The organism is Pseudomonas sp. OIL-1 (assembly GCF_010669185.1).
Lineage (GTDB): Bacteria > Pseudomonadota > Gammaproteobacteria > Pseudomonadales > Pseudomonadaceae > Halopseudomonas > Halopseudomonas profundi.
This window is the reverse complement of the sequence record NZ_CP048629.1, coordinates 3,963,184-4,076,577: the sequence shown is the minus strand read 5'-3', so window position 1 is coordinate 4,076,577 and position 113,394 is coordinate 3,963,184. Positions and strand designations below refer to the sequence as shown.

110 protein-coding genes, 1 pseudogene and 1 riboswitch (1 of these 112 only partly in view) are annotated in these 113,394 nt (G+C 59.7%); of the genes and pseudogenes, 55 read left to right on the top strand and 56 right to left on the bottom strand.

The genetic code is table 11. The features are described 5' to 3' along the window. Positions 1–50: the 3' end of a flavin prenyltransferase UbiX gene (locus G3M63_RS18780; protein ID WP_150299657.1), read on the top strand. The gene continues 556 nt to the left of window position 1, outside the view; only the last 50 of its 606 coding nucleotides appear in the window; its start codon lies beyond the left edge, outside the window; it ends in the stop codon at positions 48–50. A gap of 48 nt (positions 51–98) precedes the next feature. On the opposite strand, the gene G3M63_RS18775 is transcribed toward G3M63_RS18780, so the two are convergent. Then, positions 99–554, bottom strand: coding sequence for a MaoC family dehydratase (locus G3M63_RS18775; RefSeq protein WP_150299658.1), 456 nt, complete (start codon positions 552–554; stop codon positions 99–101). A gap of 176 nt (positions 555–730) precedes the next feature. Here G3M63_RS18775 and G3M63_RS18770 point away from each other — a divergent pair, with 176 nt between their 5' ends. Together G3M63_RS18770 and G3M63_RS18765 are read left to right on the top strand one after the other, a co-directional pair. Continuing rightward, positions 731–1,315 (top strand): LON peptidase substrate-binding domain-containing protein, encoded by a 585-nt coding sequence (locus G3M63_RS18770; RefSeq protein ID WP_150299659.1) that lies wholly within the window; start codon positions 731–733, stop codon positions 1,313–1,315. A gap of 89 nt (positions 1,316–1,404) precedes the next feature. Beyond that, positions 1,405–2,400: an alpha/beta fold hydrolase gene (locus G3M63_RS18765; RefSeq protein WP_150299660.1), complete on the top strand. Its 996-nt coding sequence runs from the start codon at positions 1,405–1,407 to the stop codon at positions 2,398–2,400. 10 nt (positions 2,401–2,410) lie between these two features. Here the strand turns inward: G3M63_RS18765 and G3M63_RS18760 are convergent, their stop codons facing one another. Together G3M63_RS18760 and G3M63_RS18755 are read right to left on the bottom strand one after the other, a co-directional pair. Continuing rightward, positions 2,411–3,622 carry a DedA family protein gene (locus G3M63_RS18760; protein WP_150299661.1) on the bottom strand — a complete coding sequence of 404 codons (1,212 nt, stop codon included), beginning with the start codon at positions 3,620–3,622 and terminating at the stop codon, positions 2,411–2,413. A gap of 7 nt (positions 3,623–3,629) precedes the next feature. Further along, positions 3,630–4,352 (bottom strand): DNA-3-methyladenine glycosylase, encoded by a 723-nt coding sequence (locus G3M63_RS18755; protein WP_371923596.1) that lies wholly within the window; start codon positions 4,350–4,352, stop codon positions 3,630–3,632. Between the two features lie 80 nt (positions 4,353–4,432). Between G3M63_RS18755 and G3M63_RS18750 the strand changes: the two genes are divergently transcribed. From G3M63_RS18750 to lipB, 11 genes and pseudogenes are all read left to right on the top strand, one after another. Further along, on the top strand, positions 4,433–5,698 hold the full coding sequence (locus G3M63_RS18750) for a glutamate-5-semialdehyde dehydrogenase (protein WP_223824963.1): 1,266 nt from the start codon (positions 4,433–4,435) through the stop codon (positions 5,696–5,698). A 49-nt stretch (positions 5,699–5,747) separates the two neighbouring features. Next, complete coding sequence (nadD, locus tag G3M63_RS18745; protein ID WP_150299663.1) at positions 5,748–6,389, top strand: nicotinate-nucleotide adenylyltransferase; 642 nt, start codon at positions 5,748–5,750, stop codon at positions 6,387–6,389. Between the two features lie 17 nt (positions 6,390–6,406). After that, a complete protein-coding gene (gene rsfS, locus G3M63_RS18740; RefSeq protein WP_150299664.1) occupies positions 6,407–6,772 on the top strand; it encodes a ribosome silencing factor in 366 nt (121 codons plus the stop codon). 6 nt (positions 6,773–6,778) lie between these two features. Further along, the gene (gene rlmH / locus G3M63_RS18735) at positions 6,779–7,246 is read left to right on the top strand and encodes a 23S rRNA (pseudouridine(1915)-N(3))-methyltransferase RlmH (protein WP_150299665.1); all 468 of its coding nucleotides are present in this window, start codon (positions 6,779–6,781) and stop codon (positions 7,244–7,246) included. Between the two features lie 3 nt (positions 7,247–7,249). After that, positions 7,250–9,136 carry a penicillin-binding protein 2 gene (mrdA, locus tag G3M63_RS18730; protein WP_150299666.1) on the top strand — a complete coding sequence of 629 codons (1,887 nt, stop codon included), beginning with the start codon at positions 7,250–7,252 and terminating at the stop codon, positions 9,134–9,136. Further along, positions 9,133–10,287, top strand: a complete 1,155-nt coding sequence (rodA, locus tag G3M63_RS18725; RefSeq protein ID WP_150299667.1) for a rod shape-determining protein RodA — start codon at positions 9,133–9,135, stop codon at positions 10,285–10,287. The genes mrdA and rodA overlap by 4 nt, the downstream gene beginning before the upstream one ends. Before the next feature lie 29 nt (positions 10,288–10,316). Next, entirely contained in the window at positions 10,317–11,327 is a 1,011-nt protein-coding gene (mltB, locus tag G3M63_RS18720) for a lytic murein transglycosylase B (RefSeq protein WP_150299668.1), read from the top strand. Then, positions 11,324–12,205: a septal ring lytic transglycosylase RlpA family protein gene (locus tag G3M63_RS18715; protein ID WP_150299669.1), complete on the top strand. Its 882-nt coding sequence runs from the start codon at positions 11,324–11,326 to the stop codon at positions 12,203–12,205. The genes mltB and G3M63_RS18715 overlap by 4 nt, the downstream gene beginning before the upstream one ends. Before the next feature lie 167 nt (positions 12,206–12,372). Next, positions 12,373–13,440 (top strand): annotated as a pseudogene (locus tag G3M63_RS18710) (D-alanyl-D-alanine carboxypeptidase family protein); the annotation flags it as partial. 14 nt (positions 13,441–13,454) lie between these two features. Beyond that, entirely contained in the window at positions 13,455–13,730 is a 276-nt protein-coding gene (locus tag G3M63_RS18705) for a YbeD family protein (RefSeq protein WP_150299670.1), read from the top strand. Continuing rightward, positions 13,730–14,347, top strand: coding sequence for a lipoyl(octanoyl) transferase LipB (gene lipB / locus G3M63_RS18700; protein ID WP_150299671.1), 618 nt, complete (start codon positions 13,730–13,732; stop codon positions 14,345–14,347). Before G3M63_RS18705 ends, lipB begins: the two co-directional genes overlap by 1 nt. A gap of 70 nt (positions 14,348–14,417) precedes the next feature. Here lipB and lipA read toward each other — a convergent pair whose 3' ends face one another. Next, positions 14,418–15,470: a lipoyl synthase gene (gene lipA / locus G3M63_RS18695; protein ID WP_150299672.1), complete on the bottom strand. Its 1,053-nt coding sequence runs from the start codon at positions 15,468–15,470 to the stop codon at positions 14,418–14,420. Between the two features lie 152 nt (positions 15,471–15,622). Next, positions 15,623–16,909 (bottom strand): lytic murein transglycosylase, encoded by a 1,287-nt coding sequence (locus G3M63_RS18690; RefSeq protein WP_150299673.1) that lies wholly within the window; start codon positions 16,907–16,909, stop codon positions 15,623–15,625. Between the two features lie 252 nt (positions 16,910–17,161). Here G3M63_RS18690 and G3M63_RS18685 point away from each other — a divergent pair, with 252 nt between their 5' ends. The 5 genes from G3M63_RS18685 (at position 17,162) to G3M63_RS18665 (ending at position 23,364) form a co-directional block, all read left to right on the top strand. Continuing rightward, entirely contained in the window at positions 17,162–18,463 is a 1,302-nt protein-coding gene (locus G3M63_RS18685) for an exo-alpha-sialidase (protein WP_150299674.1), read from the top strand. Next, positions 18,460–19,119, top strand: a complete 660-nt coding sequence (locus G3M63_RS18680; protein WP_150299675.1) for a hypothetical protein — start codon at positions 18,460–18,462, stop codon at positions 19,117–19,119. Before G3M63_RS18685 ends, G3M63_RS18680 begins: the two co-directional genes overlap by 4 nt. A 329-nt stretch (positions 19,120–19,448) precedes the next feature. Next, positions 19,449–20,957, top strand: coding sequence for a sodium/proton antiporter NhaB (nhaB, locus tag G3M63_RS18675; protein ID WP_150299676.1), 1,509 nt, complete (start codon positions 19,449–19,451; stop codon positions 20,955–20,957). Positions 20,958–21,000: 43 nt separating this feature from the next. Then, entirely contained in the window at positions 21,001–22,488 is a 1,488-nt protein-coding gene (locus G3M63_RS18670) for a SulP family inorganic anion transporter (protein WP_150299761.1), read from the top strand. 18 nt (positions 22,489–22,506) lie between these two features. Continuing rightward, the gene (locus G3M63_RS18665) at positions 22,507–23,364 is read left to right on the top strand and encodes a universal stress protein (RefSeq protein ID WP_150299677.1); all 858 of its coding nucleotides are present in this window, start codon (positions 22,507–22,509) and stop codon (positions 23,362–23,364) included. 26 nt (positions 23,365–23,390) lie between these two features. Here the strand turns inward: G3M63_RS18665 and holA are convergent, their stop codons facing one another. Genes holA through leuS form a run of 3 tightly spaced genes read right to left on the bottom strand, consistent with a single transcriptional unit; the run spans position 23,391 to position 27,598 of the window. Next, complete coding sequence (holA, locus tag G3M63_RS18660; protein WP_150299678.1) at positions 23,391–24,419, bottom strand: DNA polymerase III subunit delta; 1,029 nt, start codon at positions 24,417–24,419, stop codon at positions 23,391–23,393. Between the two features lie 7 nt (positions 24,420–24,426). Further along, on the bottom strand, positions 24,427–24,972 hold the full coding sequence (gene lptE / locus G3M63_RS18655) for an LPS assembly lipoprotein LptE (protein WP_163984073.1): 546 nt from the start codon (positions 24,970–24,972) through the stop codon (positions 24,427–24,429). A gap of 19 nt (positions 24,973–24,991) precedes the next feature. Next, positions 24,992–27,598 (bottom strand): leucine--tRNA ligase, encoded by a 2,607-nt coding sequence (leuS, locus tag G3M63_RS18650; RefSeq protein WP_150299680.1) that lies wholly within the window; start codon positions 27,596–27,598, stop codon positions 24,992–24,994. Between the two features lie 188 nt (positions 27,599–27,786). Between leuS and G3M63_RS18645 the strand changes: the two genes are divergently transcribed. After that, on the top strand, positions 27,787–28,077 hold the full coding sequence (locus G3M63_RS18645; protein ID WP_150299681.1) for a hypothetical protein: 291 nt from the start codon (positions 27,787–27,789) through the stop codon (positions 28,075–28,077). On the opposite strand, the gene lnt is transcribed toward G3M63_RS18645, so the two are convergent. The 5 genes from lnt to miaB form a co-directional block, all read right to left on the bottom strand. Beyond that, entirely contained in the window at positions 28,027–29,532 is a 1,506-nt protein-coding gene (gene lnt, locus G3M63_RS18640; protein ID WP_163984336.1) for an apolipoprotein N-acyltransferase, read from the bottom strand. The two genes, G3M63_RS18645 and lnt, sit on opposite strands and share 51 nt — an antisense overlap. 28 nt (positions 29,533–29,560) lie before the next feature. After that, complete coding sequence (locus G3M63_RS18635) at positions 29,561–30,400, bottom strand: HlyC/CorC family transporter (protein ID WP_150299682.1); 840 nt, start codon at positions 30,398–30,400, stop codon at positions 29,561–29,563. A 6-nt stretch (positions 30,401–30,406) separates the two neighbouring features. After that, positions 30,407–30,874, bottom strand: coding sequence for an rRNA maturation RNase YbeY (gene ybeY / locus G3M63_RS18630; protein WP_163984072.1), 468 nt, complete (start codon positions 30,872–30,874; stop codon positions 30,407–30,409). Continuing rightward, positions 30,864–31,892 carry a PhoH family protein gene (locus G3M63_RS18625; protein ID WP_163984071.1) on the bottom strand — a complete coding sequence of 343 codons (1,029 nt, stop codon included), beginning with the start codon at positions 31,890–31,892 and terminating at the stop codon, positions 30,864–30,866. The genes ybeY and G3M63_RS18625 overlap by 11 nt, the downstream gene beginning before the upstream one ends. Before the next feature lie 97 nt (positions 31,893–31,989). Continuing rightward, positions 31,990–33,333, bottom strand: a complete 1,344-nt coding sequence (gene miaB / locus G3M63_RS18620; protein WP_163984070.1) for a tRNA (N6-isopentenyl adenosine(37)-C2)-methylthiotransferase MiaB — start codon at positions 33,331–33,333, stop codon at positions 31,990–31,992. 196 nt (positions 33,334–33,529) lie between these two features. On the opposite strand from miaB, the gene G3M63_RS18615 reads away from it, so the two are divergent. Then, entirely contained in the window at positions 33,530–33,862 is a 333-nt protein-coding gene (locus tag G3M63_RS18615; protein WP_150299686.1) for a DUF1820 family protein, read from the top strand. Between the two features lie 43 nt (positions 33,863–33,905). Here the strand turns inward: G3M63_RS18615 and G3M63_RS18610 are convergent, their stop codons facing one another. Genes G3M63_RS18610 through G3M63_RS18590 form a run of 5 tightly spaced genes read right to left on the bottom strand, consistent with a single transcriptional unit; the run spans position 33,906 to position 37,867 of the window. Next, complete coding sequence (locus G3M63_RS18610) at positions 33,906–34,502, bottom strand: tetratricopeptide repeat protein (RefSeq protein WP_223824964.1); 597 nt, start codon at positions 34,500–34,502, stop codon at positions 33,906–33,908. Then, positions 34,502–35,146 carry a hypothetical protein gene (locus tag G3M63_RS18605; protein WP_163984069.1) on the bottom strand — a complete coding sequence of 215 codons (645 nt, stop codon included), beginning with the start codon at positions 35,144–35,146 and terminating at the stop codon, positions 34,502–34,504. Before G3M63_RS18605 ends, G3M63_RS18610 begins: the two co-directional genes overlap by 1 nt. Continuing rightward, entirely contained in the window at positions 35,143–36,423 is a 1,281-nt protein-coding gene (gene hemL, locus G3M63_RS18600; RefSeq protein ID WP_163984068.1) for a glutamate-1-semialdehyde 2,1-aminomutase, read from the bottom strand. The genes G3M63_RS18605 and hemL overlap by 4 nt, the downstream gene beginning before the upstream one ends. Positions 36,424–36,434: 11 nt before the next feature. Beyond that, positions 36,435–37,070, bottom strand: coding sequence for a thiamine phosphate synthase (gene thiE / locus G3M63_RS18595; protein ID WP_163984067.1), 636 nt, complete (start codon positions 37,068–37,070; stop codon positions 36,435–36,437). Beyond that, positions 37,067–37,867, bottom strand: coding sequence for a hydroxymethylpyrimidine/phosphomethylpyrimidine kinase (locus G3M63_RS18590; protein WP_163984066.1), 801 nt, complete (start codon positions 37,865–37,867; stop codon positions 37,067–37,069). Before G3M63_RS18590 ends, thiE begins: the two co-directional genes overlap by 4 nt. A gap of 153 nt (positions 37,868–38,020) precedes the next feature. Between G3M63_RS18590 and G3M63_RS18585 the strand changes: the two genes are divergently transcribed. Further along, on the top strand, positions 38,021–38,443 hold the full coding sequence (locus tag G3M63_RS18585) for a DUF962 domain-containing protein (protein ID WP_150299691.1): 423 nt from the start codon (positions 38,021–38,023) through the stop codon (positions 38,441–38,443). Positions 38,444–38,508: 65 nt separating this feature from the next. On the opposite strand, the gene G3M63_RS18580 is transcribed toward G3M63_RS18585, so the two are convergent. Next, entirely contained in the window at positions 38,509–39,411 is a 903-nt protein-coding gene (locus tag G3M63_RS18580; protein ID WP_163984065.1) for a polyprenyl synthetase family protein, read from the bottom strand. A gap of 189 nt (positions 39,412–39,600) precedes the next feature. Between G3M63_RS18580 and fni the strand changes: the two genes are divergently transcribed. The 5 genes from fni to G3M63_RS18555 are packed head-to-tail and all read left to right on the top strand — an operon-like array spanning position 39,601 to position 45,506. Continuing rightward, positions 39,601–40,656 carry a type 2 isopentenyl-diphosphate Delta-isomerase gene (fni, locus tag G3M63_RS18575; RefSeq protein ID WP_163984064.1) on the top strand — a complete coding sequence of 352 codons (1,056 nt, stop codon included), beginning with the start codon at positions 39,601–39,603 and terminating at the stop codon, positions 40,654–40,656. Then, complete coding sequence (locus G3M63_RS18570) at positions 40,653–41,939, top strand: glycosyltransferase (protein WP_163984063.1); 1,287 nt, start codon at positions 40,653–40,655, stop codon at positions 41,937–41,939. The genes fni and G3M63_RS18570 overlap by 4 nt, the downstream gene beginning before the upstream one ends. Continuing rightward, entirely contained in the window at positions 41,936–43,108 is a 1,173-nt protein-coding gene (gene crtY, locus G3M63_RS18565) for a lycopene beta-cyclase CrtY (RefSeq protein WP_163984062.1), read from the top strand. The genes G3M63_RS18570 and crtY overlap by 4 nt, the downstream gene beginning before the upstream one ends. Beyond that, entirely contained in the window at positions 43,105–44,589 is a 1,485-nt protein-coding gene (locus tag G3M63_RS18560) for a phytoene desaturase (RefSeq protein ID WP_163984061.1), read from the top strand. Before crtY ends, G3M63_RS18560 begins: the two co-directional genes overlap by 4 nt. Continuing rightward, positions 44,586–45,506, top strand: a complete 921-nt coding sequence (locus G3M63_RS18555; protein ID WP_218573706.1) for a phytoene/squalene synthase family protein — start codon at positions 44,586–44,588, stop codon at positions 45,504–45,506. The genes G3M63_RS18560 and G3M63_RS18555 overlap by 4 nt, the downstream gene beginning before the upstream one ends. Here the strand turns inward: G3M63_RS18555 and G3M63_RS18550 are convergent. From G3M63_RS18550 to G3M63_RS18515, 8 genes are all read right to left on the bottom strand, one after another. After that, positions 45,469–45,996 carry a sterol desaturase family protein gene (locus G3M63_RS18550; protein ID WP_150299698.1) on the bottom strand — a complete coding sequence of 176 codons (528 nt, stop codon included), beginning with the start codon at positions 45,994–45,996 and terminating at the stop codon, positions 45,469–45,471. The genes G3M63_RS18555 and G3M63_RS18550 overlap by 38 nt on opposite strands. A 62-nt stretch (positions 45,997–46,058) precedes the next feature. Further along, the gene (locus G3M63_RS18545; protein WP_163984059.1) at positions 46,059–46,583 is read right to left on the bottom strand and encodes an FAD/FMN-containing dehydrogenase; all 525 of its coding nucleotides are present in this window, start codon (positions 46,581–46,583) and stop codon (positions 46,059–46,061) included. Positions 46,584–46,682: 99 nt separating this feature from the next. Then, on the bottom strand, positions 46,683–47,312 hold the full coding sequence (locus tag G3M63_RS18540; RefSeq protein ID WP_150299700.1) for a pseudouridine synthase: 630 nt from the start codon (positions 47,310–47,312) through the stop codon (positions 46,683–46,685). A gap of 696 nt (positions 47,313–48,008) precedes the next feature. Further along, complete coding sequence (locus G3M63_RS18535) at positions 48,009–49,658, bottom strand: acyl-CoA dehydrogenase family protein (protein ID WP_163984058.1); 1,650 nt, start codon at positions 49,656–49,658, stop codon at positions 48,009–48,011. 105 nt (positions 49,659–49,763) lie between these two features. Further along, positions 49,764–49,964, bottom strand: coding sequence for a DUF2788 domain-containing protein (locus G3M63_RS18530; protein ID WP_371923486.1), 201 nt, complete (start codon positions 49,962–49,964; stop codon positions 49,764–49,766). Between the two features lie 79 nt (positions 49,965–50,043). Continuing rightward, complete coding sequence (locus G3M63_RS18525) at positions 50,044–50,532, bottom strand: Lrp/AsnC family transcriptional regulator (RefSeq protein WP_150299702.1); 489 nt, start codon at positions 50,530–50,532, stop codon at positions 50,044–50,046. 308 nt (positions 50,533–50,840) lie between these two features. Beyond that, complete coding sequence (locus G3M63_RS18520; protein ID WP_371923595.1) at positions 50,841–51,710, bottom strand: cation diffusion facilitator family transporter; 870 nt, start codon at positions 51,708–51,710, stop codon at positions 50,841–50,843. A gap of 14 nt (positions 51,711–51,724) precedes the next feature. Further along, positions 51,725–52,138, bottom strand: a complete 414-nt coding sequence (locus G3M63_RS18515; RefSeq protein ID WP_163984057.1) for a polyribonucleotide nucleotidyltransferase — start codon at positions 52,136–52,138, stop codon at positions 51,725–51,727. 98 nt (positions 52,139–52,236) lie between these two features. Here G3M63_RS18515 and hrpB point away from each other — a divergent pair, with 98 nt between their 5' ends. The 3 genes from hrpB (at position 52,237) to G3M63_RS18500 (ending at position 57,554) form a co-directional block, all read left to right on the top strand. Further along, on the top strand, positions 52,237–54,786 hold the full coding sequence (hrpB, locus tag G3M63_RS18510; protein ID WP_256669877.1) for an ATP-dependent helicase HrpB: 2,550 nt from the start codon (positions 52,237–52,239) through the stop codon (positions 54,784–54,786). A gap of 932 nt (positions 54,787–55,718) precedes the next feature. Next, the gene (locus G3M63_RS18505) at positions 55,719–56,738 is read left to right on the top strand and encodes a methyltransferase (protein ID WP_163984055.1); all 1,020 of its coding nucleotides are present in this window, start codon (positions 55,719–55,721) and stop codon (positions 56,736–56,738) included. Positions 56,739–56,764: 26 nt separating this feature from the next. Continuing rightward, positions 56,765–56,872: riboswitch (yybP-ykoY riboswitch) on the top strand. A gap of 88 nt (positions 56,873–56,960) precedes the next feature. Continuing rightward, on the top strand, positions 56,961–57,554 hold the full coding sequence (locus tag G3M63_RS18500) for a TMEM165/GDT1 family protein (RefSeq protein ID WP_150299707.1): 594 nt from the start codon (positions 56,961–56,963) through the stop codon (positions 57,552–57,554). 33 nt (positions 57,555–57,587) lie between these two features. Here G3M63_RS18500 and G3M63_RS18495 read toward each other — a convergent pair whose 3' ends face one another. After that, positions 57,588–57,902: a BON domain-containing protein gene (locus tag G3M63_RS18495; protein ID WP_163984054.1), complete on the bottom strand. Its 315-nt coding sequence runs from the start codon at positions 57,900–57,902 to the stop codon at positions 57,588–57,590. A gap of 205 nt (positions 57,903–58,107) precedes the next feature. Between G3M63_RS18495 and G3M63_RS18490 the strand changes: the two genes are divergently transcribed. Next, positions 58,108–58,887 carry a class II glutamine amidotransferase gene (locus tag G3M63_RS18490; protein WP_163984053.1) on the top strand — a complete coding sequence of 260 codons (780 nt, stop codon included), beginning with the start codon at positions 58,108–58,110 and terminating at the stop codon, positions 58,885–58,887. Between the two features lie 312 nt (positions 58,888–59,199). After that, positions 59,200–60,021: a cyclopropane-fatty-acyl-phospholipid synthase family protein gene (locus G3M63_RS18485; RefSeq protein WP_163984052.1), complete on the top strand. Its 822-nt coding sequence runs from the start codon at positions 59,200–59,202 to the stop codon at positions 60,019–60,021. 80 nt (positions 60,022–60,101) lie between these two features. On the opposite strand, the gene G3M63_RS18480 is transcribed toward G3M63_RS18485, so the two are convergent. The 9 genes from G3M63_RS18480 to G3M63_RS18440 form a co-directional block, all read right to left on the bottom strand. Beyond that, positions 60,102–61,364 (bottom strand): hypothetical protein, encoded by a 1,263-nt coding sequence (locus tag G3M63_RS18480; protein ID WP_163984051.1) that lies wholly within the window; start codon positions 61,362–61,364, stop codon positions 60,102–60,104. After that, positions 61,364–62,005, bottom strand: a complete 642-nt coding sequence (locus G3M63_RS18475; RefSeq protein ID WP_163984050.1) for a hypothetical protein — start codon at positions 62,003–62,005, stop codon at positions 61,364–61,366. The genes G3M63_RS18480 and G3M63_RS18475 overlap by 1 nt, the downstream gene beginning before the upstream one ends. Continuing rightward, positions 62,002–65,775: an ATP-binding protein gene (locus G3M63_RS18470; RefSeq protein ID WP_163984049.1), complete on the bottom strand. Its 3,774-nt coding sequence runs from the start codon at positions 65,773–65,775 to the stop codon at positions 62,002–62,004. The genes G3M63_RS18475 and G3M63_RS18470 overlap by 4 nt, the downstream gene beginning before the upstream one ends. A 523-nt stretch (positions 65,776–66,298) precedes the next feature. After that, complete coding sequence (locus G3M63_RS18465) at positions 66,299–67,327, bottom strand: IS110 family transposase (protein WP_150302441.1); 1,029 nt, start codon at positions 67,325–67,327, stop codon at positions 66,299–66,301. Positions 67,328–67,505: 178 nt separating this feature from the next. Further along, positions 67,506–68,822 carry an OprD family porin gene (locus tag G3M63_RS18460; RefSeq protein WP_163984048.1) on the bottom strand — a complete coding sequence of 439 codons (1,317 nt, stop codon included), beginning with the start codon at positions 68,820–68,822 and terminating at the stop codon, positions 67,506–67,508. A gap of 263 nt (positions 68,823–69,085) precedes the next feature. Beyond that, positions 69,086–69,892: a M48 family metallopeptidase gene (locus G3M63_RS18455; RefSeq protein WP_150299715.1), complete on the bottom strand. Its 807-nt coding sequence runs from the start codon at positions 69,890–69,892 to the stop codon at positions 69,086–69,088. Between the two features lie 153 nt (positions 69,893–70,045). Beyond that, complete coding sequence (locus tag G3M63_RS18450) at positions 70,046–70,705, bottom strand: SOS response-associated peptidase (RefSeq protein ID WP_163984047.1); 660 nt, start codon at positions 70,703–70,705, stop codon at positions 70,046–70,048. Continuing rightward, entirely contained in the window at positions 70,705–70,974 is a 270-nt protein-coding gene (locus G3M63_RS18445; protein ID WP_163984046.1) for a DUF2007 domain-containing protein, read from the bottom strand. The genes G3M63_RS18450 and G3M63_RS18445 overlap by 1 nt, the downstream gene beginning before the upstream one ends. Before the next feature lie 2 nt (positions 70,975–70,976). Next, entirely contained in the window at positions 70,977–71,171 is a 195-nt protein-coding gene (locus G3M63_RS18440) for a CPXCG motif-containing cysteine-rich protein (RefSeq protein ID WP_150299718.1), read from the bottom strand. 141 nt (positions 71,172–71,312) lie between these two features. On the opposite strand from G3M63_RS18440, the gene G3M63_RS18435 reads away from it, so the two are divergent. Next, positions 71,313–72,473, top strand: coding sequence for a 1-acyl-sn-glycerol-3-phosphate acyltransferase (locus G3M63_RS18435; RefSeq protein ID WP_150299719.1), 1,161 nt, complete (start codon positions 71,313–71,315; stop codon positions 72,471–72,473). Positions 72,474–72,511: 38 nt separating this feature from the next. Here G3M63_RS18435 and G3M63_RS18430 read toward each other — a convergent pair whose 3' ends face one another. Then, positions 72,512–72,793 carry a hypothetical protein gene (locus G3M63_RS18430; RefSeq protein WP_163984045.1) on the bottom strand — a complete coding sequence of 94 codons (282 nt, stop codon included), beginning with the start codon at positions 72,791–72,793 and terminating at the stop codon, positions 72,512–72,514. Between the two features lie 271 nt (positions 72,794–73,064). Between G3M63_RS18430 and G3M63_RS18425 the strand changes: the two genes are divergently transcribed. The 17 genes from G3M63_RS18425 to G3M63_RS18345 all read left to right on the top strand — a co-directional run bounded on the left by G3M63_RS18425 (position 73,065) and on the right by G3M63_RS18345 (position 93,320). Beyond that, the gene (locus tag G3M63_RS18425; RefSeq protein ID WP_163984044.1) at positions 73,065–73,526 is read left to right on the top strand and encodes a hypothetical protein; all 462 of its coding nucleotides are present in this window, start codon (positions 73,065–73,067) and stop codon (positions 73,524–73,526) included. Positions 73,527–74,416: 890 nt separating this feature from the next. Next, positions 74,417–77,140, top strand: coding sequence for a hydrogen gas-evolving membrane-bound hydrogenase subunit E (gene mbhE, locus G3M63_RS18420; RefSeq protein ID WP_163984043.1), 2,724 nt, complete (start codon positions 74,417–74,419; stop codon positions 77,138–77,140). Continuing rightward, a complete protein-coding gene (locus G3M63_RS18415; RefSeq protein ID WP_163984042.1) occupies positions 77,140–77,568 on the top strand; it encodes a sodium:proton antiporter in 429 nt (142 codons plus the stop codon). Before mbhE ends, G3M63_RS18415 begins: the two co-directional genes overlap by 1 nt. After that, on the top strand, positions 77,565–79,058 hold the full coding sequence (locus tag G3M63_RS18410; RefSeq protein ID WP_163984041.1) for a proton-conducting transporter membrane subunit: 1,494 nt from the start codon (positions 77,565–77,567) through the stop codon (positions 79,056–79,058). Before G3M63_RS18415 ends, G3M63_RS18410 begins: the two co-directional genes overlap by 4 nt. After that, a complete protein-coding gene (locus tag G3M63_RS18405) occupies positions 79,058–79,537 on the top strand; it encodes a Na+/H+ antiporter subunit E (RefSeq protein WP_163984040.1) in 480 nt (159 codons plus the stop codon). Before G3M63_RS18410 ends, G3M63_RS18405 begins: the two co-directional genes overlap by 1 nt. After that, positions 79,534–79,857, top strand: a complete 324-nt coding sequence (locus G3M63_RS18400) for a monovalent cation/H+ antiporter complex subunit F (protein WP_163984039.1) — start codon at positions 79,534–79,536, stop codon at positions 79,855–79,857. Before G3M63_RS18405 ends, G3M63_RS18400 begins: the two co-directional genes overlap by 4 nt. Next, positions 79,854–80,207, top strand: a complete 354-nt coding sequence (gene mnhG, locus G3M63_RS18395; protein ID WP_163984038.1) for a monovalent cation/H(+) antiporter subunit G — start codon at positions 79,854–79,856, stop codon at positions 80,205–80,207. The genes G3M63_RS18400 and mnhG overlap by 4 nt, the downstream gene beginning before the upstream one ends. Before the next feature lie 190 nt (positions 80,208–80,397). Next, positions 80,398–83,190: a monovalent cation/H+ antiporter subunit A gene (locus tag G3M63_RS18390; protein ID WP_163984037.1), complete on the top strand. Its 2,793-nt coding sequence runs from the start codon at positions 80,398–80,400 to the stop codon at positions 83,188–83,190. Further along, positions 83,190–83,516, top strand: coding sequence for a Na+/H+ antiporter subunit C (locus G3M63_RS18385; RefSeq protein ID WP_150299729.1), 327 nt, complete (start codon positions 83,190–83,192; stop codon positions 83,514–83,516). Before G3M63_RS18390 ends, G3M63_RS18385 begins: the two co-directional genes overlap by 1 nt. Further along, on the top strand, positions 83,516–85,039 hold the full coding sequence (locus tag G3M63_RS18380) for a monovalent cation/H+ antiporter subunit D (protein ID WP_163984036.1): 1,524 nt from the start codon (positions 83,516–83,518) through the stop codon (positions 85,037–85,039). Before G3M63_RS18385 ends, G3M63_RS18380 begins: the two co-directional genes overlap by 1 nt. Further along, on the top strand, positions 85,039–85,542 hold the full coding sequence (locus G3M63_RS18375; protein ID WP_150299765.1) for a Na+/H+ antiporter subunit E: 504 nt from the start codon (positions 85,039–85,041) through the stop codon (positions 85,540–85,542). The genes G3M63_RS18380 and G3M63_RS18375 overlap by 1 nt, the downstream gene beginning before the upstream one ends. Next, complete coding sequence (locus tag G3M63_RS18370; RefSeq protein WP_150299731.1) at positions 85,527–85,796, top strand: K+/H+ antiporter subunit F; 270 nt, start codon at positions 85,527–85,529, stop codon at positions 85,794–85,796. The genes G3M63_RS18375 and G3M63_RS18370 overlap by 16 nt, the downstream gene beginning before the upstream one ends. Positions 85,797–85,805: 9 nt before the next feature. After that, complete coding sequence (locus tag G3M63_RS18365; protein WP_150299732.1) at positions 85,806–86,144, top strand: Na+/H+ antiporter subunit G; 339 nt, start codon at positions 85,806–85,808, stop codon at positions 86,142–86,144. A gap of 283 nt (positions 86,145–86,427) precedes the next feature. Then, entirely contained in the window at positions 86,428–86,946 is a 519-nt protein-coding gene (locus tag G3M63_RS18360; protein ID WP_150299733.1) for an Hcp family type VI secretion system effector, read from the top strand. 104 nt (positions 86,947–87,050) lie between these two features. Continuing rightward, positions 87,051–89,138, top strand: coding sequence for a type VI secretion system tip protein TssI/VgrG (gene tssI, locus G3M63_RS18355; RefSeq protein WP_163984035.1), 2,088 nt, complete (start codon positions 87,051–87,053; stop codon positions 89,136–89,138). After that, positions 89,135–91,699, top strand: coding sequence for a hypothetical protein (locus G3M63_RS18350; RefSeq protein ID WP_163984034.1), 2,565 nt, complete (start codon positions 89,135–89,137; stop codon positions 91,697–91,699). Before tssI ends, G3M63_RS18350 begins: the two co-directional genes overlap by 4 nt. Before the next feature lie 56 nt (positions 91,700–91,755). Then, a protein-coding gene (locus G3M63_RS18345; protein ID WP_163984141.1) for an IS3 family transposase occupies positions 91,756–93,320 on the top strand; the annotation gives its coding sequence in 2 pieces (ribosomal slippage) (positions 91,756–92,218 and positions 92,218–93,320; 1,566 coding nt in all). A 9-nt stretch (positions 93,321–93,329) separates the two neighbouring features. Here the strand turns inward: G3M63_RS18345 and G3M63_RS18340 are convergent. Next, entirely contained in the window at positions 93,330–93,686 is a 357-nt protein-coding gene (locus G3M63_RS18340; RefSeq protein WP_163984033.1) for a hypothetical protein, read from the bottom strand. A gap of 42 nt (positions 93,687–93,728) precedes the next feature. On the opposite strand from G3M63_RS18340, the gene G3M63_RS18335 reads away from it, so the two are divergent. Both G3M63_RS18335 and G3M63_RS18330 read left to right on the top strand, forming a co-directional pair. Beyond that, positions 93,729–94,115 carry a hypothetical protein gene (locus G3M63_RS18335; protein WP_163984032.1) on the top strand — a complete coding sequence of 129 codons (387 nt, stop codon included), beginning with the start codon at positions 93,729–93,731 and terminating at the stop codon, positions 94,113–94,115. A gap of 554 nt (positions 94,116–94,669) precedes the next feature. Next, entirely contained in the window at positions 94,670–95,299 is a 630-nt protein-coding gene (locus G3M63_RS18330; RefSeq protein WP_163984333.1) for a hypothetical protein, read from the top strand. A gap of 51 nt (positions 95,300–95,350) precedes the next feature. On the opposite strand, the gene G3M63_RS18325 is transcribed toward G3M63_RS18330, so the two are convergent. Further along, on the bottom strand, positions 95,351–96,697 hold the full coding sequence (locus G3M63_RS18325; protein WP_163984031.1) for a Na+/H+ antiporter NhaC family protein: 1,347 nt from the start codon (positions 96,695–96,697) through the stop codon (positions 95,351–95,353). A 378-nt stretch (positions 96,698–97,075) separates the two neighbouring features. Further along, positions 97,076–97,618 (bottom strand): OmpA family protein, encoded by a 543-nt coding sequence (locus G3M63_RS18320; RefSeq protein ID WP_163984030.1) that lies wholly within the window; start codon positions 97,616–97,618, stop codon positions 97,076–97,078. 149 nt (positions 97,619–97,767) lie between these two features. On the opposite strand from G3M63_RS18320, the gene G3M63_RS18315 reads away from it, so the two are divergent. After that, the gene (locus tag G3M63_RS18315) at positions 97,768–98,409 is read left to right on the top strand and encodes a hypothetical protein (protein WP_163984029.1); all 642 of its coding nucleotides are present in this window, start codon (positions 97,768–97,770) and stop codon (positions 98,407–98,409) included. 31 nt (positions 98,410–98,440) lie between these two features. Here G3M63_RS18315 and G3M63_RS18310 read toward each other — a convergent pair whose 3' ends face one another. The 5 genes from G3M63_RS18310 to G3M63_RS18290 form a co-directional block, all read right to left on the bottom strand. Continuing rightward, positions 98,441–99,142 carry an ABC transporter ATP-binding protein gene (locus G3M63_RS18310; RefSeq protein ID WP_163984028.1) on the bottom strand — a complete coding sequence of 234 codons (702 nt, stop codon included), beginning with the start codon at positions 99,140–99,142 and terminating at the stop codon, positions 98,441–98,443. 9 nt (positions 99,143–99,151) lie between these two features. Then, positions 99,152–99,916: a high-affinity branched-chain amino acid ABC transporter ATP-binding protein LivG gene (gene livG, locus G3M63_RS18305; protein ID WP_335721611.1), complete on the bottom strand. Its 765-nt coding sequence runs from the start codon at positions 99,914–99,916 to the stop codon at positions 99,152–99,154. A gap of 5 nt (positions 99,917–99,921) precedes the next feature. Then, on the bottom strand, positions 99,922–101,181 hold the full coding sequence (locus tag G3M63_RS18300) for a high-affinity branched-chain amino acid ABC transporter permease LivM (protein WP_163984027.1): 1,260 nt from the start codon (positions 101,179–101,181) through the stop codon (positions 99,922–99,924). Next, positions 101,178–102,104: a high-affinity branched-chain amino acid ABC transporter permease LivH gene (livH, locus tag G3M63_RS18295; protein ID WP_163984026.1), complete on the bottom strand. Its 927-nt coding sequence runs from the start codon at positions 102,102–102,104 to the stop codon at positions 101,178–101,180. The genes G3M63_RS18300 and livH overlap by 4 nt, the downstream gene beginning before the upstream one ends. A gap of 100 nt (positions 102,105–102,204) precedes the next feature. After that, the gene (locus G3M63_RS18290) at positions 102,205–103,332 is read right to left on the bottom strand and encodes a branched-chain amino acid ABC transporter substrate-binding protein (RefSeq protein WP_150302376.1); all 1,128 of its coding nucleotides are present in this window, start codon (positions 103,330–103,332) and stop codon (positions 102,205–102,207) included. Positions 103,333–103,623: 291 nt separating this feature from the next. On the opposite strand from G3M63_RS18290, the gene G3M63_RS18285 reads away from it, so the two are divergent. After that, positions 103,624–103,923, top strand: coding sequence for a DUF2288 domain-containing protein (locus G3M63_RS18285; RefSeq protein WP_150302377.1), 300 nt, complete (start codon positions 103,624–103,626; stop codon positions 103,921–103,923). A gap of 22 nt (positions 103,924–103,945) precedes the next feature. On the opposite strand, the gene phnE is transcribed toward G3M63_RS18285, so the two are convergent. From phnE to G3M63_RS18260, 5 genes are all read right to left on the bottom strand, one after another. After that, the gene (gene phnE / locus G3M63_RS18280; protein WP_163984025.1) at positions 103,946–104,710 is read right to left on the bottom strand and encodes a phosphonate ABC transporter, permease protein PhnE; all 765 of its coding nucleotides are present in this window, start codon (positions 104,708–104,710) and stop codon (positions 103,946–103,948) included. After that, entirely contained in the window at positions 104,707–105,543 is an 837-nt protein-coding gene (locus G3M63_RS18275) for an ABC transporter permease (protein WP_163984024.1), read from the bottom strand. The genes phnE and G3M63_RS18275 overlap by 4 nt, the downstream gene beginning before the upstream one ends. Then, the gene (locus G3M63_RS18270; protein WP_163984023.1) at positions 105,534–106,358 is read right to left on the bottom strand and encodes a phosphonate ABC transporter ATP-binding protein; all 825 of its coding nucleotides are present in this window, start codon (positions 106,356–106,358) and stop codon (positions 105,534–105,536) included. The genes G3M63_RS18275 and G3M63_RS18270 overlap by 10 nt, the downstream gene beginning before the upstream one ends. Continuing rightward, positions 106,355–107,218: a putative selenate ABC transporter substrate-binding protein gene (locus tag G3M63_RS18265; protein WP_163984331.1), complete on the bottom strand. Its 864-nt coding sequence runs from the start codon at positions 107,216–107,218 to the stop codon at positions 106,355–106,357. The genes G3M63_RS18270 and G3M63_RS18265 overlap by 4 nt, the downstream gene beginning before the upstream one ends. Positions 107,219–107,642: 424 nt before the next feature. Further along, positions 107,643–108,068 (bottom strand): hypothetical protein, encoded by a 426-nt coding sequence (locus G3M63_RS18260; RefSeq protein WP_163984022.1) that lies wholly within the window; start codon positions 108,066–108,068, stop codon positions 107,643–107,645. Positions 108,069–108,299: 231 nt separating this feature from the next. Here G3M63_RS18260 and G3M63_RS18255 point away from each other — a divergent pair, with 231 nt between their 5' ends. Further along, the gene (locus G3M63_RS18255; protein WP_163984021.1) at positions 108,300–109,151 is read left to right on the top strand and encodes an SDR family NAD(P)-dependent oxidoreductase; all 852 of its coding nucleotides are present in this window, start codon (positions 108,300–108,302) and stop codon (positions 109,149–109,151) included. 50 nt (positions 109,152–109,201) lie between these two features. On the opposite strand, the gene G3M63_RS18250 is transcribed toward G3M63_RS18255, so the two are convergent. The 5 genes from G3M63_RS18250 to G3M63_RS18230 form a co-directional block, all read right to left on the bottom strand. Next, positions 109,202–110,113 (bottom strand): alpha/beta fold hydrolase, encoded by a 912-nt coding sequence (locus G3M63_RS18250; protein ID WP_163984020.1) that lies wholly within the window; start codon positions 110,111–110,113, stop codon positions 109,202–109,204. 129 nt (positions 110,114–110,242) lie between these two features. Then, entirely contained in the window at positions 110,243–110,665 is a 423-nt protein-coding gene (locus G3M63_RS18245) for an Sbal_3080 family lipoprotein (protein WP_163984019.1), read from the bottom strand. A 357-nt stretch (positions 110,666–111,022) separates the two neighbouring features. Then, positions 111,023–111,346: a nucleotidyltransferase domain-containing protein gene (locus G3M63_RS18240; protein ID WP_163984018.1), complete on the bottom strand. Its 324-nt coding sequence runs from the start codon at positions 111,344–111,346 to the stop codon at positions 111,023–111,025. Further along, entirely contained in the window at positions 111,343–111,762 is a 420-nt protein-coding gene (locus tag G3M63_RS18235) for a nucleotidyltransferase substrate binding protein (RefSeq protein WP_163984017.1), read from the bottom strand. Before G3M63_RS18235 ends, G3M63_RS18240 begins: the two co-directional genes overlap by 4 nt. 350 nt (positions 111,763–112,112) lie before the next feature. Beyond that, positions 112,113–113,195, bottom strand: coding sequence for a catalase family protein (locus G3M63_RS18230; RefSeq protein WP_163984016.1), 1,083 nt, complete (start codon positions 113,193–113,195; stop codon positions 112,113–112,115). Positions 113,196–113,394: the final 199 nt, after the last annotated feature.

Genomic DNA, 113,394 nt, shown 5'->3' with positions numbered 1-113,394 from the left:
TCAACCAGTTGGGTATTGATCAAAATTTGCTGCCCGCCTGGGGCGAATGAGGTGGGCATCGAAAGGGTCGCCGGGCCTGAGGCGACCCGGCGCGCTACTTAGACGAAATACAGGCTCAGGCCCTCGGCAATGAAAGCTGGCTTGTCGACGCCTTCGATTTCCAGTGTCGAGCGGGCTTTTACCAGCCACTGACCGGGCTTCTTCTCGGTTACGTCCAGTACTTCGCTGTGCAGCCGTACCCGCGAGCCGACACGGACTGGCTGAATGAATCGCAGGCTGTCGAGTCCATAGTTGACCGCCATCTTCAACCCTTCAGGCCGCAGAGCGATCTCGGCTGAGAGAACGGGCAGCAATGAAAGCGACAGGAAACCGTGCGCAATGGTCCCGCCGAAGGGGGTCTGTTTGGCTTTTTCCTCGTCGATGTGGATGAACTGATGATCGCCGGTACACTCGGCAAACTGGTTCACGCGGTCCTGATCGATCTGCAACCACTCTGAGTGGCCCAGATCTTTACCAATGTAGGATGTCAACTCGGATACGGGTACGGCGGTCATAGCGTTCTCCATGGCGGCGATTGTTGTGGTCTCCCTGCGGAGTCGTTCTGCATGGTTGCAACAGTCTGTTGCCCGGTCAATCGAGCTATCCGGTATATAGGTTTGCTGAATGACCTGACCGCCGTGCTTCGCTATTCTGACCATCAGTAATGCTCACGCTCAACCGAGAGGCTGGAATGTCAGATCAATTCGCCCTGTTTCCCTTGAAGACGGTGTTGTTGCCATCCTGTGTGATGGATCTGCAAATTTTCGAAGCACGCTATCTGGACATGGTCAGCCGCTGCTTCAAGCAGGATCAGGGCTTCGTCGTGGTCGGCCTGGAGTCTGGACCGGAGACCGGGTCGGGCAATCTCAAATTCAATTCACTGGGCTGCGAGGCGCGCATAATCGACTGGCAACAACAGGATAACGGCCTGTTGGGGATCAGAGTGCAAGGGCATCGACGCGCGCGGATTCTGGACGTTGAGGTCGCCAGCGACGGTCTGGTTGTGGGCGGTGTCGATTGGCTGGAGGAGTCACTGGACATGCCGCCGACGAACGAGCATGCCGACATGCTTGCCCTGCGCGACAGCCTTCTGCAGCACCCGATGGCTGCGGGCCTGGGGCTTTCTCCGGTGGCGCACAGCCAGCAGGCCCTGGCCTATCAGCTGGCCTATCTCTTACCGTTCAGTATTGACCAGAAGGCAGCGCTGTTGGCGATCGACTCGCCTGCTGCGCGCCTGGAGCAGATAATCGATTGGCTGCAGGCTTTGCAATCCTGATCAGTGGCCAGCTGTCGATATCCGCTACCCGTCACGAACCGCCAGCGCAGAGGCTGTCTAAAGCACTTTGTCCCTGAGCGAGGCCTGATATGAAAACCCCAAAGCCTGTTACCGATCGCGCCCCCGAACACGAAGGCAAGTCGGGTGCGTCGTCCGTTGCGCTGATTGCTGCTGCGCTGGGTGCATCGGCCGCGGCTGCGCGGTATCGCACATCACGCGCTGAGAAGGAAAATCCGCCAGCCGGGCAGTTTGTCGAAGTCGATGGCGTGCGGTTGCATTATGTCGAACGCGGCTCGGGTGAGCCCTTGGTATTGCTGCATGGCGCCGCCAGCATGACGGCCGATTTTCTGCTCAGTCCGTTGGTGAAGATGGCCGCCGAGCGGTACCGCGTGATCGTTTTTGATCGCCCCGGTTACGGATACAGCGAGCGGCCACGCTCCACTGTATGGGGTCCCGTCACTCAGGCTGCCCTGTTTGAAGAGGCGTTCCGGAAACTGGATATCGACCAGCCGATCGTACTGGGGCATTCCTGGGGTGCGATGGTTGCGCTTGCCCTGGGCCTGGACTTCCCCCGGTCACTCAAGGGGCTGGTGTTGATGAGCGGCTATTTTTATCCGACACCCAGGCCGGAAGTCGCCCTGACCAAAATCACCGGCGTGCCGCTGCTGGGCGATCTGCTCCGCTATACGCTGTCGCCGTGGCTGGTACGCTCGGTCTGGGGGCTGGGCCTGAAGAACATCTTTGCGCCGGGGGCTGTGCCTGAACACTTCAAACGGTTCCCGGTATGGTTGAGTCTGCGGCCGCTGCCGTTGCGTACCGCGGCGGAGGAGTTTGCGCTGCTCAATCCGGCCAGCGACAGTCTGCATGGTCGCTATTCCGGGCTCGAGCCGCCCTGCGTGATCATCTCAGGCGATGGCGATCGCGTGCTGAGTCCGCAGGACCATTCTGCACGGCTGCATGCCCAGATACGGGGCTCGGACTACTGGGTATTTCCGGGGGTAGGGCATATGCCGCATCACGTTGAGCCGCAGCAGGTGTTGGCTGCGATCAACCTGGCGGCCGAGAAGGCCGCCGACCGTCAGTGAGGCCGGGACGCTAGAGCGGGGTCGCCGTCATCAGCACGACAGCGGCCAGGGGAACGAGGGGTAGCAGGTATTTCAGCGGCAGCCGCGGAGCGCCCATCGTCGCGCCCCGGTCGACCAGCCACAGACTGAAAAGCGTTGCGGCGACCGCCAGTAGCAGTGCACTCAGCGCCACCAGCGGCGGGGTTGCCAGACTGATCAAGGCAGACCCGATCAGCAGCAGGCAGAGTGGTATCAGATATATCATCCAGGCGGTCCGATGCCAGAAACTCTGCTCGCGGTTGCAGATCACGGTTATTACCATGCTCAACGCCAGCGCATTCGACAGGATCATCCCCTCATACGTCAGCCCGGGCAGCCACGCGAAAGTGATGCAGATGACAATACTTAACGAAGAGTAAGCGAGTTGCCGCCACTGGCGTAACAGGAGCATTGATAACACTATCAGGACGGCCAGCAGGGCCGCATACACCGGTGAGATCAGTGTCCCGATAAAGAATGCCAGCGGTTCGGCACTGGCAGCGTAGCCCTCAAGCCAGGTGCTGGCCGTGACTTCGGCGATGCCAAACCAGGGGCGTGTGAAGTACAGCAGCGGTACGCTGAAGAGCGTTAGCGCGCCGGCAGCGAAGGGCGACCAGCGCTCCTGTATGCGCAATAGGGTGAGCAGCACAAGACCCAGTGCCGCAAGGGCGGCGAGCAAGCCCAGTGCCTGGGCCCAGAAATATTCAGGGACCGGCCAACGCAGCGCACGTCCGGCGTAGAAGCCAGGCAATACGTAGGCTGGCGCCCAGGCCAGGGCGGAGACGATGTTGACCAGCACGAACCGCCAGACTGGCATATCGAACATGCCAGCCACCATCGGAATCACCGGACGTATCGGCCCGACAAAACGACCGATCAGAATGCTGAGGACACCGTAGTGGCGAAAAAAACGCTCGCCGCGGTCAATCCACTGTGGATGGCGGCGAAACAGCGACAGTCGACGAATGTCCTGATGAAAGACCCGGCCGAGGGCAAAGCTCAGAAGATCGCCAACCACTGCGCCACTGAATGCCCAGGCAAGGGTGGCCCAGACCCGCAGGTCGCCACCTCCAGCCATTGCAGTCGCGGCAAACATCAACACCACGCCGGGTACCAGCAGGCCCGCGATTGCGAGTGATTCAACCAGCGCAATCAGGAAGATGGCGAAACCCAGCCATTGCGAATGCGTGCTGAGCCAGGCCATCAACGCCTCAATCAAGTTTGCAGGCTCCGGCGCTTCCGATGTAGTGGTAGTGTTCGCCCTCCCGGCGGGTGCGGCCCAGCGGATTACGGGTGCACACGCGGGCGTAGTCGGCGTCGACAAAACGGTACAGCAGGTGCTCGTCACGCCCGGCGGGAATGCCCAGGCGCGTGGTCTGAATTATTTCGCCGGGACGATAGCCGTCATCGTCAAAGAAGAACCGTGACGTGTCGAACTGCTGTGCGGTCCACTCCGGCACCTTCAGCCCCAGCGCCTTGCATAGCAACGTCTGGCCGGCGCAGAGCTTTTCCAGCGGGCGTTGGTCGCCGTTTTGTGCAGGGTTGAGTTGGTGCATCAATGCCAGGCTATCCGGGCCGCTGACATCATCGGTAACCGGGTAGGCGGATTTGATCAGGACGGCATTGCCGGGCCCGGCGGCGCTGATGTTCAGCGAGTCGCCACCCCGTGCGTAGTACATGTAAATGGTGCCGCCATCCATGAACAATGCGCGACGGGTGTGGGTGTAGCCGAGTGAAGCATGGCTGCCCTTGTCTTCGAGTTTGTAGGCTTCGGTCTCGATGATGCGCGCCGAAAGCCACAGCCCGTCGACCTGGTGGCGGATGACTTTGCCCAATAGCTCGACAGCGACCTGTCGCGATTCGCGATGGAAAAAACTGTTCGCGAGAGGGCGCGCAGAGGGCCAGGGAAGATGAGTAACTGACATATCCGAGATCATAGCAGGTTCGCCCTGTCCAGCACCCTGGCGGACCGCTATAATGCGGCTTTTGTTCCGGCAGGCATTTCAGGATGGGCATGAATACAGAGCAGGTAACCGAATACATGGCAGGGCTGGGTCGTCAGGCCCGCCAGGCTTCGCGTGTTATCGCCCGCGCCAGCACGGCTGTCAAGAACCAGGCGTTGCTGGCAACGGCCGATGCGCTCATCGAGGCCAGCGCCGAGCTGATCGAGGCCAACGCGCTCGATCTGCAGGCCGGGCGTGAGAACGGCCTGGACGAGGCGATGCTTGACCGACTGGCGTTGACGCCGGAGCGGCTTGAATCGATGGTCGAAGGCCTGCGCCAGGTGGCCGGATTGCCCGATCTGATTGGTTCAATTCGTGACATGAAGTTTCTGCCCTCGGGCATTCAGGTCGGGCGTATGCGTGTGCCGCTGGGTGTGGTTGGCATCATCTATGAGTCGCGTCCCAATGTGACGGTCGAAGCGGCCAGCCTGTGTCTGAAATCCGGCAACGCGTGCATTCTGCGTGGTGGCTCCGAGTCGATCCACTCCAACCAGGCCATCGCGCGCTGCCTGCGTCGAGGCCTGGACAATGCCGGCCTGCCGCAGGAAGTCGTTCAGGTAGTGGAAACCACTGACCGCGCCGCCGTGGGCGCGTTGATCACCATGCCGGAATTCGTGGACGTTATTGTTCCCCGTGGCGGTAAAGGTCTCATCGAGCGGATCAGCCGCGATGCGCGCGTACCGGTGATCAAGCATCTCGACGGCATCTGCCACGTGTATGTGGATGACAGGGCGGATCTGGACAAGGCAGAGGCGATCGCCCTGAATGCCAAGACTCACCGTTATGGTGTGTGCAATGCGATGGAAACCTTGCTGGTGCACAAGGCTGTTGCTGAGGCATTTCTGCCCCGAATCGCCCAGCGCTATGCCGAGAAGAATGTCGAGCTGCGTGGATGTCCCGCCACCTGTGGGATTGTTGCCGGCGCAGCGCCTGCCAGCGAAGAGGACTGGCACACCGAATATCTTGCGCCCATCCTGTCGATCCGGGTGGTCGAGGATATGGACGCGGCCATCGAGCACATCAATACCTACAGCTCTCAGCACACCGACGCGATGGTCTCGGAGGATTACACCCGGGCTCGGCGCTTCCTGGCTGAAGTGGATTCCAGTTCGGTGATGATCAACGCCTCGACGCGTTTCGCCGACGGATTCGAGTACGGTCTCGGTGCCGAGATCGGCATCTCCACCGACAAGATTCACGCCCGCGGACCGGTGGGCCTGGAAGGGCTGACCAGCGAGAAGTACGTGGTATTCGGCGACGGGCACGTGCGCCAATGATCAGAAAAGATCTCCGTCGCTGTCGCGATGGAACGGCACCAGACCCTATATGACCCGCCGCATTGGCCTGTTCGGAGGTACCTTCGATCCGGTTCATAATGGGCATCTGCGCAGCGCGCTTGAGGTGCACGAGTGGTTGGGGCTGGATGAGCTGAGACTTATCCCCAGCGCCCGCCCGCCGCATCGTGACGTGCCCGGTGCCACCGCTGAACAGCGGCTGGATATGGTGAAGCTGGCGGTCCAGCATGCTGACGGGCTGGTAGTCGATGACCGGGAGCTGCGCCGCGAACGTCCCTCCTATACAGTGGAGACCCTTGAATCGCTTCGGGTTGAACTGGGCAATGACGTAGCCTTGTTCATGGTGGTGGGCTGGGATGCGTTCTGTGGCTTGCCGGGCTGGTATCGCTGGACTGAGCTGCTCGATCTGGCGAGTCTGGTGGTTTTGCAGCGACCCGACTATGATCTCGACGCGCCAGAGGTGCTCAAGGACCTGATGGCCGGACGTAGTGTTAACGATCCCTCCGAGGCTACCGCCTGCCATGGACAGATTGTCGGCCTGACCCAGACCCCCCTGGCGATCTCCGCTTCCCATATTCGCGGCTTGATTGCTGCAAACCGCTCTCCACGCTTCCTGTTACCGGGCTCCGTGCTTGGCTATATTGAAACCAATGGGCTATATCGGCCCACTTAATGAGGATTTACCCCCGCATGCAGATTGATGACCTGGTCCAAGTAGTAGAAAGTGCATTGGATGAGCTCAAGGCCAAGGATGTGGTACGCATCGACGTGCGTGAGCTGACCAGTGTGACAGATTTCATGATCATCGCCAGCGGCACCTCCAACCGGCATGTCAGCTCGCTGAGTGACACTGTCGTTGAGAAGGCGAAGGAAGCCGGCTGTCGTCCGCTGGGCGTCGAAGGCAAGGATTCCGGTGAATGGGTGCTGGTCGACCTCGGTGACGTCGTTGTTCACGTCATGCAGCCGGCGACACGCCAGTTTTATGACCTGGAGCGCCTGTGGCAGAGCGCCGAATCCCGCCGCGAACAGCAACAGTCCGCCTCCGATTCAGAGTAAACCGGGTTGCGTATACGCTTGATCAGCGTGGCGTCACGTATGCCGCGCTGGGTGGTCGAGGGATATCAGGAATACGCCAAGCGCATGCCTGCTGATCTGCCGCTGGATCTGATCGAAATTCCCCTGTCTACCAGGGGAAAGAACGCCGATGTCGCCAGGTTGATGCGCCGTGAGGGCGAGCAGATGCTGGCCGCGACTCAACCAGGTGACCGTATCGTTACGCTTGAGGTGACCGGGAAAAACTGGTCCACCGAACAGCTCGCCGAGCAACTCGAACGCTGGCGCCTTGAAGCACGCAACGTCAACCTTATGGTGGGTGGGCCGGAAGGCCTTGCTGAGGACGTTGCGGCCAGAAGCGATCAACGTTGGTCGCTTTCGGCGCTGACGCTTCCGCATCCACTGGTGCGTATACTGCTGGCCGAACAGATTTACCGCGCCTGGACCGTTCTGAACCGCCACCCTTACCATAAGTGATACATGGCCAAACCGATTCACCTCAAGGACCATAGCAAGGATGCGGGCATCGTCCGGCAGCGGCTGTTACTGGCTGCGGCGGTGGTTGTCCTGCTGTTGCTGGCGCTGGTCGCGCGGATGTATTACCTGCAGGTGATCCAGTTCGAGCATCATTCCACGCTGTCCGAGAACAACCGCGTCCATGTGCAGCCGATCCCGCCCTCTCGAGGCAGGATCTACGACCGCAATGGCGTGGTGTTGGCGGAGAATCGGCCGAGTTTCAGTCTGAATATCACCCGGGAACGTACCCCTGACGTGCCAGCGACCTTTGCGTTGCTGAAGTTGCTGCTGGAGCTTGACGACGAGGAAATCGAGCGTGCGCAACGGCGACTGATGCAATCACGTCGACCCTTCGAGTCGATTCCGGTCATGTTCGGACTCGATGACGAGCAGATCGCGCGCGTCGGCGTCAATCGTTTCCGCTTGCCGGGTGTTGAGGTACAGGCGAGCTTCGTGCGGCATTATCCGCTGGGTGAGCATTTTGCCCATGCGGTGGGCTATGTCGGGCGTATCAACGACAAGGAAATGCAGCGGATCGATCAGGTCGCTTACGCCGGCACCCACTATATTGGCAAGACGGGCATCGAGCATTTCTATGAAGATCTGTTGCACGGGAAGGTCGGTTATGAGGAAGTCGAAACCAACGCACGGGGCCGGGTCCTACGCGTGCTCGACCGTACTGACCCGGTGCCTGGACGGGACCTGACCCTGCACCTGGACAGCCGTCTGCAGGCGGTTGCCGAGCAGGCGCTGGGTAAACGCCGGGGTGCGGTCATTGCCATCGAGCCGGAAACCGGCGGTGTGTTGGCCTATGTCAGCCAGCCGGGGTTTGATCCTAATCTGTTCGTAACCGGCATAAGCTACGCCGATTATGGCGCGCTGCGGGATTCGCTTGATCAGCCGCTGTTCAATCGCGTTCTGCGCGGGCTTTATCCGCCAGGCTCGACCATCAAACAGCTGATTGCCATCGCCGGCCTGGATACCGGCACGGTAGGGCGGAACAACCGGGTGTTTGATCCCGGTTTTTTCCAGCTACCGAACCACAGCCACAAGTATCGCAACTGGAACCGCGGCGGGGATGGTTGGGTGGATATGCGGCGCGCGATCGCGCGCTCCAATGACACCTATTTCTACGATTTGGCGCACAAGCTGGGCATCGACCGTATGCATGAGTACCTGACCCGATTCGGGCTGGGAACTCGTGTTTCACTGGATATGTTTGAAGAGGCTGCAGGGTTGATGCCGTCCCGTGAGTGGAAGCGGGCTGCGCGCCGGCAACCCTGGTATCCGGGCGAGACGGTAATAACCGGGATCGGGCAGGGATATATGCTTGCCACCCCCTTGCAACTGGCGCAGTCCACTGCTCTGATTGCAAACAGGGGAGTGTGGCGTAGACCGCGGTTGATGATGCATGCCGAAGGGGTGCTGCCGGATGAGTCCGATACCCCGGACAACATCGAATTGAAGAATCCGGACGACTGGAATTTCATTACCGAAGCACTGGAAGATGTCATGCATGCTCCCCACGGCACGTCGCGTGCGGCCGCTCTCGGTGCGCCTTACCGTATCGCCGGAAAAACCGGCACGGCGCAGGTAGTCGCCATCGCTCAGGGGGAGCGCTACGATTCTGCCAGCCTGGCTGAGCGTCATCGAGACCACGCTCTGTATGTCGGTTTCGCACCGGCCGATGCACCACGCGTTGCCGTGGCGGTCATGGTTGAGAACGGTGAGTCGGGCGGTCGCGTCGCAGCGCCAGTGGCCCGTCAGTTATTCGATGCCTGGTTGTTGCCCGAGGAAGAACAGATTGATGAAGAGGAAGCCGACGAAGTGACCGCCGAGGTGCAACCATGAAATCCTGGGCGAGCACCCGAGCAATCACCGGCGGAGAGAAGGGGCTGCAGCGTCGCGAGCCGCTATGGCAACGGCTGCACATTGATCCCTGGCTCTTGCTGCTGGTGTTGACCCTTGCCGGAGTGGCCAGTTTTGTACTGTATTCCGCTAGTAGCATGAATATGGCCATGCTTTATCGGCAGGGTGCGGCTTACGCGGTAGGCATAGCGGTCATGATAGTCATCGCCCAGTTTCAACCGCGCTTCATGCAGCGTTGGGTTCCTTTCGCCTATGTCGGCGCGGTTCTATTGCTGGTCGCTGTGCTGTTGATCGGCGTGCAGGCAAAGGGTGCCCAGCGTTGGCTGAGTATTCCCGGGTTGATGCGTTTTCAGCCCTCGGAAATCATGAAGCTGATCATGCCAATGAGCGTGGCCTGGTATCTTGCCCGTCGCGAATTGCCACCCAACTTCAAATATGTCTGCTTCAGTCTGCTGATTATCGGGCTGCCTGTATTGTTGATTCTCAAGCAGCCGGATCTTGGAACCTCACTGTTGATTGCCAGCTCCGGCATCTTTGCGATACTGCTTGCGGGGTTGCGCTGGCGCTATATTCTTGGCGCTGCGGTGTTGCTGGTGCCGGCGGCGGTCGGCATGTGGTTTTTTGGCATGCATGAGTATCAGAAACGACGCGTACTGACCTTCCTCAATCCGGAGAGTGATCCGCTCGGTGCCGGCTGGAACATTATTCAGTCGAAGGCCGCGATAGGTTCGGGAGGCGTGCTCGGCAAGGGCTGGCTGCAGGGGACTCAGTCACACCTGGATTTTCTGCCCGAAGGCCATACCGACTTCATCATCGCCGCGCTGGCCGAAGAGTTCGGCATGGTCGGTGTGTGTCTGCTGCTGGTAGTGTATTTGCTGATCGTGTTGCGTGGTCTGTATATCGCACAGCATGCCCATGACAATTTTTCCAAGCTGCTCGCAGGTAGTGTCACGCTGACATTTTTTGTATATGTTTTCGTCAATATCGGGATGGTGAGTGGCCTGTTGCCGGTGGTCGGCGTACCCTTGCCGCTGATAAGTTACGGCGGCACCTCGCTGGTAACACTGTTGGCAGGTTTTGGCATCCTGATGTCGATCCATACGCACCACAAGTGGATGGCACAGGGAAGATGATCAAGCTGTTCCGGGAATCAGGATTCTGCATGTTAAATACTGTGAGCGGATGGTTGCGGCATAAAACTGCAGCCGTCGTGTTGGCCGGGTTCAGCCCATTGTTGCTGGCTGCCGATTATGGCGAAGAGCATCCGGCGGTTGCGCCCTTCGTTGCGGAGATGCAGGCGGAGCATGGCTTTCCTCCGAAATATATCGGAAGTCTGCTGGCCCAGGCGGAACGTAAGCAAAGCATCATTGATGCTATTTCGCGTCCGGCTGAGCGGGTCCGGCCCTGGCACGAGTACCGGAAGATATTCATCACCGACAAGCGGATCGCTGGCGGCGTCGAGTTCTGGGAGCGCAACGCCGAGGCGCTGGCCCGTGCCGAGCAGGAATACGGCGTGGAGCCGGAGGTGATTGTTGCCATTATCGGAGTGGAAACCTTCTACGGCGGCAACAAGGGCAGCCACCGGGTTATCGATGCGTTGACCACGCTGGGCTTCGACTATCCGCCGCGGGCGGACTTCTTTCGCCGCCAGTTGAAATCCTACCTGGTGTTGGCGCGTGAACAGCAAGTCGACCCGCTCAGTCTCACCGGATCCTATGCCGGAGCGATGGGTTTCCCGCAATTCATCCCCAGCAGTTATCAGGCCTTTGCAGTTGATTTCAATGATGATGGCCAGGTTGATATCTGGAACAATCAGGTCGACGCCATTGGCAGCGTCGCGAACTACTTTGCTGAGCACAAGTGGAAGCATGGCGAGACCGTCGCTGTTCCGGCTACGGTGTCAGGTGAGCAGTTTGACAAAGGCCTGACTATTGCGGAAGGGCTTGAGGCGCGGCGCAGCGTGGCTGCGTTGAAGGAACTCGGTTGGGACATCCAGCACGCGCTGGCAGACGAGGCCGAAGTCATGGCTTTTGAGTTCGACGCAGGCGAGTCGATGCAATACTGGATCGGGCTACATAATCTGCACGTCATCACCCGCTACAACCGGAGTGTGATGTATGCCATGGTAGTTCATCAACTAGCTGACCTGATACGCGAGGCCAGAGATCTATGACAACGCCAACCCTGAGCCGCCTTAAGATTGGTGCGGCGTCGCTGCTGCTCGGAGTGCTTGCCGGCTGCTCTTCTGCGCCGCCTACCGGTAGCGGATCGGGTGCGGTAAGCAAGCCGCTGTTGCGACCCCTTCATGATGGTGCGCCGACCCACATCGTTGATGTGTCGACCATTCCCGACGCAGTACCGGTGCCGCATACAGGCCGCTACAAGGCAGCGCCTTATCGGGTTCTGGGGAAAGATTACACCCCGATGCAGGACGGGCGGAGCTACCGCGAAACGGGCCCGGCTTCATGGTATGGAACCAAGTTTCATGGTCAGCACACCGCCAACGGCGAAGATTATGACCTGTATGGAATGACCGCCGCGCACAAGACGTTGCCGCTGCCGACCTATGTCAGGGTCACCAACCTCGAGAACAAGCGTACGGTTATCGTCCGCGTGAATGACCGTGGCCCGTTTTATTCAGACCGTATCATTGATCTGTCCTACGCTGCGGCCAAAAAGCTGGGTTTTGCCGACAAGGGCACCGCGCAGGTGCTGGTCGAAGGGATTGATCCGGTGGCCTGGCAGCAGCAGAACAACCCGGGATACCTGGTCAAGAAAGCCCCGCCGGTGGAGACGCTAGCGTCCCAGCCAGGCGAACAGATGTTTTTGCAGGTCGGCGCTTTCTCGTCGAGTCAGGCGGCAGAACAGCTGCGCACGCGCTTACAGAGTACCGTCAATGCGACCGTGTTCGTGACGCCGGTTCAACAGCCAACCGGAACATTCCATCGGGTCCGTCTTGGTCCGGTAGCCAATCATGACGAGGCGCAGAAGTTGATCGAAGCGCTTCGCCTGGCGGACCTGGGCCAGGCCACCCTGGTTACATCCAACTGATCATTTAGCCCAGTACCTTTACCTACGTGAGTATCATGCTTAAAAAATTCATCCAGACCGTGCTGATTACCGGCACTGCGCTTGCTTCCTGTGTAGTCATGGCGCAAACCCCGACACCCACCCCCGTGCCGGGGCCGGCTGCTGCCTCGATGCCCATCGTGCCGACGGCGCCAACGCTGGCCGCAAGTAGCTACTTGCTGGTAGATGCCGCCAGCGGGGAGGTGCTGATCGAGCACAACGCGGATGAGGCGCTACCTCCGGCCAGCCTGACCAAGATGATGACCAGCTACATCGCCAGCCTTGAGATCCTACGCGGTCAGATCAAGGAGGAGGATATGGTGCTGGTCAGCGAAAAGGCCTGGCGCAAGGGCGGTTCCAAGATGTTCATCGAAGTGGGTGCCCAGGTTCGGGTGATCGATCTGCTGCGCGGCATCATCATCCAGTCCGGTAACGATGCGAGCATTGCCCTGGCTGAGCATATCGCCGGTAGCGAGGAAGCCTTTGCAGACCTGATGAACGCCCATGCCCAGCGCCTCGGCATGACCAATACGCATTTCAAGAACTCCACCGGCTGGCCAGCTGAGGGGCATGTTTCCAGTGCTCGCGACCTGGCTATCCTGGCCAAGGCGATTATTCGCGACGACCCGAAGCACTACAGCATCTACAAGGAAAAGGAGTTCCTGTGGCAGGGCATCAAACAGCCCAATCGTAACCTGATGCTCTGGCGCGACAGTACTGTAGATGGCCTAAAAACCGGGCACACCGAGGAGGCCGGCTATTGTCTGGTGGCTTCGGCCAAGCGTGATGATATGCGTCTGATTTCGGTGGTAATGGGTACGAGCAGCGAAGCAGCGCGCGCGGCCGAAACCCAGAAGCTACTGACCTGGGGCTTCCGTTTCTTCGAGACCCGGACGTTCTACGAAGCCGGCGAGGTACTGTCCCAGGCACGCGTCTGGGCTGGGCAGCAGGATGCTGTTGATGTGGGTCTCAGCGAAGGTCTGGTTCTGACTCTGCCGAAGGGGCAGCTCGAAAAACTTGAAGCCAGTATCGCCATGAACAGCCGCATCAAGGCGCCCATCGCCGCCGGCGACGTACTCGGACAGGTAGAAGTGCGTGATGGTGAAGAAGTGGTGCATGCCGCCCCGCTGGTCGCGCTTACCGACGTCGAGGAGGCCGGAATCTTTGGTCGTCTGTGGGACAGCATTCGCTTGTTCTTTTACGGGCTGTTTGACTGAACCGGAGGAATCCTATGAGTGATCCGACTACCGATGCGCCACGTATCGAGTTCCCGTGTCAGTACCCGATCAAAGTGATCGGTGCTGCCGGGGATGGCTTCGTCGAGCTGGTCAGCGAGATCGTCGAGCGCCACGCGCCTGGTCTCGACCGCAACGCGATTGATGTGCGTGACAGCAAGAACGGTCGCTTTGTATCAATCCGAATGGTCATTACTGCGACTGGGCCGGATCAGCTTGAGGCTCTGAATGCTGAGCTGAAAGCCTCTGGCCGGGTGCAAATGGTTCTCTGATGACGCAGCTGATAATCCGTGAACTGGGGTTGGTGGACTATCAGCCAACCCTGGAGGCGATGCGCGCTTTCACTGCCGAGCGCGATAGCGACACGCCGGACGAGATCTGGCTGTTGCAGCACCCTTCGGTGTTTACCCAGGGCCAGGCCGGCAAGGCCGAGCATGTGCTGGCGGCGGGGAACATTCCTGTGGTCAGCGTCGAGCGTGGCGGGCAGGTCACCTATCACGGACCTGGTCAACTGGTCGCTTACCTGCTGATTGATATCCGGCGACTCGGGATCGGCGTCCGGGAGCTGGTCACCGCTATGGAGCAGGGTCTGGTGGATATGCTGGCCGACTATGCCATTGCTGCTGCGCCGCGTGCTGACGCTCCGGGAGTATACGTAGATGCAGCCAAGATCGCCTCGCTGGGCCTGCGCATCCGTCGTGGTTGCTCCTTTCACGGCCTGGCGCTGAACGTGGATATGGATCTGGAACCCTTTAGCCGCATCAATCCCTGTGGTTATGCGGGGCTGGCCATTACGCAGATGCGTGAGCTTGTTGGTCGTTCGCCCGATATCGCTGAAGTCGGCGCGCGACTCACGGGCCATCTCAAGAGGCAGCTTGGCTACGTCTGAGCGCTGGTTCTGATGGCGGGCGGAATCGGCCTGTGGTTGGCGGCGCAAATCCGCCAACCACAGCGGATGCTCAGCTGAGCGAGCGGATGGGAATCAGGTCTGACTGCGGTGTCTGGCCTGGAACCGAAGCAGGTTCGGCGAGACCCAGGTTATTCTTTTCGAACACCCGGTCGGCGCGATAGCTCGAGCGCACCAGCGGCCCGGAAGGGACCTCCATGAAACCCTTGGCAAGACCGATTTCCCGATAACGGTTGAATTCCTCAGGAGTAACCCAGCGCTTGACCGACAGGTGGTTTTTGGTCGGGCGCAGATACTGCCCCAGAGTGACGATATCCACTCCTATGGCACGCAAATCATCAAAGGTGGCGAGGATTTCCTCATCGGTTTCGCCCAGCCCCAGCATCAGGCTGGTCTTGGTGATCACATCCGGGCGGTGCTGCTTGGCATGTGCCAATACATCAAGCGTCTTGCGATAACCGGCGCGGGGGTCGCGCACTTCATGGGTCAGGCGCTCGACTGTTTCGACATTCTGCGCAAACACTTCAAGGCCTGAATCAACCACCGCTTCGATAGCGCTGTGCACGCCATTGAAATCCGGCGTGAGGGCTTCAACCACCACCTGCGGCGTGCGCAGCTTGATGGCGCGCACGGCAGCGGCGTAGTGGTTGGCTCCGCCGTCGGGCAAATCGTCACGGTCGACCGATGTCAGCACGATGTAGCGCAGGCCCATGAGCTCAACAGACTTGGCGGTATTTTCCGGCTCGTCCTGGTCCAGCCAGCCGTTTGGGTTGCCGGTATCGACGGCGCAAAAGCGGCATGCCCGGGTGCATACGGAGCCCATCAGCATGATGGTGGCGGTGCCATTGGTCCAGCATTCGCCCATGTTGGGGCAATGCGATTCCTGGCAGACCGTGCTTAGCTTGTGAGAGGTGACGTTGGCCTTTACGGCCTCGAACCGATCGCCTGCCGGGATTCGTGCGCGCAGCCATTTGGGCTTCGGCTCGAAAATAACCGGTTCGGCTTCTCCGGCACGTCGCTTCTGACCATCCTTGATGGCGCGTATGCCTTGCGAATTGCGAAACTTCTCGCCACTGGCGACATGCTTGGAGACTTCGTCACTCATGGATGGCCTTCGCTCCTGTTGAATGAAGCCGATTCAATGATTATCGGTGACCGGTCAGGTCCTTGTATTTCGGCCGAGTTTAACACAGGCCTTTGCCGAGCGGGCTGGATCGGCGCAATGCCGGCTGCGTCCGGTCCAGCCGTATCCGGTGCTCAACGTTCCCGTAGACGCTCCAGCAGGGCATATGTGGGATAGCCGTCAGCGGGCACTCCCAGGCTGTTCTGAAAACGGCGAATTGCCTTGCGGGTATTGGCGCCAATAATCCCATCAGCGTCGCCCGGATCGAAACCGACTGCATCCAGGCGCTCCTGAAGTTCGATACGTTCGGTGCGCGAGAGTGGACGGTCGTCCCGCGGCCAACTGGCCTGGATATCGTCTCTGTCCTGCAACCGATCAGACATCAGGCCAATCGCCAGTGCGTAACTGGTCGAATTGTTGTAGCGCAGAATGCTGCGGAAATTGCCGGTGACAAGGAAGGCCGGGCCGCGATAGCCTGCAGGCAACAGCAAGGACGCCTCCTTGTCGCCCAGGCGGGACGGTACGGCCGATTCTGAGCTCGCGCTTACACCGAGCGACACCCACTCGGATACCGGCTTGCGAATGGCCATATCGGCCAGCGCGAAATCGAAATCCCTGGGCAGCTTCACCTCGGTTCCCCAGGGCGTTCCGCGTTGCCAGTTCGAGTTGGACAGATAGTTGGCAGCCGATCCTAATGCATCGGCCGGCGATTGCCAGATATCGCGACGGCCGTCACTGTCAAAGTCCACGGCATAGCTGTTGAAGGTGCTGGGAATGAACTGTGTCTGGCCCATTGCGCCGGCCCATGATCCGAGCAGCTGCGACGGTGGAACGTCCCCCTGTTGCAGGATTCTGAGCGCTTCAATGAGCTGGGTATGTGCAAATGTCGGACGGCGGCCCTCGTGCGCCAGGGTGGCCAGCGAGCGGATCACTGACTTGTCACCGATGTTGTTACCGAAGTTGCTTTCCAGGCCCCAGATGGCCACCAGAACATGACGGCTGACGCCGTAACGCTGCTCGATGGCATCCAGTGTGTCTGCGTACTGCGATAGCGCCCGGCGACCCTGCGCCAGCCGCTGTGGCGACACAGCTCCGTCCAGATACTGCCAGACCGGGCGAGTGAACTCCGGCTGGCTCTGGTCGGCCCGGATGATTGATGGATCCGGCTCGATGCCCTTGAACGCGTTGTCGAATACCGCGGGGCGAATGCCGGCGGCGAGTGCTTCTTCGCGGAATTGCGCGCGCCATTCGGCAAAACTGGGCTGCTGCTGCTCCTGCTGGGCAGCAACTTCAGTGGATGAAGCCGGTGTACTCGAAGCTTCGATCGATGAATTCGCGCAGGCGGCCAGCAATACGAGACTGGCGCCAGCGACGGTCAGTCGGCGCCCGCTGGCGCGGTAGCGCATTAGCTTGTTGAGCATTGATGATTCCGATGTTGGTATTTTCGGGAACTGTAGCATGGCATCCATGGGGCAGGGCAGTGCGCCGATGGTCTCGATGGTGCAGTAAAGATGCGCCCCGGCGCCTGACGAACGGCCGATTGTTGGGCGCAAAAACCGGTCCGCTGGTGCTGTCGCCGTTGCGTTCTCCTGCTATAGTGCTGCGATCCGCTGCCCACTGTCGGCGAACACGTTCGCTTTATTCTCACCTCGAAAAATAAGATAAAGGAAGCAATGGCGTCTTCTAAGGAATCTCGAAGTTGGCAGCTCTGGGCCTTTGCCCTGATAGTGCCGGTCTTCACCGCGGGCTGGCTGAATCACCCGCCGTACGCAATGGCCGATTTTGCGACCTATGAATTTTCGGCTAGCGATGAAAGCCGGCAGTTGGACGACGTCCCCCTGTTCGAGCAGCAATTCGCTTCATCTGATCTGGACGAGTTTGTGCACTCGCCGTCCGTCACCGCGCTGCCGGATGGCGACCTGCTTACCGTCTGGTTTGCCGGTTCGCGCGAAGGCGCAGCAGATGTTGATATCCGTGCGGCCCGATACGACGCCTTGAGCGGTCAATGGGGTGCCGAGACGGCATTGGTCGATCGTGAGACCACCCGCCGCAGTGTAGGCAAGCCTATCCGCAAACTGGGCAATCCTGTCATAGCCTTGGCTCCGGACGAGCGCCTCTGGTTGTTCTATGTGTCTGTCTCGGTCGGTGGCTGGGCGGGTAGCGCAATCAATGTGATGGTTTCCGAGGACCTCGGTGAAAGCTGGTCCAAACCCCGGCAGCTGGTGACGTCGCCCTTCGTCAATATCAGTACGCTGGTGCGTACCTCACCGGTGTTCCATGCCGACGGCTCTATCGGTTTGCCGGTATATCACGAGTTTCTCGGCAAGTTTCCGGAATATCTCTACCTGGATGCGCAAGGGCGAATCAAGGACAAGTTCCGAATTGCCGATGGCGACAACTCCCTACAGCCCACCATAGTGCCGATTGACGGCAAGCGGGCGGTGGCATTGCTGCGTCAGGCTGGCGAGAACCCCCACGTGCTTGCGACCATTACCGAAGATGCCGGGAAAACCTGGCTACCTGAATGGCCGGTTACGCCGTGGAACCCCAACGCGTCGCTGGCGGCGGTGAAATCGCACAGGGGTAGTCTGCTGGTTGCACAAAACAACCTTGTGGATGGCCGGTTCCGACTGACACTGGACGAGGCAGATGTGGACCTGGTGGCCTGGTCGATGGTTGCCGAGGTCGACGCTTCGCCGGATCCAGAGGGGGATGCTATACCCCGCCACCTCTACGAGCCGATGCTGGAGACGAATTTCCTCAGCTCCAGCGGGAGCGCCCGCAGGAAGCTGGTCGATGAATACCTGAAGAAGCTCGATCGCCGGATGTGCAAAAACAACCTGTGTGATTTCCAGTATGAGTATCCCTCCCTGATTCGAGCCGGCGACGGCCGGTATCACCTGGTTTACGTCTGGAACAACAGCTTCATCAAGCATGTTGCCTTCAACTCTGCGTGGGTGGAGGCGCAACTATGATTTTCCTGAGTCTGCAAGCGTACCTCACCTTCTCCCTTACCCTATTTCTGTTATTGCCCCTTGGCGCGCTCAGTCGGAACCGACGCCTTGGTGTGCTTGCCGGTTTGACCGTTCTGGGCATGCTGCCGCTTATACAAGGCATGTCCCTGGCCGGATATTTGCGCGGCGTCACAGATGATCTGGCATGCACCAGCATGGTCTGGCTGATCGCCGGTGCGCTGATGAGACTGGGTTTCATCTCCGCGTGGTCACGTCCCAGACTCATGCAGCTATGGATATGTTTCGCCATTGCCGGGGCATTGCTGTTTCCGGCTGCGATGGGAGTGGGCATGATCGATACCTACGGCTGGGGCTTTACTCCGCGGCCCATGCTTGTTGGCGTCGCGGCAGTGACGCTCTTGATGGTGTTCATCCGCAATGCACCTGGCGCGTTACTGCTGCTCGCTGCGTCCGGTGCCTTCGTACTTGACGTGAAGCCGTCGGATAACTACTGGGACTACCTGCTTGATCCGTTCATCTTCTTGTATTCCGTTGGCGCTCTGGCCTTTACCGGCGTCTCCTGGATAGCGTCGCGCAAAGTCCGTATCGCCAGACCGATAAGCGCAATGGACGGAAGCCTGGGCAAAACGGACCCGGCGGGGCGTAGCAACGCATAGCCTGATCCAGGCTGATGTGATAGGGTGCGCACCAATTATTTGTCGGATGTTGCTGTAGCTGGCGGGTTCTGCCCGCCTGACGAACCTCCACTAATTTCTCGCACAGGCCATTGCAATGCGCTGCTTTCCCGGCGTTACGCCACCATAGTATTCCCCTCCGGCTCGAGGCGACCTCATCGCCTGGCTCTGCCTGTACGTCATTACCCGGCGTAGGGACAGCAGTAGCCGCTTGAAACAGTAGGTCTTATTCGACCTACCGTTCTCCACATCTGTTGTTTTTTGTTCATCGTAGCGGGCTGAAAGCAATGCTCGCTCTGGATGGGATCACCATGTCTCAATCGATGTCTCTGGCTTTTCGTAATAATTTCATGGGCCAGGCTCCCGCCTGGTACAAGCGAACTATCGTCGCCTTTCTGGTACTGAATCCGCTGGTATGGTGGGTCGCCGGACCTTATATAACCGGTTGGCTATTGGTCGTTGAGTTCATTTTTACGCTGGCGATGGCGTTGAAATGCTATCCGCTGCTGCCGGGCGGGCTGCTTGCTCTGGAAGCGCTGGTTATAGGGATGACCACACCGGACGCTCTGTACGCCGAGATGCAGGCGAACTTTCCGGTCATCCTGCTGCTGATGTTCATGGTGGCGGGCATTTATTTCATGAAGGATTTGTTGCTCCTGGTGTTTACCCGGATTCTGTTGGGGGTCCGCTCGAAATCCAGTCTGGCGTTGGTCTTCTCACTGACCGCAGCGGTTATGTCGGCATTTCTGGACGCGTTGACGGTTACCGCGGTGGTGATCAGCGTCGCGGTAGGTTTCTACTCGGTCTATCACCGCGTCGCGTCCGCGCCAGAGAAGGCCCGGGCCGACAACCTCGAGGTTCAGGTGGAGGATGAGCCCCTTGAGCTGCACCGCAATGATCTGGAAACCTTCCGCGCCTTTCTCCGCAGTCTGCTCATGCACGGTGCCATCGGTACGGCACTGGGCGGCGTCTGCACCCTGGTTGGCGAGCCGCAGAATCTGTTGATAGCTGGCGTGGTGGGATGGGATTTCATCGAATTCTTTCTGCGTATGGCGCCAGTCAGCATGCCGGTGCTGGCGGCAGGGTTGTTGACCTGTCTGTTGTTGGAGAAGACCGGCTGGTTCGGCTACGGCGCCAAATTGCCACGTAACGTACGGCGCGTGCTGGAAGAGTTCGCCGCCAGTGAGCGGCTGAAACGCACAAGTGCGCAAAAGGCGCAATTGATCGTCCAGGCAGTCGCGGCAGTGCTGCTGGTGATAGGTCTGGCGTTTCACCTGGCAGAGGTCGGGCTGATTGGTCTGATGGCCATTATCCTGATGGCTACGTTCAACGGGGTCACCGACGAGCACCAGATCGGCAAGGCATTTCAGGAAGCGTTGCCCTTTACCTCCTTGCTCGTGGTGTTTTTTGCCATTGTGGCTGTTATCCATCAGCAGCATCTGTTCAGCCCGATTATTACAGCGGTGCTGGCGATGCCGGCATCGGACCAGCCGGGCATGTTCTTTCTGGCCAACGGTGTGCTGTCGATGATCAGCGATAACGTTTTCGTCGCTACCGTGTATATCAGCGAGATCAAGCAGGCTCTGGACGCAGGCTCGATCAGCCGCGAGCATTTCGAGTTGCTGGCGATCGCCATCAATACCGGAACCAACTTGCCGAGCGTCGCGACGTCGAATGGTCAGGCTGCATTCTTGTTCCTGTTGACCTCCGCGATTGCGCCGTTGGTGCGGCTCTCCTATGGCCGCATGGTCGTAATGGCCTTTCCTTATACGCTGATGCTGGGGGGCATCGGGTATTTTGCGGTGGTGAACTGGCTTTGACGTGCGCAGTGTTACAAAAACGGGACAGTGATTGAGAATGAATATGATCGAAAGGGTGCAACAGGAGTGGTTTTCCAACATTCGCGGCGACCTGCTTAGCGGTCTGGTCGTGGCGCTGGCACTGATTCCCGAGGCCATCGCATTCTCGATCATCGCCGGCGTGGACCCCCGCGTTGGCCTTTACGCATCGTTCTGTATTGCGGTGGTGATAGCCTTTACCGGCGGCCGGCCAGGCATGATTTCCGCGGCTACGGGTGCGATGGCGCTGCTGATGGTGACGTTGGTCAGGGATCATGGGCTGGAGTACTTGCTTGCCGCGACGATGCTCTGTGGTGTGCTGCAGATCGCCGCAGGCTTTCTCAAGCTTGGCTCGCTGATGCGCTTCGTGTCACGTTCGGTGGTCACCGGTTTCGTCAATGCGTTGGCGATCCTGATCTTCATGGCCCAGTTGCCGGAGCTGACCAATGTCACCTGGCATGTGTATGCGATGACGGCGGGCGGCCTGGCGATCATCTATCTGTTTCCCTATGTACCGGCAATCGGCCGGGTCATCCCGTCGCCGTTGGTATGCATCCTGGTTCTCACCGCATTGGCCATGGTTGTGGGTCTGGATATTCGCACGGTGAGCGATATGGGAGAGCTGCCCGATACGTTGCCTGTTTTCCTTTGGCCGGAGGTGCCGCTCACCCTCGAAACCCTGATGATCATCTTCCCGTATTCGGCAGGTCTCGCCGTGGTTGGTTTGCTCGAATCCATGATGACGGCGACTATCGTGGATGATCTGACCGATACGTCCAGTGACAAGAACCGTGAATGCAAGGGGCAGGGCATTGCGAATATCGGTTCTGGGCTACTGGGCGGCATGGCCGGTTGCGCGATGATTGGTCAGTCGGTGATCAACGTTAAATCCGGGGGGCGCACCCGGCTGTCCTGTCTGATCGCGGGCGTGGCATTGCTGCTGCTCGTGGTGTTCCTGAGCGACTGGGTCGGACAGATTCCCATGGCGGCGCTGGTTGCGGTGATGGTCATGGTCTCCATCGGTACCTTCAGCTGGGATTCGATACGCAACCTGAAGAAGCATCCGCTATCAACCAATATCGTCATGGTCTCGACGGTAGCGGTGGTGGTTGCCACGCACAACCTGGCCTATGGCGTACTGGTGGGGGTGCTGCTGGCGGCGCTGTTCTTCGCTAACAAGATTGGCCATTTCCTCTATGTGAGCAGTGAACAGGAGGCCAGTGGTCGCGAACGCACCTACAAGGTTGTTGGCCAGGTGTTCTTCAGTTCGAGCGACAAGTTCGTTGGCTCGTTTGATTTCAAGGAAGCCGTTGATAAGGTGGTCATTGATCTTGCCCGGGCGCATTTCTGGGATATCACGGCTGTTGCGGCACTGGACAAGGTAGTGATCAAGCTGCGCCGGGAAGGCGCCGAGGTGGAAGTGCGTGGGCTCAACGAGGCCAGCGCAACCATCGTTGACCGTTTTGGTGTTCACGACAAGCCGGAAGCTGTAGACCAGCTGATGGATCATTAAGCTGCAGGAGACAAGGCAATGACTAATCTCAATGTGCTCGCCTGTATTGACGGCTCCCGCTCAGCCGGCGCGGTCTGTGACTACGCGGCCTGGGCCAGCCTGCAACTGGCAGCACCGCTGACTCTGATGCATGTGCTGGACCATACCCATGCGCCCCAGGTGACGGATCTGTCGGGTAATATTGGATTGGGCAGCCGCGAACACCTGTTGAATGAGCTTGCAGAACTCGATGCCCGGCGCGGAAAGCTGATGCGTGAGCAGGGCCAGTTTTTACTCGAGGCGGCCGCTGAGCGAGCCCGCGCTGCCGGCGTCGTCGAGCCACAGAGCCGTCAGCGGCACGGCAGCCTTACCGACACACTGCTTGAGCTGGAAGCGGAAATCCGCTTGCTGGTCATCGGTCGGCAGGGCGAAGCGGGCGACTCGCTGGGCAGCCACGTGGGCAGTCATCTTGAGAGTGTTGTCCGCACCATGCACCGGCCTATCCTGGTCACGTCCGGCGACTTTCATCGGCCAACGAGCGTCATGTTGGCTTTCGATAACAGTGCGACGACCCGCAAGGGCGTAGACATGCTGGCCGAAAGCCCGTTGTTCAAGGGAATGCCTATCCATCTGGTGATGGTTGGTCCTGACACCAGAGATCATCAGGAACCGATGAACGCTGCCAGGCAACGCCTTGAGCGCGCGGGTTTTGAAGTGCATAGCGTTATCCGTGCGGGAGACGTCGATCAGGTTCTGCTGGACTATCAGGCGCAGCATGGCATCGACATGCTGGTGATGGGCGCTTATGGGCATTCCCGGATCCGTCAGTTTTTTGTAGGCAGTACCACCACACACCTTCTGCGCAAGGCCACTGGTCCGGTGTTATTGCTGCGCTAGGATAGGCGGCAGTGCGGGCGAGCCTGTCATAGTTTCAATCGCGACCCGGAGACCTCAACGGCGATGCGCGCAAGGCTATCCCATGCCGAGCCAGCGTGTTGCCCCTTGATCTGCTCATCGGCTTGCTGGGCAATGCTGAGCCAGCTTTCCCAAGCGGGGGCAGGGTGCCGCTGTAAGGCGCGGCTTAACAGGGGTTTGCGCTTGTCCCAGACGGGCGGGCGCTGGCTGGCAAAGATCCTTTCCATGGGCAGCCCGCGGGCAAGATCCTGCGCCATGTTGGCCAGGCTACGCAGTTCCCGCGCAATCGCCCACAACACAACAGGGGCTTCAACACCTTCCCCGCGTAGGCCGTGCAACACGCGCAACGCCTGTTGCGGCTCGCCCTTGAGCATTGCATCCGCCAGATTGAATACATCGAAACGGGCGCTGTCAGCTACCGCTTCCTGTACGGTCTGCACATCCAGCACGCCGCCATTACAGAACAGTTTGAGCTTCTCTATTTCCTGGGAGGCCGCCAGCAGGTTGCCTTCGACCCGGGCGGACAACAGGTCCAGGGCCTCTGGACTGGCCTGAATGCCGGCGCTGGCAAGACGGTCGCGCATCCAGCTCGGCAGCTGCTGCGCCTCGATCGGCCAGACCTGCACAAAACGGGAGGCTGGATGTTCAGTAAGTGTTTTGGCCCACTTGCTGCGCTGGGTGCTGCCGTCGAGTTTCGGCAAGCTGACCAGCAGCGTGGTATCCGGGGGAGGGGAGTCCAGCCAGGCGATTAGCGCTTTACCGCCTTCGTCCCCGGGTTTGCCGCCGGGAATGCGTAGCTCGATCAACCGCTGTTGCGCGAACAGCGACATGCTGTGACTGGCGTCATGCAGCTGACCCCAATCGAAGCTGCGGTCGACGTGAAATACCAGCCGCTCCTCTGAACCGGCCTGGCGGCAAGCATGGCGAATCTGATCAGCGGCTTCGCCAGTGAGCAGCGGATCATCGCCGCTCACTACGAAGACCGGTGCCAACTCGTCCTTGAGTTGCCTGCCCAGCTGAGTCGCGTTGAGTTTCATCGACCGCTCAAGGAGTCAGCTGATCCAGCGCCCGCTCACGCGCAGCCAGATCGCGTTCGGTCAGGCTGGATAGCCTGAACAGCACCTGACGTGTCATGTCGCGGCGCATTTCCTCGCGCAGCAGGTCTTCTTCCTCCGAGGTGCCGACGATGTTGTCACGGTCATTCACGTAGACGCGGCGCGCGGTCAGGGTCTCGGGGCCAATCAGCGGGCGACCTTCCGAGTCATTGATCTGGAACGTCAGGTGCTGGCGGATCTCGTATTCAGCGGCGGATATCCGGCTGGTGTAGCTGAGCGCGACGCGTTCATGACGATCACTGATCAGCTGCAGGTGGTAGTCCGCCGCATCGGTAATGCGCACGCCATCGGACTGCAGCGCAGCGAGCAGCTGACGATAGGTCGGGCTGTGTTCATCGGGAGCGCTGAACTGGAGTTCCTCCAGCGTGACGCTATCGACGTCGGTGCCGCGCAAGTGAAAGCCACAGCCGCTAAGCAGCACGCCGGCCGCCAGCATGGCGCAACTCAGCAGGTGACGGGGACGTTTCAGCAGCATGTTGGCTCTCCGTTGCATCTCAATTGGCGACGATATTGACGAGTTTACCCGGCACCACAATTACCTTGCGAATACTCAACCCCTCGGTGAAGCGCAGCACGTTTTCATTCAGGCGCGCGGCTGCTTCGACGGTTTCGCGGCTGGCGTGGGCAGCCACTTCCAGGTGCCCGCGCAGTTTACCGTTAACCTGAATGACCAGCTGCAGGGTGTCCTGAACCAGAGCCGATTCGTCGAGCTTCGGCCAGGGCGCATTGATGACCGGATCACTATGACCCAATGCTTGCCAAAGTCCATGGCTGATGTGCGGAGTGATCGGGGCCAGCAGCAGGGCGACGGTTTCCAGTCCTTCCTGTAGCAGGGCCCGGTCCTGACCGGACGCCTGTGGTGCTTTTTCCAACACGTTCATCAGCGTCATCACCGCAGCGATAGCCGTGTTGAATTTGTGATTCTGCCCGATATCCTGGCTCGCCTGCTTGATGGCGAGGTGAATGGCGCGGCGTACGGCTTTCTGATCGTCGCTGAGGCTGGCGGCGTCCAGCGCTGCTGGACGCTCGCCCTGGGCATGCTGGCTGGCCAGGCGCCAGACGCGGCGTAGAAAGCGATGTGCCCCTTCGACGCCGGTATCGGACCATTCCAGACTCATATCCGGCGGAGATGCAAACATCATGAACAGGCGGCACGTGTCGGCGCCATACTGCTCGATCATCGACTGTGGATCGACCCCGTTGTTCTTCGACTTCGACATCTTCTCGACGCCGCCGATTTCCACTGTCTGGCCATCGCTGGTCAGGCGTGCGGCGATTATCTTGCCCTTGGCGTCGCGCTCAACGGTCACGTCCGCCGGGTTGAACCAGGTTTTGCCGCCGTTCTCTTCCAGACGGTAATAGGTTTCGGCAATGACCATGCCTTGTGTGAGCAGATTCTTGAACGGTTCATCCGAGTCAAGCAGGCCTTCATCACGCATCAACTTGTGGAAGAATCGCGCATACAGAAGATGCAGGATGGCATGCTCGATGCCGCCGATATACTGGTCAACAGGCAACCAGTGGTTCGCTGCCTTGGGATCGACCAGGCCCTCCTGATAGTGCGGCGATGCGTAGCGCGCAAAGTACCAGGAGCTCTCGACGAAGGTATCCATGGTGTCGGTTTCACGACGGGCCTTGTTACCGCAGGTCGGGCATTCGCATTCGTAGAATTCCGCCATGCGCGCCAGCGGCGACCCTGCGCCATCGGGCACGACGTCTTCGGGCAATACGACAGGGAGCTGATCTTCGGGTACCGGAACGTCACCACAGGTATCGCAATGGATGATCGGGATCGGACAACCCCAGTAGCGTTGCCGGCTGATGCCCCAGTCACGCAGGCGGAACTGGGTGCGCGGCGCGCCCAGTTGTTTCTGTTCCAGCACGTCGCCGATAGCGGTCAGCGCGCTATCGAAGTCCATGTCATTGAATTCGTCCGAGTTGATCAGCGTACCTTTTTCGGCATACGCATCCTGCCAGGGCGCAGGCGTTTCATTTCCAGCGGAAGTGCGCACAACGGGCTTGATTGGCAGGCCGTATTCCAGAGCAAAGGCGAAATCACGCTCATCGTGGGCGGGAACGGCCATCACCGCACCTTCGCCGTAGGTCATCAGAACGTAGTTGGCGACCCACACCGGGAGCTTTTCATCGGTCAGCGGATGACGGACGAACAGCCCGGTGGGCAGGCCTTTCTTTTCCTGCGTGGCGATATCGGCTTCGGCGACGCCGCCCCGTTTGCACTCATCGATGAACGCCTGCAGCTTGGGGTTGGTAACGCCCGCCTGGGTGGCGAGTGGATGCTCTGCCGCCACCGCAACATAGGTTGCGCCCATCAATGTGTCGGGACGGGTGGTGAAGACCTTCAGCCGGCCCTCTCCACCGATGCTGTCAACGTCGTAGGGAAACTGCACTTCCATGCCGACAGACTTGCCGATCCAGTTGCGCTGCATGGTCTTGACCTGTTCAGGCCAGCCTGGCAGATCGTCCAGTGAAGTAAGCAGCTCTTCTGCATAATCGGTGATGCGGAAGTAGTACATCGGGATCTCGCGCTTTTCGATCACCGCGCCACTGCGCCAGCCCTTGCCGTCAATCACCTGCTCATTGGCCAGGACAGTCTGGTCAACCGGATCCCAGTTCACTATGCCGTTCTTGCGATAGATCACGCCCCGTTTGAACAAGCGCGTGAACAGCCATTGCTCCCAGCGGTAATACTCCGGTGTGCAGGTGGCGAATTCCCGCGACCAGTCCACCGCCAGCCCGAGACTCTGCAACTGGGTCCGCATGTAATCGATGTTGGAATAGGTCCAGCTCGCCGGGGCCACTTTGTTGTTCATGGCGGCGTTTTCGGCGGGCATGCCGAAGGCATCCCAGCCCATCGGCTGCAGCACGTTCTTGCCCTGCATGCGCTGATAGCGTGCGATCACATCACCGATGGTGTAGTTGCGTACGTGTCCCATGTGCAGCTTGCCGCTGGGGTAGGGAAACATGGACAGACAATAGAATGTCTCCTGGCCGGGCGTTTCGCTGACCTGGAACGCATTGGTCTGATTCCAGTCGGCCTGGGCGGCTGCTTCGATATCGCGGGGAGAATACTGTTCTTGCATGGTGTGGGCTGATCGACTCGTCAATGTCACAAAAAGTAATGGGGCAGGATACACCACCGGCCTGGTCACAGGTAGTCATTGCCATTCGTCGCCGCGTCTATTACCTGCTCCTGCTGCGTCTATGCTCTGTTAGAGGGCGCACATCGCTACCCGTACAGGAAATCAGTCAACAGTTGAGGAGGTATTTGATGAAGACACCGGAACCGGAGCCGCTCTCTTGCTGGAACCGGGATTCCTCCTACGGACGTCTATTGAGAAGGCTGGATCAGGCAATGGATATGGCACGGACCCGGCAATGGCTGGATGGTCAGCCGCCCGGTCTCACCGAACTGGAACTCAGTGGTTTAAGCAAGGAAGACGTAAGGCTGCTTTGGCGGATCCTCGATACGCTCGAAACCGGCCAGCAGCCATTACCCAACTATCACACCCTAGACCGCTCGACGTCTGAGCAGGCACAGCAGCAAACCACCCACCATTAATACTCCCAGGGGCCAGCTCTTCCAGCGCAAGAAGGGAGTCTGCCCCTCCCTGGGTTGGACCTCACCCTTCAACGCGAGCGCAGCGAACTGCGGAATCTGCTCGCGCAACTTACCCTGGTGATCAATCAGTGCCGTGACGCCGTTGTTGGTGCCGCGAATCATCCAGCGACCGCTTTCGATCGAGCGCATGCGCGCCATCTGCAAGTGTTGCAGCGGCCCGATTGACCTGCCAAACCAGCTGTCATTACTGATCGAGATCAGCAACTGGCTTTGTGCGGCAAGGCGAGCGGAAAAATCCGGATACACTGCTTCGTAGCAGATAAAAGGTGCCAGCTCATAGCCCATGGCGCTTAAGGGTGCCTGCTTGGCCGGACCACGGGAAAAGCTCGACATGGGCAGGTCGAAGAAAGCGATCACGCCGCGCAGCCATTGCTCCAGCGGCACGTATTCACCGAAGGGCACCAGTTTGTGCTTGAGATATTGATTGCTCTCGTCGCCAGCAACGCTGATGCCGTTATAGATGCGCATTTCGTCACCCTGACCCTGGTCGACCGGGATGCCGGTGATCAGCGTTGTGCCGCGTTCAGCCAGATTGCGCGCCATGCCCTGTACGAATGGCAGCGCCTGGCTTTGCAGCACGGGAACCGCAGTCTCTGGCCAGACGATCAGATCCACCGGACCCTGCGCATAGCTCATGTCGCGATAGGTGGCGAGGGTGTGATCAATGTGTGCAGGATCCCATTTACGCGATTGGGCGATGTCCGCCTGGATCAGCGCAACGGATAACGGTTTACCCGCCGGCGAGGTCCACTCCACCGCATTCAGCAGCCAACCACCGAGCCATATCGCCAGCAGACTGATGCCACCCAGCATAGCCTGGCGCGGCCTGGCCCAGAGCCTGGTTTCACTGAGCAGGCAGGCGCTCAGTACGCTCAGCAAGCCGACCAGCCATACCCCGCCGACTGGCGCCCAGCCTGCCAGCCATGTGTCGGTATGCGCGTACCCGTGATACAGCCAGGGAAAGCCGGTGAGGAACCAGCCGCGGAACATTTCGGTGGCGATCCATAGTAACGAAAAGCCGAAGCACGCCAGCCATATTCCGGAAGCCGGCCGCAGCCAGCGTGACCAGACCCAGGCCATGAGTGCCGGAATCAATGCTAGCCCGCAGACGAACAGGGCGGTGAGCAGGCCAGCCAACGCTGGCGGTGCGTAGCCATGCACGTGAATGCTGACGTAGACCCAGGAAACCCCGGTGGCGAACAGCCCTACACCCCAGGCCCAGCCCCGCAGCACCGCCTGACCGCCGCTGACCTGCTTCAGTCCCTGATAGAGAAGGGCTACCGAAACAAGGCCCAGCGGCCACAGGTTGAAGGGGTTGAGCGACAGCGTGCTCAGCGCGCCGGCAAGCAGCGCAACTACATGTCCAGGCCAGCCGGGGTTACGTAGCCAGTCGATGCATCGGGAAATCACTTGATCAGATGCCTCAGGCAGGGACGACGGTTACCCGTAGCAGATGGACGCGGCGGCTATCGGCATTCAGCACTCGCACACGGAAGCCGTCCAGTTCGACCACTTCGTTGCGCTTGGGTAAATGACCGAAAGCATTCATGACCAAACCGCCTACGGTGTCGAACTCTTCATCAGGGAATTCCGTCTCGAAGTGTTCATTGAACTCGTCGATCGGCGTCAGCCCCTTGATCAGGAAGTCTCCGCTGGGCAGCGGTTTGATGAAGCTGTCATCGTCAACGTCGTGCTCGTCCTCGATGTCGCCGACAATCTGTTCGAGTACGTCCTCGATTGTCACCAATCCGGAAACGCCGCCGTATTCATCGATCACGATCGCCATGTGGTTGCGGTTGGAGCGGAATTCCTTGAGCAGTACGTTGAGTCGCTTGGATTCCGGCACACAGGTGGCGGGACGCAGGATGTCCTTGATGTTGTAGCGGTCGACGTCGCCTTCCAGCAGTAGGGGCAGCAGGTCCTTGGCGAGCAGGATACCCAGCACATCGTCAATGCTTTCACCGATGACCGGATAGCGGGAGTGTGCTGCTTCGATCACCGCAGGCAGAAATTCCCGCGGATTCTGGGTGGCCTTGATGGTGGTCATTTGCGAGCGAGGGATCATGATGTCCCGCACCTGCATATCTGACACCTGCAGAGCGCCTTCAATAATCGACAGGGCCTCAATGTCCAGGACTTCGTTGGTATGTGCTGCGCGCAGTAATTCCAGCAGTTCCTGGCGATTCTGGGGTTCATGGACAAAAGCCTGGGCTATCTTATCCAGCCAGGTCTTGTGTCCGTTGGTCGATCGGTCTTCGCTCATGGGTCCTTACTCGTCGATGGAAAGATAGGGGTCGGAAATGCCCAGTTCGCCCAGTAACTGGCGTTCCAGTGTCTCCATTTCCTCTGCTTCGGTGTCTTCAACATGATCGTAGCCGAGCAGGTGCAGGCAGCCATGGATAACCATGTGCGCCCAATGGGCCTCGGCGGTCTTGCCCTGTTCCGCCGCTTCTTGCAGCACAACGGGGACGCAGATCACCAGATCACCCAGCAGGGGAATGTTCAATTCGGGGGGCAGGTCGGACGGAAAGGACAATACGTTGGTAGCGTAGTCCTTTCCGCGGTACTCGTGATTCAGTTCACGGCTCTCGTCGGCATCAACCAGACGGATAGTGAGTTCATGGCCGGGTTTGCCTCGCAGGGCTAGCCCGGCCCAGCGTCTGAGACTTTCGTCGTCAGGTTGACCACTGGCCTCGGTTGCGCGCTGGATGTCGACTTCAATCGCGTCACTGTTCATGACTGCGGTCCTTGCGCTCCTGCTTCAACTTCTCCCGCAGTGTCTCCTGCTCGCTGTCGAAGCGGTCATAGGCCTCGACAATGCGTTGCACCAGCGGGTGACGCACTACATCCTTGGATTTGAAATGGGTGAAACCGATACCCTTGACGTCTTTGAGGACCTCAGCCACATGAGACAGGCCGGACTTTGTGCCGCGTGGCAGGTCAACCTGGGTGACGTCGCCGGTAATGACTGCGGTTGAGCCGAATCCGATACGGGTCAGGAACATCTTCATCTGTTCAAGCGTGGTGTTCTGGCTTTCATCCAGAATAATGAAGCTGTTGTTCAGCGTACGACCACGCATGTAGGCCAGTGGCGCGACTTCGATCACCTGACGCTCAATCAGCTTGGCGACCTGCTCGAAACCGAGCATTTCGTAGAGCGCGTCGTAAAGCGGCCGCAAGTAGGGATCGATCTTCTGCGACAGGTCGCCGGGCAGAAAGCCGAGTTTTTCGCCGGCTTCGACGGCTGGACGAACCAGCAGGATGCGGCCGATCTGTTCGCGTTCCAGCGCATCAACCGCGCAGGCGACTGCCAGGTAGGTCTTGCCCGTCCCGGCCGGCCCGATCCCGAAGTTGATATCGTGTTCCTGAATCGAGCGCACATAGCTCTGCTGATTCGGACCACGTGGCTGGATGGTCATGCGTTTGGTACGCAGCACCACAGGCTTGTGCGAATCGGTATGCAGGGCTTCACTGAGATTTTCGAGGCCGGATTCCTGCAGGAACAGATGAACGGTATCGGGCGTCAGCTCTGCGTCCCGCGTTTCACGGTAGAGCTGGCGCAGCACGGCTTCGGCGGAGCGGGTGATTTCCGGATCGCCAATCAGTTCAAACTGGCTGCCCCGGTTGCGCACTTCGATGCCCAATCGTTGTTCGATCAGGCGGAGATGTTCGTCAAACTGGCCGCAAAGACTGGCAAAACGGCGAGAATCAACGGGTTCGATAGCGAAACGATGGATCTCGGAGGAAACGTTCAAGTTGGTCTGTTGTACCCCTTGGATTCAGGAAAACACAGCATAGCGCGCAATGCGGGCACTGCAAAGATCGGTGCCCTGGCAAATGTTTTGCGCGCTTTTACTGAAGAGTTACACGGTCGGTGAGAGTTCCGCGCAGCGAATGGGGAAGTGCTTCGTCAATCAGTACATCAACGAACTGCCCGATCAGCTGCGGATTGTCACTGCGGAAGTTGACAATCCGGTTATGTTCGGTGCGGCCCTGCAGCATCCCCGGATCCTTTTTGGAGTAGTCGGTGACCAGAATACGCTGCGTAGTCCCGGCCATGCGGCGGCTATTCTCGAAGCCCTGCTGGTTGATGCGATCCTGCAGCACTTTCAGACGCTGTTTTTTCACTTCCACAGGGGTGTCGTCGAGCAGATCGGCGGCGGGGGTGCCGGGCCGGGAACTGTAGATAAAGGAGTAGGAGAAGTCGAACCCTACCTCATCAATCAGTTTCATGGTCTGCGCGAAATCCTTTTCCGTTTCACCGGGGAAGCCCACGATAAAGTCGGAGCTGAGCAAGATGTCCGGCACCGCCGCTTTGAGCTTGCGGATCCGCGATTTGTATTCCAGCGCAGTGTGGTTGCGCTTCATTCCGGCCAGCACGCGGTCCGAGCCCGACTGCACAGGCAAATGCAGGTATTTCACCAGCTCAGGGACTTCCGCGTGGGCCTGGATCAGGCTGTCGGAGAATTCCAGCGGGTGCGAGGTCGTATAGCGGATGCGGTCGATCCCGTCGATGGCGGCGATAACGCGGATCAATTCGGCGAGGTCGGCGACGCGCCCGTCATGGGTCGCGCCACGATAGCCATTGACGTTCTGCCCGAGCAGGGTGATTTCACGCACGCCGTTCTCGGCGAGGTGTATCGCTTCGGCCAGCACATCATCGAAGGGGCGGCTGACTTCCTCGCCACGGGTATAAGGCACAACGCAGAAGCTGCAGTACTTGCTGCATCCTTCCATGACCGAGACAAACGCGGTCGGTCCGTCCACCTGCGGCTCAGGCAAGCGATCAAACTTTTCAATCTCGGGGAAGGACACATCGACCTGCGGCTTGCGCGTGGTCCGTGCGGCGTCGATCATTTCCGGCAGGCGATGCAGCGTCTGCGGGCCGAAAACCACATCGACATAGGGCGCGCGGTCGCGTATCGCCGCGCCTTCCTGGCTGGCAACGCAACCGCCAACACCAATTATCAATCCGGGATTCTTGTCCTTCAGCGGACGCCAGCGGCCGAGTTCGGAAAACACCTTCTCCTGCGCTTTCTCGCGAATAGAGCAGGTGTTGAGCAAAATGACATCGGCGTTGTCCGGACGGTCGGTCAGTTCCATTGCCTGACCATCGCCGAGCAGGTCAACCATTCGCGAGCTGTCATACTCGTTCATCTGGCAACCGTGGGTCTGGATATAGAGTTTCTTGGCCATGGGAGATCTGCTGAGGGTATCGTGGGAAAGGCGCGATTATACACAGATGACCGGGCCTTTGTTACGCCCTGCGCTGTGGTATGATCCGCGCCCTGTTACAAGGTCTGTCGGCACTTTGATGGGCGCGGCATGCCAGATTCACCTTCCTGTTTTCCGGTTATACACCGCATTCACAAGAGCAACTCTGAATCACTCCATGAGCAAAGATAAAGAACCTATTTTTCGTGTGATCTTTCACAATCAGGGGCAGGTATACGAGCTTTATGCCCGGCATATCTTCCAGAGCGAGCTGTGGGGCTTCCTGGAAATCGAGGAGCTGGTGTTCGGTGAGCGTTCCCAGGTGCTCGTCGACCCGGGTGAAGAGAAACTCAAGAATCAGTTCGATGGCGTCAATCGCAGCTTCATCCCCGCGCACGCGATCGTGCGCATCGATGAGGTCGAAAGCGTCGGTCAGGCTAAGATCAGTGAAGCCAAGGGCCACGTTGGCAATGTGATGAATTTTCCGTCGCCGCCGGGCTCGGGGCAGTAGAACCGGGGGCGGTCAGCCCTTGGGCGGAGCTGACCGGCCTGGGTCATTCCTGCGGCATCACCGGTACGCCGGGTTGCGCTGAATCGTTGCCATTAAAGAAACGGTCATACTCTTCCTTGCGTAGCTGGTTCAGGTAATTGCGAAACAGGGTGCCGAGGACCTGCGTCGCCATCTCGATTTCTTCCCGGTTCATCTCCGTGGCAATCTTGTCGCTGGCATCCATCGCTTCATCCTGGCCATTGATCGCTGCCATCTTGAGGATGATGTAAGCCTGCGGCAGGTTCCGCTCGACGCCTTCTCCCTGGTAGTGCATCAAGCCCAGCCGATACTGGGCAGCAGGGTGGCCCTGTACGGACGCTTCTTCGAACCACTCGAGTGCGGTGTCCAGATCCCGTTCGATCCGCTCGCCCTGATAGTACAGGTCGCCCATCTCGAATTGCGCCTGCATGTCGCCTTCGTCGGCAGCGGCCCGGCAGTTATCCAGTGCCAGCTCCAGGCTTTCATCGTCCACCCGGTTCAGCGCGCAGCGATCCTCGGCGCTTATCAGCAACGGGTTCCCGCTTTGCGCATTGACGAGCAGAGGGCTGAAAGCAAGGCTAAGCACTAAGGCCCGCATTGACGTCATCACTGGGTATTTCATCAATCGCTCGTCATCTGAATGTTCAGGCTCTGTGATTGGGTGCTGAGCAGGCCCAGCGCCAGACCCAGGGCGACAAATCCGGGAATCAGCCAGCTGGCTTGCTGGCTCGTTCTGAATAGCGCTTCCAGAGGCATTTCATTGCCCAGCAATCCTGGCGCCAGTAAAAAGCCGGCGGCGATTACGCCGAGCGCTGCAGCCAGCCGATGGCGACGAACATTCAATAGCGCAGTAAACAACAGGGCAGCCACGCCGACCAGATTAACCAGCCAGTGATACTGCTGCTCCAGCTGCATGCGCCTGGCCAGTTCAAAAAAAGCCATCAGACCGAGGATGATTTGGCCCCAGGTCATCGGCTTCCAGTGTAGCCCCAACGCCAGGAACAGGCAGGCCATCCCCAAGAGCGGCAGCGACAGATGCTGAGCGGCGAGGCCCAGCATGCGCTGGGCGTGCACCAGGCCATCCTGATTCATGCCCAGTTCGGTCAGCACCAACAACAGGGCGGCGGCGGCAGCCAGCAACAGTCCGACGAGGCCTGCGGTTAATGCCCCGCGAGCCGGTAGATGCAGCGGCTGGCGATGCAACCACAGCCAGGCACTCATCCCGAGCAGGCTGATCGTCAGCGCAACGTACACGAATAGCGTCATAGGGCGGCGAAAGCTTTCTCGGCGGCATCAAGGGTCAGCTGCAGCTCGGTGTCGCCGTGGGCGATCGAGGCGAAACCGGCTTCGAAGGCACTTGGTGCCAGATAGACGCCGTTCTCCAGCAGCACGTGGAAGAAGCGTTTGAAGCGTTCCGCATCGCTGGCCATGACATCCTCGAAGGTGACGATGTTATCTGCGCCCGAGAAGTAAAGGCCGAACATGCCCCCCGCCTGGGTGGTGATGAACGGTATACCGGCTGCATCGGCCCGCTCCTGGAGGCCGGTCAGCATACGACTGGTGTAATCGGTCAACTCGTCATGAAAGCCGGGACGCTGAATCAGCTTCAGAGTGGCCAGGCCGGCCGCCATGGCCAGCGGGTTACCGGAAAGCGTGCCTGCCTGATAGACCGGACCCAAGGGTGCAATCACCTCCATGATTTCGCGCTTGCCGCCAAAGCACCCCACTGGCATGCCGCCGCCGATGATCTTACCGAAGGTGGTCAGGTCCGGCGTGACGCCGTAATACGCCTGGGCGCCGCCGAGGGCGACGCGGAAGCCGGTCATGACTTCGTCGAAAATCAGCACCACGCCGTGCTGGTCACACAGACTCCGAAGACCCTGCAGAAAGCCTGGCGCTGGCGGCACGCAATTCATGTTGCCGGCCACCGGCTCGACGATGATGCAGGCCACGTCGTTGCCGACTTCCGAGAGCATCTTCTCGACCTGGGCAATGTCGTTGTAGGGCAACGTCAGGGTGTGCTTGGCGAAATCGGCAGGCACCCCGGCGGAGCTGGGCACGCCCTGGGTCAAGGCGCCGGAACCTGCCTTGACCAGCAGACTGTCAGAGTGACCGTGATAACAGCCCTCGAACTTGATGATGCTGTCGCGACCGGTATAACCGCGGGCCAGACGAATGGCGCTCATGGTGGCTTCAGTGCCGGAACTGACCATGCGCACCAGGTCCATTGAAGGCACGAGCGAGCACACCAGGTCGGCCATTTGCGTTTCCATCTCGGTCGGCGCGCCATAGGACAGGCCATGGTCGAGTTGACGGCGTACCGCATCCAGTACATCGGGATGGCTGTGGCCCAGAATCATCGGACCCCAGGAACCCACATAATCGATGTAGCGTTTGTCATCCTCATCGATGATGTAGGCGCCCTCGGCATGCTTGATGAACAGTGGCGTACCGCCCACGCTCTTGAACGCGCGGACCGGGGAATTGACGCCGCCTGGAATGTGTTTCTGAGCGTTGGAAAAAAGTACTTCGGAGCGGGACATGGCTTTTTCTCTTAAAGGGGTGGAAACAATTCGGTGAAACCGCGGGCCCGGCGTTCGACCTCAGCCGGTGAGTCAGCGGCGAACAAACCGTTGACCACGGCGATCATGTCGGCGCCGGCACCGATGAGCTGCGGCGCGTTATGCAGGGTAACGCCGCCGATGGCTACCAGCGGCAGGGCGAAGCGGCGACGTACCTCTTCCAGTAGCACCGGGGTCGCAGCCGGTGCGCCGGGCTTGGTGACTGACTGGAAAAAACGGCCAAAGGCGAGATAGCTCGCGCCGGCCGCTGCGGCTTGCTCGGCAAATGCCTGGCTGGCATGGCAGGTGGCGCCAATAATCACGTTGGGGCCAAGTTGCTGGCGCGCCTCACGCAGGGAGCCGTCATCGCGGCCGAGATGCAGTCCGACGCCGAGCTCGGCGGCCAGGGCCAGGTCATCATTGATTATCAGATGAGCACCGTAATAGGCGCACAGCGCCCTGAGTTGTGTCGCCTCGTCCAGCCGGCGCGCCGAATCGGCAGTCTTGTCACGATATTGCAGCAGACGCGCGCCGCCTGCCAGGGCAGCATCCACCCAGGGCAACAGCCGGTCGCCAGGCAACAAGGCATTGCCAGTAATGGCGTACAGACCGCGCAGGGTCTGGCTCATGAACAGAAGTCCAGGGGCAATCGGCGTGGCACATACTGCCCGTGGCCGGGCTGCTCGGCGTCGCGCAGGGTACGCCAGGTGTAATCAAGTGCGGTCCTGACCGCGCTGACCAGCTCTTCGCCCAGGGCCAGCCGGCCAGCCAGCGTGCTGGCCAGCGTACAGCCGGAGCCGTGGTAGCTACCAGGCAGGCGTTGGCAAACAAAGGTGTGCTGTTGTCCGTCACGGCAGTAGAGCCGGTTGTGGACCTCCCTTTCGTCGCCGTGGCCTCCGGTGATCAACAGGTTCTGGCAGTAGGGCAGCAGCTTGTCGGCACAGGCATCAGCGTCGCCCTCGGGCAGTTCCGCGAGGATGCGTGCTTCTGGCAGATTCGGCGTGGCGATACGGGCGGCTGGCAATAGGCGCTCACGCATGGCGTATCCGACATCGTCCTTGCCCAGCGAACCGCCGCCCCCGGCGCGTAACACCGGGTCACATACCAGAGGCGCGTGTTCAAGCTGTTGCATCAGCTCCAGCACGGTATCCACCATTTCAACGGAGCCAAGCATGCCGAGCTTTACCGCCGAGATCGGCATGTCGGCGATCACCTTGTTGGCCTGGGCCAGGACCCATTCGCGATCCAGCACGCGAAAGTCGCTGACATCCAGGGTGTCCTGGACGGTCAGAGCGGTGACAGTTGGCGCAGCGTGACAACCCTGTGCAATCAGTGCTTCTATATCTGCCTGCAGACCAGCCCCACCGGACGGATCATGACCGGAAAGGCACAGCACTACAGGGCGGGAAGGAGTAGGTATATTCATGGCTCAAGCTTATCATCAAGCACCCGGTTGCGGCAGCCAGCGGCCGGGCTAAAGTGGTTAAAGCGTTTCGTTCACTGCGCCAGTTGCTGCTGGTCCCGGTAAACGTTCGCCCCGAGCAAAAAACAATAACAATCCTTGATGGGACATTGTCGAATGAAAGCGATCAACCAGTGGTTCGATGAATACGGTGAAAGCCATGTCGATCCGGTCAACAAGATGCTGCACTGGATCTGCGTGCCGCTCATAACCTTCAGCGTGCTGGGTATCTTCTGGGCAATTCATCCGGCGGTCGCGATGCTTGCTGTGGCGCTCGCTCTGGCGTTCTACGTGGCGCTGTCATGGCGCATCGCGGTAACCATGTTGCTGGTAAGCATGCTGATGCTGCTGGTGCTGAGCCTGATGACCAATGTGTTGGTCCCGTCACTGGCGATTTTTGTGGTGGCCTGGATCGGCCAGTTCATCGGACATCACATCGAAGGGCGCAAGCCGTCTTTTTTCAAGGACATACAGTTCCTCCTGATTGGCCCGATCTGGTTGCTGGGGTTCGTTTTTCGCTCGCTGGGGCTGCGTTACTGACCTGACGGCTGTCCCCACGAAGATCTGAGCGGCGGCTGCGTGAAGGCTCTGTCTGATGTTGCGCGTCAGTGCGGCGCCAGCGCCTGATCGAAGAGTTTGTGCATGAAACGGCTTATGGTCTGGTTGGGTCCGTATATGGCCGCCAGACTTGCATCCGCCTGAGCGATATGGCGGAGCAGCTGTTTGCGCGCCGCATCCGGGCCGAGGAGCGCCACCAGGGTGGACTTGCCTTCATCCTTAAGCGGGTCTTTTCCGGTGTCGGGCGCGCCATCGCGCAGATCGTCCAGCAGCTGAAACGCCTGGCCCAGCTCCTGAGCGAAGTCTGCCAGGGTCCGCTGCTGTGGCTCGGTAGCGCCGGCTACCAATGCAGCCATGTTCAGGGTTGCAGCGAAGAGCACGCCGGTCTTCAGGTCATTGGTGGTGGCAATGTCCTCCGCGGACCGCTGGGTGGCTCCTTCGCGCAGGTCCTTGTACTGCCCGTGCACCAGCCCCTGCATACCCACTGCATTGGCCAGTTCGGTAACCAGCTGAGCGCGCAGGGCCGCAGAAACATCCGGTAATGAAGAAACCAGACTGAATGCCTTGGTCAGCAGGGCGATTGCAGCCAGCACGGCCACGTCCTCACCATACTCCCGATGGATGGTCGGCCGCCCCCGGCGCAATTGAGCATCGTCCATGCAGGGCATATCGTCGATGATCAGTGAGCTGGCGTGGACCATCTCCACCGCGCAACCCAGGTCGATTAGCGAGGGTGAGCTGGAACCCAGCCCCTGCGCGGCCAGCACCAGCAACAGGGGACGTACACGCTTGCCCGCAGGCAAGACACTGCCGCGCATTGCGTTGGCTACCTGATCCCCGCCAGTCGGGTCCGCTGGCAGCCACTCGCCAAGGCGGCGATCAACCGCCTCTCTGATCGAATGCAGGTCTTGCAGGCCACTTTCCTCTGCTGCCACTGATAACGAATCCATAAGCACGCTGCTCCAGTCGGCGGTCCCTCGATCACGGTCACTTGACGGCTGAACTGTAGCTGAAAAAACTGTTCAGAATTGACGTTCGCACTTGTTTGCAAAGTTAGCCCACATCAGGAGGTGGAGAAGTTTCCTTGCAATGCAATGACACCTGCGCCCGAAAAAAAATCCCTCGGTGAAGGAGTGTCCATGGCCCATGGAGAGCTGGTTGACCGCAAGAACGATCATCTGGATATCGTGCTGGATCCCGGCCGCGCCATTTCGCCGATGGATAATTCTTTCAGCGCCTTTCGCCTCGAACACTGCGCACTCCCCGAACTCGACCTGGACGCCATCGACCTTAGCCAAACGTTTCTCGGCCGGACACTGCGCGCCCCGGTGCTGATCAGTTCCATGACCGGCGGGGCGAAGCGCGCGAAGGGCATCAATCTGCATCTTGCCGAGGCAGCCGAACACCTGGGTATCGCGCTGGCGATCGGCTCCCAGCGTGTGGCCGTCCAGACCGGCGTGGACCATGGCCTGACCCGCGAGTTGCGAGCCAGGGCACCGAGCGTACCGCTCCTTTCCAACATCGGTGCGGCGCAACTGGCCGAGCCACAGGGCATCGGCTGGGCCCAGCGTGCGGTGCAGATGATCGATGCGGATGCGCTCATCGTGCACCTGAATCCGTTGCAGGAGGCCGTACAGGGCGGAGGTGACCGCAACTGGGTGGGCGTGCTGGCCAGCCTGAGGCGCCTGGTTCGCGAGCTAGACGTCCCGGTGGTCGTCAAGGAAGTCGGCGCAGGTATTTCGGCAAGTGTCGCCGCGAGCCTGGCGGATGCCGGCGTCGCCGTCATCGATATCGCCGGCGCGGGCGGGACCAGCTGGGCCGCGGTCGAGAGCGAACGGGCGGCCAACGAAGCCGACCGTCGCGTTGCACATGCCTTCACCAGCTGGGGAATCCCCACACCGTACGCCATTCTTGGAGCGCGCCGGGCGCTGCCGCGGAGCATACTGATCGCTTCGGGCGGCATACGTGATGGCGTCGATGCCGCGAAGGCAATTCGTCTCGGTGCCGATCTGGTAGGGCAGGCGGCCGCAGTCCTGCACGGCGCGACCCAGTCGACCGAGGCGGTGGTCGCCCACTTCCAGATACTCATCCGGCAGCTGCGGATCGCCTGTTTCTGTACTGGCAGTGAGAATCTGGAGGCGCTCAGGCAGGCACCGATCTACCGTGACGGCACCTTGCTGGAGCCCTGGACGTGAGCCACTTCGGGGTCGTGGCGCCGCCTTTCCCGAGTCATTTCAAGGTATTCCAGGCGCTCGCCATCGAGCTGATCGAGCGGGGTCATCGCGTCACTTTTTTCCATCAGGCAGATACTGCGGCCTGGCTCGACGATGGGCGGATCGGTTTTCATACCCTCGGATGCGACACACATCCGCCGGGCAGTCTCGCCGCGACGCTGCGCTGCGCGGCCAACCCAGGCGGGGTGCTGGGACTGCGCCGGCTCATCGGCGATATGGCGCGGACCACCGATATGCTCTGCCGCGAATTGCCAGCCCAGCTCGAGGCGCTGGGGCTTGATGCGCTGCTCTGCGATCAGATGGAAGCCGCCGGCGGGCTGGTCGCCGAGGGCTGCGGTCGGCCCTTCGTATCGCTTGCCTGCGCCCTCCCGGTGAACCGCGAAGCCGGGGTGCCGCTACCGGTCATGCCGATGGCCTACGAGGACAGCGAGCGGGCACGGCAGATCTATCAGGGCAGTACCCGCGTCTACGACTGGCTGATGGGTGCTCACCGGCAGACGGTGGCCCGGCATGCGCAGCGTTTCGGGCTGTCGCCCCGCGAGGGTCTCCACGAGTGCCTCTCGCCCAGTGCGCAGATCAGCCAGACTCTGCCCGGTTTCGACTTCCCTCGTCGGGCCCTCCCGGACCACTTTCACCATGTGGGCCCGCTGCGCTCGGTCGAGGAGGTCAGTCGGCCGCTGATTATCCAGCCAGACCCCGATAGGCCGCTGGTCTTCGCCTCGCTGGGAACCCTCCTGGGTCACCGTTTCGGCCTGTTCAAGCGGATCGCCCGGGCCTGCGCCGGGCTCGATGTGCAATTGCTGCTGGCCCATTGCGGCGGCCTGGATGCAGGACAGGAAGATCAGCTACGGCGTGCCGGCGCGACCTGGGTCACCGATTTCGCGCCGCAGCAGGCAGTACTCGAGCAGGCTAGCGCGGTGATCACCCACGGCGGCCTGAACACGGTTATGGATGCCATTGCCAGCCGCACCCCCATGCTGGTCACGCCCATTGCCTTCGATCAGGCCGGCGTGGCTGCTCGCGTCGAGCATGCCGGCATCGGTCTGAAGGCGTCGCCTCGTTTCGCCGGGCCCGGCACGCTGCGCAAAGGACTGGAGCGGCTACTGCAGGGCAGCGAGTTTTCAGCCGGGCTGGAGCGGCTTCGCGAGCAGGCACTCGTCGCCGGTGGCACCCGCGCCGCGGCTGATATTGTTGAACAGGCATTGCGCAGCGGCCGTCCTGTGCTCGCGGTGAACGCTGCGTGAGTGCCGCCTGGGATCTGATCCTGGTCGGAGCCGGGCTGGCTAATGGGCTGATTGCCTGGCGGCTCAGGCAGCTGCGCCCTGAATTGAGGGTGCTGTTGCTCGAGGCCGGTGCGGTGCCCGGCGGCAACCACACCTGGTCGTTCCAGGCCTCGGACCTGACGTCCGCGCAGCTGGAGTGGCTCGATCGGCTGATCGGTGCCCGCTGGGACGGCTACGAGGTACGTTTCCCGACCCTGCAACGACAGCTCGAAAGTCCTTATTGCAGCATCTTCTCCGAACGCTTCGCCGAGGTCGTTTCCGTCGATCTGGGCGACTGTTTGCGCACGTCCACCGCGGTCCGGTCGCTGGGCCCGACCTGGGTAGAGCTTGAAAGCGGCGAGCGCATCGAGGCGCAGGCCGTTATCGATGGGCGGGGCGTCGAGCGCAGCCCGCATCTTGCTCTGGGTTACCAGGCGTTCGTAGGCCAGGAGCTGCGCCTGACGAAGCCCCATGGTCTGACGCGGCCGATTCTCATGGATGCCACAGTGAGCCAGGGGCAGGGCTACCGTTTCGTCTACGTGCTGCCCTTTGCTCCGGATCGTCTGCTCATCGAGGATACCCATTACATCGATGCGCCAGTGGTGAACGACGGGCTACTGCGCGAACACATCGCTGCCTACGCCAGCGCTCAGGGCTGGTCCGTCGCGCAGGTGCTGCGCGAGGAGCAGGGCGTTCTGCCGATCACCCTGGCAGGCAACTTTTCACAGTTCTGGCAGGCCGCAGAGGGCCAGCCCCGTAGCGGGCTGCGCGCGGGGCTCTTCCACGCCACCACCGGCTATTCGCTACCGCATGCGGTGCGTCTGGCGGAAATGATCTGCGATGCGTCAGAGCTGGATGCCGGGTCGTTATTTAGCTGTATCCGGAGTCAGGCCGAGCAGGAGTGGCGCCGTCAGGGGTTCTTCCGCCTGCTCAATCGCATGCTGTTCCTGGCCGGCAAGCCGGAACAACGCTGGCAGGTGATGCAACGCTTTTACGGGCTGCCCGCGGATCTCATACAGCGTTTTTACGCAGGCCGGCTCAGTGCGCCGGACAAAATGCGCATCCTGACCGGGAAACCGCCAGTCCCGGTGCTGGCCGCTGCCAGAGCGGCGATCGCCGTTACCCCACAGCAGATAAGGAATCGAGCATGAAGGCTGACAAGCGCGCTGTGGTCATCGGTGCCGGCTTTGGCGGGTTGGCGCTGGCTATTCGTCTGCAAGCGGGCGGTTACCAGACCATGGTGCTTGAAAAGCGCGACAAGCCGGGTGGTCGCGCCTATGTTTATGAGGATAAGGGCTTCATCTTCGACGCAGGGCCGACCGTGATTACCGACCCCTCGGCCCTCGAAGAGCTTTTCACGCTGGCAGGCAAGCGCATGGAAGACTACGTTGAGCTGCTTCCGGTGGCGCCGTTCTACCGGCTTTGCTGGGAAGATGCACCGCCCTTCGACTATGCCAATGATCAGGCTGAGCTGGATCGCCAGATTGGCGAGCGCAGTCCGGAGGATGTGGAGGGCTATCGCCGTTTTCTGGCGTACTCAAAAGACGTGTTCCGGGAGGGCTACCTCAAGCTGGGCGCAGTACCTTTTCTGTCGTTCAGGGACATGGTGAGCGCCGCACCGCAACTTGCACGGCTGCAGGCCTGGCGCAGTGTCTACAGCATGGTGTCGCACTTCATCAAGGACTCGCATCTGCGCCAGGCGTTCTCGTTCCATTCACTGCTGGTGGGCGGCAACCCCTTCGCCACCTCGTCGATCTATACCCTGATCCACGCTCTGGAACGGGAATGGGGGGTGTGGTTTCCACGGGGCGGCACCGGCGCGCTGATCAGCGGCATGGTGCGACTGCTGGAAGATCTGGGCGGCAAGCTCGAGTTGAATGCCGAGGTTGCCGACATTGAGGTGCGCGATAACCTGGTCAGGGCGGTGAGAGTGCAGGATGGCCGTCGCATTGAGCTGGACGCACTGGCGTCCAATGCAGACGTCGTGCATACCTACGATCGTCTGCTGCGGGGCCATCCACGCGGCCCCAGGAACGCCCATGCGCTCAAGCGAAAGCGCTTCAGTATGTCGCTATTTGTAATCTATTTCGGGCTGAGCAAAGTGCCGGAAAATCTTCAGCACCATACCGTCTGTTTCGGCCCGCGCTATCGCGAGCTGATCGACGAGATTTTCAAGAGCGAAACCCTGGCCGGCGACTTTTCCCTCTACCTGCACGCCCCCTGCGTGACCGACCCCTCGCTGGCGCCGCCTGGTGGCAGTGCTCATTACGTACTGGCGCCTGTGCCTCATCTCGGTAATGCGCCAATCGACTGGGAGGTTGAAGGGCCGCGCTATCGGGACCGCATCCTCGACTATCTCGAACAGCACTACATCAAGGATCTGCGGGCGAATCTGGTCACCTGCCGGCATTTCACCCCTTTTGATTTTCGCGATGAGCTCAACTCGCACCTGGGGTCGGCGTTCTCGCTGGAACCGATCCTCACCCAGAGCGCATGGTTCCGCCCGCACAATCGGGATTCGGAGATTCGCAATCTGTATCTGGTCGGTGCGGGCACGCATCCGGGCGCCGGCGTACCCGGCGTTGTCGGCTCGGCCAAGGCGACGGCCGGGCTGATGCTGGAGGACAACTGATGGACGCCCTGGCCGACCACGCGACCCGCACCATTCGCGCTGGGTCCAAGAGTTTTTCCGCCGCATCGCGTCTGTTCGAGCCGGACACCCGGCGCAGCGCCGTGCTGCTCTACGCTTGGTGTCGCCATTGCGATGATGTGATCGACGGTCAGCGGCTGGGAATGGAGCAGGCCGGCGCGGCGAGCACTGCGCAGGAACGTCTGGCCGAGCTGGAGGACGCTACCCGGCGGGCCTATTGCGGAGAGCAGATGAACGATCCGGCCTTCGCCGCCTTTCAGGCGGTAGCCATCAAGCACGCTATCCCGCAGCGGCACGCACTGGATCACCTGCGCGGCTTCGCCATGGACGTCGAAGAGCGGCGCTACCTGCGCATCGAGGACACACTGGAATACTGCTACCACGTCGCGGGTGTGGTAGGCGTGATGATGGCGATCATTATGGGTGCGCGGGATGAGCCGACACTGGACCGCGCCAGTGATCTGGGTATTGCCTTCCAGTTGACCAACATCGCCCGCGACATCATCGAGGATGCGGCGATCGGACGCTGTTACCTGCCGGCGGACTGGCTTGAGGAGTTCAGGATTTCCCCGCACGAGCTGGGCCAGCGTCGCCATCGTCCAGCCGTGGCGGTGATGGCGAAACGTCTGGTGGAGATGGCCGAGCCATATTACGTTTCAGCCCTACAGGGACTGCCCGCGCTGCCGCCAAGATCCGCCTGGGCCGTTGCCACCGCCCATGGGGTTTACCGCGAGATCGGAGTCAAGGTGGTCGAACGGGGAGAGCAGGCCTGGGACAGTCGAACCTTCACCAGCCGGGCGGATAAGCTGCGACTTGTAGCGCGAGGCGGCTGGCAGGTCTGGGCTGCGCGCCGGCGTGAACCTACGCCGCGCCCGGCTCTTTTTCGCCGTCCCCGGTAGCCTCGTCGTTACGAGCGAGGCGCCCATGGTGCAATTCCCGCAACTGACGCCGCAGCGTGGGAACCGGTGGTGCGATCAGAAAACCGAAGGATACACAGCCCTCCCGACCCTGAACGGCGTGGTGCATCAGATGCGCCTGATAGAGGCGTTTCAGGTAGCCGCTGCGCGGTACATAGCGAAATGGCCAGCGGCGGTGAACCAAACCGTCGTGGGCCAGGAAGTAAAGCATGCCGTAGGCCGTCATCCCGGCGCCAATCCACTCCAGCGGAGGGTGGCCTGCGGTACCCAGAGCAATCAGTACGATGGCCACCCCGGCGAAGACCACCGCGTACAAATCATTCTTCTCGAACCAGCCGCTACGCGGCTCGTGATGCGATTTATGCCAACCCCAGCCCCAGCCGTGCATCACATATTTGTGCGCCCACCAGGCGAAGGCTTCCATTCCCGCAACAGTGGCGAGAAATACCAGTAGATTAGTCAACAGCCCCATAAGCTGAGCTCCCGGGAAGTGTCAGTGGCCATTCTAGACTGAGTCGCCAGGACTGGGCAGGGTCATTGGTCCGCAGGTTCTGGGTCCGCAGTCGTATTCGTGTCCTTAACGGGATCGAGCGCCTCTAACGCCAGGCGCAGAGCCGCGGCGGAGTCGAAGCGCTGCCGCTCGACGATCCGGCTGTCTTCCAGTTCAAGCCAGAGTACCTCGCTGCGCTCCTCCACATACCGGCTTGCCACCTGATCCTCCCGGTCCAGGAGAATGCGGTACGGTGCAGAGCGCATGGAGGGGACCATCATGCGGTTGGCTATCAGCCGGGGGACATGGGTAATGTCTGCAACGTATACCACCTTGCGCTGCGCCAGCCAGCCCTCTGGCTGGTCCTTGATCGCATCATTTACCAGCCCTGCAGCGCCCTTGCTTGCAGCGATAAGCATGACGCGTTCGTCCGGGTCGAAGGTGTAGGGCTCGTCGAACTGATCGGATAGTGTCCAGGGCTCGATATGGTCAGCGGTCTGTGTGGTGGGCTGGTCCGCCTGCACGGCGGGAATCAGCAACAGGCTAAGGGCCAAAAACAGCGGTTTCATGAAAGCTCCGACTCGGTTTGCGTGCTTCCAGAATAGTCGCAGCGGGTGAAGGCGTCATGCCCAATGAGCACCCCGGTTCCGGCGTGCGCGCTAGATCGGTTAATTTGGCGTCTTTGGCGTCAGTTCTCGCCAGTGTCCGGGTTGCAGGTCATCCAGCGCCCAGTCGCCGATGCGCACGCGCACCAGACGCAGGGTAGGCAGACCAACCGCGGCGGTCATCCGCCGCACCTGGCGGTTGCGGCCTTCGCGAATGGTTATTTCAAGCCAGCTGGTAGGAATGCTTTGGCGAAAGCGCACCGGCGGATCGCGCGGCCATAGTTCGGGCTCGGCTATCACTGCGACCTCTGCCGGGCGGGTTGGCCCGTCATTCAGCACCGGACCTTTACGCAAGTTTTCCAGCTGTTCGTCGGATGGAGTTCCTTCCACCTGTGCCCAATAGGTTTTCGCCAGCTTGTGCTTTGGATCGGTAATCCGCGCCTGCAAGCGACCGTCGTTGGTTAGCAGCAGCAATCCTTCACTATCCCGATCCAGCCGCCCGGCGGGATAAACGCCGCTGATGTCGATGAAGTCCTTCAACGTCGCACGGTCCTGCCCGTCGGTGAACTGGGTCAGGACGTTGAACGGTTTGTTGAAGGCGATAAGACGCGGATTGGCTGGCGGCGCGATTGGTTTGCGACGTGGTTTCGCCAGGGGGCGCTTGGCTGCGAAGGGCTTTCTTGGGTTTTGCATGGATGAGTACTGCAGCGTAAAGCCAGCCATGCTAGAGCGGTTGGTGACGCAGGTCCAGTAGCGTTTGGTGCGTCGCCCACCAACTGTCAGGATTACGCAAGACGCAGTGAACCCATCCCTGGGGGCTTGGTGAAAACATCCCTGTTTTCAACACTTGCTTCACCCTGGCAGTCGGCGGGCTTGATTGAGCCTCGGCGTGAGGCGGAGATTAAACCTGGTTTGGAATGTGGCATCCGGCGACTCTAATGTTCATGCGAAGCGAGGCGACAGGGTTGAGCCGACCGTGCGATGACATGGATGTCATCGACGAGCTTACAGGGACGTACTTGCAGCGTGTCGGCGCAGCCCTGACGACTCGCGGAAGCTGACTCCGTAACTCTACCAACCGAATAACTGTATTGCTTGAGGTGTTCGCCGATAGCGTGAAATGTGGCCCGGAGGAGGGCTTGGTCGCGCATCGGCGTGAGGCAGAGTTTAGAACCGCTTTGGTCTGTCAGCCTTTTGCTCTTCCTGTCAGGAAACACCTAATTCCATGCGAAGCGAGGCGACAGGGTTGAGCCGACCGTGCGATGACAGGGATGTCATCGACGAGCTTACAGGGAGGTACTTGCAGCGTGTCGGCACGGCCCTGTCGTCACGCGGCAGCTCACTCCTTATGCTCCAATGAGCGTTATCGTCCTGTCCCCATGCAGAACGTCAGTTCTGTATGGGCGCAGAGCGTGCCACCAGTGCCTCGACATCAAGACCGCGGGGCAGCGTGCCAAAGGCATGCCCGCGCCCTTCGAGACGGCTGGCGATGAAGGCGTCGGATACTGCCTGATTGCCCGCATCCAGCAAGAGCTTCGCCTGAAGCGCAACGGCAATATCTTCGGTCAGCTGACGGGCGCGGTACTGAATGTCGTCCTTGTCGGCGAAAGCCTGCTGCAGACGCTGGATATGTGCCGTAAGCCGGGCGTCGCCCTGGCCATTTCCAAGCTCGGTAAAAAGCGCGTCCAGCACGCCGGGCTCCTTCGACAGTGCGCGCAGCACGTCAAGGCATTGCACGTTGCCGGAGCCCTCCCAGATGGAATTGACCGGTGCTTCACGATACAGGCGCGGCAGGATGGTGTCCTCGACATAACCTGCGCCGCCGAGGCATTCCTGTGCTTCGTTGATCATTGCCGGGGCGCGTTTGCAGATCCAGTATTTGCCGATGGCGGTGACCAGGCGCGCAAATTTTGCTTCCTGTTCATCGTGCGCGCTGTCCAGCGCCTTGCCCATGCGCATGGTCAGCGCCAGCGCGGCTTCGCTTTCCAGCGCCAGGTCGGCCAGCACGTTCTGCATCAGTGGCTGCTCGACCAGGGGACGACCGCCCACCTGGCGATGCGTGCAATGGTGAATCGCCTGGGTCACGGCCTGGCGCATCAGCGAGCTGGAGCCGATCATGCAGTCGAAACGGGTCAGCGAGACCATCTCGATAATGGTCGGCACGCCGCGCCCGTCTTCGCCCACCATCCAGGCCAGCGCCCCCCGGAACTCCACCTCGCTCGAGGCGTTGGCCCAGTTGCCCAGCTTGTTTTTCAGGCGCTGGATATAAAATTCATTACGCGAGCCGTCCGGCCTGTGGCGCGGCAGCAGAAAGCAACTCAGGCCCTTGTCGGTGTAGGCGAGGGTAAGGAAAGCATCGCACATCGGCGCTGAACAGAACCACTTGTGGCCGACCAGCTCATAGGCTTTGCCGGGTCCGCCCAGGCCGGTCGGACGCGCGCGAGTGGTATTGGCGCGCACATCGGTGCCGCCCTGTTTCTCGGTCATCGCCATGCCAATAGTGGCGCCGGTCTTCTCGGCAATCGGCAGGTTACGTGGGTCGTATTCGCGGGACAGTATCTTTGGTAGCCAGGCGTCGGCCAGGTTTGGCTGCAGGCGCAGCGCCGGAACGCAGGCGTAGGTCATGGTCATCGGGCAGCTGGTGCCGGCTTCTGCCTGGTTATGCAGATACATGGTTGCGGCGCGCGCAACCTGCGCGCCGGGACGCGGGTCAGTCCATGGTGCAGAGGTGATCCCGGCGGCGATGCCCGCTGACATCAATTCATGGTAAGCGGGATGGAACTCGACCAGATCAATGCGATGGCCATAGCGGTCATGGCTTTTGAATTCCGGCTTGTTTTCATTGGCCAGAAAGCCGGCCGCCATCAGGCGACCGCCAGCCAGCTCACCGTAGCCGGTTAACGCTTCGTCAGCCCAGCCACCGCCATAACGCCTTACCCATTCCTGCAGCGGAAGATCCGAGCGGTAGAGGTTGGTGCCTTCCAATGGCGGCACCTGATTGGTGACTTCGTGGGTTTCCGCGAGGATATCGAGGCTCATGGGCATACCTCCTGGCTGCTGACGCAATGGGACGAGCTAAGCCTTGAGCATGCCACTATTGAGACGCCAGCGAAACTGGTCCGCTGCGCGCTGAATCAGCTGACATCAGCCGTCAACGCGGCCGATAATGATGGCTTTGATAATAAAACCGAGCACACCCAGGCCGAGCGCGAAGAACAGCACCATGGTGCCGTAACGGCCGGCTTCGGATTTCTTGGCCAGGTCCCAGACGATGAACCCCATGAAAGCCACCAGGCCAAATAGCAAAAGGGGCATGGCAAGCGCTTCAAACTGCTGATAATCCAAGTGATTGCTCCTGAAAACGAAAAGTCGCCGCGCATTGTACCGGTCCCGGTTGATGCGCTCAGCTTTGATTGATGCTGGTTTATTGAGGAGTGATATGCGCCAGTGGAAGTTCAGTGGACGCGACGATTTTGTGCAGCATGAAACTGGACCGTACGCTGGAAACGCCTTCGATACGCGTCAGGGTACCGAGCAGGAACTGTTGGTAATGCTCCATATCCGGCACCACTACACGTAGCTGATAATCCGCGTCCATGCCGGTGACGAGGTAACAATCAAGCACCTCCGCGCAGCCCTTGATCGCTTTTTCAAACCCCTCGAAACGCTCAGGCGTGTGTCGGTCCATGCCGATCAATACGAAGGCGGTCAATTTCAGTCCCAGGCGAGCCGGGTCCAGCAGGGCCACCTGGCGGGTTATGTAACCGGTGTCTTCGAGGTGTTTTACCCGCCGTGAACAGGGCGAGGGTGACAGGCCTATACGCTCAGCCAGCTCCTGGTTGCTGATACGAGCGTCGCGTTGCAGTTCGGCGAGAATTTTGAGGTCATAACGGTCGAGATTGTGCTCATTCATGGTGATGCCTTCTAAAATTGCAGAAAATGCGAGATATCAGGTGTTTGATTGCTGGATGGTAAGCTTATTGTGCAATTTTAGACAAGAAATGGCGCTGCGGTCGGGGTACCATTGTTTCAAGTTTGAAGCCCGGACCGAACAGTCCAACCTCTCCTTCAACCAGCAGGAGAAGCGGCGGCAGATCTTACCGGATACTGCAGCCACTCGGTCACCCAGCTCACAAGGCGTGGGAACAAGGCAGCATTTCACCAGAGTGCGAAACGGACAGAACACGAAAACGGCTGACCTTTGGGTCGGCCGTTTTCGTTTCAGGCCGGGTCGGTATGTACCAGCACGTCGGCCTGGGGGTAGGCTTTCTCGATGACCATGCGTACGTCTTCACCCAGATCGTGCGCCTGGGCAAGTGACATGTCCGCGGGTAGTTCAACGTGTAACTGCATGAACCAATGCTGTCCGGACTCGCGGGTGCGCAGGTCGTGTACGCCGACGACGCCGGGTACAGCCCGAGCCAGCGCCAGAGCATGGGCACGGACCTCATCAGGCAATTCATGATCCATCAATATCTGAGTGGCTGACAGACCGATCCGCACAGCGCCATAGGCGATATAGAGCGCAATCACCACACCAAATAGCGCATCCGCCCGGGCGATACCGTAGTAGGCAAGTATCAGCGCAACGATGATGCTCAGGTTCATCAACAGATCCGAACGATAGTGCAGGGCATCGGCGCTAATGGCCGTGGACTGGGTGTGCTTGATGACGTGGCGTTGAATCAGCAGCAGTCCGATAGTAGCGGCAATGGATATCAGCATGACCACTACGCCGAGCCAGGCTGCTTCAAGCGGTTGGGGGTTAGCCAGCCGTTCGATGCCTTGAATGAATACCAGAATGGCCGACCCGCTGATAAACGCGGACTGAGCCAGCCCGGCCAGCGCTTCGGCCTTGCCGTGACCGAAGCGATGTTCCCGATCGGCGGGCTTGAGCGAGTAGCGCACTGCAAACAAGTTGATGATCGAGGCGCCCGCATCCATGAACGAGTCAATCAGTGAGGCCAGCAGGCTCACCGACCCGGACATCAGCCAGACCGAACCCTTGAGCACGATCAGGGTCAGCGCCACGGTCACCGAAGCATAGGTGGCAAATCGGAGCAGCCGGCTACGGGCCGCAGGGTCCATGATCTTTTCGGTCGCCATCAGGCGCGCTGCGGTGCCAACCCGAGCAGGGCCAGTTCCTGGTGGTCGGGTTTGGCCATTGGTTGCGCGCGTTCCAACGGCAGATCCAGATTCAGCTCCTGCTTGATGATCGCTTTCAATTTGAGCTGGTCTACCTTGCCCTGGGCATCGACGGCTTCGTTGAGACGCTCAGGAGCGATGCTGTAGCGCTGGTCGGGCAGATAAATCGCCCCGGTCGCAAAGTCCACTGCAAAGGCCACGATCCCGGGCACCAGATAAAACAGCAGTCCGATGGCGTTGAGGGCGGCTATGCCAGGATCGATATTGCCCTGAATCTGCCCCCGGCGCTCGGGATAGAAAATGGTTCCGCAGGCAGCAAGCTGGGTAGCCAGCGCGGTGGTGAGCAATACACAGGCCAGTGGTTTCAGACGCATCAGTCAACTCCTCTAATCCGTTATGTCGGCGTTCGTGTGAGACGGCAGGGCCGGTTAGAATGACGGCCCATTTCAGTTTTCAGTGTAGCGAGTTCTATTTGAACCAGACGAGCGAACTCCCGGTCCAGAGCGTCCTGCCCCAGCTGGAGGAGGCCCTTGCCAGCCATGCCTGCGCCGTGTTGCAGGCGCCTCCGGGTGCAGGCAAAACGACACTGGTCCCGCTGAAGCTGCTGAATAATACATGGTTGGCCGGGCAAAAGATCATCCTTCTCGAGCCACGTCGCCTGGCTGCGCGCGCGGCGGCGGAACGTCTGGCTGACATGCTTGGCGAACCGGTGGGGCAAACGGTTGGGTATCGCATTCGGCTGGAAAGCAAGGTCAGCGCGGCCACCCGCATCGAAGTGGTCACCGAGGGCATATTACAGCGCCTGTTGCAGGCTGATCCTGAGCTACCAGGCGTGGGGCTGGTGATTTTCGATGAATTCCACGAACGTAGCCTGGACGCTGATCTGGGGCTGGCTCTTTGTCTGCAAACCCAGCAGTACCTGCGCGATGAGGTTCCGCTGAGGCTGCTAGTGATGTCCGCCACACTGGATGCCGAGGCGGTGAGCCGGCTGCTGGATAATGCCCCGTTGATCCGCAGCGAAGGCCGCCAGTATCCGGTGGAGGTGCGATACGGCAATGCCCCTCCACCAGGGCGGTTCATCGAGCCGGTTGTGGCGCACCAGATACTGCAGGTGTTGGCAGAAGAGCCGGGCAGCATTCTGGTCTTTCTACCCGGCGCAGCGGAAATACGCCGGGTTCAAGCGCGGCTGAATGAAGCGCTCGCCGGTCGGCCGGATGTTCTCGTCACGCCGCTTTACGGTGATCTGGATTTTACCACCCAGCGCCAGGCCATCAGTCCGGCCGCGGCTGGCAAACGCAAGGTGGTACTGGCGACCTCTATCGCCGAGACCAGTCTGACCATCGAGGGTATCCGCGTAGTCATCGACGCCGGGTTGTCCCGCGAACCGGCTTTCGATCCGGTGTCCGGCATGACGCGACTGCAGACGCGACGGATCTCCCGCGCTTCGGCAGAGCAGCGCGCCGGCCGGGCAGGGCGCCTCGAACCGGGTGTGTGCTATCGCCTCTGGTCAGCTGATCAACATATGCAGCTGGCTGCGCAAAGCCAACCGGAAATGCTTCAGGCCGATTTGGCGCCGCTTGCGTTGCAACTGGCCCAGTGGGGCGTGCAGGACGCAACAGAACTGGCCTGGCTCGACCCGCCGCCCGCTGCGGCATTGCAGCAGGGCCGTGAACTGCTTGCACGGCTGGGTGCGCTGGCAGCGGACGCCGAGGGCTGGAAGCTGACCGAGCACGGCGCTGCCATGGCCGCGTTGCCGATGCATCCGCGTCTGGCTCACATGCTATTGCGTGGCCACTCGCTGGGATTGGGCAAGCAGGCGTGCCAACTCGCGGCAATCGTTGGCGAACGCGATATTCTACGCAACGTGCAGGACGCCGATATTGCACGGCGTATGGCCGTATTCGCTGCGCCTGAGGCCGAGCCGGCGGTTGACCGTGGCGCGCTGCAGCGTGCCCGAAAGCTTGCGTCACAGTGGCAACGTCTGCTTGGACAGCGGCCAAACAACCAGCAGGTATCAGACCCGACTGCCGCGCAATGGATCGGCGTGCTGCTGGCAATGGCGTATCCCGACCGCGTTGCTCAGCGGCGTGGCGAGGCGGGCAGCGAATACCGTTTGGCCAACGGCCGGTCTGCGGCATTCCTCGAAGTGGATGCCCTGCAGCAACAGCCCTGGCTGACTGTCGCCAGTCTGGGCGGTCAGGCAGCGCAACGTAGCGCACGCATCTTTATGGCCGCTGCGCTGAACCCTGAACGGGTGCGTGAACATCTACCGGAGTTATTGAGCAAACGGGACACCCTGGAATGGGACCCGCGCAGCGAAACCCTGTTGGCGGAACAGCAAACCCGGCTGGGCGAACTGATATTCAGTCGTGAGGCGCTTCCACAGATCGACCCGGCTCAGCGCAATCGAGCGCTCTGTGACGTGGTGCGGCGCCAGGGCTTGGCGTTACTGCCCTGGACCCCAGCGCTACGACAGTGGCAGGCGCGTATCCAGCTGCTTCGTCGGCTGGATGAAGATGCAGGCATTGAAAGTGCCTGGCCCGATCTGTCGGACGTGACTCTGCTGGATACGCTGGAAGACTGGCTGGCGCCCTATCTTGATAACGTGCGCCGCCTCGCTCACTTCGCCAACCTGGATCTGGCGAGCATTCTCGCCACCTTGCTGCCCTGGCCGCTGCCAAAACAGCTCGATGAGCAGGCGCCGACACACTGGGCCGTACCCACTGGATCGAGAATCCGCATCGATTACGCCGAAGAGCCGCCCGTCCTTGCAGTGCGTCTGCAGGAAATGTTCGGCAGCACCGACACCCCGCGCATCGCCGGCGGCCGGATCGCACTGAAACTGCACCTGCTGTCCCCAGCGCAGCGCCCGCTGCAGGTGACCCAGGATCTGGCCGGATTCTGGGCAGGCAGTTATGCCGAGGTCAAAAAGGACATGAAAGGCCGCTACCCTAAACACTACTGGCCAGACGACCCCGCCCAAGCCCAGCCCACCACTAGAGCCAAGCCGCGTAAAAGCTGAACCGGAAGCTTCAAGCCCAGTGGATGGTTGCCTGCATGCGTATGAGCAGACAAAGCACAGCACCATTCCCCCTTTGGAACAGGGGCCAGGGGGATTCGGTCTTGGGCTTGGAGTTTCACGGCAAACTGTGGAGCCAATCGCCTGCCGGCGGTCAGGATTACGCAAGACGCCGTGAACCCGTCCCTGGGGGCTTGGTGAAAACATCCCTGTTTTCAACACTTGCTCCACCCTGACAGCCGGCATGCTCGGTCGAGCATCGGCGTGATGCGGAGAATGAATCCGTTCTGGGGTGTGCCATCCGGCAACGCAAATCTTCAGGCGAAGCGAGGCGACAGGGTTGAGCCGACCGTCCGATGACAGGGATGTCATCGACGAGCTTACAGGGACGTACTTGCAGCGTGTCGGCGCAGCCCTGTCGTCTCGCGACAGCTGACTTCAAACCAGAGCCAAAGCAGTTTTTGCTTGAGGTGCTTTTGCGAGCGCGTGGTTCCGCGGCTGATAGGGTCGGAGCAGGGCGCCCGCCGGCTGTCAGGATTGCACAAGACGCAGTGAACCCGTCCCTGGGGGCTTGGTGAAAACATCCCTGTTTCCAACACTCGCTCCACCCTGACAGCCGGCGGGCTTGAATGAGCATAGGCGTGAGGTGGAGATTTAGAACCGCTTTCGCTTTGCTCCTCCTGTCAGGCAGCTCCAGTCTTCATGCGAAGCGAGGCGACAGAGTTGAGCCGACCGTCCGATAACAGGGATGTCATCGACGAGCTTACAGGAACGTACTTGCAGCCCTGTCGGCTCGCGACAGCTGACCTCGCGATTCCAGCCCCCGCGATACCAGCCCAGCGGATAGCGTGCATACTCTGCCGCATATGATCAGCTTGGTCCGCGTCACCCGTCCGCGTACAATCCCAGCCCCTTCCAGCATTGAGGAGCCCGTCATGGACAACACCAGCCAAATCATCGAGCGCAGTAGCGAGTTGTTCGCCAACAAGCGGCTTCTCCTGGTTAATCCAGTAGCCGACGGCCTGACCAGCGAACTACCCGCTGACTGGCACGTCTGGACCTGGGATTACGCCGTTTGGCTGGGGTTGAATGGCCAGCTGGACGAGGTGCATCTGAGTTTTTCGCATCTCTGCCCACAAATAGAAGAGCTCGATGGCGCTATTCTGGTGATGCCCAAAGCGCTGGAACGTGCCGAGTATGCACTGGCGCAGATGGCACCGTTGCTCAAGGCTGGCCTTCCCCTGTATCTGGTTGGTGAGAAAAAGGGCGGCATCACCCGTGCGGAAAAGCTGTTGGCTGCATATGGCGATAATGCCGAGAAACTCGATTCAGCGCGTCACTGCCAGCTTTGGCGCATGCCGGTGAACGGCCAGGCTGCGCCGTTCCGCCTGGAAGACTGGATGCGCGAAATCACCGTCGAGTTGCATGATCAGAACATCGATCTGGTGAGTTTGCCCGGCGTATTCAGCCACGGCCGGCTGGATGAGGGCAGCGAGCTGCTGCTGGAAGAGCCTGCCGAGTTACCCACCGGTAGAGTGCTGGATTTCGGATGCGGGGCAGGGGTGCTATCGGTTGCCCTTGGCCGGCGCAATCCCGACACCCGATTCGAGCTGGTCGATGTCGACGCACTTGCGCTGTACTGCGCGGCCCAGACGCTCAAGCGCAATGATATCGAAGCCGAGGTCTATCCTTCGGACGGTCTGAGTGATGTGCACGGGCGCTTTGCCGGTGTGGTGAGCAATCCACCGTTCCACAGCGGCATCCGGCACGACACCAGTATCGCCGAGCGCTTCTTCGAGCAGGTCACGCGCAATCTGGTGCCCCGCGGTGAGCTGCGTATTGTCGCCAATGGTTTCCTGAAATACCCCGCGCTGGTAGAAGCTCATATCGGCCCTTGCCAAGTGCTGCGCGAGAATAATCGCTTCAAGGTGTACTCGGCGACGGCTCCCGGTTGATCTGCCCGGACCTTATTGCTAAAGTTCCGGCCGTCTTAGGGGAGTAGTCTCTCCGGAAGCATGGCTTCCATGGCAAACGTCAACATAATCGGCCAACAGGTCGTGGCGTTTGCGGCCCGCTGTTCGATCGGGTCTGACGAGACCTTTGACATGCATGCACTAACCGAGGGCGGGGGTGCACGCGTGTCATTGGTTCGCTGATCCGCCCTCTCTGGAACACCCGTGGAAGCCTTTTTCGTATCAACCGGTATTGTTGCGCTGGCGGAGATCGGCGACAAAACCCAGTTGCTGGCGCTGCTGCTGGCGGTACGTTTTCGTAATCATCCCTGGCCCATCGTTCTGGGCATCTTCGTCGCGACGGTAGTCAATCACGCGCTGGCTGGCGCGCTGGGTCAGCTGGTTGCCAGCTTGCTTACCGACACCATTGTGCACAGCATTGTTGCAGTGAGCTTCATCGCGGTGGCGGCCTGGACCTTGGTGCCTGACAAGCTTGAGGAGGAAGATACAGCGCCGATTGGTCGGTACGGGGCGTTCATGGCAACACTGGTTGCGTTCTTTATTGCCGAGATGGGCGACAAGACGCAGGTGGCGACTGTCGTACTGGCGGCGCAGTTTGTCGATTATCTATGGGTTGTGCTTGGCACTACGCTGGGGATGATGCTGGCCAATGTGCCCGTCGTGTTTCTGGGAAACGCGGTAGCCGGACGGCTTCCGCTGGATCTGATTCGCCGGGTAGCGGCTCTGGCGTTCCTGATACTCGGGCTGTATTCCGGCTGGCTTGCCTACACAGGCTTCGCGATGGGTGGGGGAAGCTAAGGGGCGCGCCCGGCAGTGTGCCGGGCGTTTGCATCAGCGTATCTGCATATCGTCCCGGACTGCGGTGACGCCTTTTATCCCGCGTGCCAGTTCAACTGCGCGGTTGGCGGCTGCGCGTGAGCTGACGTAACCGGTCAGCTGAACCTCGCCTTTGTAAGTTTCTACGTTGATCTCGCTGGCGCGGACAGTGTCATCCTTGATCAAGGCAGTTTTGACCTGGGTGCTGACGAGGCTGTCGTCTACAAACTCGCCTGCCGACTTCTGACCCGATGCCACGGTACAGCCGCCCATTACGACCAGGGCGAAGGCAAGAAACAGCGCAGTGACGTACTCCTTTGAAAATTTCATCGAAAGACTCCCGTTGACGATAGTGTCACTGTTGAGACTAGGGGAGCGCTGAACAATTCCTTGCATCTGCATGCTTCAGGTCACGCAGAGTATGCAAGGAATCGTTCAGCGCTTCCCTAGAGGGTGTCGGGTTAGTTTCGGAGTGGTGGCCTGGCGTTTTCGCCTGGCCTAAGATCAAGTCATTGTCTGACAGAGGACCGAAACCATGTGCGAACTGATGGGCATGAGCGCCAACGTGCCGACCGATATCTGTTTCAGCTTTGCCGGGCTGATGCAGCGGGGCGGCGGAACGGGCCCGCACGGCGATGGCTGGGGCGTTGCCTTTTACGAAGGGCTGGGGGTGCGTTGTTTTCACGATCCGCAGCCATGTCACCAATCCGCCATCGCCCAGCTGGTGCAGTCCTATCCGATCAAGTCAGAGAACGTGATCTGTCACATCCGCCAGGCCAACGTCGGCCGTGTCGGTCTGGCCAATACCCATCCGTTCATGCGTGAACTCTGGGGTCGCTACTGGACCTTTGCCCACAATGGGCAGCTGCCGGACTTCACCGCGTCGCCGGGGTCGTTCCAGCCGGTGGGTTCAACCGACAGCGAGTCCCTGTTCTGTGAGCTGCTCAACACCTTGCGGAGTCGTTTCGACTCACCACCTGAGCTGGACGAACTGGTGTCCTGCATGGCGGGAATCTGCGGTGAGTTTGCGCGCAAAGGGGTATGCAATCTGATGATCAGTAACGGCGAATGGTTGTTTACCCTGTGCACCAGCAAGTTGGCCTGGATAACGCGCCGCGCACCCTTCGGCCCCGCCCAGCTGAGCGACCGCGAGTTGGCGATCGACTTTCAGGAGCACACCACACCTAACGATATCGTTTCCGTGATCGCTACCGAGCCTCTGACCAGTAACGAAGAATGGCAGTTATATCTGCCGGGGGAGTGGCGGCTCTGGTGCGGTGGCGAGACCCTTATGCAGGGTAATGTGCTGCGTTAAGGCGTGCTGCTTTGGCGGCGATACAGACCTGTAAACCACACCCTGGGTTCCATGTCCGATAATGCCTAAACGCCTGAAATGCCTGTTCCAGAGGCCTTTTCGTGCTTAATTGAGATCTCGCTCACGCTTCAACCTGTCACATTGCCATCTGCGTTGACAGCATGCTCGCCTGCGGCTTAGCTGGAGAGAGAGCAGGGAAGCCACGTCGTGCTGGTGTTTGGCTCGGACCAGCCCGCATCCATTCCGCTTTAGGATTTTTTCGCTCACTATCGCGGATTCCTTTTAAGTCAAACGTGTTTTGCTGGAGGAATGATGGCTCTCTTCTCTTCCCGTACGGGCATTCACCGCGCCTGTGCCACAACGCTGTCCATCTCGCTCGTTTCCCTGCTGTCTGTTGGAAACGAGGCAGTGGCGAAACCCACACTGGACGTCTCTCACATACCTACTCCTTACCCTGTCGTGGAGCGCATGCTGGAAATGTCGAAGCTGCAGCCCGACGACCACCTGATCGACCTGGGCTCTGGCGATGGGCGAATCGCGATTGCCGCCGTCAAGGACTGGAACGCAGGTTCTGCTATGGGCATTGACCTGGATGAAGACCGTATCGCCGAAGCACGACAAAACGCCGAGCGGGCCGGCGTGGCTGATCGGGTCCGCTTCGAACAGGGCGATCTGTTGGAAGCTGACCTGTCCGAAGCCTCGGTACTGACCCTGTATCAGCTCAACGCCAAAAACATATGGCTGCAACCGGTAATCCTCAAAAGCATGAACCCCGGAACGCGCGTATTAACGCATAGCTTTGAGCTGGGCGAGTGGGAGCCGGATCAGTCCGATACGGTCGAAGGCGGTACGGTGTACATGTGGACGGTGCCAGCCAGCGTTGCTGGCAAATGGCAGCTGACCACCGCAGAGGGTATCGAAGCGCTAATCCTGATCGAACAGAGCTATCAACGGGTGGTGGGCAGTGCCGAGATCGAGGGCGAGCCCGTGATGCTTTCTGATCCGCGCCTGCATGGTAACGAGATCCGTTTTTCCATCGACTCTCGCCAGTACATTGGCAAGGTCGAAGGGGACAATATCGTGCCTGTCGACGAAGCCAACGGGACGGCTGGCTGGAATGCACAGCGTATTTGAAACTCCTTGAAGGCCGTGAGCGCTCAAGCCACTGCGGCAATCGCGCAAACGGCCGGTTTCTCCGGATCGCTTAAGTATCGCTAGGTGTATTCGGCGGTGCTCACCAGGCGAAACTCGATGTCCTCGACCAGATGGTTGCCGGAGTAGCCGGGCAGGGGCCGCTCACGGAAGCGCATGCTAAGCCGGTCACCCTTGGCGTAGTCGCTGTTGGCGTAATGATCGGCGACGCAGACCAGCCATAGCTCGGGGTCGATTTCGAGGTCCAGACAGGACAGACACGCAAGGGAGGAGGCCGGTTGCTGTTCGGCCAGTTGCGGCAATATCTCGAACATCTGTCGCAGCGCTTGCTCTACCGGCTCAGGTTCGGCCAGAAATACGCCATCCCGGCAATCCTTGACCGGTACCAGCGGCGGCTCCTGGCGTTGGCGTTCAGGCTGCTCATCCGCTGCGATGCGCGCCAGCGCCTGCTGGGCAATATCACTCAGCGCACGCTCTTCGCTGGGACTGTCGATGGGCGGGTGCGCCTTCAGCTCAAGCCGTTCGGCGGCACGGAAGATCCGCGGAATACCGCGGTATTGTTCCAGTCCGGGCTGGTAACCGGGGTTGCGCTGATAGTGTTGCAGCAGGGTATCAATCAGCTCGTTGTGTTCACGATAACGCTGATTATCCTGCAGCTTGGTCAGGTTCTCGCGCAGCTTGTGCAAGGCGTCGTGCAGTTCATCGGCGCAGGAGCTGACGGCCCGCCCCAGGACTTTCTTGAGCAAGTGCGAAAGCAGACGATCCGAGCGGGCGAGCTCCGATAACACATCGGGCCTCAGGGTGGCGAACAGGTCATTGAGCTGGGAGGCTTCTCTGATCGCTCGCTCATTTTCGCGGATGCGCTGCGACAGATCGCTGACCATGCTGAATTCGTTGCGCACGTAGCCGGCGAAGCGTTGGGTGATCTCGCGCAAGGTGTCTATCAGGTGCGCGACGATCTCCTGAATCTCGGATTCGTAGACTTTCTGATCGCGCATCAGACCGCGGTCGGCGGTAGCCAGATATCCCGAGATGGCATGCTTGAGCTGGTCGAACAGATCGTCCACAGCGCCACTCGACAACCGGCGGCGGTAGTTTTGCGTAGCGTGGTGGAACAGCTCGGACACCACCCGGTTGACCTGCACGTAGGGGTCGCGCTCATCCAGACGGAAAACCAGCCGGTGCGCCTGCAGATCGGCGATGGCTTTTGCGCCGTCCTGCTCGTCCACGATGATGCCCTGGTTCTCGATGCAGGCGCGGCTCAGCACCTCGCAGTGCTTGTCCAGCATGCGGATGGTGCGCGTGGCTTCGTCGTACCTGGCCATCAGATCAGCTGCTCCTGTTCCTGCGCCGAGGCCTGGTCATGTTCCCGGTCAGCAAGCTGGATGCCTTCCTGCTGACGGATGAATTCCATCTGGTCCTGCAGCATCGACCAGCGCGCGGTGGCCTGGTACACGGAGGGGTGACGTTCAACGAGAAAGCCTTCCTTTTCCAGAAAGCGCAGCAATTGATTGAGGCGCGTACGGGGATCGACCTTGCCGCGCATCTGGAAACGCTGCGCGATGCTTTCAAGCTCGGCCTGCAGGGCCGAGGAGCTTTCAATCGCGCCAAGCAGTTCGCTTTCCTTGAGGATGTCGCGTGCGCTCAGAGGATGCGCCTCCGGCGACAACTGCCGTGTCAGGCGCAGCCACATCAGCAGTGCTTCCCATTTGGTGGCCAGGGCATGGAACTGATGGTTCAACCGGTTGCGAACCCCTTTGTCCTCGACATCAAGGTACACGCAGTAATAGCCGGTCATATCGCTGGTCAGCGCGACGCCACGGCCGAGCACCGCAAGGTGCTGATTGACCCGGTCGAGGTTGTCCTCCAGCTGGAGGTACAAGTAGCCCGCCTCGTCGCTGACTTCGCAGAGCAGCTCGCCTTGCAGCAGCTTTTCGATGACGTGGCGGAAGGTGGCGTTGCTCATGCCTGGTCTCCTTCGGTGAGCGCTTCGCTGCCCGCCAGTAACTGCGCCAGCGGATTGTTGGGTGACGCCTGGTTGGCATACACGAAATCGCGCACCCCGTGGTCCTTGCTCAGCAGCAGACGGTGCTTGTAGCGGCGCAGGAACTCGTGGGAAGCGGTGGGCTGAGCGCACAACAGCACGATGTTCTTGCGATCCATCATGCGGAACAGCTTGTCGATATTGCTTGGGTGCAACTCGCCCAGCTCGTCGATCGGCCAGGTAATGGTTACGCTCTCATCGGGACACAGGAAGCGCGACAGCCCGCCGAATAGCACCACCACTGCGATGCTGGACAAGCCGGTACTGCTGGAGTTGCGCAGGTCGTTGTCGTTGCGGATCGGCACGATACGGCCGTTCTCGGTGAACTGGATTTCCAGCTCGACCAGCGAACCCAGATCGCTGGTGGTCATGCGCGCACTGCGGAACATCTTGTCCAGTGAACTGAGCCCGATGCGCAGCGTTTCCGAGGGCAGGTCGTGGTGGCGCGTCAGCTCCCATTCATGCCAGTCGCGAGCGAAGGCCTTGAGCTGCGGCCAGAAGTCGAACTGGGTGATGCGCGACAGCAGACGGATGCGGATATCGGAGATAGCCTCGAAGTCGTGCTCGGTATTGATCCGTGTTTCCAGCGTGCGCGAGACCTGGCTGACCCGCAGATCGATGTCCTTGAGTTCCTCGTAATAGCGCGCCATGGCGCCGCCGGCGCTCTTCACGTTCTCAATCAGGGCCTTGCGGATCTCGGGCAGGTCATGCTCGACGATCCGGCGCAGGTCGGCCATGGACTCAATACGGAATGCCTCGGAGCCCTCGGTATGCAGGGAGGTGTGCAGGCGCGCGTTATGCAGATGCTGCCACTTCTGATACACCTGCGAGTCGGGGTGCTGATTGAGTGCAGCAACGCAGCGGGTGAAGGCTTTGATGACGGTGTCTTTGGTCTCGGCAGTCGCCTTGATCAAACGGCGCAACTCGTCAGTGACCAGGGCGGCGGACTCCAGCGACCCGGTGTGTTCTGCTGCACCAGGTTGATGGGCGGCGATTTCCTCGGTCGATACCGGGATGCTGTCACTCAGTTCGCTGGCGCTGCGCGCCAGCTGCTCCCAGTCGCGCAATTGCTCCTCAAGCCGTTTGAGCCCGGCGCCGAGCTGTTTTGCCTGGTCCTTCAGGGCGTTGATGCGCGTGTTGTAGCTGGCCTTGCAGTCCTTCGCCTGGCGCTTGCCCTCTGTCAGCGCGTTCTGTGCCTGATACAGCGATTCCTTCAATGCCTCCAGGCCGGCCCAGTGATGCTTCAGCCAATAGCGGTATTCGCGCACCGGCTCGTCCATGGACTGAGTCTGTCCGATGCGGTCACTCAGCGATTTCACCCGCTGCTCGGTTTCGCGGATAGACGCGACGTCCACCCCGGCGCCGCGCAGTCGCTCGTCGCGCGCCTGCTCAATGGCCGCCAGATCCTGCGCAGCGGCGGAACGGCGTTGATCGACCGCCTCCTGCACTGCTTCGAGCGCTGCTTTTGCCGCGTCCAGCTGTTCGTCATGTGAACGCTTGAGCGCATCGCGGCGCTGGGTGAACTGTGCTTTCAGCTGATTGCGGCGCTGTTGCTCCTGGCTGATCCGGTCCTTCGTCTGCAGCGCCAGGTGGCGCACATGTTCGGCTGCCTGAACCGTCCGCGCTTCGATGCTGTCCTTTACTTCCCGTTGTATCAGCTCCGCACTATGTTCGGCCTGGGCGTAACGCTCGCCCGCTTTGTCATGGGCCTGCCGGGCGCGGACCAAGGCTTCCTTTGCCCGGGCCTGGTCCTGCTGCGCGCCTTGCCATTTTTCTTCGCAACGCCCCAGCTCCAGCTCGACACGTTGCATAGCCTGTTCGGCGCGGCTGAGCTGCTGTTGCAGGGCGGCTTCGCTTTCGGCTGCAGCCGGCAGCGCAATCGCGTCAAGATCCAGGCAGACGCCATACAAATCAGACCCGGCCTGGCCGGACAGTGTCGGTGCCAGGTCGGTGCGCGTCAGCAGCGCAGGATTGATCGCCTTGCCCAGATTCTCGTGCCAGGGCAGACCGCTAGCGCGTAGATAGGCCAGCAGTGTGCCGTCTTCGGGATACAGCAGCGAGTGGATCCCGTCCCGGCGAGCTTTGGCCTCCTGCAGCTCTCCTCTGGCCCGTTCATAGTGCTGTTCGGCGCTGCGTTCGCCGGTGCTCACCTGCTCGAGCTGCTGGCGCAGGCGTTCAAGATCCCGCTCTGTCTGCTCACGTTGTTCCCGCGCCAGGGCTACGGCGTCGGCTGCGTTGCGGCGTTGCTCAAGTTCGGTCGCGCTGGGCTCGCGGGCCTGGCGTTCCTGCTCGCGTGCGTCTTCAAGCAGTGCCTCGCATTCGTGGCGCACCTGCGCCAATTGCTCCTCAAATGCTTCTAGCTCCTGCTCGCGGCTTTGTTCAAGCGCCTCGATGGCCTGCTGATGCTGGCTGCGCAGCGCGTCCCGTGCCTCCTGCGCCTGATGCTGGCGGGTTTCCAGCGCGTCCAGATCCTGCTCGAGCTGCTGGTTGATTGCCGCTTTAGCCATGTCGGCTTCATGCGCGATGTTTTCGCTTTCTGCCTTGAGTACCTGCAAGCGGTCTCTGGCAGCATCGAGGTCGGAGCGCACCATGGGCAGGTTCGCCAGTTCCGCTTCCCAATGACGGATGTTGCGTTCCGTTTCCCAGTTATCGCGCTCCGCCTCGAGACGTTGTACCTGGCTGGTGTAGGTGTTGACCTCAGCACGCTGACGGCTGATCTGCTCATCCAGCGCCTCGCGTTTGCTGGCCAGCTCAGTTGAAAGCGCTTCGATATCGAGATTGATGCCGGCCATCTGGCGGCCGAGAAGAGCCGCCTGATCCGCGCCCAGCGCCTGTAGATCCGACAGAGCCCGCCGGCAGCCGTCGAGCGCAAGCCGGTTGTCCTTGACCGATTCGAAATCGGTAAGCGCCTGCTTCACGGTTTTCTCATGCTCGCCGAACGCGGTGAGACTCTTCAAGTCGCTCCACAGCCCCTCGTTCTTGATGTGGCTGGGCGGCGCGCCGAGATTGACCACGTCGCTGAGCAGTGAGTCGACGATCATTTCCTTGAGTCGCGCCATCATCTGATCCTTCTTGATGGAGACGGTCGTCAGCGCATCGATGTGCTGCATGCGGGTTCGTATCGAGCCCAGCCCGAACTGGCCGGCGAGTGTGCGCACATCGATGCGCGAACGGGCACCCTGCACCCGACGGCCTCCGCCGGTGGGGTCGTTCTGGATGATCGAGCGGAAGTCGACTATGCGATTGATCTCGGGGCTGACACGGATATCCAGCGCAGGCACCTGGTGGCGCAGAATGCTTCCGGCGTCTTCGCCGGCGGCAAACAGCGCCTCCATGTCGGGATGAAACACGCTGGCGTCGGCGTCCGCCTTGACGAATCGGTAGGCAAAACCGGCGTCACCTTCCTTGCGATACATCACCGCGCAGCAACGCTCGTCATCGGCTCGCGTGTATTCGAACACCAGCATGGACTGACGATTGGGCAGGTAATAATTGATGAAGCTGTCCTTGCCCGCGACCTTGTCGACCAGCCGGTTCGGCTCGTAGCCGTAGAACATCGGGATCAGGCGCAGCGCGGAGGTCTTGCCCGCGCCGTTGGTGCCTTGCAGGTTGGTGTGCCCGTCGCACTCGATGCGTACCCGCAGGCCGCGAAAGTACGAATGGTGAAGAATGATACTTTTAAGCCCGCTCATCGGAACCAGCTCCCTGGGTTGTGTGAATATCCGCGTGAGTCCGGGAAAGCGTCGGCTATGGGCTGCTTAGCGGGTTGCGGAGAGGCAAGAATGTCGAGGCGGTATGGTAACCGCTCGGGCATAAATCGGGGGCTGTTTTTATCGGCCGGAACGATGATTGCGGAGGGGCGCGAGTGAGACAGAAGCGGAGACCCTGAAGCGGGCAAGACCAGGCAGAGCTTGCCTGCATACGTGGCCGGGGGAGCATGGAAGGTCGTATATGGTCCCCTCCCTCTTTGCAAGGCCTCCAGCATTTGATGGCATGTAGGTTGTCTGTCGTATATCCGGCCTCTGTATGCAACCTGCGGCTGCGGGCCTCGATGAGTACCGTAAGTGTATCGTCCTAATCGAGTTCACGGCCTTGATGGCCCTGACCCTCCGCAGGTTTTCGATACACCGGCCTAACCTGTGTTGTCATCGCTTGCTGATTGCCTTCGCAACCTTGGGGGGAACTCCTCTTGTTAACCCGTGCCTTGCCCAGCTTTTACTGACTGATATTGATCGCCCGATAAGGTTCACAGCGGGTTACAACAGCCCAGCCTATGCGTACCAACTTGTTCGCTAGAGCAATGACTGCCTTGTTGTAGCCTCGTCGCTCAATCAGGTTGCACACCCATCGACTGAGTCTGTCATTGCGCTTGCTGGCCACGCGCGCGAATGCCCTGGCACCATGCACCAGCAACGCCCGCATACGTTTGTCGCCACATTTGGAGATCCTGCCCAGGATAATTTTGCCTCCCGTACTGTATTGCTTGGGGACCAGCCCCATAGCGGCGGAGGCATCCCGGCCATTCTTGAATTGGTGGCCATCGCCTATCCAGCAGCGGAAGGCACTGCTGACGATTTCGCCATAGCCCGGGATGCTCATTAGATTCTGGCAGACCTCATCCTGATTCGCTCTGATCTCAATCTGTTGTGTGTACCACTCCAGTTCCTGCTCCCAAATGCAGTACTGCTGATACTGACGATTGACCAGTTCGCGCAGACGCCAAGGCAATCCGTTCTCAGGATCTTCCAGCAAGGCTACGACCGTCTTGCGGAAGTTCGCCTTGCCTTCGGGCATGACAATGCCGTGCTCTGCCAGCAGGGCGCGTGTGCGATTGATCAACCCGATTTGGTCGGCAAGCAGAGCCTGCCGCATGCGTTGAAGGCTTTGATCCAGCTGCTGCTCAACCGTTTTCACCGCAACGGCGCGTACTCGCCCATATTGAGCTGCCTCGGCTATGGCTTCGGCATCGTTATAATCGTTCTTCTGACGGCGCAAGTAAGCCTTGATGTGCTGCGGTGGCAATAGCTTCACTTGATGACCAGCTGCTTCAATTTCCCGTGCCCAGTAATGGGATCCGGAACAGGCTTCCATGGCCACTACTGCTTGCGGGTAATTCGCCAAAAAAGCCAATACCTGCTGACGGCGAAGCTTCTTGCGGTGCACCTGTTTACCCGACGGGTCCAGAACGACAACGAAGAAAATAGCCTTTGCCAGATCGATGCCGACTGTCATAGATTTGTTCATGGTCTCCTCCTGTCTCCGTTCGCTTCTCAATAGATGTTTAGCATCTATTCTCAGGCGCATCACGACGCCGTAGAGGGAGAGGGAGGAGACCATCTCATCGAGTTCCATCTCGACCAGCGGCAATTCCGGCGGGCACCATGGCCGGGGTGGAACCCGGCCTTCCATCACGCGGCGCGATTTACTTCAGCGCGATGCTGTAGCTGAGGATGACGCGGGCCTCGTCCACATTTCGCTGGTTGCTTACCTTGCTGCGCAGGCTGGCATGGCGCAGGGACACGGCGACGTTCCTGAATACGCCGCTCTGTACCTTGTAGTCCAGCCGCAGGTCGCGTTCCCATTCCTTGTCAGCACCACGCTCGGCTACGTCGATGTCGCTGCCGCGCAGGTATGCGCCCGACGCTTTCAGGCCCGGCACGCCGACCTGGCCGAAGTCATAACTGTACCTGGCCACCCAGGTCTTTTCCCCGGCGCGCAGGAACTTGCCGATTTGCGCGTCGGTGATCAGATAGGCCGTCGCGCCGTCGCCGTTGTTGATAAAGGGGAAGTCGCTGTCGCCACTGAGATGCTGATAGCCCAGGCCAATCGCATGCCCTTCAACGCTATAGGTAAACAGGGCGCTGCGCGCCTGGTTGTTCACGCGACCGGAGGTAGCGCCGCCGTCGAAGAATCCGCGGGCACCATAACCGCCAGCGCGATCGTCATTGGCCCCCACCGAATCGCTGTTGAAGTAGCGCAGGTCAGTCTCCAGCGTGCCGATACCCAGCTCAGCGCTGTGCTTGGCCCCGAGAAAATGCTGGCGATAGTAATCCTCAAGTTCGGCGAGGAAGTAAGTCGCGGTCAGGCTGTCATTGATCTTGTATACGGCTCCGCCAAAACGGAACTGATTGACCCGCTCGGACCCACCGCTGATGCGCAGGTGTTCATAGTCGGTCGACGCGCGGCCACTCGCCCGTGCTATCTCACCCAGATGCAGGGTCAGATCGCTGACCTCGCCCGAGGTCAGGTGAGCGCCGCGGAAGGTCTGTGGCAGCAGGCGCCCGTCGTTGCGTGTGAGCACGGGTAGGCTGGGCTGCAATACGCCCACCTTGAGTTCAGTCTCTGATATGCGCGCCTTGGCGGCCACATCGAGGCGACTGAAATCGCTGGCGGCCTGATCGTCATCCAGCGGGAATATGACACCGGGGTTGCGCGAGAGCCCGGTCTTGCCGCTGCGTCCGCCACCGTCGAGCCGTACTCCCAGCTGGCCCAGTAGGTCGACCCCAAAACCGATCGCCCCGGGGGTATAACCCGAACGTGCATCGAGCAGGAAACCCTGGCCCCATTCTTCGGCCTTGGAATAGCCCGGGTCGCCGCTGCGTTGATCCTGATTGATGTAGAAATTGCGCAGGTTGAGCTCGATCTTGCTACCTGTAACGAAACCGTCCTCGGCCATCGACAGACACGGCAAGCCCAGCAGGCCGGCGGCCACGGCACTGGCTATCAGCGTTTTTCTCATGCAGTTAATGCTCCGTTGAAGGGGCGCGGCGACTCAGGATGCGCCAGGAGCGCGCGCCAAGGGGCGTAACATATACGAAGCCGGGAAATTGAAAAAGTGCCGGTTGGTCGTTGGGAGTTCCGGCCTGTCATCGAGGACCGCGACAGGATGGCGAAATGCGTAGAAACGCGTCAGGTGCTGGCGTTGGTGTGCAGGGAAGAAAACAGGGTTGGATCGTTGAAACAGAGGTCCGGCCACGCAGAATCCTGCGTGGCCGAAGCTTGTCAGCGTGCCGCTTCGTATAGCGGCTGAACGCGCGGAATGGCGTTGCGCAAGGTTTCGATCCGGCCTCCGGAGCTGGGGTGAGTGCTGAGGAACTCCGGCGGCGCGCCCTGCGCGGCGGCGCCCATCTTCTGCCACAGCGTTACCGCTGCTTCTGGCTTGTAACCAGCGCGAGCCGCCAGCTCAAGCCCGATCAGATCCGCTTCGCTCTCATTGGAGCGGCTGTTGGGCAGCGTCAGACCGTATTGCACTGCGGCGTCTGCAGCCTGTCGGCTGACTTCACCCAGGCCGAGCAACGCGCCCACCAGCTGGGTGCCGGTCTGGCTGATATAAGCGCGGGAAATTGCTTCACGGCCGTGTTCCCGCAGGGCATGGGCAATCTCATGGCCCATGATCTGGGCAATTTCATCATCGGAGAGATTCAGTTTTTCAACGATACCGGTAAAGAACAATATCTTGCCGCCGGGCATGCAACTGGCGTTGAGTTGCTCGTTTTCGATCAGGTTGACTTCCCAGTCCCAGTCGGGAGCGTCCTGACGAAAATGCGTGACCTGAGGAATCAGGTTGTCGGCGATGCCCCGCAGACGCTTGAGCATGGCAGTGTCGGTATTCAGCACGCCTTCGGATCTGGCTTCGCTGAGCATCTCGTCATAGGCCTTGGCAGCCATCTGGTCCACTTGCTCAGCGGGCAGGGCGCTGACCATGCGTTGTTCACGATTGACGCCAACGGCTCCAGCCTGGGTGGTTTGGACAGTTTCACAGCCGACCAGCCAGAGGAACGGCAGACACAGAAGCAAACGGATACGCATGGGTGAATTCCTTGAAAATGGGGTACTAGATTAGAGCGATGGTTGAAAGCAGGCAACCGCAAGTCTGTCATCAGATCGACAAGATTACCCCGCCCCCGGCAGGGCTATTCTGATTTGGTTGGCGGTGCGTGAATGCAAACGGCCGGCGGGTCGTCAAACGGGCGACTCGACCGTCACCGGATGTCCGCTGGGCGCGCAGCAATGCGGGCCGACGGTGGCAGGGTTGCTCATGGCAGGGTTTACCGGATACATCATGTCGACCCGGGATTCGGCGTTGAGCAGCAGCGGCTGCAAAGCAGAAGGAGCCGTTGCCGATGCCAGCCAGATAGTCTGCTCGGCCCGGTTGAGCGTCACCGGCATGCGATAACCCAAGCGCTCAGGCAGGCCCTTGGCGGGCACGGTTATCAACGCGCAGCTGTCCCAGTAGGTGTTTTCATCCAGACTGTAGCGTTCCCATATGCCTGCAATCGCCAGACCGCCCTCGCGGCGACGCAGATACCAGGGCTGCTTGCGTTTGCCCTGCACGCGCCAGCCGAAATAACCGTCCACCGGAATCAGGCAGCGGCGCTCGACCAATGGTTGGCGGAACATGGGCTTGTCGTGCATTACCTCGGCATTCACACTGAAAGGGGTGCGGCTCAGGTCCTTGAGCCACCCGGGCGTGAGATTCCATAACACGCGCGCACACTCGAGCTGGTTACCGGTCTTGCGTAGAATCAACAGGCGTTGGCCGGGAGAGATATTCCAGGCGGGCTTCCAGTCCCCGGGTACATCGGCGAGCGGGGGAGTAAACTGTGCGAGACGTCCGGCCATCAGGCGAGCGGCTCGTGTTCTGACTGTCGTTCGGGATCATCGGATTGCGGAATGACCGGTTCCGCCTGCTGCCAGGAACTGATCAGTTCACGCGCCAGGTCTGCATCCTCCGCCGGCACCCAGAGCCCCAACAGCCCGTGCGCCGGCAATTCGCCGACGGCGCCCTGCAGGTATTGGCCGCTCAGATGGCAGTGAATACGTCTCTCCATGAGAATGTGCCGGAGCAGCTCGCCCTCGGTCAGGTCGGCCGGTTGGTAGATGCATAACATGCTTAATCCTGCTCCCTGCGCAGGTCGACGTGATAGTCAGTGTCGCCTTCATCCATCCACAACGTGACATGGATTGGCTGACAACAGACCTGACAATCTTCGACGTAGGACTGGGCGCCGCCGGACAGATCCAGCAGCAGACTGATCGTTTCGCCGCAATGCGGACATTGCAACACTGCTTCGTCTACTGCCTGCATGGATGTCCTCCGGAGATGGTCATGATGTGTGACGGTGAGTGTAGTCCGAACGTCGATCAGGCGAAACCGCGCCTGCGCCAATTGTCCCAGCCCCCTGCGGCAAGCATAATGCGCGGCTCAACCCGAACAGAAGAGGATGACATGGGCGAGTTTGATGCCATAAAGCCCTTTGAGGATAAAGATGTCCCTGAAGTGCTGAAGCGCCTGAGCGGGGACAGGGATTTACGCCGGATGCTGGCGCGACACCGCTTTGCGCGCCTGTCGCGGTGGGCGCCCGGGCTGGTCGAGCCGCTGGTGGGTTATGGTTTGCGCCGGGAAGCGCGGGGCATAAACAGTATCGAGGCGCTGCAACACAAGCTCGAACCCTATCTGGATAGATTGATCGAGCGCAGCACGCTGGATGTGACCTACAGCGGGCTGGACAATCTGCGCAAGGATCAGCCGCACCTGTTTCTGGCGAACCACCGCGACATCGTGATGGATCCGGCCTTCGTCAATTATGCGCTGTACCACGCCGGGCACCCGACGCCGCGGATCGCCATCGGCGACAATCTTCTGCAACGGCCGTTTGTCAGTGACCTGATGCGTCTGAACAAGAGCTTTATCGTGCACCGTTCGGTAACCGGCCGCCGTGAAAAGCTGGCTATCTATCAGTCGCTTTCGGCCTATATCAACCATTCAATCCAGACCGGGCATTCCATCTGGATCGCACAGAGTGAAGGGCGTGCCAAGGACGGTAAGGACGAGACTGATTCGGCGATTATCAAGATGCTTTGCATGAGCCGACGCAGCGAACGTTTCGAGGATGTGATCCGCTCGCTGAATATCGTTCCGGTGTCGATAGCCTATGAATGGGATCCCTGTGACCTGATGAAGGCGCGCGAGCTGGAGCAGCGTGAGCGTACCGGTAGCTATCAGAAGCAGCCGGGCGAAGACGACCGCTCTATCGCCATGGGGCTGACCGGTTACAAGGGGCGGGTACATGTGGCATTCGGCGAGCCGTTGAGTGATGACTATACGGATGCTCGCGCGGTAGCCCGTGAGGCGGATCGCAGCATTCTGCTCTCGTACAGGCTTTATCCGAGCAACTACCTGGCGTTCGAGCACCTACCAGACTTGCCGGAGTTGGCGATTGGTGACTGGCGCAAGCAGTTCGATGCGCAGCAGTTGGCAGCGGAGCAGGCGCGTTTCAATCAACGCCTGGCGCAATGCCCCGAAGAACACCGCAGCTGGTGGCTGGCACAGTATGCCAATCCGGTCATCAGTCAGTTGCGCCAGCAGGCGTTTCTGGACAACCTTTAACGGGCTGCCCGGGTATGCTTTCGCGGCGTCCAGGCCCCTTAGACCTGAGTGCTGGCAAGCGTGAGTAGCGTGGCCAGCAACAGACATACGCTGCCGACCGCGTAGAACATCCGGTTGATGCGCCGGGTTGTGGCAGGGATGATCGTCGCTTCCCCTGAAACAGCCGGGCTGGTCGCCAGGCGCGCCGCGGCGCGGGCACTGCGCAGCTGAGTGGCAAGCCACAGCCAGCCCCCGGCGAGACCATAAAACAACGCCAGTCCGTTCAGCACCAGCGCGGGATTGTTCAGATAATAAAACCAGGCAGCCTGCAATACGGGCATGCGGAAACCTCAATCAGGGATCGGCAACCGACGGGTATTCTTGTTGTTATTACCGGGTTACGGCGAGCAAGATGGATTTACGGAAGCGGGTGAACGCTCCGATGAAAAGTCGCGACGGATTCTAGCGAAATAGCCGCCTGGAGACGACCGTTCCGGTTGATTTCTGATCAGTGGCTCCGCTTGGTCAGTCACAACTGGTAAGAGGTTCACGCAACATCTGGGCAACGAAAGCGTCTAATCTGTCACTGACTTGATGAGAGTGGAGTACACCATGAAAAAACATCTCTGGATGACCTGGCTGTTGGGCGCTCTGCTGGTTCTCGGTGGTTGTGCCAAGGGGCTGACCGGCGATACCTATTCCCGTGAGCAGGCCCGCACGCCGCAGACAGTTCGTATGGGCACCGTTGAATCGGTGCGTTTTGTGCAGATTGAAGGCACCAAATCCGTGATTGGCCCGGGTGCAGGCGCAGCAGTCGGCGGCATTGCCGGTAGCGGTATTGGCGGTGGTCGCGGCAGCATGATCACCAGCGTGCTGGGCGCAGTAGCGGGCGGCGTCGCGGGGGCAGCAGCCGAGGAGGGGTTCACCCGCAGGCAAGGTATCGAAATTACCGTCCGCGAGGAGGACGGTCACACCCGGTCCTATGTTCAGGCCGTCTCCGATGACGTCTCCTTCGCGCCGGGTGAACGCGTGCGAATCATGACCGTGAACGGTGAGTCGCGCGTGACGAAGTAGGACTCTGGAGGGTCAGGTTCCATCCTGGCCGGCTTGCTAGCCGATGATGCCGCTGTCGAGACGGAGCTCGACATTCCATAGCGCCGGGTTTATTTCAAACACTGTGTTTGCCGGCGACGCCCGTGGTCGAGCTGATGCTCGACCTTCCCAAAGGAGTACGTCTATGGAGGGCCAGGTTCCATCCTGGCCGGCTTGGTAGCCGATGATGCCGCTGTCGAGACGGAGCTCGACATTCCATAGCGCCGGGCTTATTCCAAACACTGTGTTTGTCGGCGACGCCCGTGGTCGAGCTGGTGCTCGACCTTCCCGGAGGAGTACGGTCTATGGAGGGCCAGGTTCCATCCTGGCCGGCTTGCTAGCCGATGATGCCGCTGTCGAGACGGAGCTCGACATTCCATAGCGCCGGGTTTATTTCAAACGCTGTGTTTGTCGGCGAAGCCTGTGGTAGAGCTGGTGCTCGACCTTCCCGGAGGAGCACGGTCTATGGAGGGCCAGGTTCCACCCTGGCCGGCTTTGTAGCCAGCGACGTTGCTGACCATAGCGTCAGTTTCATTTCAGGCACTGTGCTCGCCCGCAACGGTCGAGCTGGTGTTTGTCCTGCCTGGGAGCGTCGAGCACCAGCTCGATGAGCAGAACGCCCCCTCATCCAGGACCGGCGGGCATAACAGGCGCTTCGATTCGCATTGAACTGTATCAAGTTGCTTCCGCCGCCGAGGCTTCCCTTCTTATTTATAGCGCATTAGCCCCCGCCGCGTTCAACGGAAAATGTGGCCGTTGCCCCGCGACTATCCTGTATGAACAATGGTTGCACGGTGACTGCGCAGCATTGCTGCGCGGAACGTTCATGGAGGTTGCGATGACAAGACCCTGCACGATGAAGGTCGGCTGATATGCAGTTCAGCTTGCTTGCTATCGCTCTGAACGGGCTATGCGCGCCGTTGATCTGGCGTCTGCTGCCACGACAGGCGCTGTGGCTGCTGGCGCTGGTCCCTGCAGGTTGTTTCGCCTGGTTTGTCAGTGTCATTCCCCTGGTCGCAGGCGGCGAGGTACTGACCTCCAGTCTGGCCTGGGTGCCGCTGCTGGATGTCAGCTTTACCCTCAGGCTTGACGGGCTGGCCTTGCTGTTTGCCTTGCTCATCACCGGTATCGGCACGCTTATCGTGCTGTACTCCGGCAGCTATCTGAACGGGCATTCGCACCTTGGTCGCTTCTATGCCTATTTGCTGATCTTCATGCTCGGCATGCTCGGGTTGGTACTGGCCGACGACATGCTCGTCATGTTCGTGTTCTGGGAGCTGACCAGTATTTCCTCGTACTTGCTGATCAGTTTCGAGAATGCCAAACCCGAGGCCCGCCGCGCTGCGTTACAGGCGTTGCTGATCACTGCGGGCGGTGGCTTGGCCTTGATGGCAGGACTGGTGCTGTTGGGCATTGCAGCCCAGCAGTGGCAGTTTTCCGGCCTGGATGCCGCGGCTGTGCAAGGCAATACGCTCTTTCCCTGGATCATGGCGCTGGTGCTGATAGGCTGCTTCACCAAGTCTGCGCAGGTGCCTTTTCATATCTGGCTACCGAACGCGATGAACGCACCTACGCCGGTGTCGGCTTATCTACATTCGGCGACCATGGTCAAGGCCGGTATCTATCTGTTGGCGCGGCTGAACCCGACGCTGGGTGGCGGCGTTGCCTGGAGCTCGATCCTTATCGGGATCGGTGCGCTGACCGCCCTGGTGGGGGCCGTTCTGGCCATTCGCCAATATGATCTCAAACGCATGCTCGCCTATACCACGGTGACCGTGCTCGGCCAGCTGACCATGCTGATCGGCACCAATACCAGCTACGGTCTGCAGGCCTTCGTGCTTTATCTGGTGGCGCATTCGCTATACAAGGGCGCGCTGTTCATGGCGATCGGCGCGGTTGACCATGCCACCGGTACGCGGGACCTGCGCCGCCTTGGCGGGCTGTTCACCGTGATGCCATTCACCGGCATCGCGGTTGGCCTGGCGGCCTTTTCCAATGCCGGCTTGCCGCCATTCTTCGGTTTCATTGCCAAGGAGTTCAAGTACACCGGACTGATCGAGCTGGGTGCGATTGGCTGGGCCGTCACCATCGTGATGATTCTGACCAATGCGCTGCTGTTCGCTGCGGCGGGGTTGGTATTCATCCGCCCCTTTTTTGGTCAGCGCCGTGGCCGTTTCCACAAGCCTCATGAGGTATCGCCCTACATGTGGGCGGGCGCGCTGTTGCTGGCAATCGGTGGGCTGGGGCTCGGCATCTGGAATCAATGGCCGGAGGCCTGGCTGGTCAATACGGCGGTGCGAGCGATCTCTGCCGGGCCCGTGGATGTGCACCTGTATCTCTGGGGCGGCATTACGCCGGCAGTCATTGCCAGTGTGCTGACCATCAGTCTGGGCGTGCTGTTTTACCTGCAAGCGGGGCGGGTGCGCTGGCTGGCCAACCAGCTCGACCGCGTCTGGCGTGTCAGTGGCGACATAGTGTGGGACGGTTTCCTGGTACGGCTGTTTCAGCTGGCGGGTGCGGTTGCCGGCAATTTTCAGCATGGCTCGCTACGTGCCCATGTTGCGCTGCTGGCCACGGTGTTGAGCATCAGCATATTGGGCGTGATGTGGCTGATTCGGGCGCCGCTGTTGCCCGCCGAGACACTCACACCGCTCACCTTGCCGGGCACTGTCGGTGCAGTGCTGGCGCTGGGTGGGGCTGCAGGCGCCGCGCTCAAGTCCGGGCGACTGGCGTTGGTGGCTTCCCTGGCGGCCAGTGGTCTGGGCCTGGCGCTGTTCTATCTGTCGGTCAGCGCACCTGACGTGGCGCTGACCCAGCTGATGGTCGAAACCCTGACCGTAGTCTTCCTCGCGGTGGTGTTGCGGCGGATGCCGGGACTGCCCTCAGTTGCATCGGGATCCGGGCGCAACCGACGCTGGCAGGCGATCGCTGCCTGTACCGTTGGGGTGACGGTCACGCTGATGATCATGACTACCGTCAGCCTGCCATTGCCCGGCAATATCGCCGACTGGCTGACTGATAACAGCCTGCCAGGCGGCTATGGCATGAATGTGGTGAACGTGATTCTAGTGGATTTCCGTGCGCTGGATACGCTTGGCGAAACCCTGGTGGTAGCGCTCGCTGCGCTGGCGACTTCGACGCTGCTAGGCGCGGGACAGTCGGCCGATGTGAGGCCCAAGGGACTTCCCGAATTCGGCTCGGTGCTGCTGCGGCAGGGCATGCGGCCGTTGGCCGGCATCATGTTAACGGTGTCGCTGGTGGTGCTCTGGCGCGGGCATAACTATCCAGGCGGCGGCTTTATCGGTGGGCTGGTCGCGGCGACCGGTTTTGCCTTGCTGGTACTGACCTTCGGGCGCGGCATTCAGCGCGGGCTGGGCCGTGTGCCGCCAACGATGATCATCGCGCTGGGCATGGCCTGTGTCGGGGGTGCCGGTCTGGGCGCGATCTTCCATGGCGAACCCTATATGACCAGCCATTGGGTCGCACCTATGAATGTGAAACTGGGCACGCCGCTGCTGTTTGATCTGGGCGTGTTCCTGACCGTTTTTGGTTCGGTCACGCACATGCTGCGCAATCTCGTCGGGAGGGCTGGCTGATGGAGTGGCTGACCGCTGTGACAGCAGGCGTAATGGCAGGTTTGGGCATCTGGATGATGCTTGATCAGCATCTGATACGGGTGGTGTTGGGCATTGCCGTATTCAGCAACGCGATCAACCTGGGCGTACTTGCCGCGGGTCGACACGCCGGTGATGCGCCGGCATTCGTTACCCAGGGCGCAAAGGCTGCGTTGGTCAATCCCTTGCCCCAGGCGCTGGTGCTGACGGCGATCGTCATCGGTTTCGCGTTGTTCGTATTCGCTTTGTCGATACTCAAGCGAACCTACGAACTGCACGGTAAAAACGAGACTGATGACGTGACAGTGGTGGTTGAGCAGCCCGCACCGGACGGTCAGGAAAACGGCTTCGAAGAGGGCGGTGAGTCAGCGACCGGCGAACCCGATCCGCCAGCTGGGGAGCGCGAATGAATCTCCTGCTGGTCTTGCCGATCCTGCTGCCACTGACCACCCTGATGCTGTGCCTGCTGGCGCGGCGCCGGTTGGCCTGGGTGACTGCAATCAGTCTCGTGGGCAGCACGCTGTTACTCATGACCGGGCTGTGGCTGGTGTGGTTTGCCGCGCAGGGCAACGTGCTCAGCGCCCAGATGGGTAGCTGGCCTGCGCCTTATGGCATTAGTCTGGTTATCGATCGGCTGTCGGCGGCGATGGTTGCGATTACCGGTGTGATCGGTCTGGGTATGCTGGTTTACATGCATCGCCAGCCGATGGCGACCGAGTTTCTGCGCGACGCGCATCTTTTCGTTCATGGCCTGCTGACCGGTATCTGCGGCGCCTTCATTACCGGCGACGTGTTCAATTTGTACGTCTGGTTTGAAGTGTTGCTGATGGGGTCCTTCGCGCTTATCTCGCTGGGCGGCGGACAGCGGCGACTGGCCGGGGCGATGACCTATATCGTGCTCAACCTGCTGGCGACGCTGCTGTTTCTGCTGGCGGCGGGGCTTGTGTACGGGGCCAGCGGTACGTTAAATATGGGTGAGCTGGCGCTGATATTTCGCAGCGGTGAAGCCACCGCCAGCGCGACCATGGGCGTGACCTTGATGCTGCTGGCATTCTCAATCAAGGGCGCGCTATTCCCCGTGTTTGGCTGGTTACCCGCGTCCTATCATGTGGCCTGGGTGCCGGTATCGGCGCTGTTTGCCGGATTGCTGACAAAGGTCGGCGTGTATGCGCTGATCCGTCTGGTGACGCTGCTCTGGCCAGCGCCCGGACTGGCCCATGACATCCTGTTGTGGGTGGCCTGCGCGACCATGCTGGTCGGGGTTCTGGGCGCGGCGGCGCAAACCGAGATCCGGCGCATCCTGTCATTTCATATCGTCAGTCAGGTCGGTTACATGGTGCTGGGGCTCGCTCTGGCGACGCCGCTGGCGCTGGCGGGTGCGGTGTTCTATCTGATCCATCACATCATCGTCAAAGCCAATCTGTTTTTCATTGGCGGTCTTGCCTCGCGGCTCACCGGCTCTGAACGGCTGGCGCGCATGGGTGGGCTTTACTCAGCGAAACCGCTGCTCGCCATACTCTTTGCCATTCCTGCGCTGTCGCTGGCGGGAATTCCACCTTTATCCGGCTTCTGGGCCAAACTCATCCTGATCCGTGCGAGTCTGGAAGCGGGACACGGATGGGCAGCCTTTATCGCGTTGCTGACCGGAGCCATAACCGTGTTGTCCATGAGCAAGATATGGAATGAGGCTTTTCTCAAACCGCATCCCGACGGTGCTCACTGTGTACAGACTAACAACGGACCGCGCAGTCCCTGGGTGGTCGCCGCCGTGCTCGCTCTGATGACCGTAATTCTGGGCTTTGGCGCCGGGCCGGCTATGCAATATGCCTGGGATGTCTCGTTGCAACTGACCGAGGCGAGCGCATACCTTCGGCTTCCAGTGACGGAGGGGGCGCCCTGATGCTTTTGATACATGCAGTGAGCGCGGCATTGCTCGCCTGGGCAACCCTCGGGCTTACACCCACCCGATGGCTGCTGGCTATGCTGCTGTTCTATCTCGGCTGCAGGTTGCTGGGGCTGGCTGTGCCCAGGGTGCGGGTGTATGCCATGAGAGTAGAGGCGGGCGCACGTTTCGTTCCCTGGTATGCCTACAGGATCGTCGCGGCCTCGCTCGATGTGGCGGCAGCAGTGCTTGACTGGCGCAGTACCGTCACGCCTGCGGTGGTTCGCGTGTCGCTGCAGACCGATGACAAGCGCCTGATCACCCTGATCAGCTGCCTGCTGACGCTGACCCCCGGGACCCTCGCACTGGATTACCTCGACAAGGTGCTATATGTGCATGTGCTGGATTCACGCAGCGCCGATTCCGTTCAGCATGCGGTTGACGAAATCGAACAGCGGCTGGCTGGCTGGATACACCCTCCGGGAGAATTCTCATGACTGTCGATCTGTTTGCCGCCGGGTGGGTATTGCCGCTTGCCGGCGCGATGCTGATTCTCAGCGCGATGATACTGGTGTTGCGGCTCTTGCTTGGACCCAGCCGGCCTGACCGGGCGGTAGCTGTCGACGCCATGACCATGGTGGGCGTCGCGGGCGTCGCAGTGCTGGCGCTCTATCGGGGCCAGGTCGCGCTGTTGGACGTGGCGATCGTGCTGGCCGTTGTGAGCTTCCTCAGCAGCGTAGCCTTTGCGCTGCTGTTTCATGGTGACGACGGCCCGTCCAACCGCGAGATTCAGGACAGCCGGAGTGATGGTCAATGAGTTTGTTTCTTTCGATAGCAGCCTCGGTGTTGATACTGCTCGGTGCGCTGCTGAGCCTGGTTGGTGCGCTGGGCGTGTGGCGATTACCGGATGCCTATGCCCGTATGCACTCGGCCAGCAAGGCCGGCGCGCTCGGCGCGATTCTGGTATTGCTTGGGGTGCTGTGCGCAACATCTGGCATGGCATGGCTGGAATCGCTGCTGGCTATTTGCGTACTCTTGATCACCGCTCCCCTTGCTGCGCATGCTATTGCCCGTGCCGGGCATATGGCTGATATCCGTCCGCAGACGGGCCTGCTCGGCGATGCGCTTGAGGAAGACCGCCAGCGACGGGGCACTCAGGAACGATGACCTCACCGTTTCGCTTCTCGGCATCTGTGCGAGATTTAACGATGTGTTGCCGGGCTTGTCCGAATGCCGAGTCAAACCATGACAGCCAAACGCTGTCTGTGGATAATGATGCGCCTTCCGGCCGCCGAGCCGGGAAGGCGAATTCGCCATACGAAGAAGCCTGAAAGGCCATAAACGGAGTGTGTCCCGCATGACCCTGGCGCTTATTGTATTGCTACCTTTTCTGGGCTGTTTTCTGCCCCTGTTGACTGGCGAGCGCGGACGTTCGCTTTGCGCTACGGCAACGATGCTAGCGCCGATCATCGGCCTGGTCCTGTTGTGGCGTCACGTACCGGAGGTATTTGCGGGCGAGACGGTTGTGCAGAGCTGGCCGTGGCTGACCCGTGTCGGGCTGAATCTCAGCTTCCGGCTCGACGGGTTGGGCTTCATGTTCGCCTTGCTGATCATGGGCATCGGCCTGCTGGTGATTCTGTACGCACGTTATTACCTGTCAAAGAACGACCCGATGGGGCGTTTTTTCGCCTATCTGCTGCTGTTCATGGGCTCGATGCTCGGCGTGGTGCTGTCGGAAAACTTGCTGTTGATGATGTTTTTCTGGGAGCTGACCAGCCTGTCGTCATTCCTGCTCATCGGTTACTGGTCGCATTCCAGTGATGCCCGCAAGGGTGCTCGAATGGCGTTGGCGGTGACCGGAGGTGGCGGACTGGCTCTGCTCGGCGGCGTGTTGTTGCTGGGACAGATAGTCGGCAGCTATGAGCTGAGTGACGTGCTGATTGCCGGCGATATCATTCGTGCCCATGCGCTGTATCCGGTGGTGTTGGTTCTGGTGCTGCTGGGCGTGTTTACCAAGTCTGCACAGTTTCCGTTCCATTTCTGGTTGCCGCATGCGATGGCGGCGCCGACACCGGTATCGGCCTATCTGCACTCGGCAACCATGGTCAAGGCGGGTGTGTTCCTGCTGGCTCGGTTATATCCGGCGCTCTCCGATACCGACCTGTGGTTCTTCATGGTCAGCGTTACCGGCATGATTACGTTGCTTGTCGGCGCCTGTACCGCGTTGTTTCAACACGATCTCAAAGGGTTGCTGGCCTATTCGACCATCAGTCACCTTGGCTTGATCACGCTGCTGTTTGGCCTCGATACCCGTCTGGCGGCGGTGGCGGCGGTGTTCCACATCATCAACCACGCGACATTCAAGGCCTCACTGTTCATGGCCGCGGGCATCATCGACCACGAGACCGGTACTCGCGATATGCGGCGGATCAATGGTCTGTGGCGCTATATGCCGCATACCGCGACATTGGCAATGGTCGCGGCGGCGGCGATGGCGGGCGTGCCGCTGCTGAACGGCTTCCTGAGCAAGGAAATGTTCTTCACCGAAACCCTGCAGCAACACCAGTTCGGCAACTTCAGCTGGATTATTCCGCTGGTCGCGACACTGTACGGTGTATTCTCGGTGGCCTATTCGCTGCGCTTCATCCACGACGTGTTCTTCAACGGCAAGCCGGTGAATCTGCCGAAGTACCCGCCGCATGAGCCGCCGCGTTACATGAAGGTGCCCGTGGAGATACTCGTGGCGCTTTGTCTGCTGGTCGGGCTTTTGCCTGCCTTCACTGTTTCCAGTCTGCTGGCTGTGGCGGCCAGCGCAACGCTGGGGGGAGACCTGCCGGAGTACAGCCTGTCCGTATGGCACGGCTTCAACCTCCCGCTGATCATGAGCATCGTGGCGATGGTGGTCGGCATCATTCTCTATTTCACGCGCCGGCAATTGTTCGGCTGGTACGAACGACTGCCGGACCTGGACGCCAAGCTGGTGTTCGAAAATGCGATCCAGAAACTGGTAGGGCGTGCCGGGCAGTTCACGCTGCTGCTGGAGAACGCATCGCTGCAGCGTTACATGACCTGGATGCTCTTCGCTGCGCTGGTGGTCACTGGCTTCTGGCTGGTGCGTCTGCCGGTCTGGCAGGGCGAGGTGGCGATGTCGCCGGTTGATGGCATCACGCTTGTCGGCGCGCTGATTCTGATGGTTGCGGCGGGGGCTACGGCGATAATGCACCGGCGCAGGCTGGTCGCGCTGATCATGCTGAGCGTGGTCGGGTTGATGGTGGCGCTGGGCTTTGCACGCTTCTCCGCGCCGGACCTGGCATTGACCCAGCTCTCGGTTGAAGTCGTGACGATCATCCTGTTCATGCTGGCGTTGTTCTTCCTGCCACGTTATACGCCGCGCACCTCTTCCAGGACGCGTAGTTTCCGCGACCTGATTCTGGCTGGCCTGGCGGGGCTTCTGGTCGGCGGCTTGACCTTCGCCGTGCTGACCCGCCCCTACGACACCATTGCCAGTTTCTTCCTGGAGAACAGCTACAGCGGTGGCGGTGGCACTAATGTGGTCAACGTGATTCTGGTCGACTTCCGGGGGTTCGATACCATGGGCGAGGTCACGGTGCTGGCAATCGCCGCGGTGGCCATCTATGCGCTGGTCGACGGGTTGCGCCTGCGCATTCCCGATACCGACATGTTCGGTCGCGGTTGGGCGCGGGCCACGCGGCCACTCATGCTGGTCAACCTGACCCGCGTGATTCTGCCACTCGCGCTGCTGGTGTCGGTGTACATCTTCTTCCGCGGCCACAACCTGCCTGGCGGCGGCTTCATCGCTGGCCTGATTACCGCGGTAGCGCTGATCCTGCAATACGTCGGTAGCGGTGAACAGTGGACTACGCAGCGCTGGGGTGTGAATTACCACCATCTGGCGGGTATCGGTGTGCTTATTGCCGGTCTTACTGGTCTGGGCAGCTTTGCCTTTGGCTATCCATTCCTGACCAGCGCCTTCGGTTATTTCCACTTTCCGTTAGTCGGAGAGGTCGAGCTGGCGACAGCAATGCTCTTCGATCTCGGCGTGTACCTCACCGTTGTGGGCGCTACGCTGCTGATCCTCGCCAACATCGGCAAATTGTCCGGAAGCCGTACTGTAAGGGAGACGCTTTAATGGAATTGCTGTACGCCCTGACGCTGGGCATTCTCACCATGTCCGGCGTGTATCTTTTATTGCGCGCACGTACTTTTCAGGTTGTCGTTGGCCTTACCCTGCTCAGCTATGCGGTGAACCTGTTCCTGCTGGCTATGGGGCGCTTGCACACCGGTATGCCCGCAGTACTGGGCAAGGCTGATGAGTACGCTGACCCTTTGCCGCAGGCACTGGTGTTGACTGCCATCGTCATCGGCTTTGCCATGACCGCCTTCGCTCTGGTGCTGGCATTGCGGGCGCAAGGCGAGCTCGACAGTGACCACGTAGACGGCAAGGGAGACAATTGATGAATCAATTGCCGATCCTGCCGGTCCTGCTGCCCATGTTCATGGGCGCTTTGTTGTTGCTTATCTCGCGAAGCAGCATGCCGCTGAAACGCGGCCTGTCGCTGATTGCCGTGCTGTTGCAGATTCCGCTGGCTATTGCGCTGGTAGGACAGGCCAGTGAAGGGATTCAAGTCTATGCCGCTGGCAACTGGGTGCCGCCATTCGGCATCGTGCTGGTAGTCGATCGTCTGGCTGCCTTCCTGCTGTTGGTCACCGCTGTGCTGGCGTCGTGTTCGGTTCTGTATGCGATGCGCGGCGACGATAACCTGGGACGCAATTTCCATGCGCTGTTCCAGTTTCAGCTGATGGGTATCAATGGCGCCTTTCTGACAGGCGATCTATTCAACCTGTTCGTGTTCTTCGAGATCCTGCTGATCGCCTCCTATGCCTTGCTGTTGCACGGTGCAGGCTCTTCCCGCGTGCGCGCCGGCTTGCACTACGTGCTGCTCAACCTGTTCGGATCAGCGCTGTTTCTGTTGGCGGTCGGTACGCTTTATGGTCTGACTGGCACGCTGAACATGGCGGACATGGCCCTGCGCATCGCCGAGCTACCCGAAGCGGACACACCCTTGATTGGTGCAGCAGGCATGCTGTTGCTCATCGTATTCGGCCTGAAAGCGGCGATGTTCCCCCTGTATTTTTGGCTGCCACGCGCCTATTCCGCCGCTTCGGCGCCGGTCGCGGCGCTGTTCGCCATCATGACCAAGGTCGGTATCTATTCGATCATCCGGGTCTATTCGCTGATGTTCGGCGAAGGCGAGGGGCCGCTTGCCTGGCTGGTGAATGACTGGCTCTGGCCGGTCGGGCTGGCCACCATTGTGCTGGCAACAATTGGCGCACTCGCTGCGAGCACCCTGAACGGCCTGGTCGCGTATCTGGTTGTGTTGTCGGTGGGCATCCTGATGGCCGGCATCTCCCTGGCCACAGCTGAAGCACTCACCGCCAGTCTTTTCTATCTGGCGCACTCCACTTGGATCAGCGGCGGCTTGTTCCTGCTTGCCGGCCTGCTGGCGCGCACCCGCGGACCCAGGCATGGTGCGCGACTCGTGCCCGGCCCGCCGTTACCCAAGCTCATGCTGTTCGGCGGCGTGTTTTTCCTGTCTGCTATCTCGATTGTCGGCCTGCCGCCGCTCTCGGGATTCATCGGCAAGCTGATGCTGTTACGCTCGGCCGGCACGGGTTTTGAAGCCGCCTGGCTGTATGCGGTGGTGCTCGGCAGCGGCCTGGTGGTTCTGGTCGCGATGAGCCGGGCGGGCAGCACCTTGTTCTGGCGCAAGGATGCGACCGCGGTACCAGGTGAGCCAATGGACGCCCTGCGCATGACTGCCGTGATTCTGCTGCTGCTCTGCAGTCCAATGATGGTGGTTTTCGGTGAACCGATAATGGATTATCTGGACGTCGCGTCGGCGGAGATATTCAACCCCTCCGGGTATATTGAGCAAGTTATGTCTACCCAGGCAGTCAACCCGGGAGGTCAGCCATGATGACGCCGAGAGCTTTGCTGCCGCACCCCTGGCTGAGTCTGTTCCTGCTTATTGTCTGGCAGTTGATCATGAACGATCTGGGTGCCGGCACGCTGATCATGGGCGCGGTGACGGCCTGGTTGATCCCGTTGCTGACCAACCCCTTCTGGCCCAATCCGCCGACGCTGCACAAACCTGTGGTGCTGCTTCGATTCACCATGAGGGTATTGCTGGATATCGTCACCGCAAACGTTGAAGTAGCCAAACTGATCCTCGGGCCCAACCGGACGCTGCGACCGGCTTTCGTAGAATATCCGCTTGAGCTGACCAACGATTTCGCCATCAGTGTGCTGGCCAGCACGGTGTCCTTGACGCCCGGCACGGTCTCTTCGGATATCAGTGATGACCGCAAGACCTTGCTGATCCACGGTCTGGATGTGGCCGATGCCCAGGAGCTGATCGACACTATCAAACAGCGCTACGAAAACCCGCTGAAGGAGGTATTCGAATGCTCCACAACGTGATTCTTGTGTGCCTGGGCATCATGTCGCTGGCGACAATACTGAATATGATCAGGTTGATTATCGGGCCCGATATGCCGGACCGGGTGCTGGCCCTGGATACGCTGTATATCAACGCGATTGCGCTCATCATCCTGTTCGGCCTGTATCTGGATTCGGACCTGTTCTTCGAAGCGGCACTATTGATTGCGGTAATGGGCTTCGTCGGAACGGTAGCCATTTCCCGGTATCTGCTGCGTGGAGACATCATTGAATAAGGAGCGCTCATGAACGACACCACCTGGATCGAGTGGCTGGTCGCCGCGCTGATTCTCATCGGCAGTGTATTCGCGTTGATCGGCTCGATTGGCTTGTTGAAGCTGCCGGACTTCTTCATGCGACTGCATGGGCCGACCAAGGCAACCACGCTCGGCGTCGGCGCGTTGGTGATTGGCTCGCTGATCTATTTCAGCACCAAGGGAGACGGCCTGAGCATGCACGAGCTGCTCATTACCATTTTCCTGTTCATCACGGCCCCGACCAGCGCAAATATGATGGCCCAGGCAGCCATGCACTTGCAGCTGAAGCGGGTAGAACGAACAAAAGGCGAGCCCTGGGAGCAATAGCGGCGCTGGCAACAAGTTGCGCAGTCGTCTGTGGATAACTCTGTGCGCAACCTGTTGGCGACCCGGTTCATGGTGGGGAGGACAGTGTGCGCAGCTTTTTGCGCACCCTGAGCAGGAAACTGCCCACTCGTTTGTGACTCGCTTCGCGGCTGAATCGAACAGGAATCTGGGCTGACGGGTAAGCAACTGATTTAGCAGGGTATTTTTGTCATGGCACAGCTCTTGATATGTCTATGGTTCCCGGATCAACAAAGATCCACGAACCCAGGCAAGGAGAGCTTTCATGCCAACACCAGCATATCTGACTATCGAAGGCACCAAACAGGGCCTTATCACCGCCGGCACCTTCACCGAAGATTCTGTGGGCAACATTTTTCAGGAAGGCCATGAGGACCAGATTCTGGTTCAGGCTTTTGATCATCAGGTCATCATTCCGCGCGATCCGCAATCCGGTCAGCCCACTGGTCAACGCGTCCATAAACCGCTGATGATCACCAAGGTGTTCGACAAATCATCGCCGCTGCTTTTCAACTCACTGACCTCCGGTGAGCGTCTGAATACATGTCGTCTGGAGTGGTACCGCACCTCAGCCACCGGCACCCAGGAGCATTACTTCACCATCGAACTGCAGGACGCCATCATCGTTGACGTTCAGTCGCGCATGCCGAACTGCCAGGATCCGAGCCTGTCGCATTTCACGCACCTGGAAGACGTCTATTTCACCTACCGCAAGATCATCTGGACGCATGAAGTGTCCGGCACCTCCGGTTCTGACGACTGGCGCACGCCGATCTCCGCATAAGTTTGCGAGAATCATCCATCGACTGGCCCTGCGCCAGTGGATGGATTTTCGGCAGTCGACACCCCAGTTGGAAGGGCAGTGTTGCACATTGATGAGGACATCGGATGTTCGCCCCGGCCAACAAGCCCCATTTCAAACTGGCCATTCAAGGCCTTTCGCACGACTTCAAGGTCCTTGAGTTCACCGGCTACGAAGCCCTGTGCCGACCCTATCGTTTCGAACTGGATCTGGTCAGCGAAATTCCCGATCTGGACATCGAAGGCTTTCTGCACAAACCCGCCTTTCTCGCCTTTGCCGCCGATGGCAGCGGCGTGCATGGTTTGATTCACAGCATTGCCCAAGGCGAAGCCGGCAAGCGCCTGACCCGCTATCGCATCACCCTGGTACCGCAACTGGCTTACCTCGCGCACCGCACCAATCAGCGCATCTTTCAGCATTTATCCGTGCCGCAGATCATCGCGCAAATACTCGAAGAGCATGGCATTCAAGGCAACACCTACCGTTTTCAGTTGGGCAGTCCATATCCTGACCGGGGCTACTGCACCCAATACGACGAGACCGATCTGCATTTTCTGCAGCGCTTGTGTGAAGAGGAAGGCATTCACTACCACTTCGAACACACCGGCGAGAGTCATACCATCGTCTTCGGCGATGACCAGACATCCTTTCCCAAGCTGGCACCGACCCGCTTTGAACAGGGCAATGGCATGGTCGCGGATGAACCGGTTATCAAACGCTTCGCCCTGCGCATGGAAACCCGTCCCAGCCGCGTGACCCGCCGTGATTACGATTTCGAAAAGCCACGTCTGCAACTGGAAAGCGCGTCCCGGGGCGCAGCCGTCCCGGATCTGGAAGATTATGACTACCCCGGCCGCTTCACCGACCGCGAACGGGGCAAGCATCTGGCCCAGCGCAGTCTTGAACGCCACCGCAGCGACTACCGCCTGGCGGAAGGTTCCAGCGACCAACCCTTGTTAATCAGCGGGCATTTCCTTCCCTTAGCCAAACACAGCCGTAGCAGCTGGAATGACCTCTGGCTACTCACTGAAATCCATCACCAAGGCAAGCAGCCGCAGGTGCTGGAGGAATCGGTCACCAGCGACGTAACTGTTGCCGATGGTTTCACTCAGGGTTACCGCAACCGTTTCACCGCCACTCCCTGGGACGTGCCGTACCGCCCACAGCTCGAGCACGCAAAACCCCAAGTGCTCGGCAACCAGACCGCCGTGGTGACCGGTCCACAAGGCGAAGAGATCCATTGCGATCAATACGGACGGATCAAGGTTCAGTTCCATTGGGACCGTCATGGCCAGGGTAATGACAAGAGCAGCTGCTGGTTGCGCGTTGCCAGCAGCTGGGCCGGCGACCGCTACGGTGGTATCGCCATTCCACGCGTCGGAATGGAAGTGCTCGTCTCCTTCCTCGAAGGCGATCCCGATCAGCCGTTGGTAACCGGCTGCCTGTATCACAAGGAACACCCGGTCCCCTATGACCTGCCAGCCAACAAGACTCGCAGCGTATTCAAGACCCTGAGCAGCCCCGGCGGCGACGGCTTCAACGAACTGCGCATTGAAGTCAAAAAGAACGAAGAACAGATCTTCATCCATGCCCAGCGCGACTGGGAGCAGATCATCCAGCACAACCAGCGCATCCGCGTCGGCAACGAACGCCACGACCGCGTCGAAGCCAACAGCTACACCGAGCTGTTAGCCGAAGAACACCACACCACCCACAGCGACCGCCGCACAGAAATCAAGGCCGACGACCACCTGACCATCGCTGGAAACCAGCACATCAAACTAGGACAGGGGCAATTCATCGAAGCCGGACAGGAGATTCACCTGTCCAGCGGCATGAAGATAGTGCTCGAAGCCGGTAGTGAAATTACCTTCAAGGTAGGCGGTAGTTTTGTGAAGCTTGACCCCAGCGGTGTGACGTTAGTTGGGCCGGGTGTGAAGATGAATTCGGGCGGGAGTGCGGGTTCGGGGAGCGGGGCGGCGCCTTTACTGCCAGAGAAACCGGAGGGTGGCGAATTCGCTGCTGCAGGTGACCGTACCCACGGCACCGCGTCAAACCCGGAGGTATCGCTAGATTCGAAAGAGCCCGGACCCCACCAGTTGATCATAGATGTATGGGGCGACCCGGACGCCGGCGGACAGGTACAACTACTCGACCCGGAGAATGAAGCATGAACGAGCTGAAGGATCAGCCGATACAGCAAGGCACCCGCAAACGCACCGAGTATGAAGACGCGCGCCGAGCCAGGCTGGCTCTGAATATCGAACGCACCGACGGCGGCACTCTGCAAATTGTTATTGAAAATGATATGCGCAGCCACGAGGAAGAACCAGAAATTCAGCAGAATACCTTCCTCGCTGTCATGCCCTTGGCGCGGCTACCCGGTCACGACCGATATAATCAGTCACCAAAGGGCGCGCTGCCTCGTGCCGGACGGATCTATGTCTTTCGTAAAAAAAAGCTATGGCGGGAGCTGGTTTGCGATGGCCAGGGCAATCTGTCAGATGTGGACGTCACCCATTGGAGGCGGAAGTCAGAACAGCAAGATGCAGACAGCCGTCCTGCGGTAGGCAAGCAGCAAGCGCTTGTTCTTGTGCCCATGCTTTTACAGGGACGGTTTGTCGGTAATGAATACCAAATGGCCTATAGCGAGCTGCCCTGGACGTGGGAATACATTAGCTGGCTAGAGGAACGTAGTGATCGCATAAGCGCTCGATGTCATGAGGTAGGACCAGCCTGGGCGGCAGCTGTAGTCGGCGGAGAGCGGTGGAGCGCCAGCCAAGCGATGCCCGTCGTAGTGATCGACAATGAAACAGAAGGGCTGCGTCCACGCGATTTTAGCGTCGAAAGCCTGATGGATGATCCCGCGTTGTTCAAGCCTGCACTGGCCAACATTCCTGCTGGCGATTGGGCGGTCAAGTTACAGCAGGTTCTTGAGCAGCTCGCCACGTACGAAGGTACGGATGTACCTCAACCTCTCACAACTTTTACTGCAGTCGCTGATGTTGTTGCCGAAAAAGCATTGCGAGGCTATCCACAGCTGGTTGGGCTGATGCTTGACGACCCTCTTTTCGCGCTGCGTCATGCTATAGCACAGATTCGGCAGGCAGAGCATTACTTGCTGGCACTGAATGCCTTGATACCCCACCGCCCAAACGGTCGCTATGCCCAAGTGTTGCACAGTACGGTCATGCACGAGGCCGACAATCCCTTGACCAGATTCAGGAGCCATCTGGATACCAGCCAGTTGGACGACGCCGTTTTTGAGGTTCAGCGGCGTGAAGCACGTGATTACATGGAACACATTCTGGGGCGACTGATACAGCTCTCCGCCGGCAGCCGTCTGGCGTACGTAGCGCAGGACTGGCTGATGAGCAGGGACGAGCGACTGCTGGAGCCTTATATATGGTTGGCGGAGGCTCTGGATGCTCTTTGCAAAAATCCAGCCCAGTCAGATGTTCTACGCCTTGGCTCAATGAGCCGTGGTCTTCAGAACGCTATTGCCCGACTCAGTCAAAGCCTGCTGAGCGGCACACACGAGCTAACGCAAACTATGCTTGCGGGAAAGGATGGTGAGTTGCCAGAAGCGGTAATCCGTATTCAAGCCCTGGCCGAAGAAAGCCGGTCGCCAAAATCTGAAAACATGGGTTTAAGTAGTCTGCTGCAGGTAGTCGACGTCGATCCGGAAGATACTGACCGTGGGATGGTGTTCAAGAATCTGAATGCACTGGTCGGGGACGCAATGGAGTATTTTTCGCTGACAGTTCTGACCCATCTCAACAGGCTTAAGGCAAGTGAGGTCTTGATACAGGTCGACTTTCACCGACTGTTCGCACCCTCCCTCGGCGTTCTAAGCCGGCTCTCACCGAAGTGGCATGGACTCCAATTGATGACGGCCGGAGAGGCCCAAGCCCAGAATTTGCGGATTCTAGGGGTGGATACTGGCAATCTTCGTCATGGTCTCTCCCCTGCGGAGCGAACCTCTCTGAGCCGCAAACACTACCTCTACGGAAATATTCTTGATCACGAAAACCGTGTAATAGGGTCGAGCAGCCCGCGCCAGCTTGGCGGCAATCTGTTGCCCAATCAGGGAAGCGCAACATTGATCGTTGCTCCAGAAGATCACCCTGAGGTCCGTAAATTCAGTGCTTGGAAAACAACTTTAAGCGATCATGTCGAGGCAGTGGCCCGAACTCCTGCAATGCCATTGGTTGCTGTGGCATGTGCTCTGTATAACTTGCAGGCTCAAAGTATTGGCATGAAAGGGTTGTTGTCTGAGGAGAATGGAGGGAAAAGGCGATATCAGGCCGGCATTTTAGGGGCAGCGATAGATCTAGCTTCTGCAACTGGAGCCCTTACTAGGCCAGTTCTTGGGGCAGGCAACGGGCTAGTCCAGCTCTTGGACAAACCTCGGTTCGAAATTCCGAACCAGTTTGCACAGTGGCGCGCGAATCTAGTGCAGCAAACCGGCAGTCCCAGTCTGCCAATTCTTCGAGCTCTATCCGGAAGCGCTATATTCTTGAGCGCCGCCCTTTGCACTTGGGACGCCAAACGAGCGTGGCATCAAGGCGATCGGGATGCCGCGGTGGCCTATGGAGTGGCAGCCACTGGTGGCGCTGCTTGGGGAGCCTATGCTCTAGGTATGTCGATCAATCCCATCGTGTTGGCCGCAGGTGCAGTCTTATTTATTGGCGGCAGCATTGTCGCCGGCTGGTTGCCCCCGGTGTCAGGGTAGTTGTCGCTTGATCGGTTTTACCTGAATCCAATCCCGGGGACGGTATGAGTCATGCAATGCCACGTTATGCACCAGAGCGAAAAGAAGCCCTGCTGAGAAAGCTGTTGCCCCCGCACAACCTGTCTGTTGCTGAGTTGGCCCGGCAGGAAGGTATCTGCGAGCAGACGCTTTATAATTGGCGCAAACAAGCCAAAGCCGGAGGAGCTGTTGTGCCGGGAGATCAAAAGCTGACTGACAACTGGTCGGCAGAAGCCAAGCTGGCGGTCGTTATTGAAACCGCCGCATTGTCAGAGATTGAGCTGAGTGAGTACTGCCGCAGCAAGGGTCTCTATCCACAACAAGTAAAGGCTTGGAAAGCCGCCTGTCTGGCCGGCCAGCAAAGCGCCAAGACGCAAAGCCAAGCTGATCGTGAGCAGGCCAAGACAGACAAGAAACGCATCCGCCAATTGGAACGTGAACTCAACCGCAAAGAGAAGGCCTTGGCCGAAGCCGCCGCACTGCTGGTGTTGCGAAAAAAGCTGAATGCCTACTGGGGCGACGACAGCGAGGATATATGACCTCGCTGCCAGTCAGGCAGAACTATGTCGAATGGCTCACTGAGGCCATCACCAACGGTGCACGCAAGAAGCCGGCGTGTGGTGAGCTGGGCATCAGTTTGCGCACCTTCCAGCGCTGGACTCAAGAGAACACCATGAAGCCTGACGGCCGTACCACTGCCATACGCCCCGTACCAGCTAATGCGCTCACCAAGGCAGAACGTCAGGCCATTCTGGAGCTGTGCAACAGCGAAGAGTTCGCGCATTTGCCGCCAAGCCAAATTGTGCCGCGACTGGCTGACCAGGGTCGTTATGTCGGCTCTGAAAGCAGCTTTTACCGTGTGCTGCACGCCGCCGATCAGCAGTACCGTCGTGGCCGCAGCCAACCGCCTCGTCGGCATCCTGCGCCCACAACACATGTAGCCACAAAGCCCAACCAGGTCTGGTCCTGGGACATTACCTATCTGCCATCGCCGGTGCGTGGTCAGTATTACTACCTGTATCTGATTGAAGATATTTACAGCCGCAAAGCCGTTGGCTGGGAGGTGCACAGCGCCGAGTCTGGCGAAGAGGCTGCCGCCTTGTTGCAACGCAGCATTCTCAGCGAAAAATGCCTGCGTGAGCCGCTGGTGCTGCATTCTGATAACGGTGCACCCATGAAGTCTGCGACCTTGCTAACCAAAATGTATGACCTTGGCGTCACGCCTTCGCGCGGCAGGCCCCGCGTAAGTAATGACAACGCCTTCTCGGAATCACTGTTCCGAACATTGAAGTACTGCCCTCAATGGCCGCAGAACGGCTTCGCCAGCCTGGATGACGCCCGGGCCTGGGTCAGGGACTTCATGTACTGGTACAACCACGAGCACCGGCATAGCCGGATCCGCTTCGTGACGCCAGCGGAGCGCCATCTGCGCCTGGATGTGGATATCTTGGCAAAGCGTCATTCGCTGTATCAACAGGCACGCTCAGCGCACCCGGAACGATGGTCAAGGAATACGCGAAACTGGGACGCTGTGAGGGAAGTAACACTCAATCCAGAGAAGCAGCAAAACCTGCAAGAAGAACCGCAGCTACAGGCTGCATAAAAGTATGGTCTACGCGACAACTACGTTGACAAACACCGGTTGATTGACAGTGATATTGAGGCACTTTTGAAAAATGGGCCCTTCGGCAAACAGCATGGCGGGGCTGGTGTGCTCGACAGCCTGCTGGGCGATGATCAGCGATTCGCTCACCTTGCCGATCCGCAGAATGCCTATACGCAGCTGCTCGGCATACTCGGCAAGCCGGTAATCCGGGTCGAGCGCCTGGCGGACTGGATGCAGAGTGCTCCAACCTACCACAGCAAGCAGCTGGAGCGGATAAGTGGACAGCGGATGCTTCGTCCACACGCGTGCCAGCCACCAGACACCCAGCCCCTCGAAGCTGACGACTGGATAGTGACTCTGCATTCGCCGCTGCTTTCCATGTTCGGTCCAGGAGGACATTTTCGATTGCACGCAGTAGAGCAAGTAGGAGTATTGCCGCTTACCGGTATGTTTAATGTCGAGCGGGTTGAGCATCGTGTCATTGAGGACGCTAAAGTGTCAGCTCTGCCGTTGGACGACGCCACTGTACTCTATGTTCTACCTAAAAAATTTCCCTTGTTGAAACTGACATCTTTGCAACGCCGTCATAATCAGGTCAGCCAGCGTCTCAAAATTATGGCCCAGTTTCGCATTGATATCGGAGAGGCGACAGGCCAGTCGCTTGTGTTGCCCCAGCCCAGTCCGAAACGTTGGCAGCCTTATAGGGCTGCTTTTCTCCGCACTCCTTCGCCGAATGCCAAGTCTAATGAGGCGCCTTACTGGCTAATCGAAACCACGGAATTCAAGGTATGACCACTCAGGAAAGACCCCCGTCGTATGGTCCCGGAGCTTTCGCTGCTAGCAATATTCCCGCGCTGGCACCAGAAAAGAGTGTTCGCGTCGGCGTGATGGATAGCCTGTTGGCCTGGGGGCACTACGCCGGGCTAGATTCCGCCGTTGAAGTGGAGCATCAACTGGAAGCAGCGTTTCATACCACCTATGAAAGGCAGGAACGCGAAGGAAGGGAACAGCATATTTTTTGCGATGCTCGGAAATGGAACTTTGAGAATGTGAGTCGTGTGCCGTATTTTATTTTCATCTTGAAGCTGATGTGCTTCATGTTTCCTTTTTATATTTGGGGAGTAGAAATAGCAGTTGTTCTTGATGGTTCTTTAGCAGTGACATTCGCCAGCGTAATGCTCGCTATAGTCTCTCTTGTATTATTCAGTAATCACCAAGCCTATGCTTTTTTATTGATGACACTCAGCGCTTTGCTCACCGCAGCTATCATCGCCTGGGACCAAAACGCCCTATGGGGTTACTGGTCGGAACAGACGGCGTTCTGGCTTGGTATGATTTTGTTCTCGATAGGGCTGTTCGGCGCGGATGCGCTGCTATGGATTTATGCTCGGTTCTATACCCACGACGGCAGCGGTTTTGACCGGCGTGAAGGTACGCTGACCATCGCCCGGCGTTTTCGTAAACCTTTTGTCGCTCCATTCTACGAGTTTGATGCGGTTTGCCAGTTACAGCTGACGCCGCACGGGGGCCATGACTATGTCCTCTGGCTGCATCACCGCTATACCAGCACCAAAGTATGCCTGGCCACCAAGTTGCATAGCCTGGGTCTGGACAAACCCAACCTGTTGGCGTTCTGGGACACCCTGCAGCGGTACATGGATGTCGAGCAGCCTTTGCCGGATCTACCCATCCTCGAACAGAGCAGACACCTTGATCCGGTGACAGCCGCCCACGATCAGACGTGCGGTCGTACATCCCGGTATTGGCGCGATATTGATGCGGAGACGTGGAGTCGGAGGGAGGGACGCGGGCTGCGCGAAGAACTGGCAGCCTATCCTTGGCAGCAACACCCTTGCATTCTGCAAGAGAAGATTGATCCAGACTTGAGTATCGAAAGCTACTACCGAAAGCAGGAAGCCAAGGGCATCCATGCTACGCCCAAGGGCGATGACTTTGACGACATCCACAGGGGTTAGCTGAACGGACGCGAGTGCAAAACGCCTGTCCGCCAGGCTCCGTGTAGGTGATTACCCAATCTCCCCCGCATCCTCCGTAATCTCCCCACGCGGCCGGGGAAATCCGGCAATAATCGCGACAATGGCAACTGCACCTAGCAACCAGCAGTAGTGCACCTGGCCGGCCAGTATTAATGGAGATACGCCAGCAAGGGAGCCTGCCAGGAGGATCTGGGCGCCGTAGGGGATCAGGCCCTGGATTACGCAGGAAAAGATGTCCAGCAGGCTCGCGCTGCGGCGGCGGTCTACGTTGTAGTGACCGGCCAGGTCCCGGGCGACGCTGCCGCTGACGATGATCGCGACGGTGTTGTTGGCCACGAACAGGTTGGCCAGGCTTACCAGCGCGGCGATTGCCGCTTCACCACTGCGGCGTCCGGCCTGGCCGAGTTTTGCGGTTATGTTCTGAATGGTTTGCCGCAGCCAGGCTAGGCCGCCTTCGCGCTTCATGACCGCTGATAACCCGCCAATGAACATCGAGAGCACGGCAATCTCCAGCATGCCTTCGAAGCCCCTGTAGATATCGTTACCCCAACTGGCGACCGAGTAATCATCACCGAGGAACATGCCCGTAAACCCCGAGAGCACGATCCCGGCCATCAATACGGCGAACACGTTCAGTCCACTCAGCGCCAGAACCAGTACGGCGAGGTAGGGTAACACGAGCATAAATTGGTAGTCGGCAAGAGCAGGCTCGGTGGCGGTGTCTCCAAGTATGAACAGAAGGATCAGCGTCAATGCTGCCGCCGGCAGAGCGATCATCAGGTTCAGCTTGAACTTGTCGCGCATGGCGACGCCCTGGGTGCGGGTTGCAGCGATGGTGGTATCGGAGATGATCGACAGGTTGTCACCTGCCATGGCGCCGCCAATGACCGCGCCCATGGCCGCCGGAACCGAGATGCCGGTGGCTTCGGCAAAGCCCAGCGCAACGGGTGCAACCGCGCCGATGGTGCCCATGGATGTACCCATGGCTGTCGAGATGAACGCGGCAATTAGAAATAGACCTGGCAGCACGAAAGCCGGCGGTATGAAGCTCAGGCCCATGTTGACCGTCGCTGTTACGCCGCCGATGGCATCGGTAACGGTGGCGAATGCGCCAGCGAGGAAAAAGACCAGCACCATGGTGATGATATTGCTGTTGCCGATGCCGGCAATGAAGGTATCCAGGCTTCGATTAAGCCCCTCCCGCGCGAGCAGGATGGCCAGGACAATGGCTGGCAGTATCGCGACCGGAGCTTTGATCTGATAGAACGCGAACTCGGTCCCGATCAGGGAATAGTAGGTGCCGCTGCCAAGGAATACCAGAAGAAACAGCAGTAGCGGGAGCAGGGCGATGGCGCGGGGCTGAGGGCGTTCTTTCATATCGTTTCCGTAGGTCATCGGACGCATAGGGCGCAAGTGTAAGCCAGCACTACGAACATAGACCAGCGCTGCGGACGAAGTTGGCGTAGCGCAGGCGCGCTACACTCCCAGGGTGGCATTGTTTGGCGCGCTGTATTTTATGATCTGGCACAGCGGTTGCGGCCTGGGTTCCCCTGGGGTTGGCGTGCGTCTCGGGCCGCGTTCGGACGCGCCGACAATGTTTGGGGTGGCTTGCGAGCTCTGGCGTAGCGCAGGGGCGCTACACCCCCAGGACCACGTTCGAACTCGCCGAGAGGCGTGCGGCCGAGCAGTATCAGAATGATAAGTTTCTTGGAAAGAGGTATTGGCTACCCCGGAACCGGGGCAGCCAGAAGTAGGTTACTCCGCCATCGCCATGCTTGTGGTGGCGGGAGTCATTACGATCTCTACACGACGGTTTTTATGACGACCGGTCTCGGTGCTATTGTCTGCGCGGGGTTCTTCTTCGCCCATGCTGCTTAATTGCATTCGCTTACGGCTGACACCGCCTAACATGAGGACATTGGCTACAGCCTGGGCGCGTTCGAGGCTCTGCTGTTCGTTCAGGGTGTCTTCGCCGGCGCTGTCGCTATGGCCGATTACAGAGAAAAGGGTTTCTTCGTCGTCGCGGATAGCCTTGGCAATTTTGCTCAACGGGACCAGGCCAGACGGTAGAAGCAGGGTACGCTTGGGATGGAAGTTGCCATCTACTGGAATAATCAGGCGAATCTGCTCGCCTTCGCGTTCAATTTCGTAGCCCTGGGATTCGGCTACCTTGGTTAGATGCTCCACGCGGGGTTCAGCCCACGGCTTGGAAATCTGGACAGGTTCTGGTGCCTTGGAGGCGCAGGCCGCCAGAGCAAGACTAAGGGTGAAAACGGCAACTACTTTTATGGTTTTCATGCACGCGTCCAAAATCAAGAGCTTGGGAGGAACAACTGGAGTTGTCTATAACTCGCTGTTGCCGAAGGGTAGCATTCTGGCGCAATTCTGTGACCAATTGTAGCCAGTGTTTTCCTAGACGAAAGTGTTATTAGAGAAGGGGTTCACATATGCGACTTGGTTTAAGGGCTGTTTGCTTCGCGCTGTGCGGCAGTTCCGTTTTGCTGTCCGGTTGTGCGTCGTTGCCCTGGTCGTCGGCCGAGAGCGATAGGGTGGTGGGCTTGCTCGAAAGGAACGGGGACGAATGGACTGTACAGCGGTGTCGCGATGATTCCATCGTCAATGTTGAAGGCGCGGCCGCTGTGGAGCAGTTGTTCCAGCGCGTTGCGCAGCCGGGGCAGATCGCAATCTTTGTCGACATCGAAGGGACTGTTCGAGATGACAGGTTACTAACCAGCCGGGTGCTGCGTATGCAGTCCACCGGCCGGGGTTGCGCCGATGAACCGCAATCGGGCCAATGGATCGCCCGCGGCATTGGTGATTCCTGGCGCCTGGTAGTGGACCGCCAGGGCATCCGCTTCGACGGCCTGGCCGATCAGGAAGCGGGGCCAGTGCCGATGATCGCTGAAAGCCTGCCAGATGGTTCGATGAGCTTTCGGGGGGCGGAGGATAACGACCTTGAGTTGTGGCTTTATCCGCAGGACTGCTTTGATAACGCTGGAGACTACCGCCATTTGACTGCAACGTTGACGGTTAATGGGCGACGCCTGAACGGCTGTGCCTATAAAGGCACGGATGCGACAACGCCCTGAGCGTCTGGCCACAGGCGTAGTGAACGGATGCCTAGCCGCCCAGATAGGCGCTGCGTACCTGCGGGTTGGCCAGTAGCGCCTCGCCGGTATCCTGCAGCACGATGCGGCCATGCTCCATAACGTAACCGCGATCCGCTAGCTTGAGCGCCTGATTGGCGTTCTGCTCGACGAGAAAGATGGTTACGCCGTTGCGCCGCAATTGTTCAATGATCTCGAATATCTGCTGGATGATGATCGGCGCGAGACCCAGCGAGGGTTCGTCCAGCAGCAATAACCTTGGTTTGCTCATCAGTGCGCGCCCGATCGCCAGCATCTGTTGTTCGCCGCCGGACATGGTGCCGGCGCGTTGCTGGTAGCGCTCCTTGAGGCGCGGAAAGAGTTCAAGCGTGGCGTCGAGTTGCTTGTCGAATTCATCGCCGCGGACAAAGTACCCGCCCATGGTGAGGTTTTCCTCCACGGTGAGGCGGGAAAACACGCGGCGGCCCTCGGGCACGATGGCGATATCCTTGCGCATGATCTGCGCGGTGGTCAGGCAGGTCAGCTCTTGATCCTCATAGCGAATGCTGCCACTGGTAGCGCGCGGATCGCCGCACAACGTCATCAATAGCGTCGTTTTGCCCGCGCCGTTGGCACCGATCAGCGTGACGATTTCGCCACATTGCACCTGGATACTGATGTCGTGCAGCGCCTGGATCTTGCCGTAGTGGGTCGAAACGTTATCGAAAACCAGCATGCAATATCCTCAGGTTTCGCCCAGATAGGCCTTGATCACATCCGGGTTTTGCCGGATTTCCTCCGGCGTGCCTTCGGCGAGCGGGCAGCCCTGATTGATCACCACGATGCGATCAGAAATGCTCATCACCAGCTTCATATCGTGCTCAATCAGCAGGATGGTCAGCTTGTGGGTGTTACGTAATTCTGCAATCAGCTCTTTCAGCTCCTCGGTCTCGCGCGGATTGAGCCCGGCCGCGGGTTCGTCCAGCATCAAGAGCGTGGGCTGGGTGACCATGCAACGGGCGATTTCCAGCCGTCGCTGTTGCCCATACGCCAGGGTATTGGCCTTGCGGTTGGCAAACTCCAGCAGATTGACGCGCTCCAGCCAGTAGGCCGCGCGCTCCATGGCTTCCTTTTCACTGCGGCGGAAGGCCGGGGTCTTGAACAGTCCGGCGAGCATGCTGGTGTTCATGTTGTGGTGCTGGGCGACCAGCAAATTTTCCACTACGGACATTTCCTTGAACAGCCGCACATGCTGGAAGGTCCGAACCATGCCCCGGCGCGCGACCTTGAAGCCCGGCAGGCCCTGAATATCTTCACCGCGAAACAGAATGCGCCCGGCGCTGGGCTTGTAGAACCCGGTCAGGCAGTTGAATACCGTCGTCTTGCCGGCACCGTTGGGCCCGATCATCGAGACGATCTGTTGCGGCAGGATTTTCAGCTCTACGCCGTCAACCGCCAGCAGGCCGCCGAAGCGCATGGTCAGGCTGGATACGTCGAGCAAAGGTTGAATGGCGCTCACGTCCGTAACTCCAGATGCGGGCGTTTCATCGGCAGCAGCCCCTGCGGGCGCCAGATCATCATCAGTACCATCAGCAGACCGAACAGCAGCATGCGGTATTCATCGAACTGGCGAGCGACTTCGGGCAGTAGCGTCATGATGATCGCCGCCAGAATCACGCCCACCTGCGAGCCCATGCCGCCCAATACGACGATGGCGAGAATGATTGCCGACTCGATGAAGGTAAAGGATTCCGGGCTGATAAACCCCTGCCGGGCGGCGAAGAAGCAGCCGGCGAACCCGGCAAAGGTCGCGCCTATGGTGAAAGCGTTGAGCTTGACCGCTGTGGGATTGATGCCCAGCGAGCGGCAGGCGATCTCATCTTCGCGCAGGGCTTCCCAGGCGCGCCCGACGGGCATGCGCAACAAACGGTTGATGACATAAAGCGTGATCAGCACCAGCAGCAACGCCAGAAAATACAGGAACATCACCCGGTGCACCGAGCTGTACTCGATGCCGAAAAATTCATGGAAAGTTTGCATGCCGTCACTGGCGCGGCGGCTGAATTCCAGTCCGAACAGGGTCGGCTTGGGAATGCCGCCAATCCCGTTCGGGCCGTTGGTCAGCCAGGTCATGTTGTTCAACAGGATACGGATGATCTCGCCAAATCCGAGCGTCACGATTGCCAGGTAGTCGCCGCGCAGCCGCAGTACCGGGAAGCCCAGCAGAAAGCCGAACAATGCCGCCATTGCGCCAGCGGCAAACAGTCCGGGCCAGAACCCGATGTCGAAGTACATCGCCAGCAGCGCATAGGTGTAGGCGCCGACGGCATAGAAGCCCACATAGCCCAGATCCAGCAGCCCGGCCAGACCGACGACGATATTCAGTCCCAGCCCCAGCATGATGTAGATGAGCACCAGGGTTGCCAGATCAGTGCCGCCACGGTCAGCGTAGAAGGGCCAGATCAACGCAGCGGCAATAAGGAAACACCAGAACAGCCGACGTACTACCGGCTTTTCAGTCACCGCGGTCAAGCCAGCGGGGCTTTTGGGTATTCCTGGCAGGGCTCGCCATAGCCCATCCAGTTGATCGCGAAACAGATTGAACAGGAACATGAAGAGCGCTGCGGCGGCGATCTTCCAGTACACATCAGGTCCGGCTCCGGTAACAATCAACCCGCCGCCCGACTGGCTGAGGCGGACACCCATGAGCAGGCCAGTCAATGCAATGACGACGGCCGCAGAGATAATCGCTGATTTAAAGTTGTGCCGGGTCATACCTTTTCCACCTCCGGCCTACCGAGAATGCCGCTGGGGCGAAACAACAGCACCAGTATCAGCAGACTGAAGGCGACCACATCCTTGTATTCGCTGCTGAAATAGCCGGCTGTCATGGCTTCGGTTACACCCAACAGCAGCCCACCCAGCACCGCGCCAGGGATGCTGCCGATACCGCCGAGTACCGCCGCCGTGAACGCCTTCAGCCCGGCCATAAAGCCTATATAGGGGTTCACCACCCCGTAATACATGCCCAGCAATACCCCGGCGACTGCTGCCAGCGCCGCGCCGATAACAAAGGTCAAAGCGATGATGCCGTTGGTATTGATGCCCAGCAGATTGGTCATCTTCAGGTCCTCGGCGCAGGCGCGGCAGGCACGACCCATGCGTGAGCGGGTAATGAACAGCGTCAACAGCGTCATGGATATCAGCGTGACGGCGAAGATGATCATCTGCATATAGGAAAGCGTTGCGCTGAAGCCTTCAGGCGGGCCGATATCAATACCGCCGGGTATCAGGTTCGGCATGGCGATGTCCCGCGATCCCTGTGCCAGGCGCACCAGATTCTGCAGAAAAATCGACATGCCAATCGCAGAAATCAACGGAATCAACCGATTGCCGCCACGCAGTGGCCGGTAAGCAACACGCTCGATGCTGTAGCCGTAGGCGCTGGTGACTATCATGCTGATGATGAAGGTGCCGATGATCATCAGCGGCAGGAACTCGATACCGAACATCGCCAGTGCCGCAATGGAGATGAACGCGATATAGCTGCCGATCATGTACACCTCGCCGTGGGCGAAGTTGATCATGCCGATAATGCCGTAGACCATCGTGTAGCCGATGGCGATCAAGGCGTAGGTGCTGCCGACGGTCAGGCCGTTCAGCAGTTGCTGGATAAAGTAATAAAGCGAATCGGGCATGGCCACAACACCTGAAAAGGGACAGGACGGTCAATGCGGGCAGCACTAAGGGCACAACAACAGGCCCGTGGGGTTACCAGCGGGCCTGTGGACATTTTCATTACTCGGACAATGCGGTTTTGCTGGAGTCGGCGTGCCACTCGTAGACCACAAAATTGAAGTCCTTGAGATCGCCTTTTTCATCGAAGCTCAGCGTGCCGGTGGGTGTCTCGAAGCTGTTTGAGCGCAATGCCTCGGCGACGTCGAATGGATCAGTGCTGTCGGCCAGCTTGATACCGTCTGCGATTACCTGCACCGCAGCATAAGCGGGGAATACGAAGGCACCGGAGGGGTCTTCATTCTTGGCCTCGAAGGCTTTTACCAGGTCAGCGTTCTTCGGATCTTCATCGAACGCCTTGGGCAGTGTCACCAGCATACCCTCGGACGCTTCGCCGGCAATTGCCGAGATGTCCGTGTTGCCGACACCTTCCGGCCCCATAAAGGTGGCGTTGAGACCCTGCTCTCTGGCCTGGCGCAGAATCAGCCCCAGCTCAGGGTGATAGCCACCGTAATACACGAAGTCCACATCGGCCTGCCGCAGTCTGGAAATAAGCGCAGAGAAGTCCTTGTCGCCGGCGGTGATGCCTTCAAACAGGGCGACGTCGATATCATTCTCGCGCAGTACATCGCGCACCGCAGTGGCTATGCCTTCGCCGTACTGCTGTTTGTCATGCACCACCGCAACCTTCTTCGGCTTGACCTTCTCGGCAATATATTGGCCGGCGGTTGGTCCCTGCAGGCTGTCCAGCCCGATGGTACGGAAGATCAGTTCGTAACCACGGCTGGTGATCTCGGGGCTGGTCGAGGCAGCAGTGATCATCAGGATGCCTTCGTCTTCATAGATATCGGAGGCGGGCTGGGTAGAGCTGGAGCAGAGATGGCCGACCACGAACTGGATGTCTTCATTGACGATACGGTTGGCCACGGCGACGGCCTGTTTCGGGTCGCAGGCGTCATCGAATATCACGCCCTCGAGCTGGCTGCCGTTCACTCCGCCCGCAGCGTTGATCCGGTCGATGGCCATCTTCGCACCGATGAATTGCATGTCCCCGTATTGCGCGACGGGTCCCGTTACCGGCCCGGCCAGGGCGATCTTGATGTTGTCCGCGGCCATCGCAAAGCCGGTGGCGCCAGCCATGGCGGCCACTGCGATCATTCGTGAAAGGGCTTTCCTGTATGGTTTTTTCATTCTTCTGCTCACTGTCATCCGTACGATTGAGGGGCCTGCAGGCTGTCGCAACGCAGTTTATTCTGTGAACTCCATAGCAGCAGTCTAGCAACGGCTTGCGAAGCTGGGAAACCGAGCGGCAAAAAAGTCGCGAAGTGCCAGTAATCACCGCTCGGGGCAGCGACTAGCGACAGGGTCCAGGCCTGTCAGGGTGATGGCAGCTGCGGGACGACACTCGGCAGCGGAGGGCAAGCTCGTTTTCACCGCGCCGGGGCGTTAATATGCCCGGCTTATTGATAGCCGGAGCATCCCATGACCGAACCCACCGATACCTATGCAGCTATTCTCGGTGCCACCGCCAAGATCGAATGGAAAGCCCTGGAACCGCATTTTGCTCGCGGCCAGGTGTTATGGGCGGCAACGGATCTGGATCTGGTCGAGGTCGCTCAGGCGTTGATCAAGGATGACAGCGCGGCAGTGAAAGGCTGGATGGACCAGAGCAAGGTCGCGCTGGCGACGGATGAGCAAGCGCAGGACTGGCACGCGCGCGACCCGGATAATCTGTGGGCGGTGGTCGTGCGCCCCTGGGTATTGGTGCAGGAGCGCAGTTAGCGCGAGATTGAGCGCTAACCGTTTAGGCGAGGCGCGTCCGCAGCCAGGCGCTCAAGGCATCGACCAGCAACACCATGACAATCATCGCCAGGATAACGGTCATCGCCCGCGGCTGCTGAAACAGGCTGAGCGTCACATACAACATCTGCCCCAGTCCGCCGGCGCCGACGAACCCGAGCACCGCGGCCATGCGGATATTGTTCTCCCACCGATACAGGCTGTACGCGACCCATTGCGGCATCACGTTCGGCAGGGTGCCGTAGCAGAACGCGGCAACCGGGCCAGCGCCTGCATCACGTAGCGCCTGCGCCGGTTCGGTCGGGGTGTTTTCCAGCGCTTCGGCAAACAGGCGCCCGAGCACACCGGCGGTGTGCAGTGCGATGGCCAGAGTGCCGGCGAAGGGGCCAAGCCCTGCGGCCAATACCATCAATGCCGCCCAGACCAGTTCGGGCACGGAGCGCAGCGCATTGAGCAGCAAACGCGACAGGCTCTTGGCGATGCGCCCAAGCCGGCCAGCGGCCAACAGGCTTAACGCTGCCCCGGCCAAGGCAGCCAACAAGGTGCCGATGGCTGATATCGCCAGGGTTTCCAGGGCGCCGCGCGCTATTTTTGAGAGCCAGTCGGGTGAGGTCTCCGGCGGAAAGAACGACTGGGCGTAGCTGAGCATCTGCTCCGGGCTGTCGCCACGGAACAAGCCGAGTAGATCCATGCCCAGATAAACAAACGAAGCGATCAGCGCTGCGATTATGGCGCTGCTCCAGAGCAATGCTTCGAGCCGCCGACTCATGCCAGCCTCCGGCGCAACAGCGTGCTGAGTTGATCGGCCAGCAACACCAGAACCAGGAAAGTAAGCAGAATGCTGACCACCTCACCGCCGGCAAACATGCGGATCGACAAGTCGATCATTTGTCCGAGTCCGCCAGCGCCGACAAAACCCATGATCACCGAGGCGCGCACCGCGCATTCCCAGCGGTAGATGGTGTAGGACATAAGCTCCTGCGCTGCGGCCGGCAGCACGCCGTAGAAGAACGCCGCCAACCGGGAGCTGCCGGCCTGCATCAATGCCCGGGCCGGCCGCTGATCGACTGATTCGTAGATTTCCGCATACACCTTGCCGAGCATGCCGCTATAGGTAATGGCGATTGCCAGCACGCCGGCGGTGGGACCGAGCCCGACCGCACGAACAAACAACAGCGCCCAGACGATTTCCGAAATACTGCGCAGCAGAATCAGGAGTAAACGCACCGGATAGCGTGCCGCGCTGGCCCAGCGTGAAGGGCGACCGGTTAATAAAGCGGAAACAGACAATGCGCGGCTGGCGAGCAGGCTCAGCGGAATTGCCAATAGCAACGCCAGAGCCAGGCCGGCGGTGGCCATGGCCAGGGTTTCCAGCGTCGCCTTGCCGAGCAAGGCAAGAAATTCCGGCGAGGTGTCGGGCGGCCAGAATCCGGCTAGGAAACGGCTGAACACGTCCAGATTGCGTGGATCAACCAGGGCGGCGGGCGCAAACTCAGTAATAACTAGGCCAGGCCACAGCAGAGCGATGGCCAACACGGTGATAAACAGCCGGGGCAGGGCAGCCGGATCGCGACTGGCAACGGCGGGTAACACTAGAGGCATCGCGGCGCGGTCCGGGTCAGGTTTTCCTGTAGGGGAGCGCTGACTTGTGTCGGTTCGGTGGTAGCAGCCTGAAGGCTTGCATTTACGTACAGGCCGTTGAGGTCTTTGTCGGTTACTTCAGTAGCAGCGCAGTCGAACAGAATATTACCGTCGCGCAGACCAATCACCCGCGGGAAGTGTCGTAAGGCCAGATCCACGGCGTGCAGACTGGCAACCAGGGTAATCCCGCGCTCGTCAGCAATGCGGTTGAGCAATGCCAAGGTATGGTCCGCCAGCACCGGGTCCATGGCGGAAACCGGCTCATCGGCCAACAACAGATCAGCGCCCTGATACAACACGCGGGCAATACCGACGCGCTGAAGCTGCCCACCGGACAGCTGATCACACCGTGCGAAGAGCTTGTCCGCCAGATCTAGCGGCTGAAGTGCGGCGCGGGCGCCTTCGGCGTCCAATGGATAACAAAGCGATGCCAGCGCACGCGGCAACGACCATTGGCCGAGCCTTCCAGCCAGTACCGCGGTAACGACTCTTTGCCGCGGCGGCAGGGGCGGGCTCTGGTGAATCAAACCGATACGCGTGCGGAGTTGGCGCAATGTGCGGCCACGCAGTTGCGTCGGGTCATTATCCAGCAGGCTCAGGCGACCTGCGCTGGGGTTCAGGCCGGTGCCAAACAGGCGCAACAGGGTGGTTTTGCCGGCACCGGACGGGCCGATAATCGCCACCCGTTCGCCGGCGGCGATTGTCAGATCAAGCTTTTCAAGTGCCCGAAAACCACCGGGATGGGTCAAGCCCACCCCGTCCAGTCGGATGCTCACTCCAGCAGGCCGGCAGCGCGTGCAGCTTCCTCGATGCCCTTATAGTTCTCGGCATTGGTTTCGATAAAGCGCGAGGCGCGCTGCAGATCAAGGATTTCTTTGTGCTCGGGGTTTTCCGGGTCCAGCTTGAGGAAGGCTTGCTTGATTTTCTCAGTCAGCTCTTCACCCAGGTCGCCGCGTACGGTCCAGTTGTAGTCGAAATAGGTCGGCGTACGGTTATATACACGCACCTTGTCGGTATCGACCTTGGCGTCTTCAACCAACTTGTCCCACACCGATGCGTTGAGTACGCCTGCATCCACACGGCCGGATTCAACCCAGGCGACGGTGGCGTCATGCGCGCCGGAGAAGGCAACGCGGCTGAAGAACTCGTCCGGATCGATGCCGTCCTGCTGCATGAAGTAGCGTGGCATCAGGTGGCCCGAGGTAGAAGAAACCGAACCAAAGGCGAAGCTTTTGCCTTCCAAATCAGTGTGTTTGGTGACGTCTTCATTGGCGGTAATAAAGGTGCTGGTGAATACCTCGTCCTGCTCACGCTGTACCAGCGGAATGGCATCGCCCGTGCGCAAACGCGCCTGCACGAAGGTGAAACCGCCAAGCCAGGCCATATCCAGCCGCTTGGCACCAAGCGCTTCAACCACGCCCGCGTAATCGGATACCGGCTGGAATTTCACTTCCATGCCTAACTCTTTCTCCAGATATGCCCCCAGCGGCTCGAACTTGCGCAGCAGCTCGGTGGGTGCCTCGTCAGGGATCGCAGATACGCGCAAAACCTCGGTATCGGCGGCGTGGGCAGAGGGGAAAATGGATGCAACAGACAGGCACAAACCAGCCATAACGGCCAGCGGACGTTTGATCATCGACATGTGTTTCTCCGGTTCAATAGCGGAAGACTCCCGACCGGGTGTCGAGGCCGGCCAGGGCGTGGCGCAAGTTTACTGCATCACGCAGTAGTGGCAAGCGGTCTGATGGCCCCTGGGGTTGACCACTACACACCCCCAGGCCTGGCAGGCGGGCGCTTCCTGGGGTTGGCGAGCGCCTCGGGCCGCGTTCGGACGCGCCGACAGGCTTGTTGCAGCCGTGAGAGTCTGGCGTAGCGCAGGCGCGCTACACCCCCAGGAAGGTCCTGCGAATGGGGCTGGTGGTTCCTGGGGTTGGCGTGCGCCTGCGCGCCGACAGGGTAGTATCTGATGCGAAGCTATTGGCATAGCACAGGCGCGCTACATCCTCAGGATGTAAGTCGGCCGGTGTGGTTCTTCTACTATCATTTCGCCGCGATCGGCCTCAAACCCCAGGCCCACACCGCAACACCCTGGCACTGACCAACGACTCCCCACCGGGCCCTTCCAGCCACCCGACAGTCGACCAGCCCAGCTGATTGGCCACCAGCCGATACTCATACCCCGCCTCAAATCCATCGTAATACACCGCCAGAATGCAGCTGCGCCGCTGGATATCACCCAACAACCCACTGGCAGACGCCCGTGCCGAGCTCTCATACCGATAGCGCACCTGTAGCTCATGCTCACCAGGCGGGATGTCATCAAACCGGAGCCCCTGGACCAGCTCTCCATCAAGCCGATAGGCACTGAGATGGTCACCCGGGCGCATGGTGTCGAGATTGATGCGCACCACATTCGGCGGCACTGGTTCATGGGGTTGAGAAACGCAGCCGGCCAGCAGCAGTGTCATTAAAAGAAAGGCACGCATCGCAGTCTCCGTTTTGCAAAAGGGGCGGGCTGGCTTGGTGGAAAGTACGTTGAACGCAGCCGGCCAGCGTCGCTGAGTACACAAGCTACACCAGCAATAAGCCATGCTGCTAAAGCTCAATCAACCAGGCGCATAGCAGTAGCCGCCACCGGAGCGGCAGGGCATTCTCACACACCGAATTCGATCAACTGCGCTTTGAATCGTTCAGAGCCCCGTGACAGGAGACTTCACATGCAGGATTTCAAGGGCAAGGTAGCGGTAATTACCGGCGGCGGCAGCGGCCTGGGGCGTGAGCTGGCGCTGTGCTGCGCTGCGCGTGGCATGAATCTGGTACTGGGCGATGTCGATGAAAAGGGCATGCAGGAAACCCTGCGCCTGGTGGAAGAAAAAGCACCCGGCACCGAGTCGGCCACCATGCGGCTGGACGTTTCCAAACTCGAGCAGGTACAGGCGTTTGCCGATCTGGCCAAGAGCCGCTTCGGCGGTGCGCATATCCTGTTCAACAACGCCGGTGTCAGCGTGGGCGGCCCGGTCTGGCTGAACACCCAAGCCGACTGGGAATGGGTGATGGGCGTGAACCTCTACGGCGTGGTGTGGGGCATCAAGGCCTTCACCCCGATGATGATCGAGCAGGGCGAAGGCCATATCGTCAACGTCGCCTCCGCTGCAGGCTGGCTGAACGGCCCGAGCATGGCGGTATACAACGCGAGCAAGCATTCAGTCGTTGCGCTGTCCGAAACGCTGGCGCTGGATCTGCGCGATGTGGGTGCTGAACAGGTCGGCGTCACGGTACTTTGCCCGGCGTTTTTCCCCACCGCCATCCACGAATCCGCGCGTAACCGTCCGGCTGACAAGGCTGACACCATTGTGCGCACTGAAGTCGCTGCTGAGCGTACCGCTGCTATTCAATCCGCCGTCGCCAAGGGCCGCATCAAGGCAGAAGACATTGCCGAGATGACGCTGAAAGCAGTTGAGGAGGATCAGTTCTACGTCTTCCCGCATCGCAAGATCAAGGATCTGATAAGGCTGCGCGCTGAAGCGGCGGGCGCTGAAAAAACTGTATTCGATTCGATGAATCCCTAAGCAGCAATATCCCGGCAAGCTCTGATACGAGCGTGCCGGGAGCAACACCCTCAACCAACCGAAGCCACCTTTCTGAACGGCAACACGTTTGGCTGCTCCGCCACCGGTTGCGTAGCCTCGACAGGTTTTGGTTTGGGTCGCGTTAGCAAGAATCCCTCAACTGCACGGCGTACTTCCCACCAGGCGGTGCGGTGTTCCATCTCCAGAAAGTGCCCGCAATGCCGTACGGTCACGAATTCGGCCTGCGGTGCTAGGCCGTTAAATTTCCGAGCGTCCTCCGGGCTGGTGTACTGGTCCCACTCACCGTTGATAAACAGCAACGGCACGTCGATGTTGCTCACACAGCGCATGTAGTTATCGGCCACCAGGCTCTTCATCTGCCGCACGTGATAAAGCATCTGCTCGTACTCGTGGTCTTCCAGCGTGCTGACGTGGCGGAAGTTGCAGCGCTTGAAGAAGGGCGGCAGATACTCGCCAATGGTGCGGTTGATCAGATCGCCGACTTTCTCACGGTCCAGTGCAGCCAGGCAATCCTCAGCCGAGGCCAGGTAATCATGCATGGGCGCGTTGAGTACCGGTGAAAAGGATTCGATCACCGCCTGCTTGATCCGCTCTGGCCGTTGGGCCAGCGCCAGCAAGGTTGCCACACCGCCCCAGGAGAATGACATTACCCGGTCCGCTTCAAAATGCTCGATCAGCTCAAGGAGAATAATCGCCTCGTCTTCCTTGCCGATCAAAGGCGGGCAGGGGTTGTACGGGCGTGACTGTCCGGCGTAGGGCATGTCGAACAACACCACGTTGAACAGCGGCTGCAGATAACGCAGCGTCTGACCAAAGGATGCACTGGTCGCCAGCGAACCGTTCACCAGAATGATCGTGCTGGTAGCGCCGGGGCAGGCGTAATAGCTGGTGTGCACCTTGAGGTCGCGGTGCACGCGAACGACCGCCTTGTTAGCATTCATGAAGCACCTCCGTCCGGGCGCGACCCGCTGCCGCGCCAATTGAGATGCTCCTAGCTAATCCTAACGGGATGACAAAGCGGTTGCAGAGCGGGTCCGCTGGTCGAACTTCATCTGGCTGTCATAAAGCGTTTACGGCCGAAACAGCTCATCCACCAGCTCAACAATCTTCGGCTGCACCTGCACATATTTATCCGGATGCCCACGCCCGTTGCTGGCATCGTAGATCGCATGCCCCGCCGGCCTGCCGCCGCGGTATACCTGTATAGCCGCGTAGGACATATAACTGCCGAGATCCACCGACCACCGCGCATCGTAGGTCAACGCCCACTCACAGGCCTGCGCCGCCGACCTGTTATGCACCAGATGATAATTCACCCCTCTGGACGACAGCGTCAGCAGGACGCTATCCAGCACCCCGCTGCGCACGCCGGGATTATTCACCACGCATAGCGGCGCGTTCGGTCGTTTATTGACATGTTCGATCTGCTGCTGGATGGAACAGCCGAAGAGAGGGAGGGCAAGCGCGAATACAGCAAACAGCTTTCCGTGCATGGTAAATCCGTTTCAGGTATGGCAGCGGGGCATGATGCCGTTGCGGGGGCGGTTTGCCAAGGTCGGTAGGCCGCCCTAACCATTGGCAGCGGTCATTTCACGTAACACCATCTAAGTGGAGATAACCATGAGTACAACTAGCTTAAGCCTTGACGACGAGCTCATCGAGAAAGCTTGAAGAAATGTTCGCCGACCCCAGTTTCTCTCGCTCGGCCAGTTATACAGGTTGTCGCTCTTTGGGAATTGTCGAGTTCCACCTCGACAGCGCCTTCTTCTGAACGCACGCAAGCCCACACGGCGGCATCATCGTCTCGATCACCCAGGAAAATTAAATCTGTCGCTTTTTTTGACCGTGGATCAGCCAGCAGTTCGCTGATAAAAAACCTGCCCAGCTCTTTCGATGTGCTCCCGCAAACTGTCATTGTCTATATGCGTGTATAGCGAGAGGTCAACAGACCAGGGCAATAGCAAATCGTCGATCTGGTTCTCGATAGCCAGCAAGTCGTGCATATCCAGGGCCTCGCCCTTGAGTGTCAAGTCTATGTCAGATCCCGGGCGATAATTTCCTTTGGCTCTAGAGCCGTAGATCCAGACACTCTCGATGTCAGGCCAGCGGTCAAACAAGTGTCGCAGAGCAGCGATGGCTGTAGCGGGAAGACCAAATGGAGTTTCTGCGGTCATGGCTGATCTGCAAGGGTCTGCATCTGGATGGCGAACTGTTCGAATAAATCGTGGTAGATGTTCAGAATGTTATCCGTAATCGCATTGGCCACCGCTTCGTTATAGGTATGTGCGGACTGATTGCGGCTCTTGATCATTTCCATCCAACCTTCACCGTCGGTGATCAGCTGCTGCTTGAACGCGCTGCGGATGGCATCACGGGAACCGGTGATAGCAGGGTTGCCCTGATACAGAAAATAATCTTTCATCAGATTCCAGGCCAGCTCAAAAACGAACTCGAACGCCTGAATAAGCCCCTGTTTTTCCAGGTCGCTGAGCGGGCGGGTTCCGGCCAGGTCCACAGCGTCTCGCAGGCGCGATAGCGCACGCTGATAGTTGGCGAGTCGTTGCAGCCAGCGAATATCCTGATCAGCCATGGATAGCTCCGAGGTTGTTAGCGAGGCGGTTAGCTTATCCGCTAGCGCTATGGGAGACCAGCCGCTATCCAGCCAGCGCCAACCGACTGCGCGCTCCCTACGATTAATCTCCAAAATAGGTTGAACGGGCAGCATTGGCGGTCCTGGCGATGAGAGATCAAGTTTACGGAGGCAGGAATGTGCGGGTATTCCCAGTATCGGAAGAGCCTGGCTCCATCCCGAATACCGGGAAAATGTACCTGAACTGACCCCATTTCCTTGCGCATGCATCCCACGCCAACCCTCAATTGTGCTTTACCAAGCGGCCTTCCGATCTGGTTTGCGCAGCTCATTGGCTGCGGCATCGCCTGTCATTCCGGCTCGTGGATTGGACAGCCGTTATGTGTCGCGCGAAATCCTGCAGACATTTCGTAGGCAGGTTTACGTGCTCGCATTATTCCACCGAGCGGGCGATGCGCGGCCAGCCCGTGCCAGGGGCTGAACGACATCCCGTCATCGATGCGTCTGGCCAGCTCGTCGGACCAGCCTTTTTGCGGTTTCAGCTCGATACGGCCTACCGGAACGTACGGGCTCTGTTCTTCCGGCCATTCCACGGTGGCGTCTTCGATGGGCATTGCCTCCAGGTCGGTGGCCAGTTGTACGCGCACTTCCCAGGTGCCGCCGTGGTTGGCGAAGTGTTCGGTGATTGCGTCGCGCAGAGCGTTTGGACCGTCCTTCAGGTCCAGCGGCTGATCTTTGAGCCGCTGCAGATCGGGGGAAATGGGCGCCACGCTCAGCTTGGCGAAATACGGACCCCAGAGCATCGGTACGACACTGTAGTAGGTTTCGCCGAGCATGTTGGTCGCCGGATGCCCGCCCAGCCCCTTGAGCGTTGCGCTCTCACCACCGGCTTTCTCGATCAGCAATTCGGCGCCACGCAGTACCGCTGATAATACCTGTTTGGCCTGTGGCGCACGGTCCGTGGTTTTCGCCAGCAGTTTCAACGAACGCGAGAAGGCCTTGATGTCCGGAGCCATGAACACCGGCGCGTTGACCAGTACAAAATCCTGCGTAGTGGCATTTTCTGAGCTCGGTAACCGCTCGCCCGCAATGCGCGTAATCTTCAGCGCCATCCCACGCGGTGTGGAAACCTTATCGTCGAGGATGTCGCCCGGATTGGTCGACAGACGCATGATGAGCGGGAACCTGCCCGGCCGGGCGAAGGCGCCCTGAGCCAGTTCCTCAGGCAAATCATCAAGGACGGTCAGCTCGCCTTCCAGCAAGCCATGACTCTTGGCGTGGACGCTGCGGATCGCGTGACCACCATCGGCGTAGGTGGTCTGCAGGATGTCGCGTAGCGAGTCGATGATATCCCGCTGAACCTCGGCTTCGTTGTCGTCAACTTGCTCAAAATGTGGCTCGAAGGGCAGAGGGCGTATCGAAAGGTGTGCCATGTGCTGTCTCCAATGAGTAAAGGCAGGCGCTCATTGAATGGACAGGCTGGATCGAGGCTTGTTCGTTTGCGTCATTCGGCTGACCTGTCGGTTCACCTGACCACTACAACCCGAATGCCTTTGTGGGGTAACACTTCTCGCGTTGGGAGCATTTGTGGGAAGAGGTAACACCCAAGGGGGTAAAAGGTAACACCGGTTG

Coding starts and splice junctions, on each gene's coding strand:
- G3M63_RS18775 (WP_150299658.1), bottom strand. CDS start 554: ATGACCGCCGTACCCGTATCCGAGTTGACATCCTACATTGGTAAAGAT.
- G3M63_RS18770 (WP_150299659.1), top strand. CDS start 731: ATGTCAGATCAATTCGCCCTGTTTCCCTTGAAGACGGTGTTGTTGCCA.
- G3M63_RS18765 (WP_150299660.1), top strand. CDS start 1,405: ATGAAAACCCCAAAGCCTGTTACCGATCGCGCCCCCGAACACGAAGGC.
- G3M63_RS18760 (WP_150299661.1), bottom strand. CDS start 3,622: ATGGCCTGGCTCAGCACGCATTCGCAATGGCTGGGTTTCGCCATCTTC.
- G3M63_RS18750 (WP_223824963.1), top strand. CDS start 4,433: ATGAATACAGAGCAGGTAACCGAATACATGGCAGGGCTGGGTCGTCAG.
- nadD (WP_150299663.1), top strand. CDS start 5,748: ATGACCCGCCGCATTGGCCTGTTCGGAGGTACCTTCGATCCGGTTCAT.
- rsfS (WP_150299664.1), top strand. CDS start 6,407: ATGCAGATTGATGACCTGGTCCAAGTAGTAGAAAGTGCATTGGATGAG.
- mrdA (WP_150299666.1), top strand. CDS start 7,250: ATGGCCAAACCGATTCACCTCAAGGACCATAGCAAGGATGCGGGCATC.
- rodA (WP_150299667.1), top strand. CDS start 9,133: ATGAAATCCTGGGCGAGCACCCGAGCAATCACCGGCGGAGAGAAGGGG.
- mltB (WP_150299668.1), top strand. CDS start 10,317: ATGTTAAATACTGTGAGCGGATGGTTGCGGCATAAAACTGCAGCCGTC.
- G3M63_RS18715 (WP_150299669.1), top strand. CDS start 11,324: ATGACAACGCCAACCCTGAGCCGCCTTAAGATTGGTGCGGCGTCGCTG.
- G3M63_RS18705 (WP_150299670.1), top strand. CDS start 13,455: ATGAGTGATCCGACTACCGATGCGCCACGTATCGAGTTCCCGTGTCAG.
- lipB (WP_150299671.1), top strand. CDS start 13,730: ATGACGCAGCTGATAATCCGTGAACTGGGGTTGGTGGACTATCAGCCA.
- lipA (WP_150299672.1), bottom strand. CDS start 15,470: ATGAGTGACGAAGTCTCCAAGCATGTCGCCAGTGGCGAGAAGTTTCGC.
- G3M63_RS18690 (WP_150299673.1), bottom strand. CDS start 16,909: ATGCTCAACAAGCTAATGCGCTACCGCGCCAGCGGGCGCCGACTGACC.
- G3M63_RS18685 (WP_150299674.1), top strand. CDS start 17,162: ATGGCGTCTTCTAAGGAATCTCGAAGTTGGCAGCTCTGGGCCTTTGCC.
- G3M63_RS18680 (WP_150299675.1), top strand. CDS start 18,460: ATGATTTTCCTGAGTCTGCAAGCGTACCTCACCTTCTCCCTTACCCTA.
- nhaB (WP_150299676.1), top strand. CDS start 19,449: ATGTCTCAATCGATGTCTCTGGCTTTTCGTAATAATTTCATGGGCCAG.
- G3M63_RS18670 (WP_150299761.1), top strand. CDS start 21,001: ATGATCGAAAGGGTGCAACAGGAGTGGTTTTCCAACATTCGCGGCGAC.
- G3M63_RS18665 (WP_150299677.1), top strand. CDS start 22,507: ATGACTAATCTCAATGTGCTCGCCTGTATTGACGGCTCCCGCTCAGCC.
- holA (WP_150299678.1), bottom strand. CDS start 24,419: ATGAAACTCAACGCGACTCAGCTGGGCAGGCAACTCAAGGACGAGTTG.
- lptE (WP_163984073.1), bottom strand. CDS start 24,972: ATGCTGCTGAAACGTCCCCGTCACCTGCTGAGTTGCGCCATGCTGGCG.
- leuS (WP_150299680.1), bottom strand. CDS start 27,598: ATGCAAGAACAGTATTCTCCCCGCGATATCGAAGCAGCCGCCCAGGCC.
- G3M63_RS18645 (WP_150299681.1), top strand. CDS start 27,787: ATGAAGACACCGGAACCGGAGCCGCTCTCTTGCTGGAACCGGGATTCC.
- G3M63_RS18635 (WP_150299682.1), bottom strand. CDS start 30,400: ATGAGCGAAGACCGATCGACCAACGGACACAAGACCTGGCTGGATAAG.
- ybeY (WP_163984072.1), bottom strand. CDS start 30,874: ATGAACAGTGACGCGATTGAAGTCGACATCCAGCGCGCAACCGAGGCC.
- miaB (WP_163984070.1), bottom strand. CDS start 33,333: ATGGCCAAGAAACTCTATATCCAGACCCACGGTTGCCAGATGAACGAG.
- G3M63_RS18615 (WP_150299686.1), top strand. CDS start 33,530: ATGAGCAAAGATAAAGAACCTATTTTTCGTGTGATCTTTCACAATCAG.
- G3M63_RS18610 (WP_223824964.1), bottom strand. CDS start 34,502: ATGAAATACCCAGTGATGACGTCAATGCGGGCCTTAGTGCTTAGCCTT.
- G3M63_RS18605 (WP_163984069.1), bottom strand. CDS start 35,146: ATGACGCTATTCGTGTACGTTGCGCTGACGATCAGCCTGCTCGGGATG.
- hemL (WP_163984068.1), bottom strand. CDS start 36,423: ATGTCCCGCTCCGAAGTACTTTTTTCCAACGCTCAGAAACACATTCCA.
- thiE (WP_163984067.1), bottom strand. CDS start 37,070: ATGAGCCAGACCCTGCGCGGTCTGTACGCCATTACTGGCAATGCCTTG.
- G3M63_RS18590 (WP_163984066.1), bottom strand. CDS start 37,867: ATGAATATACCTACTCCTTCCCGCCCTGTAGTGCTGTGCCTTTCCGGT.
- G3M63_RS18585 (WP_150299691.1), top strand. CDS start 38,021: ATGAAAGCGATCAACCAGTGGTTCGATGAATACGGTGAAAGCCATGTC.
- G3M63_RS18580 (WP_163984065.1), bottom strand. CDS start 39,411: ATGGATTCGTTATCAGTGGCAGCAGAGGAAAGTGGCCTGCAAGACCTG.
- fni (WP_163984064.1), top strand. CDS start 39,601: ATGGCCCATGGAGAGCTGGTTGACCGCAAGAACGATCATCTGGATATC.
- G3M63_RS18560 (WP_163984061.1), top strand. CDS start 43,105: ATGAAGGCTGACAAGCGCGCTGTGGTCATCGGTGCCGGCTTTGGCGGG.
- G3M63_RS18550 (WP_150299698.1), bottom strand. CDS start 45,996: ATGGGGCTGTTGACTAATCTACTGGTATTTCTCGCCACTGTTGCGGGA.
- G3M63_RS18545 (WP_163984059.1), bottom strand. CDS start 46,583: ATGAAACCGCTGTTTTTGGCCCTTAGCCTGTTGCTGATTCCCGCCGTG.
- G3M63_RS18540 (WP_150299700.1), bottom strand. CDS start 47,312: ATGCAAAACCCAAGAAAGCCCTTCGCAGCCAAGCGCCCCCTGGCGAAA.
- G3M63_RS18535 (WP_163984058.1), bottom strand. CDS start 49,658: ATGAGCCTCGATATCCTCGCGGAAACCCACGAAGTCACCAATCAGGTG.
- G3M63_RS18525 (WP_150299702.1), bottom strand. CDS start 50,532: ATGAATGAGCACAATCTCGACCGTTATGACCTCAAAATTCTCGCCGAA.
- G3M63_RS18515 (WP_163984057.1), bottom strand. CDS start 52,138: ATGCGTCTGAAACCACTGGCCTGTGTATTGCTCACCACCGCGCTGGCT.
- G3M63_RS18505 (WP_163984055.1), top strand. CDS start 55,719: ATGGACAACACCAGCCAAATCATCGAGCGCAGTAGCGAGTTGTTCGCC.
- G3M63_RS18495 (WP_163984054.1), bottom strand. CDS start 57,902: ATGAAATTTTCAAAGGAGTACGTCACTGCGCTGTTTCTTGCCTTCGCC.
- G3M63_RS18490 (WP_163984053.1), top strand. CDS start 58,108: ATGTGCGAACTGATGGGCATGAGCGCCAACGTGCCGACCGATATCTGT.
- G3M63_RS18485 (WP_163984052.1), top strand. CDS start 59,200: ATGGCTCTCTTCTCTTCCCGTACGGGCATTCACCGCGCCTGTGCCACA.
- G3M63_RS18480 (WP_163984051.1), bottom strand. CDS start 61,364: ATGGCCAGGTACGACGAAGCCACGCGCACCATCCGCATGCTGGACAAG.
- G3M63_RS18475 (WP_163984050.1), bottom strand. CDS start 62,005: ATGAGCAACGCCACCTTCCGCCACGTCATCGAAAAGCTGCTGCAAGGC.
- G3M63_RS18470 (WP_163984049.1), bottom strand. CDS start 65,775: ATGAGCGGGCTTAAAAGTATCATTCTTCACCATTCGTACTTTCGCGGC.
- G3M63_RS18465 (WP_150302441.1), bottom strand. CDS start 67,327: ATGAACAAATCTATGACAGTCGGCATCGATCTGGCAAAGGCTATTTTC.
- G3M63_RS18460 (WP_163984048.1), bottom strand. CDS start 68,822: ATGAGAAAAACGCTGATAGCCAGTGCCGTGGCCGCCGGCCTGCTGGGC.
- G3M63_RS18455 (WP_150299715.1), bottom strand. CDS start 69,892: ATGCGTATCCGTTTGCTTCTGTGTCTGCCGTTCCTCTGGCTGGTCGGC.
- G3M63_RS18450 (WP_163984047.1), bottom strand. CDS start 70,705: ATGGCCGGACGTCTCGCACAGTTTACTCCCCCGCTCGCCGATGTACCC.
- G3M63_RS18445 (WP_163984046.1), bottom strand. CDS start 70,974: ATGTTATGCATCTACCAACCGGCCGACCTGACCGAGGGCGAGCTGCTC.
- G3M63_RS18440 (WP_150299718.1), bottom strand. CDS start 71,171: ATGCAGGCAGTAGACGAAGCAGTGTTGCAATGTCCGCATTGCGGCGAA.
- G3M63_RS18435 (WP_150299719.1), top strand. CDS start 71,313: ATGGGCGAGTTTGATGCCATAAAGCCCTTTGAGGATAAAGATGTCCCT.
- G3M63_RS18430 (WP_163984045.1), bottom strand. CDS start 72,793: ATGCCCGTATTGCAGGCTGCCTGGTTTTATTATCTGAACAATCCCGCG.
- G3M63_RS18425 (WP_163984044.1), top strand. CDS start 73,065: ATGAAAAAACATCTCTGGATGACCTGGCTGTTGGGCGCTCTGCTGGTT.
- mbhE (WP_163984043.1), top strand. CDS start 74,417: ATGCAGTTCAGCTTGCTTGCTATCGCTCTGAACGGGCTATGCGCGCCG.
- G3M63_RS18415 (WP_163984042.1), top strand. CDS start 77,140: ATGGAGTGGCTGACCGCTGTGACAGCAGGCGTAATGGCAGGTTTGGGC.
- G3M63_RS18410 (WP_163984041.1), top strand. CDS start 77,565: ATGAATCTCCTGCTGGTCTTGCCGATCCTGCTGCCACTGACCACCCTG.
- G3M63_RS18405 (WP_163984040.1), top strand. CDS start 79,058: ATGCTTTTGATACATGCAGTGAGCGCGGCATTGCTCGCCTGGGCAACC.
- G3M63_RS18400 (WP_163984039.1), top strand. CDS start 79,534: ATGACTGTCGATCTGTTTGCCGCCGGGTGGGTATTGCCGCTTGCCGGC.
- mnhG (WP_163984038.1), top strand. CDS start 79,854: ATGAGTTTGTTTCTTTCGATAGCAGCCTCGGTGTTGATACTGCTCGGT.
- G3M63_RS18390 (WP_163984037.1), top strand. CDS start 80,398: ATGACCCTGGCGCTTATTGTATTGCTACCTTTTCTGGGCTGTTTTCTG.
- G3M63_RS18385 (WP_150299729.1), top strand. CDS start 83,190: ATGGAATTGCTGTACGCCCTGACGCTGGGCATTCTCACCATGTCCGGC.
- G3M63_RS18380 (WP_163984036.1), top strand. CDS start 83,516: ATGAATCAATTGCCGATCCTGCCGGTCCTGCTGCCCATGTTCATGGGC.
- G3M63_RS18375 (WP_150299765.1), top strand. CDS start 85,039: ATGACGCCGAGAGCTTTGCTGCCGCACCCCTGGCTGAGTCTGTTCCTG.
- G3M63_RS18370 (WP_150299731.1), top strand. CDS start 85,527: ATGCTCCACAACGTGATTCTTGTGTGCCTGGGCATCATGTCGCTGGCG.
- G3M63_RS18365 (WP_150299732.1), top strand. CDS start 85,806: ATGAACGACACCACCTGGATCGAGTGGCTGGTCGCCGCGCTGATTCTC.
- G3M63_RS18360 (WP_150299733.1), top strand. CDS start 86,428: ATGCCAACACCAGCATATCTGACTATCGAAGGCACCAAACAGGGCCTT.
- tssI (WP_163984035.1), top strand. CDS start 87,051: ATGTTCGCCCCGGCCAACAAGCCCCATTTCAAACTGGCCATTCAAGGC.
- G3M63_RS18350 (WP_163984034.1), top strand. CDS start 89,135: ATGAACGAGCTGAAGGATCAGCCGATACAGCAAGGCACCCGCAAACGC.
- G3M63_RS18340 (WP_163984033.1), bottom strand. CDS start 93,686: ATGCAGAGTCACTATCCAGTCGTCAGCTTCGAGGGGCTGGGTGTCTGG.
- G3M63_RS18325 (WP_163984031.1), bottom strand. CDS start 96,697: ATGAAAGAACGCCCTCAGCCCCGCGCCATCGCCCTGCTCCCGCTACTG.
- G3M63_RS18320 (WP_163984030.1), bottom strand. CDS start 97,618: ATGAAAACCATAAAAGTAGTTGCCGTTTTCACCCTTAGTCTTGCTCTG.
- G3M63_RS18315 (WP_163984029.1), top strand. CDS start 97,768: ATGCGACTTGGTTTAAGGGCTGTTTGCTTCGCGCTGTGCGGCAGTTCC.
- G3M63_RS18310 (WP_163984028.1), bottom strand. CDS start 99,142: ATGCTGGTTTTCGATAACGTTTCGACCCACTACGGCAAGATCCAGGCG.
- G3M63_RS18300 (WP_163984027.1), bottom strand. CDS start 101,181: ATGACCCGGCACAACTTTAAATCAGCGATTATCTCTGCGGCCGTCGTC.
- livH (WP_163984026.1), bottom strand. CDS start 102,104: ATGCCCGATTCGCTTTATTACTTTATCCAGCAACTGCTGAACGGCCTG.
- G3M63_RS18290 (WP_150302376.1), bottom strand. CDS start 103,332: ATGAAAAAACCATACAGGAAAGCCCTTTCACGAATGATCGCAGTGGCC.
- G3M63_RS18285 (WP_150302377.1), top strand. CDS start 103,624: ATGACCGAACCCACCGATACCTATGCAGCTATTCTCGGTGCCACCGCC.
- phnE (WP_163984025.1), bottom strand. CDS start 104,710: ATGAGTCGGCGGCTCGAAGCATTGCTCTGGAGCAGCGCCATAATCGCA.
- G3M63_RS18275 (WP_163984024.1), bottom strand. CDS start 105,543: ATGCCTCTAGTGTTACCCGCCGTTGCCAGTCGCGATCCGGCTGCCCTG.
- G3M63_RS18265 (WP_163984331.1), bottom strand. CDS start 107,218: ATGATCAAACGTCCGCTGGCCGTTATGGCTGGTTTGTGCCTGTCTGTT.
- G3M63_RS18260 (WP_163984022.1), bottom strand. CDS start 108,068: ATGCGTGCCTTTCTTTTAATGACACTGCTGCTGGCCGGCTGCGTTTCT.
- G3M63_RS18255 (WP_163984021.1), top strand. CDS start 108,300: ATGCAGGATTTCAAGGGCAAGGTAGCGGTAATTACCGGCGGCGGCAGC.
- G3M63_RS18250 (WP_163984020.1), bottom strand. CDS start 110,113: ATGAATGCTAACAAGGCGGTCGTTCGCGTGCACCGCGACCTCAAGGTG.
- G3M63_RS18245 (WP_163984019.1), bottom strand. CDS start 110,665: ATGCACGGAAAGCTGTTTGCTGTATTCGCGCTTGCCCTCCCTCTCTTC.
- G3M63_RS18240 (WP_163984018.1), bottom strand. CDS start 111,346: ATGACCGCAGAAACTCCATTTGGTCTTCCCGCTACAGCCATCGCTGCT.
- G3M63_RS18235 (WP_163984017.1), bottom strand. CDS start 111,762: ATGGCTGATCAGGATATTCGCTGGCTGCAACGACTCGCCAACTATCAG.
- G3M63_RS18230 (WP_163984016.1), bottom strand. CDS start 113,195: ATGGCACACCTTTCGATACGCCCTCTGCCCTTCGAGCCACATTTTGAG.